This window comes from Amycolatopsis sp. cmx-4-83 (assembly GCF_046548815.1).
GTDB lineage: Bacteria > Actinomycetota > Actinomycetes > Mycobacteriales > Pseudonocardiaceae > Amycolatopsis > Amycolatopsis pretoriensis_A.
On the sequence record NZ_JAEBEF010000003.1, the window covers coordinates 220342 to 335684 of the forward strand.

83 protein-coding genes and 2 pseudogenes (2 of these 85 only partly in view) are annotated in these 115343 nt (G+C 73.2%); 51 read left to right on the forward strand and 34 right to left on the reverse strand.

All coding sequences use genetic code 11. The features are described 5' to 3' along the window. Positions 1–515, forward strand: partial view of a TetR/AcrR family transcriptional regulator gene (locus tag ACLJQM_RS10675; RefSeq protein ID WP_410630994.1) — the 3' portion only. Its footprint begins 112 nt before the window's first position; the window shows 515 of its 627 coding nt (coding positions 113–627); its start codon lies beyond the left edge, outside the window; the stop codon is at positions 513–515. Positions 516–660: 145 nt separating this feature from the next. On the opposite strand, the gene ACLJQM_RS10680 is transcribed toward ACLJQM_RS10675, so the two are convergent. Continuing rightward, complete coding sequence (locus tag ACLJQM_RS10680; RefSeq protein ID WP_410630995.1) at positions 661–1554, reverse strand: alpha/beta fold hydrolase; 894 nt, start codon at positions 1552–1554, stop codon at positions 661–663. Between the two features lie 57 nt (positions 1555–1611). Between ACLJQM_RS10680 and ACLJQM_RS10685 the strand changes: the two genes are divergently transcribed. After that, positions 1612–2220 carry a TetR/AcrR family transcriptional regulator gene (locus tag ACLJQM_RS10685; protein WP_410630996.1) on the forward strand — a complete coding sequence of 203 codons (609 nt, stop codon included), beginning with the start codon at positions 1612–1614 and terminating at the stop codon, positions 2218–2220. Between the two features lie 116 nt (positions 2221–2336). Here ACLJQM_RS10685 and ACLJQM_RS10690 read toward each other — a convergent pair. Beyond that, positions 2337–2480, reverse strand: a pseudogene (locus ACLJQM_RS10690) (SDR family oxidoreductase); the annotation flags it as partial. A 301-nt stretch (positions 2481–2781) separates the two neighbouring features. Between ACLJQM_RS10690 and ACLJQM_RS10695 the strand changes: the two are divergent. Next, positions 2782–3165 (forward strand): TetR family transcriptional regulator C-terminal domain-containing protein, encoded by a 384-nt coding sequence (locus tag ACLJQM_RS10695; RefSeq protein ID WP_410630997.1) that lies wholly within the window; start codon positions 2782–2784, stop codon positions 3163–3165. An 18-nt stretch (positions 3166–3183) separates the two neighbouring features. Here the strand turns inward: ACLJQM_RS10695 and ACLJQM_RS10700 are convergent, their stop codons facing one another. Next, positions 3184–4047, reverse strand: a complete 864-nt coding sequence (locus tag ACLJQM_RS10700) for a helix-turn-helix transcriptional regulator (RefSeq protein WP_410630998.1) — start codon at positions 4045–4047, stop codon at positions 3184–3186. Positions 4048–4215: 168 nt separating this feature from the next. On the opposite strand from ACLJQM_RS10700, the gene ACLJQM_RS10705 reads away from it, so the two are divergent. Next, on the forward strand, positions 4216–4977 hold the full coding sequence (locus ACLJQM_RS10705; protein ID WP_410630999.1) for an SDR family oxidoreductase: 762 nt from the start codon (positions 4216–4218) through the stop codon (positions 4975–4977). Between the two features lie 252 nt (positions 4978–5229). Here ACLJQM_RS10705 and ACLJQM_RS10710 read toward each other — a convergent pair. Next, positions 5230–5574, reverse strand: a pseudogene (locus ACLJQM_RS10710) (site-specific DNA-methyltransferase); the annotation flags it as partial. A gap of 3 nt (positions 5575–5577) precedes the next feature. On the opposite strand from ACLJQM_RS10710, the gene ACLJQM_RS10715 reads away from it, so the two are divergent. After that, positions 5578–5937 carry an amidase family protein gene (locus ACLJQM_RS10715; RefSeq protein WP_410631000.1) on the forward strand — a complete coding sequence of 120 codons (360 nt, stop codon included), beginning with the start codon at positions 5578–5580 and terminating at the stop codon, positions 5935–5937. A gap of 123 nt (positions 5938–6060) precedes the next feature. On the opposite strand, the gene ACLJQM_RS10720 is transcribed toward ACLJQM_RS10715, so the two are convergent. Continuing rightward, positions 6061–6999 (reverse strand): AraC family transcriptional regulator, encoded by a 939-nt coding sequence (locus tag ACLJQM_RS10720; protein WP_410631001.1) that lies wholly within the window; start codon positions 6997–6999, stop codon positions 6061–6063. Between the two features lie 106 nt (positions 7000–7105). Here ACLJQM_RS10720 and ACLJQM_RS10725 point away from each other — a divergent pair, with 106 nt between their 5' ends. Next, a complete protein-coding gene (locus tag ACLJQM_RS10725) occupies positions 7106–8026 on the forward strand; it encodes an NADP-dependent oxidoreductase (protein ID WP_410631002.1) in 921 nt (306 codons plus the stop codon). 288 nt (positions 8027–8314) lie between these two features. On the opposite strand, the gene ACLJQM_RS10730 is transcribed toward ACLJQM_RS10725, so the two are convergent. The 13 genes from ACLJQM_RS10730 to ACLJQM_RS10790 form a co-directional block, all read right to left on the reverse strand. After that, complete coding sequence (locus ACLJQM_RS10730) at positions 8315–8866, reverse strand: MOSC domain-containing protein (RefSeq protein ID WP_410631003.1); 552 nt, start codon at positions 8864–8866, stop codon at positions 8315–8317. A gap of 53 nt (positions 8867–8919) precedes the next feature. Beyond that, positions 8920–9387 (reverse strand): peptide-methionine (R)-S-oxide reductase MsrB, encoded by a 468-nt coding sequence (gene msrB, locus ACLJQM_RS10735; protein WP_410631004.1) that lies wholly within the window; start codon positions 9385–9387, stop codon positions 8920–8922. Positions 9388–10110: 723 nt separating this feature from the next. Next, positions 10111–10941, reverse strand: coding sequence for a recombinase family protein (locus ACLJQM_RS10740; protein WP_410631005.1), 831 nt, complete (start codon positions 10939–10941; stop codon positions 10111–10113). Positions 10942–11202: 261 nt separating this feature from the next. Then, positions 11203–12507, reverse strand: coding sequence for a hypothetical protein (locus tag ACLJQM_RS10745; protein ID WP_410631006.1), 1305 nt, complete (start codon positions 12505–12507; stop codon positions 11203–11205). After that, a complete protein-coding gene (locus ACLJQM_RS10750) occupies positions 12504–13391 on the reverse strand; it encodes an LLM class flavin-dependent oxidoreductase (protein ID WP_410631007.1) in 888 nt (295 codons plus the stop codon). The genes ACLJQM_RS10745 and ACLJQM_RS10750 overlap by 4 nt, the downstream gene beginning before the upstream one ends. Then, entirely contained in the window at positions 13373–14500 is a 1128-nt protein-coding gene (locus ACLJQM_RS10755) for a GNAT family N-acetyltransferase (RefSeq protein ID WP_410631009.1), read from the reverse strand. Before ACLJQM_RS10755 ends, ACLJQM_RS10750 begins: the two co-directional genes overlap by 19 nt. Next, positions 14497–15843: a DUF6002 family protein gene (locus tag ACLJQM_RS10760; protein ID WP_410631010.1), complete on the reverse strand. Its 1347-nt coding sequence runs from the start codon at positions 15841–15843 to the stop codon at positions 14497–14499. The genes ACLJQM_RS10755 and ACLJQM_RS10760 overlap by 4 nt, the downstream gene beginning before the upstream one ends. After that, positions 15840–17240 carry a condensation domain-containing protein gene (locus ACLJQM_RS10765; RefSeq protein ID WP_410631011.1) on the reverse strand — a complete coding sequence of 467 codons (1401 nt, stop codon included), beginning with the start codon at positions 17238–17240 and terminating at the stop codon, positions 15840–15842. Before ACLJQM_RS10765 ends, ACLJQM_RS10760 begins: the two co-directional genes overlap by 4 nt. After that, positions 17237–18424, reverse strand: a complete 1188-nt coding sequence (locus tag ACLJQM_RS10770; protein ID WP_410631012.1) for a cytochrome P450 — start codon at positions 18422–18424, stop codon at positions 17237–17239. Before ACLJQM_RS10770 ends, ACLJQM_RS10765 begins: the two co-directional genes overlap by 4 nt. A gap of 32 nt (positions 18425–18456) precedes the next feature. Next, positions 18457–19170 carry a thioesterase II family protein gene (locus ACLJQM_RS10775; RefSeq protein WP_410631013.1) on the reverse strand — a complete coding sequence of 238 codons (714 nt, stop codon included), beginning with the start codon at positions 19168–19170 and terminating at the stop codon, positions 18457–18459. Next, the gene (locus ACLJQM_RS10780; protein WP_410631014.1) at positions 19163–25351 is read right to left on the reverse strand and encodes an SDR family NAD(P)-dependent oxidoreductase; all 6189 of its coding nucleotides are present in this window, start codon (positions 25349–25351) and stop codon (positions 19163–19165) included. The genes ACLJQM_RS10775 and ACLJQM_RS10780 overlap by 8 nt, the downstream gene beginning before the upstream one ends. After that, positions 25344–30851 (reverse strand): amino acid adenylation domain-containing protein, encoded by a 5508-nt coding sequence (locus ACLJQM_RS10785; RefSeq protein WP_410631015.1) that lies wholly within the window; start codon positions 30849–30851, stop codon positions 25344–25346. Before ACLJQM_RS10785 ends, ACLJQM_RS10780 begins: the two co-directional genes overlap by 8 nt. A 37-nt stretch (positions 30852–30888) precedes the next feature. After that, on the reverse strand, positions 30889–32646 hold the full coding sequence (locus tag ACLJQM_RS10790) for a carbamoyltransferase (protein WP_410631016.1): 1758 nt from the start codon (positions 32644–32646) through the stop codon (positions 30889–30891). A 292-nt stretch (positions 32647–32938) separates the two neighbouring features. Between ACLJQM_RS10790 and ACLJQM_RS10795 the strand changes: the two genes are divergently transcribed. The 3 genes from ACLJQM_RS10795 to ACLJQM_RS10805 are packed head-to-tail and all read left to right on the forward strand — an operon-like array spanning position 32939 to position 35353. Beyond that, positions 32939–33562 carry a cyclodeaminase/cyclohydrolase family protein gene (locus ACLJQM_RS10795; protein WP_410631017.1) on the forward strand — a complete coding sequence of 208 codons (624 nt, stop codon included), beginning with the start codon at positions 32939–32941 and terminating at the stop codon, positions 33560–33562. Continuing rightward, a complete protein-coding gene (locus ACLJQM_RS10800) occupies positions 33559–34392 on the forward strand; it encodes a bifunctional 5,10-methylenetetrahydrofolate dehydrogenase/5,10-methenyltetrahydrofolate cyclohydrolase (protein ID WP_410631019.1) in 834 nt (277 codons plus the stop codon). The genes ACLJQM_RS10795 and ACLJQM_RS10800 overlap by 4 nt, the downstream gene beginning before the upstream one ends. A 10-nt stretch (positions 34393–34402) precedes the next feature. Further along, entirely contained in the window at positions 34403–35353 is a 951-nt protein-coding gene (locus tag ACLJQM_RS10805; protein ID WP_410631020.1) for an NAD-dependent epimerase/dehydratase family protein, read from the forward strand. 7 nt (positions 35354–35360) lie between these two features. On the opposite strand, the gene ACLJQM_RS10810 is transcribed toward ACLJQM_RS10805, so the two are convergent. Further along, positions 35361–36536, reverse strand: coding sequence for an MFS transporter (locus ACLJQM_RS10810; RefSeq protein WP_410631021.1), 1176 nt, complete (start codon positions 36534–36536; stop codon positions 35361–35363). A gap of 329 nt (positions 36537–36865) precedes the next feature. Between ACLJQM_RS10810 and ACLJQM_RS10815 the strand changes: the two genes are divergently transcribed. The 16 genes from ACLJQM_RS10815 (at position 36866) to ACLJQM_RS10890 (ending at position 53866) form a co-directional block, all read left to right on the forward strand. Continuing rightward, positions 36866–38863 (forward strand): prolyl oligopeptidase family serine peptidase, encoded by a 1998-nt coding sequence (locus ACLJQM_RS10815; protein WP_410631022.1) that lies wholly within the window; start codon positions 36866–36868, stop codon positions 38861–38863. Beyond that, entirely contained in the window at positions 38806–39684 is an 879-nt protein-coding gene (locus tag ACLJQM_RS10820) for a phytanoyl-CoA dioxygenase family protein (protein ID WP_410631024.1), read from the forward strand. Before ACLJQM_RS10815 ends, ACLJQM_RS10820 begins: the two co-directional genes overlap by 58 nt. Positions 39685–39764: 80 nt before the next feature. Then, entirely contained in the window at positions 39765–40796 is a 1032-nt protein-coding gene (locus ACLJQM_RS10825; protein WP_410631025.1) for an isopenicillin N synthase family dioxygenase, read from the forward strand. Further along, positions 40793–42079: an O-acetylhomoserine aminocarboxypropyltransferase/cysteine synthase family protein gene (locus ACLJQM_RS10830; RefSeq protein WP_410631026.1), complete on the forward strand. Its 1287-nt coding sequence runs from the start codon at positions 40793–40795 to the stop codon at positions 42077–42079. The genes ACLJQM_RS10825 and ACLJQM_RS10830 overlap by 4 nt, the downstream gene beginning before the upstream one ends. After that, entirely contained in the window at positions 42072–42872 is an 801-nt protein-coding gene (locus ACLJQM_RS10835; RefSeq protein WP_410631027.1) for an alpha/beta fold hydrolase, read from the forward strand. The genes ACLJQM_RS10830 and ACLJQM_RS10835 overlap by 8 nt, the downstream gene beginning before the upstream one ends. A 28-nt stretch (positions 42873–42900) precedes the next feature. After that, positions 42901–44448 (forward strand): ABC transporter substrate-binding protein, encoded by a 1548-nt coding sequence (locus ACLJQM_RS10840; RefSeq protein WP_410631028.1) that lies wholly within the window; start codon positions 42901–42903, stop codon positions 44446–44448. Between the two features lies 1 nt (position 44449). Next, positions 44450–45400 carry an ABC transporter permease gene (locus ACLJQM_RS10845; protein WP_410631029.1) on the forward strand — a complete coding sequence of 317 codons (951 nt, stop codon included), beginning with the start codon at positions 44450–44452 and terminating at the stop codon, positions 45398–45400. Continuing rightward, a complete protein-coding gene (locus ACLJQM_RS10850) occupies positions 45397–46254 on the forward strand; it encodes an ABC transporter permease (protein WP_410631030.1) in 858 nt (285 codons plus the stop codon). The genes ACLJQM_RS10845 and ACLJQM_RS10850 overlap by 4 nt, the downstream gene beginning before the upstream one ends. Further along, on the forward strand, positions 46251–47048 hold the full coding sequence (locus tag ACLJQM_RS10855; protein WP_410631031.1) for an ABC transporter ATP-binding protein: 798 nt from the start codon (positions 46251–46253) through the stop codon (positions 47046–47048). The genes ACLJQM_RS10850 and ACLJQM_RS10855 overlap by 4 nt, the downstream gene beginning before the upstream one ends. Before the next feature lie 2 nt (positions 47049–47050). Continuing rightward, complete coding sequence (locus ACLJQM_RS10860; protein WP_410631365.1) at positions 47051–47827, forward strand: ABC transporter ATP-binding protein; 777 nt, start codon at positions 47051–47053, stop codon at positions 47825–47827. Continuing rightward, on the forward strand, positions 47824–48774 hold the full coding sequence (locus ACLJQM_RS10865; RefSeq protein ID WP_410631032.1) for an LLM class flavin-dependent oxidoreductase: 951 nt from the start codon (positions 47824–47826) through the stop codon (positions 48772–48774). Before ACLJQM_RS10860 ends, ACLJQM_RS10865 begins: the two co-directional genes overlap by 4 nt. Beyond that, the gene (locus ACLJQM_RS10870; protein ID WP_410631033.1) at positions 48771–49700 is read left to right on the forward strand and encodes an LLM class flavin-dependent oxidoreductase; all 930 of its coding nucleotides are present in this window, start codon (positions 48771–48773) and stop codon (positions 49698–49700) included. The genes ACLJQM_RS10865 and ACLJQM_RS10870 overlap by 4 nt, the downstream gene beginning before the upstream one ends. Then, positions 49697–51007 (forward strand): LLM class flavin-dependent oxidoreductase, encoded by a 1311-nt coding sequence (locus ACLJQM_RS10875; protein WP_410631034.1) that lies wholly within the window; start codon positions 49697–49699, stop codon positions 51005–51007. Before ACLJQM_RS10870 ends, ACLJQM_RS10875 begins: the two co-directional genes overlap by 4 nt. Further along, entirely contained in the window at positions 51004–52323 is a 1320-nt protein-coding gene (locus ACLJQM_RS10880; RefSeq protein ID WP_410631035.1) for an LLM class flavin-dependent oxidoreductase, read from the forward strand. Before ACLJQM_RS10875 ends, ACLJQM_RS10880 begins: the two co-directional genes overlap by 4 nt. Further along, a complete protein-coding gene (locus tag ACLJQM_RS10885) occupies positions 52323–53327 on the forward strand; it encodes a P1 family peptidase (protein ID WP_410631036.1) in 1005 nt (334 codons plus the stop codon). Before ACLJQM_RS10880 ends, ACLJQM_RS10885 begins: the two co-directional genes overlap by 1 nt. Then, positions 53324–53866, forward strand: coding sequence for an AAA family ATPase (locus tag ACLJQM_RS10890; protein ID WP_410631037.1), 543 nt, complete (start codon positions 53324–53326; stop codon positions 53864–53866). The genes ACLJQM_RS10885 and ACLJQM_RS10890 overlap by 4 nt, the downstream gene beginning before the upstream one ends. Here ACLJQM_RS10890 and ACLJQM_RS10895 read toward each other — a convergent pair. Next, entirely contained in the window at positions 53827–54450 is a 624-nt protein-coding gene (locus ACLJQM_RS10895) for a nitroreductase family protein (RefSeq protein WP_410631038.1), read from the reverse strand. The two genes, ACLJQM_RS10890 and ACLJQM_RS10895, sit on opposite strands and share 40 nt — an antisense overlap. Before the next feature lie 28 nt (positions 54451–54478). Between ACLJQM_RS10895 and ACLJQM_RS10900 the strand changes: the two genes are divergently transcribed. Together ACLJQM_RS10900 and ACLJQM_RS10905 are read left to right on the forward strand one after the other, a co-directional pair. Then, complete coding sequence (locus tag ACLJQM_RS10900; protein ID WP_410631039.1) at positions 54479–55123, forward strand: TetR/AcrR family transcriptional regulator C-terminal domain-containing protein; 645 nt, start codon at positions 54479–54481, stop codon at positions 55121–55123. Positions 55124–55267: 144 nt separating this feature from the next. Then, positions 55268–57100 carry a multicopper oxidase family protein gene (locus tag ACLJQM_RS10905; protein WP_410631040.1) on the forward strand — a complete coding sequence of 611 codons (1833 nt, stop codon included), beginning with the start codon at positions 55268–55270 and terminating at the stop codon, positions 57098–57100. A gap of 45 nt (positions 57101–57145) precedes the next feature. Here ACLJQM_RS10905 and rfbA read toward each other — a convergent pair whose 3' ends face one another. The 5 genes from rfbA to ACLJQM_RS10930 all read right to left on the reverse strand — a co-directional run bounded on the left by rfbA (position 57146) and on the right by ACLJQM_RS10930 (position 60976). Continuing rightward, complete coding sequence (gene rfbA / locus ACLJQM_RS10910) at positions 57146–58048, reverse strand: glucose-1-phosphate thymidylyltransferase RfbA (RefSeq protein ID WP_410631366.1); 903 nt, start codon at positions 58046–58048, stop codon at positions 57146–57148. A gap of 5 nt (positions 58049–58053) precedes the next feature. Next, positions 58054–59067 carry a dTDP-glucose 4,6-dehydratase gene (rfbB, locus tag ACLJQM_RS10915; protein WP_410631041.1) on the reverse strand — a complete coding sequence of 338 codons (1014 nt, stop codon included), beginning with the start codon at positions 59065–59067 and terminating at the stop codon, positions 58054–58056. An 81-nt stretch (positions 59068–59148) separates the two neighbouring features. Beyond that, entirely contained in the window at positions 59149–59544 is a 396-nt protein-coding gene (locus ACLJQM_RS10920; RefSeq protein WP_410631042.1) for a winged helix-turn-helix transcriptional regulator, read from the reverse strand. 75 nt (positions 59545–59619) lie between these two features. Continuing rightward, a complete protein-coding gene (locus ACLJQM_RS10925) occupies positions 59620–59859 on the reverse strand; it encodes a hypothetical protein (RefSeq protein WP_410631043.1) in 240 nt (79 codons plus the stop codon). Between the two features lie 55 nt (positions 59860–59914). After that, positions 59915–60976, reverse strand: a complete 1062-nt coding sequence (locus ACLJQM_RS10930) for an LLM class flavin-dependent oxidoreductase (protein ID WP_410631044.1) — start codon at positions 60974–60976, stop codon at positions 59915–59917. Between the two features lie 143 nt (positions 60977–61119). Between ACLJQM_RS10930 and ACLJQM_RS10935 the strand changes: the two genes are divergently transcribed. The 15 genes from ACLJQM_RS10935 (at position 61120) to ACLJQM_RS11005 (ending at position 80069) form a co-directional block, all read left to right on the forward strand. Beyond that, positions 61120–63846 (forward strand): family 78 glycoside hydrolase catalytic domain, encoded by a 2727-nt coding sequence (locus ACLJQM_RS10935; protein ID WP_410631045.1) that lies wholly within the window; start codon positions 61120–61122, stop codon positions 63844–63846. A 96-nt stretch (positions 63847–63942) separates the two neighbouring features. Then, a complete protein-coding gene (locus tag ACLJQM_RS10940; protein ID WP_410631046.1) occupies positions 63943–64902 on the forward strand; it encodes an ABC transporter permease in 960 nt (319 codons plus the stop codon). Between the two features lie 5 nt (positions 64903–64907). Beyond that, positions 64908–65747, forward strand: coding sequence for an ABC transporter permease (locus tag ACLJQM_RS10945; RefSeq protein WP_410631047.1), 840 nt, complete (start codon positions 64908–64910; stop codon positions 65745–65747). Then, on the forward strand, positions 65744–67366 hold the full coding sequence (locus tag ACLJQM_RS10950; protein ID WP_410631048.1) for a dipeptide ABC transporter ATP-binding protein: 1623 nt from the start codon (positions 65744–65746) through the stop codon (positions 67364–67366). Before ACLJQM_RS10945 ends, ACLJQM_RS10950 begins: the two co-directional genes overlap by 4 nt. 28 nt (positions 67367–67394) lie before the next feature. After that, positions 67395–69017 carry an ABC transporter substrate-binding protein gene (locus ACLJQM_RS10955; protein WP_410631049.1) on the forward strand — a complete coding sequence of 541 codons (1623 nt, stop codon included), beginning with the start codon at positions 67395–67397 and terminating at the stop codon, positions 69015–69017. A 1-nt stretch (position 69018) separates the two neighbouring features. Beyond that, positions 69019–69771 carry an FAD binding domain-containing protein gene (locus tag ACLJQM_RS10960; protein ID WP_410631050.1) on the forward strand — a complete coding sequence of 251 codons (753 nt, stop codon included), beginning with the start codon at positions 69019–69021 and terminating at the stop codon, positions 69769–69771. Then, the gene (locus ACLJQM_RS10965) at positions 69768–70220 is read left to right on the forward strand and encodes a (2Fe-2S)-binding protein (protein ID WP_410631051.1); all 453 of its coding nucleotides are present in this window, start codon (positions 69768–69770) and stop codon (positions 70218–70220) included. The genes ACLJQM_RS10960 and ACLJQM_RS10965 overlap by 4 nt, the downstream gene beginning before the upstream one ends. Then, complete coding sequence (locus ACLJQM_RS10970; protein ID WP_410631052.1) at positions 70217–72295, forward strand: xanthine dehydrogenase family protein molybdopterin-binding subunit; 2079 nt, start codon at positions 70217–70219, stop codon at positions 72293–72295. The genes ACLJQM_RS10965 and ACLJQM_RS10970 overlap by 4 nt, the downstream gene beginning before the upstream one ends. Continuing rightward, on the forward strand, positions 72292–73341 hold the full coding sequence (locus ACLJQM_RS10975; RefSeq protein ID WP_410631053.1) for an LLM class flavin-dependent oxidoreductase: 1050 nt from the start codon (positions 72292–72294) through the stop codon (positions 73339–73341). The genes ACLJQM_RS10970 and ACLJQM_RS10975 overlap by 4 nt, the downstream gene beginning before the upstream one ends. Then, positions 73338–75407, forward strand: coding sequence for a hydantoinase/oxoprolinase family protein (locus ACLJQM_RS10980; RefSeq protein ID WP_410631054.1), 2070 nt, complete (start codon positions 73338–73340; stop codon positions 75405–75407). Before ACLJQM_RS10975 ends, ACLJQM_RS10980 begins: the two co-directional genes overlap by 4 nt. Continuing rightward, the gene (locus ACLJQM_RS10985; RefSeq protein ID WP_410631055.1) at positions 75404–77083 is read left to right on the forward strand and encodes a hydantoinase B/oxoprolinase family protein; all 1680 of its coding nucleotides are present in this window, start codon (positions 75404–75406) and stop codon (positions 77081–77083) included. Before ACLJQM_RS10980 ends, ACLJQM_RS10985 begins: the two co-directional genes overlap by 4 nt. 2 nt (positions 77084–77085) lie before the next feature. After that, positions 77086–78297: a macrolide family glycosyltransferase gene (locus ACLJQM_RS10990; protein ID WP_410631056.1), complete on the forward strand. Its 1212-nt coding sequence runs from the start codon at positions 77086–77088 to the stop codon at positions 78295–78297. Beyond that, positions 78294–79154 (forward strand): SDR family NAD(P)-dependent oxidoreductase, encoded by an 861-nt coding sequence (locus tag ACLJQM_RS10995; protein ID WP_410631057.1) that lies wholly within the window; start codon positions 78294–78296, stop codon positions 79152–79154. Before ACLJQM_RS10990 ends, ACLJQM_RS10995 begins: the two co-directional genes overlap by 4 nt. Positions 79155–79203: 49 nt before the next feature. Beyond that, positions 79204–79605 (forward strand): TIGR03618 family F420-dependent PPOX class oxidoreductase, encoded by a 402-nt coding sequence (locus ACLJQM_RS11000; RefSeq protein ID WP_410631058.1) that lies wholly within the window; start codon positions 79204–79206, stop codon positions 79603–79605. Continuing rightward, on the forward strand, positions 79602–80069 hold the full coding sequence (locus tag ACLJQM_RS11005; RefSeq protein ID WP_410631059.1) for a pyridoxamine 5'-phosphate oxidase family protein: 468 nt from the start codon (positions 79602–79604) through the stop codon (positions 80067–80069). Before ACLJQM_RS11000 ends, ACLJQM_RS11005 begins: the two co-directional genes overlap by 4 nt. Positions 80070–80075: 6 nt before the next feature. On the opposite strand, the gene ACLJQM_RS11010 is transcribed toward ACLJQM_RS11005, so the two are convergent. Beyond that, a complete protein-coding gene (locus ACLJQM_RS11010) occupies positions 80076–80675 on the reverse strand; it encodes an alpha/beta fold hydrolase (protein WP_410631060.1) in 600 nt (199 codons plus the stop codon). Next, positions 80672–81835, reverse strand: a complete 1164-nt coding sequence (locus ACLJQM_RS11015) for a YbfB/YjiJ family MFS transporter (protein ID WP_410631061.1) — start codon at positions 81833–81835, stop codon at positions 80672–80674. The genes ACLJQM_RS11010 and ACLJQM_RS11015 overlap by 4 nt, the downstream gene beginning before the upstream one ends. Before the next feature lie 81 nt (positions 81836–81916). Between ACLJQM_RS11015 and ACLJQM_RS11020 the strand changes: the two genes are divergently transcribed. Further along, positions 81917–82504, forward strand: a complete 588-nt coding sequence (locus ACLJQM_RS11020) for a TetR/AcrR family transcriptional regulator (RefSeq protein ID WP_410631062.1) — start codon at positions 81917–81919, stop codon at positions 82502–82504. Between the two features lie 256 nt (positions 82505–82760). Here ACLJQM_RS11020 and ACLJQM_RS11025 read toward each other — a convergent pair whose 3' ends face one another. Next, the gene (locus ACLJQM_RS11025) at positions 82761–83744 is read right to left on the reverse strand and encodes a Gfo/Idh/MocA family protein (protein ID WP_410631063.1); all 984 of its coding nucleotides are present in this window, start codon (positions 83742–83744) and stop codon (positions 82761–82763) included. Positions 83745–83914: 170 nt separating this feature from the next. On the opposite strand from ACLJQM_RS11025, the gene ACLJQM_RS11030 reads away from it, so the two are divergent. Next, positions 83915–86521: a BTAD domain-containing putative transcriptional regulator gene (locus tag ACLJQM_RS11030; protein WP_410631064.1), complete on the forward strand. Its 2607-nt coding sequence runs from the start codon at positions 83915–83917 to the stop codon at positions 86519–86521. 152 nt (positions 86522–86673) lie between these two features. Beyond that, positions 86674–89370, forward strand: a complete 2697-nt coding sequence (locus ACLJQM_RS11035) for an AAA family ATPase (RefSeq protein ID WP_410631065.1) — start codon at positions 86674–86676, stop codon at positions 89368–89370. On the opposite strand, the gene ACLJQM_RS11040 is transcribed toward ACLJQM_RS11035, so the two are convergent. The 4 genes from ACLJQM_RS11040 to ACLJQM_RS11055 all read right to left on the reverse strand — a co-directional run bounded on the left by ACLJQM_RS11040 (position 89354) and on the right by ACLJQM_RS11055 (position 92742). Then, positions 89354–90265, reverse strand: coding sequence for an ROK family protein (locus ACLJQM_RS11040; protein WP_410631067.1), 912 nt, complete (start codon positions 90263–90265; stop codon positions 89354–89356). The two genes, ACLJQM_RS11035 and ACLJQM_RS11040, sit on opposite strands and share 17 nt — an antisense overlap. After that, complete coding sequence (locus ACLJQM_RS11045; RefSeq protein ID WP_410631068.1) at positions 90262–91653, reverse strand: NDP-hexose 2,3-dehydratase family protein; 1392 nt, start codon at positions 91651–91653, stop codon at positions 90262–90264. The genes ACLJQM_RS11040 and ACLJQM_RS11045 overlap by 4 nt, the downstream gene beginning before the upstream one ends. A 179-nt stretch (positions 91654–91832) precedes the next feature. Continuing rightward, positions 91833–92003, reverse strand: a complete 171-nt coding sequence (locus ACLJQM_RS11050; RefSeq protein WP_410631069.1) for a hypothetical protein — start codon at positions 92001–92003, stop codon at positions 91833–91835. Between the two features lie 181 nt (positions 92004–92184). Then, complete coding sequence (locus ACLJQM_RS11055) at positions 92185–92742, reverse strand: NADPH-dependent FMN reductase (protein ID WP_410631070.1); 558 nt, start codon at positions 92740–92742, stop codon at positions 92185–92187. Between the two features lie 137 nt (positions 92743–92879). On the opposite strand from ACLJQM_RS11055, the gene ACLJQM_RS11060 reads away from it, so the two are divergent. Next, positions 92880–94238: an MFS transporter gene (locus ACLJQM_RS11060; RefSeq protein WP_410631071.1), complete on the forward strand. Its 1359-nt coding sequence runs from the start codon at positions 92880–92882 to the stop codon at positions 94236–94238. Here ACLJQM_RS11060 and ACLJQM_RS11065 read toward each other — a convergent pair. Both ACLJQM_RS11065 and ACLJQM_RS11070 read right to left on the reverse strand, forming a co-directional pair. Continuing rightward, positions 94218–95249: a 3-dehydroquinate synthase family protein gene (locus tag ACLJQM_RS11065; protein WP_410631072.1), complete on the reverse strand. Its 1032-nt coding sequence runs from the start codon at positions 95247–95249 to the stop codon at positions 94218–94220. The two genes, ACLJQM_RS11060 and ACLJQM_RS11065, sit on opposite strands and share 21 nt — an antisense overlap. Next, positions 95246–95692, reverse strand: coding sequence for a type II 3-dehydroquinate dehydratase (locus ACLJQM_RS11070; protein WP_410631073.1), 447 nt, complete (start codon positions 95690–95692; stop codon positions 95246–95248). The genes ACLJQM_RS11065 and ACLJQM_RS11070 overlap by 4 nt, the downstream gene beginning before the upstream one ends. A gap of 229 nt (positions 95693–95921) precedes the next feature. On the opposite strand from ACLJQM_RS11070, the gene ACLJQM_RS11075 reads away from it, so the two are divergent. From ACLJQM_RS11075 to ACLJQM_RS11095, 5 genes are all read left to right on the forward strand, one after another. Then, entirely contained in the window at positions 95922–97088 is a 1167-nt protein-coding gene (locus tag ACLJQM_RS11075) for a DegT/DnrJ/EryC1/StrS family aminotransferase (protein WP_410631074.1), read from the forward strand. Beyond that, complete coding sequence (locus ACLJQM_RS11080) at positions 97085–98161, forward strand: Gfo/Idh/MocA family protein (RefSeq protein WP_410631075.1); 1077 nt, start codon at positions 97085–97087, stop codon at positions 98159–98161. The genes ACLJQM_RS11075 and ACLJQM_RS11080 overlap by 4 nt, the downstream gene beginning before the upstream one ends. Continuing rightward, positions 98158–98853 carry an HAD-IA family hydrolase gene (locus ACLJQM_RS11085; protein ID WP_410631076.1) on the forward strand — a complete coding sequence of 232 codons (696 nt, stop codon included), beginning with the start codon at positions 98158–98160 and terminating at the stop codon, positions 98851–98853. The genes ACLJQM_RS11080 and ACLJQM_RS11085 overlap by 4 nt, the downstream gene beginning before the upstream one ends. A 236-nt stretch (positions 98854–99089) precedes the next feature. Next, a complete protein-coding gene (locus ACLJQM_RS11090) occupies positions 99090–112139 on the forward strand; it encodes an SDR family NAD(P)-dependent oxidoreductase (RefSeq protein ID WP_410631077.1) in 13050 nt (4349 codons plus the stop codon). Continuing rightward, positions 112136–115343, forward strand: the 5' portion of a protein-coding gene (locus ACLJQM_RS11095) for an SDR family NAD(P)-dependent oxidoreductase (RefSeq protein ID WP_410631078.1). 1892 nt of this gene lie beyond the right edge of the window; 3208 of the gene's 5100 nt are visible here — the first part of the coding sequence; it begins with the start codon at positions 112136–112138; its stop codon lies off the right edge, out of view. The genes ACLJQM_RS11090 and ACLJQM_RS11095 overlap by 4 nt, the downstream gene beginning before the upstream one ends.

Genomic DNA, 115343 nt, shown 5'->3' on the forward strand with positions numbered 1-115343 from the left:
GCATGGACCAGCTCTGCGCGCTCGCCGAGGTGTCGAAGCGCACGGCCTACCAGCACTTCACCGGCAAGGACGAACTCGTCGCCGAATACTTGCGCCGATTCGATCCCGACGTCATGTCAGGAGTGTTCGACCGCACCGACCTCACGCCCCGCGAACGACTTCTCGCTGCCTTCGAGGCGCCGGCGAACGCGACAGAGGACGACATCACACCTCTGTGCCCCTTCATCGGGGCGGCCGTCGAAATCCACGACCCTGACCACCCCGCACGCCAACGCGCTCACGACTACAAGAAAGCCGTTGCCGCGCGGCTGGCCGAGACCGCCCGCGAAGCCGGCGCCACCAACCCCGACCAGCTCGGCGAACAACTGGCGCTGCTGCTCGATGGCGCCTCGGCCCGCAACCGGGCCCTCAACGCCGAAACCTTCCCCACCGCCGCCGCCATCGCCGCCGTCCTCATCGACAACGCGCTCCCCGCGACAGCACCTCGCACGGCCGCCTCACGGTCAAGCACATAAGAGAACCCATCCGGCTTTGGGTCGAAGGGGCCGGCGACATCGATGGCTGCGATCAAATCGCTGGAGCCGGCCGATCTCATCCGCGACGTCGTCCCAGATGAGCGGGGTGGACACCGTGAAGGCGCTCGCGTCCGCGCTTTCCCGGTCAGGCTGGCTGGGCGTCCGGTGCCTGCTCCGCCGTTCTCGCGAGGATGTCCCTGGCTACCCGCTCGGGCTCTTCGACGTGGGGGCAATGGCCGAGGTCCGGGTACTCGACGACGTCGGCGTCCGGTTTGCGGTTCCGCAGCTCCTGGGCGATCCGCGGCCCGGAAACGGGGTCACGCATTCCCCACAGGAACGACAGGGGAATCGAGGTACCGGTGAAGACCGGCTCGAAGCGGTCCCGGTGGGCCGCGCGCTCGGGGATGTAGCGCAGCAGCCGCGCGGTGAGGTCGGGGTCGGGGTGACCGAGGCGCAACGCGCGGTAGTGCAGTCCCGCCAGTCCGGGGTCCAAGGGATGCTCGGGAGAGAACACCCGGGACCAGGACCGGGCGAACTGTCGCTCGGTCATGGAACGGGCTAGCAGGCCACCGACCACCGGCCACAGCGAGGCCCGCTGGATCAGGCGGGGCCGGTACTGGTCGGCGTACAGCCCTGCGTTCAGGAACACGCAGCGGTCGATCCGGAACGGCAGCTCGCGGGCCAGCAGCTCCGAAGCCACGATGGCGCCGTAGTCGTAAGCGACGAGGGTGACCGCCTCGAAGCCGAGCGACTCGATCAGCGCTTCGGTCAGGTCTGCTTGTTCGAAAACGCTGTAGTGGTGCTTGCGCGGTTTCTCGGACGCGCCGTAGCCGAGGAAGTCGAACGTCACGACGGTGTGCCGAGGCGCTGCGAACGGCTCCACCTCCGCCCACTCGAACGACGACGCCGGGAAGCCGTGCAGCAGCACGAGCGCGCTGCCGCTTCCGGACACCCGGTGGAACACCGTTCGGGGCACGCCCCGCACCGGCACTGTCGTCGTCTCGCCTCGCCGGTGCCATTCCGCGAGCTGGTCGACCATGGCTTCACCCGCTAACCTAGTAATCGTTAGGTTAACGATCAGACAGGAGCAGGCCGGGTGTCAAGGGAGCCGAAGCGGCGGATGTCGGCGGCGAAGCGGCGCGCCGTGATCGTCGAGAGCGCGACGGAAGTCTTCGCCGAGCGCGGGTACGACGGCGCGTCGATCGACGAGATCGCCCGGCGCTCGGGGATTTCCGCGCCGGTGCTCTACGACCACTTTCCGTCGAAGCTCGCCCTGTTCCAGGAGGTCCTCGCCACCGAGTACGCCCTGCTGCGCGCCGCCTGGCAGGTCACCTTCGCCAGTCCGGAACCGCTGCGGGAGCGGTTCGCCGCCTCGCTCGACGCCTGGTTCGCCCACGTCGAGCGGCGCCGCAAGTCGATCCCCGTCCTCTTCCAGATCGCCACCGCCGACGAACGCGCCCGCCAGGCACAGGCCGACGCCACCCGTGCGAGCCGGTCCGCGTTGACGCCGTTCGTCACCGGCGCGCTGGACGCGGACAAGTCCGGAATGGACGGTCTCGACACCGAGATGCTGATCGAGATCATCGCCGCCTCGCTGCGCGCCCTCGCGCTCTGGTGGCACGAGCACCCCGGAGTGCCCCGCGTCAGGCTGGTCAAGGCGGCGATGGACGCCCTGTGGCCGGCCATCGGACAACGAGTAACGTGAGCTTCCCCAGGGCGAAATCGATCGGTGCTGCGCCGACCTCGACCGGCCGCACCCCGGGCGATGACGCGGGCTACCTCGTCGGGTTCGTTCGCCCGGCCCAGCGGGCTCGCCGCCGCGAGCGTGTCGAGCATGTCGCCCATGCTCCGGGTGATCTCAGTCCGGCTCGGTCCGAGCGCGACGGCGTTGACGCGCACGCCCGCCGGGCCGTACTCGGCAGCCCAAGACCGGGTCAACGCCTCCAGGGCGGCTTTGCTCGCCATACGCGGCCATGCCCGCGGCACCGCGGGCGGCGACCATGGTGGAGACGTTCACGATCGCCCCTCGACCCCGGGCGGCCATGGACGCCAGTCAGCGCCGCGGTGAGGAAGAACGGCGCCCGGACGTTCACCGCGTTCATCGCGTCGAAGGCCGCACCGGTGGTTTCCGCGCTCGGCCCCCGCGGTCCGCGATGCCGCTGGGGTCAGCTCGTCGCAGATCTATCACTACTTCACGGACAAGGACGACCTCACGCGAGCGGTCATCGCGTTCCAGTCCGAGGCGATCCTGTCCCACCAGACGCCGTTGCTGGCCAAGCTCGACAGCATCGAAGCGCTGCGGTCGTGGCGCGACGTGGTGGTCGACGCCGCCCGCCTGCAGAACGGAGCCGGCGGCTGCCCGCTGGGCAGCCTGTCCAGCGAACTGTCCGACGACCACCCGTGGGCGCGCGACGCCTTGGCCGCCGGCTTCACCGCTTGGTCCGACGCGATCCGCGCCGGCCTGGCCGACATGGTCGACAGCGGCGCCCTGCGACCGGAGACCGACGCCACCACGCTGTCCCTCGCACTGCTGGCGGCGCTGCAGGGCGGTCTTGTCCTCGCGCAGGTCCAGCACACCACCGACGCACTCGAAGCCGCCTTGGACGCCGTGATCGCACACGTCCGAACCCACGCTGGGCAGCCGGCCTGAACGCGCCGGATCACCTCGTCAGGGTGTGGGGTCGTTCGCCGGCTCCTCCAGTGCCGAGCCGGCGGAATCGGCAGGTGAAAGGGCAGCGAGCAGCCGCAGTTTTTCGTCGCTGTCGCTGTCCTTGTCGGGGTAGTAGACGACGAGAATGACGTCGTCGATGGGGAGCTTGTCCCGGTGGAGGCGCAGTTCCCCGACGACGGGGTGGTTGACCGTGGCTGTGCCTCCGTCGAGGTTGCGGACGTCGTGGCGGGCCCACAGAGTGCGGAACCGCTGGCTGGACAGGGCGAGCTCGCCGACGAGCTCGACGAACCGCGGATCGTCGGTGTCGTCGCCGATGGTGGTGCGAAGCGCGGCGATGAAGTCGGCAGTGGCTTTCGTCCAGTCCTGCTGGAAGGCCTGTTCCTCCGGATCGAGAAGCAGTGAACGCAGCCGGTTGTGGCCAGGCCGCAGGCGGGGCGAGAGGGCGACGGCCATGGCGTTGGACGCCAGGACGTCGAACGCGCGCCCTTCGACGAAAGCCGGGATCTGCAGGTGGGCGAGCAGTTCGTACACTCGCGCCGGCACGTGCTCGGGCCGCTTGCGGCGCGGCGCCCGGGGGCGCGTCGCGCCGAGGCCGAGCAGATACGCCCGCTCGACGTCGTCGAGCTGCAGTACGCGCGCGAGGGATTCGAGGACCTGCGGGGAGGGATTCTTGTCACGTCCCCGTTCCAGACGCAGGTAGTAGTCGGGACTGATGCCCGCGAGCAGGGCGACTTCCTCGCGGCGCAGGCCGGGCACGCGGCGGCGGCCGCCGGGTGGGAGTCCGGCCTGGGCCGGCGAGACCAGCTCGCGGCGGGCACGGAGGTAGCTGCCGAGCCGGTTGCCCGACTCTTCGTCGTTCATATTCCGATCGTAAACGGTCCGGAAATCCCGGTTGGGGTCCTGAGAGGACCAGGCAAGAAGAGGGCTCTGCCTGTCTCCGCGGATGCCGCCGACACTGGAATGGCACCGCATCGGAAGAGACAGCGAAACACCGCCGTCCGCGGGCTTGGGAAGGAAGCGAAAGATCTCATGGATCTCTCCAACCGCACGGTTCTCGTCGTCGGCGGCACCTCGGGTATCGGACGGGAGCTGGCCCGGCGGTTCGCCGCGGCGGGCAGCACCGTGGCCGTGGCCGGTCGCCGCCCGGAGGCGCTCGAAGAACTCGCCGCCGAGGGTTTCGGCACATTCGGCATCGATGTCACGGAAGACGCCTCCGTCGCCGCCGCCCGGGACGCCGTGCTCACCCGGTACCCCGAACTGGACACGGTGGTGACGATGTCGGGCGTCATGCTGCTGGAAGACCTGCGCGATCCCGCGCACTTCGAGGCGGCGCGGATGACGATCGACACCAACCTCGTCGGCACCATCCGGGTCGTCGACGCCTTCACCCCGCACCTGGTCCGCCGGGGCGACGGCACCTTCGTCACCGTGACCTCCGGCATCGCGTTCCTGCCGTTCCCGCCCATGCCCAGCTACGCCGCCTCGAAGGCGGCGGTGCACGCCTACTCCGAGGCCCTGCGCGCGCAGCTGGACGGCACCGGGGTCGGCGTCATCGAACTCGTTCCCCCGGCCGTCGCCACCGCGGACCAGGAGAAGGTGAACCCGCACGCGCTCCCGCTCGACGAGTTCGCGACCGAGGTCATGCAGCTGCTCTCCACGGACCCCACACCGCACGAAATCCTCGTGAAGGGCGTCCGCACGCACCGCTGGGCCGAACGCGACGGCACCTACGCCGACCTTGTCGCCCAACGCTCCCAGTCATTGGCCATGCTTCCCGGTCGCGAGGGCTGAGATCGTTTCGCGGGATTGGCAGAGTCCCCACCCGCGGGCCACGTCAGATGCGGTGTATCGCACGGAAGCACCATGCCTGGCGACCGTGCCGCATCGGCACGCCGTCGACCTCGCTTGGTGAGGCTGACCCCACCCAAGCGAGATCATGACTGCCGGATGGCGATCTGGCAGCGCTGGCCGTGCGCGCCGGCAAAACACGGCGACCCGGCAGCTGACGCTCTAGTGCGGGCACGCCCGCACCCAGCTTCGACCTCACCTGGTCGCGGCACCAAGACCCTCACGCTGCCCAGTGGCCTGGTCCGATCGCCCGTACTCGTGATGCACCGCCGCCTGTCGTTCGCAGACATTCGCTCGACTTTGTCCACGCCTTTCGGCCGGGGCACTCAGAACGACGATGTCCTCGTGTGCGATCAGGTGCAGTGGCAAACCGGCCTCGCGCCGCTTGCGGATGAAGTCGCGCTGGAAGAAGCTGCCGCGCGCGACCAGGTCGGTCTCGGCCACGCGGGCGAGCAGGGCGACGCACCGCTCGACCGGGACCAGGCCGGCCGCGACGCCGCAGGCGATGACCTGAGAGGGCAGGTCGATCAGCCTGGCGTGACGATGCCGGACTACCTTGCCGCGCAACGTGCGGTCGACCGTCTGCGGTCGGGGTTCACCGCGTTCTTCGCCGACTACGACGCTCTGTTGTGCCCAGTGGTGCCGATCGCGGCGCCGCTGCCCGACCAGACCGAGTACGTGATCGGCGGCGTGGTGGTACCGGCGGCGCACGTGGTCCGAGCAACCGTTCCGTTCAACCTCGCTGGTTTACCTGCCCTGTCAGTGCCGTTCGGCATGAGCGCGGATGGATTGCCCGTCGGCGTGCAGGTAGCGTCCGCCTGGTTCGACGAAGCCACCGTCCTGCAGCTGGGTGCATCGCTCGAACCACACAGCGTGCTCCGCGGCCGCACGTCGCCCCTGTGAACCGCGGACACGGTGAAGTACTTCGGTCACGAAAACGATCTTGGTGACCGCGGGCCGGTGATCGCCAATGCAGGACCCGAGATCTACTCGATGGAATGATTTCCCTCCCCTGGAAGGGGAATCTCAACCATCCACAGTGGATGGTGTACCGGCGGCGGTGCGCCACCGGCCGGGTGGTACGCCGTGGTGGCGTTTGAACGCCGCGGCGAACGAGAACTCCGATGCGTACCCCAGCGAGCGGGCCACCGCGGCCAAGCCCGCGTCGCTGTCTCGCAGCTGCTCGCGGGCCAGGGCCATCCGCCAGTCGGCGACGTACGTCAGCGGGGCCACGCCCAGCAGCTGGGTGAACCTGCGGGCGAACGTCGCCCGGGACAGGGAGGCTTCAAGGGCCAGGTCGGCGACCGTCCACGTGCGTGCGGGTTCGGCGTGCACCGCGCGCAGGGCTGCGCCGACCGACGCGTCGTCCATCGCGCGGAACCACGCCGGCGCGGTCTCGCCGTCCGTGGCGAGCTGCTCCCGTAATACCTGCACCAGGGCGACGTCGAGCAGGCTGTCCAGCAGCGCCTGCTGTCCCGGCGCGTCGCGGAGGATCTCGGCCGCGAACACGTCGAGCGTCGCGCGCAGGCTCGACCCGGCTCGCGGGCGGACCACCGTCAGGTCCGGCAGCCCGGCGAGCAAGCCGGCGCAGAGTTCGCCCTCGAAGGTGTACGCGCCGCAGAAGAACGTCGTGGCGTCGCCCGATTCGGTGCCGAACTCCAGGCGGCGCGCGCCGCGGGCCGGGGCGGTCGCGCGCGGGTAGGCGAACGGCACGACGTCGGCGCCCGGCGTGTGCGCCATGAACTGTTCGACCGGCCCGCGGACCAGTACGACGTCGCCGGGTAGCACCTGGCGGGAGCGGCCGGGGTCGTCGGTCCACGCGAACGCCTCGCCGCCGAGGATGCCGTGGATCGCGAGCTTGGCGCCGGTCGGGAACCGGAGGCCCCACGCGCCGCGTGCCGTCGAGTGCGAGAACGCGGCGCCGCGTGCCCGCGAACGCTGCAGCAGATCTGTCAACACGTCCACGGCATGAGACGATCGCATATTTTTTCGCTTGAATCCAGCATGGATCATGCTCTCCGTCTCCGGTTTGCTGGACCGCAGGAACAAGGAGTCCGGAAGGAGGGGCGAGATGCCCCAGGCGGTGCGGTTCGACGAGTACGGCGACATCGACGTGCTGGAGGTGCGGGATGTGCCCCGGCCGGTGCCCGCGGCGGACGAGGTGCTGGTGCGCGTGCGGGCGGCCGGCGTCAACCCGGGGGAGAACGCGATCCGGTCCGGCGCGCTCCACGAGCGCTGGCCCGCGACGTTCCCGTCCGGTGAGGGCAGCGACCTCGCCGGGGTCGTGGAGGAGGTCGGCCCGGCGGTGCGCACCTGGTCCGCCGGCGACGAGGTGATCGGCTGGGTGGACACCCGTGCCAGCCACGCCGAGCTGGTCGCGGTGCCGGCGGCCCAGCTCGTGGCGCGCGATCCCGCCGTACCGTGGGAGGCCGGCGGCGCGCTCTTCGTCGCCGGGACCACCGCGCACGCGAACGTCCGCGCGGTCGGGGCCGGTCCGGGGGACACGGTCGTCGTCGCGGGCGCCGCGGGCGGGGTCGGGTCGCTGACCGTGCAGCTGCTGCGCCGCGCCGGTGCGACGGTGATCGGGCTCGCGGGCGAGGCCAACCACGCCTGGCTGCGCGAGCACGGCGTGGTGCCGGTGACCTACGGTGACGGTGTGCTCGACCGGATCCGCGAAGCCGCGCCCGACGGCGTCGACGCGTTCGTCGACAACTTCGGCGACGGCTACATCGACCTGGCCCTGGAACTCGGTGTGGCGAAGGACCGGATCAACACGATCATCGACTTCGCCGGCGTTGCGCGCACCGGCGTCAAGGGCGAGGGCATGACGGGGTCCGCGAACGTCGAGGTGCTGGCCGAGCTCGTCAAGCTTGTCGCGGCTGGCGACCTCGAGGTCCCGATCGCCGCCACCTACTCGCTCGCCCGGGTCCGCGACGCCTACCGCGACCTCATGCGCCGCCACGCGCGCGGCAAGATCGTGCTCGTGCCGTAGGTCAGTACGCGTTCTTGATGACGAAGTAGGATCCGCGCCGGTATCCGGTACCAGGGCGAGCCGGTCGAGCTCGACGCCGAGCTCAACAGCAGCGGCAACCCCAAGGTTGGGCATGCTGGTGACAGCGGCCCACGCTCCGGCTTGGTTGGCCTCGGCGAGCAGTGCGAACACGAGCGCCGCCGAGCCGGTGGGCTGCGAATTGGCCAACGACGACGAGTACGACGTCGCCAGCCTCGCCCCGATCTTCGCTCTCGCCGTCCTGGGTCCCGCGCCGCGGTGGGAGCTGCGTCAGGTCGCGGGGGAGCCCATCACGGTGAGGGTCGCGGGACCGAGCCGCAGGATTCCGTCGTCGAGAGGAGTGCAGCGCACGCCGCCGTGCCCGCGCAGCCCGCGGAACGCGCCGGGCGCCAGCACCACGTCCATCCACGCGCACGGGTGGGCCGGGCGGCAGGCCTGGAACCGGACTTCGCCAGCGCCGGAGTCGAGGCCGAAGACGGCGCCGGTCCCTCCACGCGGCGCGGCCAGGTCGTCGACCGGGAACCCACGCACGACGATGTTGCGTCGCGGCAGGTGCGGGCCCGGTACCGCGGCGAGGTCGAGGTCCCGCGCGAGAACGTCGAGCGACTCGGCGGCGAAGAGGGTGACGGCGGCCCGGCGGTGGGCGGGCTGGTTGAAGTAGCGGTCACCGACGAGCCCGAGCCCGGCGCGCACGGTGACCTCGTCGCGCTCGAGGGGTTCGGGTTCGGGCCGCGGGCCGTCCGCGGGACGGCCTTCGAAGGCGTGTGCGGCGGAGACCAGCAGCGCGACGATCTCCACCGGGGTCTCGCGCGGTTCCGCCATGGCTTTCCTCGAACGCGCCGGCGCGCGAACTCCGAGTTCGCGCGCCGGCGATTTCACTTGCTGTCGGTGTCGCCAGTGAACAGGGTGCAGTAGTCGCCGTAGCCCGCGTCTTCCAGGTCGTCGAGGTGGATGAACCGCAGCGACGCGGAGTTGATGCAGTAGCGCATTCCGCCCTTGTCGAGCGGGCCGTCGTTGAAGACGTGGCCGAGGTGGCTGTCCCCTTGCAGTGAGCGGACTTCTGCCCGGATCATGCCGTGGCTGAAGTCGTCCCGCTCGACGACGTTCGACTTGGCGATCGGCTTGGTGAAGCTCGGCCAGCCGGACCGGCTGTCGTACTTGTCGACCGAGGCGAACAGCGGCTCGCCGGAGACGACGTCGACGTAGATGCCCGGCTCGTGGTTGTCCCAGTACGCGTTCGCGAAGGGACGCTCCGTGCCGTCCTGCTGGGTCACGCGGTACTGCTCCGGATCCAGCCGAGACACGGCTTCCGGGTTCTTGTGGAACTTGGCCTGCTGAGGCACAGCTCTCCCTTCCCCGCCTTGCGGCGCGAAGCTGGGGCACCAGGTGAAACGCACCTGGACGTGCACACGTACAGACGTGCGACGCATTCGCGCTATTCCGTCGGCGGTCCGGTCGGCGGGCGTGTTCTTCTTTCGTAAGGACTGGGTGAACACGCTCGCCCGAGTGGACTGTGCGGTCCCCGAAACGGACGCCACCTGAGGGGAGAGCATGACCAGCACCGTGGAGATGAAGGACGAGAGGTTCTTCGGCGAGGTCCTAGGCAGAGAGAAGCCGCTTCTGGTGGACGTCCCCTGTAACCGGTGAGGTCAGGGTCCGGCTGATCGACCTGGCGTGTTGACAGCTGCCGGCAGAGCAAGCCCGGTGGTCGTTGCGACGGCCATTATTCCCGCTCTCGGCAATTTCTCCTCGAGCTCAAGGGGCCACCGGCCTCAGGCCCAATACCAGCGCAGGCGGCAAGTCTCGGCCGGGGTAGACGAAGACGAGTCCGCGGCTGGCTGAAGTAGCCGCTATGATCTCCTCAAACGTGGGAAATATCCCACGCGTGGCGGTTCAAGTCCCTCTTTGAGCACACAGACGTGGGAAATGTCCAGCGCCGAGGCGGGTCACTTAAGCTGCAGGTCAGTGGCGAACTTTAGTATAGGGTTATAGATCAACTCGGTCCTCGGACACAGTGTTACCCCGCGGATCGCGGAACGCGATCTTGAAGCTGGGGCGATCGTAGCCTAGCTCGAATCAATCTTCTCCAGTCGCCATCCGGCGCCGTCGTAGACGATGGACTGTCCCGAGCCTCGTAGCGCTGTCGCGACGCGGCTGCTTCGTGTCCGAACTGACTCCAGCGTGGCGTGGCCGTCACTGTCTTGAACGCCGAGCCGGACGTGCATCTCGTCCACGAGGTGATCTTCGCGAATGTAGAGCGTCTTCGGCCGCGGTTGGCCCGCGCGTTGCCTGCTGGTGTGGCCATGGCGGCAGCGGTACGTCGGTCGCCCGTGGTTCCAGTGCGAGTCCAGTCGCCGATCGCACATACCGCAGCGGATCAGGCCGGCTAGGGCGAACCGTCGGACTTGCCCGTCGGTGGTTTGTCGTGCGGCCCGGACCTGTTGAGCGGCGACGAAGTCCTGCTCCGTGATCAGCGCCGGATGGGCAGCCTTCGCCGACAGCGCGGGCGTTGAGGCTGGGCCTTCGGTGCCGGTGGCGCGGCGGTTCCAGGCCTGGCGACCGGTGTAGCGCGGGCTCGCCAGGATTACGGCAACCGTGCGCAACGTCCAGGCGCCGCGGGCGCGGTGGCGGTTGCGGTCCGGATCGGCACTCGACGGGCAGGGGACACCACGTTCGTTCAGGTCCCGGGCGATACTGGCGACGCTGTGTCCGGCCAGGCGCTGCCGGAACATCCAGGCTACGTGGGGTGCGGTTAGTGGGTCGGGTGCGAGGCGTTGGAGGCGTCGGCCCCAGCGGGCGTCGGTGGGGTTGGGGTGTGGGCCGGCGTCGACGAGTTGGTAGCCGTAGGGTGGTCGGCCGCCGAGGTAGCGGCCTTGCTGGGTGGCCTGGTTGTGCATCGCCGCCAGTACCCGGTGTCGGGCGCGGAGGACTTCGCGCTGTGACTGGGTGGCCAGCAGCGATACCAGTGCCCGGTGATCGCGGTTGCTTAAATCGACCGGATCGGCTGTCTCGGGGAGCCAGAGCTGAATACCGTGGCGGTTGCACCAGGTGTAAAGGGTGGCGAACTGGGTGCCAGTGAATCCGGACTCGAGGCTGTGGCCAAGAGCCGGGAGATCCGGTCGCGTGTGTGACGAATCTCGTCGAGGCCTTGCGACAGCTCACTGCACGGCGAGGAGAACGTTTTCGGTGGCGCCGTGGCCGCTCGCGCCGATGATGCCGTCCTCGCCTGTTCCGCGGTAGCGGGCCCAGCAGCCGGCCGGCTGGCCGCCGAACAAGATGGGGCTCAGCACCGGCGCGATCGACCTCACATGGGTGCCGTCGCCGGTCTCGTCGGTCATTTCGACGGGGACGCGGCCAGGGGTGACGTAGTCCTGCACGATGGTGTCCCCGTCCGCGAGAGCCCGGGCGACTTCGTCCCGCCAAGCGCTCTCGGAGGTGAACGGCCCGAGGGTCACTTGGAGGCCCATCATGCCGACCGCCTTCTTGAGGACCAGCTCGTCCTGGTGGGACAGCGCGAAATCGGCGAAGTCCCGGTGCGCGACGCCGCCGCGCAGCACGGGGCCGGGTTTCACGACTCTCGTCCACGGGAGGTAGCGGTCGACGAGCGCCCGGTCCGGCTCGGACATCCACGCTGTTCCCTCCGACAGCCACGCCAGCACCTTCTTGTTGGCCAGCAGATAGCTGCTCTGCGGGGGGAACAGCACGCAACCACGGGCGACCGCGTCGTGCACCGGTCCGACGTCGATGCCCAGGTCTCGCCAGTCGTCGACGGCGAAGTACCGGTGCAGGAGGCTGCCCGCCGGAACGACGGGCAGGTCCTCCGGCTCGACGAAGGACGCGTCGAAGCTGTGAGCGACGAAGTGTTCCACCTCCTCCTCGTAGTACCGGGCAGTCCGGGCGCCCGGCCGGTCCCGGATGCTTCCCAAGAAACGCACCGCGGCGGGGAGACCGAGTTCGGTGCAGACCTCCTTGTACATCGCCGCGCGCGCGGAGAACGGGTCGTGGCCGAAGAACGTTCCCTCTCCGTACACCCGCGTCCAGGCTCCGGTGAACAACCGCACCTCGGCAGGACCACCGAACGTGCCGCTGACGTTGAACTCGAGGAACCGTGGCCCGTCCGGACCGAGGACGACGTCGGGTCGTGCCATCACATCGGCGTAGCGCGACTCGAAGTCCTCGTCGCGGGGTTCGAACGGGCCGTCCGCCATGCCGAGCGCCGCGAGCCTCCCGGCGCGCGTAGGCGCCGACTCGGCAACGCACCGCCGCACGAGGCGCACCAAGCCGCTCGCGGCCGCGAAGAGCTCGTCGTAGGCCGTTCTCGACGTCAGCAGCGGTTGCACGGCCAGGGTTTCCGATTCGAGCCGGGTCCCGCAATCACGCAGTTCGTGGCGCAGCAGGGTCTTGATCGCGGGCCCGCTCAGCCGGCGGGGAGGCACGGGTTGGTCGCCGAACCAGGTCGTCACACTGCTCCTCGGGATAGCTGGGCGGCGATCTCCTCCAGAACGGCGAGATCGCCGGCGTACGGCGGCCGGGTGCGGGGGAACGGCACGACGAAGTCGGAGATGCCGGCTTCCCGGTAGCGCCCCGCCGCGTCCGCGAACGCCTCGGGCGAGGCGAGCGGCGGATCCGTCCGGTTGACGTCGACCAGCAGGGTGCGGAGGGTCGCCGGATCGCGCCCCAGCTCCGCGCAGGTCGCGTGCAAGCGCGCGACCTGCCGGGCGACGAGCCCCGGCGTGGCGGCGGGGGCGATCCGGCCCGGCTGTGGCGAAGTTCCGTTGGTGACCCACAGGTCGGCGTGGCGGGCGGCGGCACGCATGCCCGCCGGTCCGGTCGCGGCCACTGCGAGTGGTAGGGCGCGGTCCGGGCCGAGTGCCGGATCGGTCCGCGCCGCACGCGCCCGGTAGTGCTCGCCGTCGAAGTCGACGCGTGGTTCGCGCAGCAGCCGGTCGGTGAGCTCGGCGAATTCGGCGAAGCGGGCGGCACGCGTGGCCGGTGACGGCTCGGGATCGCCCAGCACGGTGGCGTCGGCGCCGCCCGCTCCGGCCCCGATGCCGAGGACGAACCGCCCGCCCGACACGTCGCGCAGGGTCAGTGCCTCCTTGACCAGCGGCACGGGGTGGCGGAAATTCGGCGTCGCCACCAGGGTGCCGAGGGTGATCCGCCGGGTGACGGCCGCCGCCGCGGCGAGCGTGGGGATCGCGGCGAACCACCGGTCGTCGAGGAGGTCGCGCCAGGCGAGGTGATCGTAGGTCCAGGCGTGGGCGAACCCCCATTCATCGGCCATGCGCCAGGCCTGGGCCGCGGCCGGCCAGGTGGCGTCGGGGAGGATCACGACACCGACGCGCACCGCGGGGCCTCCCTCCGCGTCGGCAGGCCGGCCAGGAAACGGTCGAGGTGCACCGGGCGGGCCGCGGTGAGACCGGTGCCGTGCCAGCGCAGGTCGGTTCGCGCGGGGCGTTCGTCGTCGTGGAAGTACACCGCCTCGAGGCCGGCCGGCGACCGGGCGATGAGCGGGTTGGCGACGAGCAGGTCGCGCAGCTCCGGGCTGTCACGCCGCGCGGCGAGGTGGAGCACCCGTCCGGCGAAGTGGTTGCCGGGCACGAGCACCCGCGGGTGGAGCTTGCGCTTGAAGCGGAAGATCCCCTTGCTGAGGAAGGGTTCGCAGCCGGACAGGTCGACCCGCGCGAGGTCCTGGGCCGCGGCCCATTCCGCGACGAGCAGGTACAGCGCGGTGTACAGACCCGAGCGGTAGTGTGCCGGAGCGGCGTCGAGGACACCGGCGAGCCTGAGCGTCAGCACCCCGCGTGCCCGGTCGAGGTGGCACAGCACCCCGCCGACCCGCGAGCCGCCTTCGGTCACGAAGAACAGCAAGCCCCGGCGCAGGATCGCGTGCTTCGCGACGTCCGCCGAGACGCTCCGCGCGTGGTCGCCGTGCCGGGCGCTCATCGTCGGTTCGTGCATCCGGTCGAGGAAGAAGGCGAGGTCGGCGGCGTCACGGGTGATCTCCAGCCGCCACCCCCGCCGGTCGCGCTCCCGGCGGAAGTGCTGCCGTTCCTTGCGTGAAACCGAATCCGGCCGCCATCCGGCGGGACCGCCGAGCTCCAGGACGAGGTGCACGCGGAAGGGCGCGACGACCGCGTGCGCGGGTGGCAGCCGCGCCATGGCCCGGTGGCTGCCGCCGATGACGACGAGGTCGGCCGCCGGGGGCTTGCGCCGCGACCACCGGGTCAGCGGACCCAGCGGCAGGCCGGCGGCCTCGGCGCGCTCACGCAGGAAGGGCACGACGTGGGTCAGGCCCGCTCGGTAACCCCCATAGGCCAGGCACAACGGGCCGGCGTCGAAGGCGTGCCAGCCGGTTCGCGCGGCCCGGACGGTGTCCACCGTGAACCGGGTACGAGCGAACGGACCGAACGAACTGGTGTCCCAGGCGTAGCGCGCCCGCGCGGCGATGTTCACCGGAGCGCCTTCCTCAGCGCGGCGTCCACATCGGACACGGAGGTCACCTCGTCCGCCGCGGCGGACGGCAGCGGCGGAAGTGTTTCGTCGGTGTAGTGCCCCGAGCCGTGGACGACGACGTCGGCATCGGCGGGCAGGAGACCGCGCTCGGCGGCCACCAGTACTCCGGTCAGCACCTTGACCAGTGACCATTCGCGGATCTCAGCGGGGTTGTCGGGCAGCTCGTGGCCGGTGCCCGCGAGCAGGTGACCGATGTCCTCGTAGCGGTCGAGGCATTCCCGGCGCGAGACGACGACGCCGGTGCCACCGTGGGCCGCGACCAGTGCGGCCATCTCGGGCGCGGTCGGGGGCGCGGTGGTGTAGAAGGTCGGGTCGAGCCGCTCGGCCGGATCGTCGGTGACGGCCGGGAAATGGGCGTCGCCGCCGGCTTGAGACCAGCCGCCGCCCGGAGCGGGTTCGTAGCGCGGCGGCGCCGGGCGGCCGAGCAGGCTGAGCACCATGTCCGGAGTCGCGAGCTGCTGGACGAGCAGGAAGCCCGGGTGCCGGGCGGGAACACCCAGCTCGGTGGTGCCCCCGCCGAGCAGTTGCAGCCCCAGGTGGTAGCCGAGGAGCCCGTAGGCGCTGGACACGGCGTGCGCGTGGACGCGGGCGGGGCTGTCGGCCCGGACCGGCCAGAGCTCGGCTTCGGCGAAGGCCCGGAGCGCGTCCGCGACCCCGTAGTTCGCGGCCGCGAGGGTGAACCACGGGAGGAACCGCCCGTGGGTTTCGTTCAGGTGCTGCCACGCCTGCCTGGCCAGCTGCTTCACCGCGTCCGGGCGCTCGACGTCGGCCAGCAGGACGGGGTTGCGCTCCCGCAGCTCGGAGGTGGCCGACAGCGGGCCGTCCCGGAGCTTGTCCCGCGATCCGGCCGGGGCCACGGTCACGATGCGCAGTTCGTCCGGGGTGACGAGCCCCGCCGCGTACGCGCGGCCCACCGCGTCCCGCAGGGCCGTGCCCTTGTTCCCGGAGGTGGGGGTGATGAGCAGAACCGGCTGGCCGTGCTCGGAGATGTGCCGCACGGCCCGGCCGACGATGCTCAGCGAAGCGAACGTCTTGGTCGTCCGGGTGCGCGGATTGCGCATCAGGTCGAGGAGGAAGAGCCGGTGTCCGTGCCGCGAGCCGAGCTGGTGCAGCGCGATTCCCGAGGCGCTGTGGAAGCTCGACAGCCGCGGACCGGGTGCCGGCCAGCGGAACGCCACCGGTTCGGCGGACGAGCCGTCGAGCAGGCCTGGGATCTGCCGCAGCAATCCGCCGTAGCGCGTCATCGCGTCGTCGAGCACGTGCGTGGTTCCGGTCTCGGTCATGCTTTCCCGTTCTCGCGGCGGCGGACCGCTTGCCACGTTTCTTCGACCGGTGCGGACGCGTCGGCGAGCCGAGCGACCACGTGCTGCTGGTCGGCGGCGATCCGCCTCGCGGTGTCCCGCGCGAACACCGCGCGGTTGTACTCGAGGTAGCCGTTGCTGCCCGCGGCGTCGTTGAGGTACAGCGACGGCAGGTAGTACCGGGTGTACGCCGCTTGGTGCGCCGGCTCGACGACTTCCCGTGGAGCTGAGCCACCCGGCGCGGAGAACAAGGTGACCGCGGTGCGCCCGAACGACGCGGTGGTGCCGGAGCTGGTGGCCTCGAACACCCGGCCGCGCACCCAGGCGTCGTACAGGTGGATACCCGGCCAGGGGCGCTGCTCGGCGAAATCCGGGTTCACGGCCTCGGCCAGCGCGCGGTAGGGCACGGTGAAGCGCTGGGCGTCCAGCAGCGATTGCCGCACCTGCGCCACCAGGTCGGCGACCGGTTGCCGGGGCCGCACGAGCACGGGGACGAAGATGTTGTCCAGGAAGTAGCCCAGCGAATCCTCGTCCGGTTTGAGGTCCAGCCGGGCGACGCTGGAGCCGATGACCACCTTCGGCTCACCCGACGTACGGCCCAGCACCAGGGCGTAGGCCGCGACGTTGAGCGTGAACGGCGTGGCGCGGTGGCGACGGCCGATTTCGCGAAGTTCCGCCGTCGTCGAACGGCTCTTGAAGTCCTCCTCCGCGTAGGAGATCAGCGCGGGCGGGGTCGCCGAGTAGTCGGTGGGGAAGGAAAGCCGGCCCGGCAGGGGTGAAAGGACCCGCCGCCAGTGCTCCAGCCGCTGCTCGAGGTCGGGCAGCGGAGCAGCCGACTCTTCCACGAAGTGCCGGTACTGCCGCTTCAGCGGTGGCAGCTCCCGCCCGGAGTAGAGGTCTTCCAGCTGCCGCAGGAACGCGAGCAGGGAAACGCCGTCGATGATCAGGTGGCTGAACGCGAACGCCAGCACGTGCCGCGTCGCCGACAACCGGACCAGGAGGCAGGTCCAGAGCGGCCCGTCGACCAGGTCGAACTCGGTGGCCCGGGCTCCTGCCACGAGGGCTCGGGCGAGAGCTTCCCGGCGCTCCGGCGCGGTGGTCGTCGAGAGGTCCACGAACGACAGCGGCGCCTCGATCGCCGGACCGACCTTCTGCCGGGGCGCTTCCCCCAGGTCGGTCAGCGTGGTGCGCAACGGTTCGTGCCGGGCGATCATCAGGTCCAAGGCGGACCGGAAGCGGTCCGGCTCCCACCGGCCGGACAGCTCGAGCGCGATGGACGGGTTGCCCCGGGAGGCGAGGGGTTGCCCCAGCGACCGGAAGCGCGCGCCCTCCCAGAGGAATTCCTGTTGCGGGGACAGGGGGAATTCCACGCCGGTCACTTCAGCACCACCGGCAGTTCGTGGACACCGTAGATGTTCACCTTGTGGCGGAACGGGATGTCGTCGAGGTCCACCGCGAGCTCGAGGCGTGGGAACCGCCGGGCCACGGCGGTCAGCACCACCTGCAGCTCCAAGCGGGCCAGGGAAGCACCGAGGCAGAGGTGGGGGCCCCAGCCGAAGGCGAGGTTCTGCCGCTCGGCGCGGTGGATGTCGAACCGGTCGGGATCGGCGTATTCCCGCTCGTCGCGGTTCGCCGACGAGAGCAGGATCATCACTCCGTCCCCCGCCTTGATCAGGCAGCCGCCCACCTCGATGTCTTCGGTGGCCACCCGGGCGAGCGACGGGGTGATGCTCAGGTGGCGGAGCAGTTCGGTGACCGCCGGCGCGGCGAGCCGCTCGTCGGCCCGGAGCTCCTCGAGCTGCCGGGGGTTGCGGAGCAGCGTCAGCAGGCCGAGCCCGATCATGTTGACCGTCGTGACGTGCCCGGCCACGAGCAGCAGCCGGGCGAGGTCGGCGGCGACTTCCGGCGTGCACCGGCCGGTTCGCACCTGCTCGGCGACGAGCCGGCTGAGCAGGTCGTCGCCGGGGTTCGCGGTCTTCTCCCGCACCACGCCGTCCATGTAGTCGCCGAGATCGGCCACCGCCTGGTCGATTTCTTCCGGCGTGGACGTGGCGCGCAGGGCCGCCGCCGTGCGTTCCTGGAGGAAGACGTGGTCGGCGTAGGAGACGCCGAGCAGGTGGCAGATGACCAGCGACGGCAGCGGCATCGCCAGCGTGGGGACCAGGTCCACCTCGGCCGGCCCGGAATCCAGCGCGTCGAGCAGCCGGCCGGTCAGCCGGTGCACGACCGGCCGCAGCTCGGCGACGCGGCGTCCGACGAACTCGGGCGCGAGCATGGCGCGGTAGTGGGTGTGCTCGGGCGGGTCCATGCGGATCAGCGCGCTGTGCGCGCGGCGCACGGGGAACCCGGGCAGCCGGGAATCGGAGCTGAACCTGGTGTCGTCGAGCACCTGGCGGGCTTCCCGGTAGCGCGTGACGAGCCAGGCGTCGTGGCCGGGGCGGAACGACAGGCGGGCGGGCACGACCGGGGCACGCTCGCGCAGGCCGGCGTATTCGGGCGGTGGGTGGAACGGGTCGGTGCGTTCCATCGGGTAGGTCACTACCGGGCACTCGGTGTCGTTCACGGTGTCTCCGTCGCTGCACTGGGGTGGGGTGGTCACGGCCGCGTTCCGGTTCTCAGCCGGGAGCCCAGCTCCCCGACGACCTCGTGGGGCTGGTCGAGCAGGAAGAAGTGGTCGCCGGGCACGGAAAGCACGCGGCAGGTGCCGGTGGTGAACGACCGCCACGCGGCGACGTCGCCGAAGCCGACCGAGCCGTCGTCCTGGCCGGAAGCCACGATCAGGTCCGCGGCGATCGGTGCCGCTTCGGCACCCCGGTAGGTCTCGAACGCCCGGATGTCCGCGCGCAGCGCGGGCAGCAACCAGTCACGCGCATCGGGGTCGGCGGCCAGGCCGACCGCCGCGCCGCCGTAGCGGCCGGCGATCGCCGCCAGGAACGCTTCGTCGTCCCGGTCGGACACGGGCGGGTGGCGGGGGAGCCTGCTGGGCGCGGCGCACGCGGCGAGCACCACGACCGCGGGCGCTCGCCCGGCCGCTTCGGCGACCCGGGCGAGTTCGAAGGCGACCAGGGCGCCGAGGCTGGTTCCGCACAGCGCGAACGGCTTGTCCCACACCCCGCGCAACGCTTCGGTGAGGTCGGCGACGAGGTCGGGCACCGAGTGCTTCAAGGGCTCGTCCGGGCGGAGCGGGTGCCCGGGGTAGTCGAGCGGCAGCACGTCGACGCCGTCGCCGAGCGGCGGCCACTGCCGGTAGGCGAAGCCGCTGCCGCCCGAGTACGGCAGGCAAACCACCCGGGCGCGGACGTCAGTCACGGTTCGCCTGCTCGTCGATCTGCGCGGCCAAAGCTCGAAGGGGCAGCTCGCCCAGGACGTTCGCCGGTGCGACGCGCACCCCGAACTCCTTGCGGACGCGGGCCACCACCTGGGTCGCGTACAGCGAGTCGCCGCCCAGGTCGAGGAACCGGTCTTCGCGGCCGACCTGGTCGATGCTCAGCACCCCGGCCCAGACCGCCCCGAGGAGCCGCTCGGTCTCGCTCTCCGGCGGGACGTACCGGTAGGCGAGGTCGGGCCGGGCGTGCACCGCGGAGCCGGTGTCGTGCAGCACGTGCTCGGCCACCACCAGGTCGTCGCCGGTGGCGCCGAAGTTCCGCGCGCTGGCGAGGACGTGGGTGCCCCCGAGCGCCAGCGCCCCGTGGAAGGCACGGACCCCGGCGCGGTTGGTGATCCCCTCGGTGGCGGTCGCGCCGGCCGGTGCCGGCTGCTCTTCCGCGCCCGGGCGGGTCACCACGACCTTGCCGATGTGCTGGGCGCGTGAAAGGAACGAGAACGCTTCGCCGACCTGGTCGGTGCTGAAGGCGTGCACGGGCAGCGGGGCGATCACGCCCCGGCTCACCAGGGCGGCGGCTTGCCGGAACGCCTCGGTGAACCGCGCCGACGCGGAGTCGGGGTAGTAGGAGCTGAAGGTGCGCCCGGTCGCGAACAGGTTCAGGTCGAGCGGGGCGCCGGCGAGGATGTCGCGGCGGCCCAGTTCGACGAACCGGCCGCGTTCGCGCAGCGTGCGCAGACCCGCCGGGATGAAGTCGCCCGCCAGCGCGTTGAGGACGACGTCGACACCGCCGTCCTCGAGGGTTTCCCGTTCGAACGCCAGCGACCGGGAATCCATCACCTTCACCACGCCTTCGGCCGCGGCGAATTCCCGCTTGGCGCGGTTGCCCGCGGTGCCGAAGACCTCGGCCCCCAGGTGCCGGGCGATCCGGTGCGCGGCGAGGCCGACGCCGCCGGTGACCGCGTGCACCAGCACCCGCTCACCCGCTCGCAGGCCGGCCACGTTGACGAGGGCGTCGTAAGCGGTGGCGAACGCGATGGGCACGGTAGCGGCCTGGGTGAAGCTCAGGCCGGCGGGAACGGGCGCGGTCAGTTCGGCTCGGACGGTGACGTGGTCGGACAGGCATCCGGAGCCGATGGCCATCACCGCGTCGCCCACGCGCGGTTCGGTGACGCCTTCGCCGACTTCTCGGACGATCCCCGCCGCTTCCAGGCCGAACCGGTGGCCTTCGTCGGCGTCCAGCATGCCGTTGGCGATCAGCACTTCCTTGAAGTTCAAGCCCGCGGCGAGCACTTCGACGGAGACCTCGCCGGGCGCCGGCGCGGCGCGCTCGACCGCGCGGAAGCGCAACGCGCCCAGATCACCGGGATCGGTGGAGACGAGGGCCCGGTTGGCCGCCGGCCGGGTCGCGAGGTCGGCGGTGACGTCGTCCTTTTCGACCTGGCGCACGGCGTAACCGTCCAGCTCGATCACCGGAGTGCCCTGCTCGTCCCGCACGACGACGTCGAAGGTGCGGAACCCCGGCTGCGCGCCGGGACGCTCGGTGATGCGGGAGCGGACCCGCGACGGCATCGGGCGGTGCACGGTGACGCGTTCGTAGGAGATCGGCAGGTGCGGGGCGTCGGTGACGAATCCCAGCAGGCTGCCCGCCGCGGTGTCGAGCAGTGCCGGGTGGACACCGAATCCCTCGTCCGTGAAGCGATCGGGCAGCGCGCACTCCACGAGCAGCTCGCCGGCGCCCGTGCGCGCGGTGCGCACCACGTTGTCCCAGCGGGGGCCGAACGCGGTGAGCGCGTGGGCGGGTGAGGTGTCGGGTCCCGCGCCGGCCGGGAGCTCCACCGGCTCGCGCCGGTCGTCCGGGTCCGCGCGGCGGAGAAGACCGGTGGCGTGGTCGGTCCACGGACCCCGGTCCCGCCGGCTGCGCAGCACGGCCTTGAACTCGGCCGGCCCGCCTTCCAGCCGCACGGCGACCTCGGTGGCCGCGCCCGGTGGCACGGCGAGCGGCCGCAGCAGGTCCAGTTCGCCGATCTCCACGGCGTCCTGGCCGAAGGCCCGGCCGGCCGCGGCGTGCAGGAGTTCGATGATCCCGGTGCCCGGCAGCACCGGCACGTCCGCCACCCGGTGCTCGGCCACCACCCAGTCGGTGTCCTGCAGCTCTCCCCGGAACTCCTTGGCTTCGCCGTCGGCGTGCTCGCCGGTCAGCACCGGATGGTCGACGGTGCCCACCCGATCGGCCAGTGAGCGCGCCGCCTCGTCGACGGCCATGCCCGACTCGGTCCAGGCGTCGTAGCCGAGGCTGACGGTACGGCGGCCGCGGTCGGTGCGCGTCCGGGCGAAGGCGTCCAGGAACGCGTTGGCGGCGCAGTAGTCGACGTGCCCGACACCGCCGACGACGGAGGACACCGACGAGCACAGCACCAGCCACTCGGTCGCTTCGTCGGCCACCACCTCGTCGAGGACCAGCGCGCCACGGACCTTGGGCGCGAACACCCGGTCGGCGTCCTCGGGACCGATGGCGTCGATCAGCCTGCCGCCCGGCACGCCCGCGGCGTGGACGACACCGGTGAAGGGCCCGTACGCCTCGCGGACTTCGCGCATCCGGTCGCGGTCGGCCACGTCGGCGCGGACGACGTGCACCTGCGCGCCGGCCTCCCGCAGCGCGGCGATCGCCGCCAGCCGCCCGCGCAGGCGCGGTGGCGTGGCGGGATCGGCGAGCGCGATCGCCGGGTCGGGCAGTTCGGTGCGGTGGGTCAGCACCAGCGTGATCCCGGGCCGGCGGGCTGCTTCTCCGGCCAGCGCCAAGCCGATACCGCCGAGGCCGCCGGTGATCAGGTAGCGGCCGGGGGATCGCCAGGTGATGGTCGTGCCGGGCTCGCGCACCGGTGCGTAGCCGAGGGTCCGTCGCTCACCGCCGTGGTAGGCCACGACGTCGGCACCGTCCGCGGCGGTCAGTTCGGTGAGCACGATCCCGGCGACGGAGCCGGCCGAGGCGCCGGCGTCGACATCGACCTCCACCGCCCGCACGGACGGGTACTCCTGGGGTAGCACCTTCGCGGGGCCTGCCAGTAGTGCCAGCTCGGGCGCGGTGCCGTCGTGCCGGGCCCGGGTGACGACGACCAGATCCAGGGGCGCGGAGCGCCGGGCCGCGAGCGCGGAAACCAGCCACACCGCCGGCCAGAACGCCCCTTCGACAACGCCGGCCACGGCGGCGGCGACGTCGTCGCCCGGCATTTCCGGCGGGACGACCACCACCGAGTCGAGGGTTTCGGCGGCGCTCAGCCCGTCGAGGAACCGCTGTGCCTCGGCGCGTCCGGCGAATGGCGCATCCGCTACGACGACGTCGTGCCCCGCGGCCGCGAGAGCGGCGGGGAGGGCGTGGCCCGGCGGGACCAGGGCGAGGATGCGGCGGCGGGCCGGCGCCGCCTCGGGCGCCGGGGTGGGCGTCCACACGGGCTGCTGGAGGAGCTCTCGACGCCGCAGTGGCAGCGGTGAAGACGGGTAGGGCAGCGGCTTCGCCGGACGCGGTTCCTCCAGCCAGTACGTCGAGCGCTCGAACGGGTAGCCGGGTACGCGGGTGCGGCGGACCGAGCTGCCGGCGAAGTGGCGGGGCCAGTCGACCCGGCCGCCCTGAGCCCACACCGCGGCCGCGATCGCGGCCGGTGAGGCCAGCTCGGGATCCTTCGCCACCCACGGGGTGACCGACCGCGGATCGGAGTCCGCGCCGATCTGGCGGAACATCCCGGTCAGCGCGCGGCCGGGACCCACCTCGACGACGAGTACCTGCCCGAGCCGGTCGAGGACCGCTTGCGCGCCCTGCCGGAACAGCACCGGGCTGCGCAGGTGCTCCGCCCAGTAACCGGGCTCCGCCAGGGTGCCCGGTTCGGCGAGCCCGCCGCGCAGCGTGGTCGCCAGCTCCGCGCCGGCCCGGTGGTACCGGACCGACTCGGCGATCTCGCGGAACGGCTCGACGATGGGATCCATCAGCGACGAATGGGCGGCCAGCGAGGTGCCCAGCACGGTGTGGAGCAGGTCGGTGCGCGCGAGTTCGTCGTCGAAGCGGGCGATGGCGTCCACCGGGCCGGAGACCACGCTCTGCTCGGTCGTGTTGACCGCGGCGATGTCGAGGTCGGCGGGCAGGATCCGGCGCAGATCTGCTTCGGCGAGGCCGACGGCCATCATGGCGCCGGGTTCGGTCGCGGAGTGCATGAGCCTGCCGCGCGCGGCGACCAGTTTCAGCGCGTCCTCGGGCGTCAGGATCCCGGCCAGCGCGGCGGCCGCGTACTCGCCGATGCTGTGCCCGATCATCAGGTCGGGCGTGATACCCGCCGTGGTCAGCGACCGGGCGAGTGCGTACTCCGTGATGAAGATCGTCGGCTGCGCCCACAGCGCCTGGCGGAGGAGCACCGCGGCTTCGGCCCGCCGGGCTTCGCCGGCCAGCAGGACCGTGCGCACATCGAGCCCGTCGGTCGCCAGCAGCCGCTCGGAGAGCTCGTCCACCACCCCGCGGTAGACCGGGTCGCTGTCGTAGAGCCCGCGCCCGGCGCCGACGAACTGGGCGCCTTGCCCCGGGAACGCGAACACCACGGGCAGCTCCGCCTCCGGCGCGGCGACCGGGGTGGCCCCCGCGAGCAGGCGGGCGGCTTCGGCCGGGTCCGCGGCCGCGACGGCCAGGCGGTGACGCAGCCGGCGGCGTCCGGTCGCCAGGACGTGCGCGGCCTCGCTGAGCGGTTCCCCGAGCCCGGAGAGGTGGGTGCCGACCGAGGCACGCAGGGCTTCGAGCGCGGTGGCCGAGCGCGCCGAGAGCACCACCGGCACCGGGCGGCCGTCATCCGGGCGCGCCGGTGGTCGCGATGGTGGCTGTTCGAGCACGGCGTGGGCGTTGGTGCCGCCGACCCCGAAAGCGCTCACCCCGGCGCGGCGCAGACCCGGCCAGCCGGTTCCGGTCACCGGCACGTAAAAGGGTGAACCGGTGAACGCGATGGCCGGGTTGGGCGTCCGGTGGTTGACCGTCGGCGGGATCTGCCCCCGTTCGAGTGCGAGCGCCGCCTTGATCAGGCCGGCGATGCCCGCCGCCGGGCCGAGGTGGCCGATCTGGGCCTTCACCGCGCCCAGCGCGCAGAACGGCTGCTCGACCGGCGGGAGGTCGAACGCCGAGATCAGGGCGGCCACTTCGATCGGGTCGCCGAGCGCTGTCCCGGTGCCGTGCGTTTCGACGAAGCCGATGGTGCGCGGGTCCACCCCGGCGACGCGGTGGGCGCGGGCGATCACTTCCGCCTGGCCTGGGACGCTCGGCGCGGTGAAGCTCATCTTGTCGGCACCGTCGTTGTTGATCGCGGTTCCCTTGATGACCGCGATCACCCGGTCCTGGTCGGCGAGCGCGTCCTCCAGCCGCTTGAGCGCGACGATCCCGCCGCCGTTGCCGAAGACCGAGCCGTTGGCGTCCGCGTCGAACGGGCGCAGGTGACCGTCCGGCGAACAGATCGACCCCTCTTCGTAGAGGTAGCCGTTGACCTGCGGGGTGTGGAGGTTCACCCCGCCGGCCAGCGCGACGTCGGACTCCCCGAGCACCAGGCTCTGCACGGCGACGTGCACCGCGACCAGCGCGGTGGAACAGGCCGTCTGGAGGTTGAGGCTCGGTCCGGTCAGCCCGAGCTTGTACGACACCCGCGTGGCGAGGAAGTCGCCGTAGTTGCCGATGTCGGCCTGGAGGCCGTGGATCGAGCCGTCGAGGAAGTCACCCTCGTCGAAATGGGGTTCCACGTAACGCAGGTAGGCGTGCCTGCCGCCGCCGGCGAACACCCCGACGTCACCGAGGCCGGCACCGGCTTCGTACCCGGCGTCCTCGAGTGCTTGCCAGCACAGCTCGAGCAGCAGGCGGTGCTGCGGGTCCATGAGCCGGGCTTCGCTCGGGGTGATGCCGAAGAAGTCGGCGTCGAAGTCGCCGGCGTCGTCGATCATGCTGGTCACCCGGATGAAGTCGGGATTGGCCAGCAGTTCTTCGGACACGCCGGCCGCGCGCAGATCTTCGTCGGTCAGGACGGTGAGCTGCTCTTCGCCTTCGGTGATGCGCTGCCAGAAGGCGTCCGGGTCGGCAGCTCCCGGCAGCCGCAGCGACATCCCGATGATGGCGATGTCGGTTGGGGCGACCTCGGGGTGGTGCTCAGTCATCGGTCTTCTCCCGTTTCCGGGCCGTCCGCGTGCGGTCGGCGACGAGCGCGATCCGGTCGAGCCGGTCGCTGGTGCCATGGCCGTGGCGTGAGGTGCTCGCGGAGCGCGTGGTGAGGAACCGCGCGATCCCGCGGGCGGTGGGGTACCTGAACAGGTCGTGCAAGGGGAAAGCCGCGCCGAATTCGTCGCGCAGCTTCAGGTAGAGGGGGAGGGCGAGCAGCGACGTGCCGCCCGCTTCGAAGAAGGAGAGCGTCGGAGAGCTCACGTGGTGCCCCAGCACGTCCGCCCACACCGTCAGCACCCGCCGCTCGGCAGGCGTCGCCCCGTGTGCCTCGGCCGGGCGCGGGCGAAGGGTCCGCGGCGGACGGAGAGCTCGCACGTCGAGCTTGCCGCTCGCGGTGAGCGGCAGGCGGTCGAGCAGCTCGACGTACCGGGGCACGGCGTAGCCCGGGAGCAGCCCGGCGAGGTGGTCGCGCACCGCCGACGTCGTGAGCGCGGCAGTTCTCGGGACGACGTAGGCCGCGAGCTCGGTTCCGGCGTCCCGGTCGTCGACCGCGCGGACCGCGCAACCGTCCACATCGGAGTGCCGGAGCAGCACGGCGGCCACCTCGTCGGGTTCGACCCGGAAGCCGCGCACCTTCACCTGCCGGTCGGCACGGCCGGCGAACTCGAGCCCTCGCCCGGTGACCCGGACGACGTCACCGGTCCGGTAGTGCCGCACCCCGGCCAGCTCGTGGAACCGGCCGGAGGACGCGCCCAGGTAGCCGAGTGCCACTCCGGGACCGCTGACGTGCAGCTCGCCCCGCGCTCCGGCCATGACCGGGCGGCCCAGCTCGTCGAGCACCCGCAGGCCCGCGCCGGCCACGGGCAGCCCGATGGGCGGGCGCTCCGGCCATGCCGACGGATCGGGCCCGAGGTGGTGGGCGGTGACGACATGCGTTTCGGTCGGGCCGTACTGGTTGACCAGCGAGGCGCCGGTGGCGGCCGCGAGCCGGCGTACCTGGTCGGTGACGACCAGCGCTTCGCCGGCGGTGATCACCTGGCGCACCTTCAAGCCCGGCGAACCGAACGCCTCCCACGCGGTCGCGAGCTGCCGCAGCGCCACCGGTGGGAGGAACACGATTTCGACGGCGGCGCCGGCGAGGAACTCGAGCAGGGCTTGCGGGTTGCGGCGGACCGGCTCCGGCACGACGGCGAGGGCACCACCGCCGGCCGCCGCGGTGAGCATTTCCTGCAGTGACACGTCGAACATCAGCGGGGCGAACTGGCTGACCACCGCGGACCCGCCCCAGCCGGGCCGAGTCAGCTGCCACGCGATCAAGTTGCCCAGCGTCCGATGCGCCACCGCCACCGCTTTGGGAACCCCGGTCGAGCCGGACGTGAAGAGCACGTAGGCCTCGTCACCGGCGTCGGGTACCTCCCACGGGACCGGGTTGTCGTCGCTGGAACCCAGCACCACCGAAGGCCCCGCCCACCCCGTCGGGGCGGCTCCGGGGGACGTCACCGCCGCCGAGCACGACGCGGTGGCGAGCAAGGTCCGCACCCGTTCGGGCGGCAACGCGGTGTCGATCGGCACGTAGACGGCGCCGAGCGACCACACGGCCAGCAGCGTGATCAGCGGGCCGGCACCGCGCGAGGCGAACGAGGCGACCCTCGACCCCCGCGTGACTCCGATGTCTCGCAGCTCGGCTCGGGTACCCGCGACCGCCGCGGCGATCTCGCGGCGGGTCCAGCGACGGTCCTGCTCGACCACGAGGACGGCGTCGGGGTCGGCTTCGAACCGGGGGACCACCAGGCTCAGCGCCGAGCCGCAGCCGGTGGGTGGGGGTCCTTCGGGCGCTTCGGCGGTCAGCCCCGCGGCGCGGGCCCACGTGCCGAGCGAACGCGCCACGGGCCCGTCTTCGCCGGCGGCGGCCTGGTGCACCAGCCGGAGGTAGACCTCGGCCAGCGTCCGGGCCCGGCCGGCATCGACTTCCTCCGGGCGGTACGCCAGCGTCACCGACACGGTGCCGTCGAACGGGTTCTCGTGGACGGCCAGCAAGAGCCCGAAGTCCGTCTGCTCGTGGTAGCGCAGGCCGGTGATCCGGATCCCGGCCGCGGCCAGGCGGTCGTAGACGTGGAAGCGCGTGAAGTTGAACGCGGTCGGGCAGAGCCGGCTGAACCCGCCGTCGGCCTGGATCCGTTCGAAGGGGTAGCGGCGGTGCGCGGCGAGCGCCGTCTCCTGGTCGAAAACGTCCCGGGCCAGTTCGGGCCAGGTCTGCCCGGCGACCCGCAGCCGCAGCGGCACGGTGTTGAGGAACAAGCCCAGTGCCTCGTCGCCGCCCGGTTCCTCCGGCCGGCCGTTGGTCACGAGCCCGGTGAGCACGTCGGGTGCGCCGGAGGCGAACGCCAGCAGCGCGAGGTGGGCGGCCAGGTAGATCGACTTGACCGGAACCCCCGCGGCCCGGGCGGTTTCCCGCAGCCGCCGCGCCACATCCGCCGGCACGGTCGACGAGACCTCCCCCGGCGGGGAGCCCTCGACGCCGGGCATGCCGATGCTGGTGGGTATGGCGTCCTCCAGCCGGTCGCGCCAGAACGCACGATGGCTTTCGTCGCGTTCCGCGCTCTGTTCCGCTTCGGCGTAGCGGCGCAGGACGTCTGCGGGCGGAGCCTGCCGCCCGGCGATCCGGGAGTGGGCCAGTAGCAGTTCGGTGACCAGCGTGGCCGCGCTCCAGCCGTCGAGGATCGCGTGGTGCACGGACAGCGACAACACGCACTCGGTGTCGCCGGTCCGGTGCACGAACACGCGCAGCAGCCCGGGAACGGTCCAGTCGAAGGGAACCAGCCGCTCGCGGCCGGCCCACTCCTCGACCGCCGTCGCGCGCTCGCCCGCGGGCAGCCCGCGCAGGTCGACGAAGGTGGCCGCGATCTCGGCGTGTTCGTGGACGACCTGCCGCGGATCACTGCGATCGAGCGCGAAGGCACTGCGCAGCACGGGATGCGCGGCGGTGACGGCTCGGAGCGCGGTCGCGAGCGGTCCGGGTTCGAGCGCCGTGTCGAGCGTGTAGCTGAGGACGTCGTGGTAGGTCTGCTCGCCGTCGCCGACGCTGTGGAGGAACATCCCTCGCTGCAGGCGGGTGGCGGGGAAGGAGTCGACCGCGCCCGGGGGCAGCCCGGCGCGCCCGGCACCGGGCCGGGGTGCGGGTGCGGCGGGGCTCGGTTCGGCCGCGGCGAGCGCCGAGGGCGTCCGGGCCCGGTAGACCGTGGCGAGGTCCACCTCGACGTTCCGGTCCCGGAGCCGGGTGACCAAGCGGACCGCGGTGATCGAGTCGCCGCCGTGTTCGAAGAAGTTCGCCCGGGTCCCGAGCCGCCGTACGCCGAGCACGTCCGCCATGACCTCGGCGACCAGGGCGGCCGTTCCGCCGGTGTCCTCGCCGGGTTCCTGCTCGGCTGTGGCGAACGGGTCCGGCAACGCGGACGTGTCGAGCTTCCCATTGGCCGTCTGGGGGAGGTGTGGCACCACGACCACCCCCGCCGGGACGAGGTGACCCGGCAACCGGCTCGCCGCGAAGGCGCGGAGGTCGGCAGCCTGCAGCACGGCTCCCGCGGCCGGCACCACGGCGGCGGCGAGCACCGGTGGCCGCTCGGGCCGGCGCACGGCCCACACCCGCGCCGCCGTCACGTCCGGGTGGGCGAGCAGCGTGTTCTCCACCTCGGCGGGCTCGATCCGGTAGCCGCGGATCTTGAGCTGGCGGTCCAGCCGCCCGAGGTACTCCAGGGAACCGTCCGGCAGCCACCGGGCGCGGTCGCCGGAGCGGTAGACCCGCGCGCCCGCCACCGCCGAGTGTTCGTCGGGCGCGAAGCGCGCGTGGTCTTCGGCGGCCGCGACGGCGTACCCGGCGGCCACCCCGGGGCCGCCGACCCGGATTTCCCCCGGCACACCGAAGGGGACGAGCCTGCCGCGACCGTCCACGACGTACACCGGGGTGTCCGGCAGGCCGCGGCCGATCCGGCTGCGCCCGTCGTGCAGCTCACCCGCGCGAATCCGGTGGTAGGTGCTGTGCACGGTGGTTTCGGTGATGCCGTACATGTTCGCCAGCACCGGGTGCTCGTCGCCGAAGCGCTCGAACCACGGGCGGAGGGTGCCGACGTTCAGCGCCTCTGCGCACAGCGCGACGAAGCGCAGCGACGGTGGCGGCGCACCCCGTTCGAGCACCGCGTCCCGGAAGCCTTCGAACGCGGTGGGCGAGATGGTCAGCAGCGAAACGCGTTCCCGGTCCAGGAGCGCGAGCACTTCACCGGGGTCGCGGGCGGTGTCCGGCGGGGCGATCACGACCCGGCCGCCGTGCAGGAGCGCGCCGTAGATTTCCCAGACCGAAGCGTCGAAAGCCGGGCTGTGCAGGTTCGCCCAGACATCGTCTCGGCCGAAGCCGACCAGGGCGCGCGTGGTTCCGAACAGCCGGACGACGCCGGCGTGGGTGACCTCGACGCCCTTGGGCCGGCCGGTCGAGCCGGAGGTGAACAGCACGTAGGCGGCGTCGGCTGCCGTTCCCCCGTGCTCCGGAGCGTCTTCCACGGCCGGGATCACCGGCGGCAGCACCTCGACGGGCGTCGTGCCCGGCGCCTCCTCGGAGGTGGCGATCGTCAAGCTCAAGCCCGCCAGCTCGGCCACTTCCGCCTGCCGTACGAGCGGCGCGGCCGGATCGATCGGTACGTAGGCCGCCCCCGCTTTGAGCACCGCGAGGAAGGCGGTGACCAGCTCCGGCGAGCGTTCCACCAGGACACCGACCCGGTCGCCGACGCCGATTCCGCGGGCGCGCAGCCGGTGGGCCAGCCAGTTCGCCCGGGTGCGCAGCTCGTGGTAGGTCAGCGTGCGCCCGGCGTGCGTCACCGCGGCGCGCCCGGCGTCCTGGCGGTCGGCCAGTTCCTCGATGCGTCCGTCCACTGTGGATGTTTCGGCCGCCGCCAGCGCCAGCAGGTCCGCTCGTTCCTCCGGGCCGAGTGGGTCCAGCTCGTCCAGCAGCGTCTCCGGTCGCGCGGTGCCGGCGGCCGCGACGGCTCGGACTTGACCGGCGATCCGGCGCACCGACGTCGCGTCGAACCGATCGGTGGCGTAGACGTACTGCAAGGTGCTCGTCGCGGGCTCGGTGAGCACCGCGAGATCCGCCGCGGCGAGAACGCGGCCCAGGCCCGCTTTGTGGTCCGCCACGACCACGGGGCAGCCGCCGCGCTCGCCGGCCGCCGTCCCGGCCTGGGCCATCAGTTGCGCGAAGGAGGTTTTCGCGGTCGTCGAGAACCGGACCTGCCGGCTGTCCTCGCCGGCCACCGCGACCGCGAGTTCGACCGACTCGGCGTCGTTGTGCCGGGCGAGCACCACGGCCAGCGCTGCCGCGAGCACCTCAGCGCTCCAGCCGCCCGCAACCACCTCGGTGGCCTGCCGGAAGGACGGGGCGGCCGGCCGGGGGAGTGCCAGTGGCAGCGATCGGGCTGCTTCACCGTGTTCGTAGGCCTCGCCGGACATGCTCCACTCCAAGTCGTTGCCGGGTTCGTGCGGTGCCTCAGCGTGCCGAGACGACCATGCCGTCGATGACGAGCGCGTCGAGGCCCGCTGCGAGGAACGTCTCGATCGCCTGGTCCGGGGTTCTCACGATCGGTTGCCCCGCGACGTTGAACGAGGTGTTGAGCACGACCGGAAGGCCGGTGAGATCGCCGAAGGCGTGGAGCAGCCCCCAGAACAACGGCGCGTCCGCGCGGGCCACGGTCTGCACCCGAGCCGAACCGTCGACGTGCGTCGTGGCCGGCATTCGCGCGGCGTGCTCCGGACGCACGTGGGCGACGAACAGCATGTGGGCGAACCGGTGTGCGTCCTCGGGGGCGATCTCGAACAGCTCGGCGGCAGCCTCCTCCGGAACCGCCGGGGCGAAGGGCCGGAACGACTCCCGTTTCTTGACCAGGGAGTTGATGCGGTCGCGCATGTCGGATCGGCGGGGATCGGCCAGGATGCTCCGCCCGCCCAGCGCGCGCGGACCGAACTCCATCGGGCCCTGGAACCAGCCGATCACCTTGCCGTCGGCGATCAACTCGGCTGTCGAGGCAAGGAGTTCGGCTTCCGAGCCGGTGTACCGCACGGAGACGTCGGGGGCGCGTTCGACGGCGTCCCGGCACTGTTCCGGGTCATACGAAGATCCCAGTGCGGTGGTGCGACCGGCGACCGGCCGGTCGCCCAGCTCGGTCGCGCCGACCAGTGCCGCGCCCAGCGCCGCGCCGTCGTCACCGGCGGCGGGCTGGACGTAGATGTCGTCGAAGATCCGGCTGCGCAGCAGAACCCCGTTCGCGACGCAGTTGAGCGCGACCCCGCCGGCGAGGCAGAGCCGCCGCAGCCCGGTCCGGCCGCGGTGGTGATCGAGCTGGTGCAGCAGTGCCTGGTTCAGCACCGCCTGCAACCCGGCGGCGACGTCGCGGTGACGCTGTTCGATCGGGGTGTGGGGGAGCCGGCGAGGACCCAGCACGCGTTCGAGCGCGGCGATCGCACCGCGGTGCGTTTCCCGGTCCAGCTCCGTGGTGTTCTCGAGCAGCAGCGGCACCCGGTACCGGCCATCGGGATCCAGGGAGACCCACTCGCGCAGGATTGTCCCCGCGTACCGCGACGCGTCACCGTGCGGCGCGAGCCCCATCACCTTGTACTCGCCGTCACCGAAGGCGAATCCGAGGTAGAGCGTGAACACGCCGTAGAGCACGCCGAGCGAACTGTTCGCCGGTACCTGGGAAACGACCTCGAACCCACGGCGCGACGCCGCGAAAACCGTCGCCGAGTACCGCTCGCCCAAGCCGTCCGACACCAGGACCAGCGCGTCGTCGTACCCACTGGGGTAGTAGGCGCTCGCGGCGTGCGCCACGTGGTGCGGTACGGGCAGGAACTTGCCGGTGAGGTCGACGTCCAGTGCCTGTTCGGCGATCCGCTGGTTGACCTGTGGGCTGAGTGCTTCGTCGTAGAGATCGCGGTGGTAGCCGGATCGGCCGGTGTAGAACTCCCGCTCGGCCTCGAACGAGAACGCGTGGGCGACGAGGTCGAGGTCGGCCGGTTTCCGCCCCGCGACGGCGAGTGCGGCTCCGGCCGGCCCGGCCGGAAAGCCGGCGGAGTGCTTCACCCCGTCGAACCGCTCCTGTGCCGCGGCGCCGACCACCTCGCCACCCAGGACGAGGGCGGCCGCGGCGTCCGCTCCTTGGGTTATCGCGTACTCGCGCGGATCCAGATCCGGGAGCCGATCGAGCTTGAACTGCCGGGACTTTTCCAGACCACTGAATCCCAGAATCAACGATCCGGTTCCCTGGCGAATTCCGGGCATGACCACAGCGGCAGCTCCCCCCTTGGCCGTGAATGCGCGATAAAAGGTTTCGTGTCACGGCGATCGCATAGGCCAGGGTAGGCGAAATCCGGTCAAGATCAGCGGCCATTCGAGTGATCCCACAATTTGGTGACGAAGCCGGGGAATCTTCTCAATTTCCGGGACGCGTTCTTCCCAGATGGTGAACAGTGCCGCCGCGGGCGGCCGCTGCCGATCTGTGTACGATCCAATGGCATCGAGCAGGCGACGAAGGGGCATTCGCGTGGAAAACCGCACCGTCGGTGATTGGCTTGGCGAGCTGGCGTCCGGAGCGTCGACGCCGGGCGGGGGTGCGGCGGCGGCGCTGAACGCCGCGGTCGGCACGGCTCTCGTGTCGATGGTGTGCAACCTGACGATCGGGAAGCCGAAGTTCGCGGCCCACGAAGACGCGCTCAAGGTGACGCTGGCCCGCGCCGAGGAGCTGCGGCGGCAGGCGGTCGGGCTCGCGGACGAAGACGAGCGCGCCTTCGGGAACGTGGTCGCGGCCTACAAGCTGCCCAAGGCGACCGACGAAGAGAAGCGCGCCCGCTCGGCCGCCATCCAGGACGCCCTGGTCGGCGCGGCGGACGTACCGCTGCGCACGGCCGCGCTCGCCGCCGAGGTGATCGACCTCGCCGGCTCGATCGTGGATACGTCCAACCCCAATGTCCTCTCCGATGTCGCGGTGGCCGCGGCGTCGGCCAAGTCGGCTCTTTCCTCGGCCGTCGTGAACGTCGAAGTCAACCTCGCGTCGATGACGGCGGGCGAACGGCGCGACACCTTCGCCGCCCGGATCGCGGAACACGCGGCCGCCGCCGAGCGCGCGGACGCCGTCATCCGCCTCGTCCGGGAGAGGATCGCCGCGTGAGCCCGATCGACGGCCGCGCGATCGCGAAGGCCATCACCGCCGAAGTCTCCGAAGGCGTCGCCGCACTGCGCGCCCGGGACGTCGTCCCGACCTTGGCCGTGCTGGTGCCGACCCGGGACGAAGCCACCGCGTGGTACGTGCGCTCGATCCAGCGCGCGGCCGGGAAGGTGGGTGTCGACTGCCGGGTCGTGCAGCTCGACGATCCGGCCGAGCGCGACATCACCCGGGCGCTCGACGAGCTTTCGGCCGACGCCTCGGTGCACGGCGTCATCTGCCAGACGCCGCTGCCCGAGGGGGTGCGGCTCGACGAGGTCGCCGGGCACATCGCGCCGGCCAAGGACGTCGACGGCGCCAACCCGCTCAGCCTCGGCCGGCTGGCCGCGGGATTGCCGAGCTACGCCCCCGCGACCGCCGCGGCCGTCTTGGAGATCCTGCACCGGGAAGCCGTGCCGCTGGCGGGCGCCCGCGCCGTCGTGGTCGGCCGGTCCACGGTGGTGGGCAAGCCGGCGGCGCTGCTGCTGGTCAACGAGCACGCGACCGTGACCGTCTGCCACTCGCGCACCAAGGACCTGGCCGCGGCGACTGCCGAGGCCGATGTGCTGGTGGTCGCGGTCGGGCGGGCCGGGTTCATCGGCGCCGAGCACGTCCGGCCCGGCGCCGTCGTCATCGATGTGGGTACCAACCCCACCGCGGACGGCGGCCTGGCCGGCGACGTCCAGTACGACGCGGTGGCCGCTGTCGCGGGGTCGATCACCCCGGTTCCGGGTGGGGTGGGGCCGGTGACCACGGCGCTGCTGCTCCGGCACACGGTGGCCGCCGCCGAGGGCTGACGGCCCGGCGATGCGGGTGCTGGTGCTCGGCGGCGGCGTGTTCGCCGGCCGGGCCGTCGCCGAACGGGGCCTGGCCGAGGGCTGGCGGGTGACGGCCTTCAACCGCGATCCGCGGGCCCTTCCCGGCGTCGAGCACCTCCGCGGCGACCGGACCGCGGACGTGTCGGCCTTGGCGGGGCGGCAGTGGGACCTCGTGGTCGACACCTGGCTCGGGCCGCCGGAAGCCGTCGAGCGCACGGCTCGGCTGCTCAGCGGCTCCGTGGACCGCTACGCCTACGTCTCCAGCCTGACCGTGTACGCCGACCCGTTGCCGAAGCCGCTGGACGAGTCGGCGCCGCTGCTGCCCGGCGCGTCGGCGGACTACCCGCACCGCAAGGCCGCGGCGGAACGTGCGGTCGCGGCGCACTTCGGCGACCGGGCCCTGGTGGTCCGGACCGGCTTGCTGCTCGGGCCCCACGAGCGGGTGGGCAGGCTGCCGTGGTGGCTGCTGAGGCTGCGCGACGGCGCACCCGTGCCGGCGCCGGCGCCGGTGGGTCGGCAGGTGCAGTTCGCGGACGTCCGGGACCTGGCCGTTTGGGTGCTGTCCTCGGCGCGGGCCGGGACCGGCGGGGCGTACAACTTCGCCTGCCCACCCGGGCACGCGACGATGGGTTCGCTGCTCGGAGCGTGCCGCACCGCGGTGGGTGCCGGTGAGCTCCGCTGGATCGACGAGCGGGTGCTGCTGGCCACCGGGGTGCGGCCGTGGGTGGAACTGCCGCTGTGGATCCCCGTGCGGCCGGACGCCGGCGACGTGTACTGCGTCGACACGAGCCGGGTGGCGGCGACCGGAGCGCTCTTCCGCCCGCTCGAGGAAACGGTCGAGGACACCTGGCGGTGGCTCGTCTCGGCCGAACCCGTGCTGGACGACCGTCCGTGGCTCACGCGTTCGGCGCAGGCACGGGTTCTCGCCGCGCACTCCTAGCGGGTGCTCAGCCCGGTACGCGGGCGCCTTCGGGAGCGGGCTTGGTCTCGGGTGCCCGCCACCACAGCAGCACGCCGAGCAGTGCGCAGACCGCCGACGACGCGAACGCCGCGGTGAACGACACCCCGCCGGCGAGCGCGCCGGCCACCAGCGGACCGACGATCATGCCCGCGTCGGCCGCCATCTGGAAGCCGGCCATGACCGTGCTGCCGCCGCCGCGGTGCTCGCCGAGCACGTCGGCCACCGACGCGTTCAACGGCGGGGTGAGCAGCCCGCTGCCGGCCCCGCCGAGAACCGCGAGGACGAGGAACGGCGCGACGTGCTCGGTCAGGCCCATCGCCAGCGACGAGCCGCCCACCAGCGCCAATCCCGCGATCAACGGCGGCTTGCGCCCGGCGCGGTCGGCCCACGCGCCGGCGATCAGCAGCACCCCGGCCGTGCCGACCGCGGACGCCGTCAACGCCGCGGCCGCCCAGCTTTCGCCGACTGACAGACCTTTCGCGACGAACAGCGGCACCAGGGACACCCGTACGCCCAGGGACGCCCAGCCGTTCGCGAAGTTCGACGCCAGTGCGGCTCGGTAAGCCGGGCGGCGAACCGCGTCGGTGAAGCGGGCGGCCGTCTCGTCCCGCTTCGGTGCCGGGGCCGCTGCCGCCCGTCCCCGCACCAGGACGAGCATGACCAGTACGGCCAGTAGCAAAGCCGCGGCGTACACCAGGAACGGCGTGCGGAGGTCGATGACGACGAGCAAGGCCCCCAGAGCCGGCCCCGCGATACCGCCGACCACGAAGAACGTGCTGTACAGACCCGACACGCGGCCGCGCAGGTGGGTGGGCGAGCTGCGGGCCAGCAGCGTCCCGCCCGCAACGGCGAACAGCGCCGCGCCTGCTCCGGCCACCGCCCGCAGGGCCAGGAGCTGCCAGTACTGGTTTGCGGCCGCGCACGCACCCGTCGTCACGGCGACGATCAGCAGGCCGGTCACGTAGGCGTTGCGCTCGCCGAGCCGGGCCGTGACGCGACCCGCGAGCGGTCCGGCCAGCAGGCGGCACAGCGCGAACACGCTGACCACGGCCGACGCGGCGAACAGCGACACCCCGAATTCGCGGGCGAACAACGGTATCGCGGGTGCGACAAAGCCGTACCCGATGGAAACGGTGAAGCCCGCGATCACCAGTGCCCACACTTCGGCAGGCAGCTTCTCCGAACTTTGTTCCCCCGAATTCGGCACGCCGCACTGTAACGGCTGCTCTTCGTGGACCGCCGGTGATTCCACAGGCTGGGAGAGGTCAGTACCGCGATCCCGGTGGGGGATTCGGCCCGGGTGACAACGTGGCGGGGTTCGGGCATGATCGGCCCGGAAAAGGGCGAGGGGGGCCGGTGACCGACGGAACGCACTTTCCGGAGCAATTCGCCCGTACTCACCGGTTCACGTTGGGCGTTCCGGATGGCTTCTCGCCGGCGCCGGACGGCTCCAGGGTCGCATTCCTGCGATCGGGTGGTGGCAGCGATCCGGTGCACGGGCTCTGGGTGCTGGATCTCGCCACGGGAAGAGAAAGACTCGTCGCCGATCCGCGGGTGCTCGACGACCGGTTGCCGAGCGCGGAGCAAGGGGACGCGTGCGGTACGGGTGTCGCGGCGTTCTCGACCGATCGGGCGGTCACCGTCGCGGCCTTCGCGTTGGGCGGTCGCCTGTTCGTCGCGGATCTGCGCACCGCCGAGGTCCGTTCGCTGCCGGTACCGGAGGGCGTCGCCGATCCGCGGTTGGACCCGGCCGGCGAGCACGTCGCCTACGTTGCGGACGGCGCATTGCGGGTGATCGGCACGAGCGGTCGTGGCGACCGGCTTCTCGCGGCGTCGGACGTCGCCGGCACGACTTGGGGATCGGCGGAGTTCGCGGTCGCCGAAGAGATGGGCCGCGACCGCGGCTTCTGGTGGTCACCGGACGGCTCGGAGCTGCTGGTCGCCAGCGTGGACACGCGCGCGGTCCCGAAGTGGTACCTGGCGGAACCCGCGGACCCGGCCCGGCCTCCGGCGCCGATTCCGTACCCCGCAGCGGGAACCGCGAACGCGACGGTGCGGCTTTGGCGGGTGGGTTTGACGGGGGCGCGCACCGAGGTGCCGTGGGACCGGGGGCGCTTTCCCTACCTGACCGCGGTGCGCTGGTCACCGCACGGGCCGCCGTTGGCGCAGGTCCAAACCCGGGATCAGCGCACCGTCCGCGTGCTCGCGTTGGGCGCCGAGGTGGCGACGGTGCACGAGGAACGTGACGCCCACTGGGTGACGCTCGTGCCGGGGACGCCGGCTTGGACGAGGGGCGGGGAACTGGTCCGGGTCGCTGTCCGCCAGGGCGCGTACCGGCTGGTGATCGGCACGGACGTCGTCACGCCGCCGGGGCTGCAGGTGCGCGCGGTGGTGGACGTCGACGACGACGTGGTGTTCACCGGCAGCGAAGCCGATCCGACCCAGGTGCACGTGTACCGGGCGAGCGCGACGACGGGGGTCGAGCGGATCAGCGACGCGGCCGGCGTGCACGACGTCGCCCGCGGGGGTGACGTGCTCGTGGTGACATCTCGCACGCTGTCCGGCACCACGCCCTCGGTGCGGGTCTTGGCCGGGAAGGCCGCGGTGGGGAGCGTCCGCGTGCGGTCCGAGCTTCCGGTCGCCGTGCCCCGGGTCCGCCTCCTGGTCGCCGGCGCGAGGGAACTCCGCTGTGCCCTACTGCTGCCCCGTGAGCACGTGGCGGGCTCGCGGGCGCTGCCCGTGCTGCTGGATCCCTACGGCGGCCCGGCCGCGCAACGCGTCCGGTCCGCTTTGGACGGTTACCTCTTCTCGCAGTGGTTCGCCGACCAGGGCTTCGCCGTGCTGATCGCCGACGGCCGGGGGACTCCCGGCCGCGGACCGGAGTGGGACAGGTCGATCCGGTTCGACGAAGCGCGGATCAACGTCGAGGACCAGGTCGAAGCCCTGGAAGCGGTGGCGGCGCGGCATCCCGATCTCGACCTGACGCGGGTCGCGATCCGAGGCTGGTCGCACGGTGGCTACCTCGCGCTGCTGGCCGTTTTGCGGCGTCCCGATGTCTTCCACGCCGCCGTCGCGGGGGCACCGGTGACCGACCGGAGGCTCTACAACACGCACTACACCGAGCGGTACCTCGGTCATCCGGCCGAGAACCCGGAGGTGTACGAGCGCAACTCGGTCCTCCCGGCAGCGGCCGAGCTGCGCCGCCCGCTGCTGGTGATCCACGGCCTGGCCGACGACAACGTCGTGTTCGCGCATTCCGCGAAGCTGTCGGACGCGCTGGTCGCCGCGGCGAGACCGCACACCTTGCTGCCGTTGTCCGCGGCGGCCCACCGGCCACCGCACGGCACCGCGGCGCAGCTGATGCGCTTGCAGGCCGCGTTCCTGAAGGAATCGCTGGGAATGCCCGGCACACCCGAGGAGGAGAGGACCACATGGACGTCGCCGACCACGAAGCCGTCGCCTTCTACCAGGGGCACGGCTGGTACGTGACCGACCGGCTGATCCCCGACGACCTGGTTGACGCCGCCGCCGAAACGCTGCGCACGCTGGAGTCCGTTCCCCGCGACCGCGTCCTCCCGGAGTCGTTGCGCGACTTCCTGGCCTGGGAACCCGGACAACCGCGGCCGGTCCGGCTCAACCAGTACATCGCACTCCAGTACCGGTCCGTCGCCGCGCTGGCCCAGTTCCCCCCGATCGCGCGGCTCGCGTCGGCGCTGTCCGGTAGTCCGGTGGTCCGGATCTTCAACACGGCGCTGATCTCGAAGAAACCCGGTGTGGAATCGAAGTTCTCCCGGGTGGGCTGGCACGCCGACCAGGCGTACTGGGAGACCTGCAGCTCCGCGCGGATGATCACGGCTTGGGTTCCGTTCCAGGACACCACCGCGGCGATGGGCACGCTCACCGTGGTCGATGGCAGCCACCGGTGGCCGGACACGCCGGAAGTGCGGGAACTGCGCGCGGCGAAGACGTTCGTGACCCGGGACCACGACGAGCTGAGGCGGAAGCTGGAAGCGGTGGGCCTGGCGATCAGCTTGCGGGAGGTGCGGCTGCGCAAGGGGCAGGTGAGCTTCCACCACCCCCTGACCTTCCACGGCAGCGGTGTCAACCGCACGAACACCGACCGGAACGCCATCAGCGTGCACTTCCAGGACGGCGACAACCACTACCGGCCGGCCACCGGCCCGGACGGCACCCCGGCGAGCTACGTGCACGACGACTTCGTCCGGCGCACGCCCGATGGTGCGCCGGACTACGCCGACCCCGACTTCTGCCCCGTGGTCTGGCCGGCTCCGTCAGCGCGGGCGTCTTGAACCGGTAACGGGCCGGTCCGGCGGAGTCCGCCATGTGAGAACGCCGTTCCCGGCCGCCGGGGCGGCTTAGGCTGCCGGACGTGACGACGCTCGACGATTCCGGGGCGGCCACCGCCCTGCCGCTGATCGACATCTCGCGGTTTCGCGACCCCGCCGCCGACCGGGGTGCCTTCCTCGCCGAGCTGCGGCGGGCCGCGCACGAGGTGGGGTTCTTCTACGTGGTCGGGCACGGGGTACCCAGTGAGCTGACCAGTGGGATCTTCGCGGCGGCCAAGGAGTTCTTCGCGCTGCCGGTCGAGGAACGGCTGGCGATCGAGAACATCCACTCCCCGCAGTTCCGCGGCTACACCCGCACCGGCTACGAATACACCGGTGGCTCGCCCGACTGGCGGGAGCAGATCGACATCGGCCCGGAACGCGAGCCCGTCGCGTCCGGCGGACCGGCGTGGCAACGGCTGATCGGCCCCAACCAATGGCCGGAAGCGCTTCCCGGACTGCGGGAAACGACCTTGGCCTGGCAGGCCGAGGCGCTGCGCGTCAGCCGTGAAGTCCTGCGCGCGCTCGCCGCCGCGCTGGGACAGGACGAGGGTTACTTCGACACGTGGTTCGACGAGGAAGCGTCCACGCACGTCAAGATCGTCCGCTACCCGGGCCGGCCCGCCGACGACCAGGACCAGGGCGTCGGCGCGCACAAGGACTACGGCTACCTCGCGTTGCTGCAGCAGGACGACGTCGGCGGCCTGCAGGTCCGCGCGGCCGACGGCAGCTGGATCGACGCCACGCCGATCCCCGGCAGCTTCGTGTTCAACATCGGCGAAATGCTGGAGATCGCGACCCAGGGCTACCTCAAGGCGACGCACCACCGCGTGGTGAGCCCGCCGGCCGGCGTCGAGCGGTTCTCGGTGCCGTTCTTCCTCGGCCCGCGGCTCGACGCCGTCGTGGAACCGCTCGAGCTGCCTGCCGAGCTGGCCGCGGAGGCCGCCGGCGTCAGTCAGGACGCCGACAACCCGCTGCACGCGGCGTTCGGTGAGAACGCGCTGGTCGGTTGGCTGCGTTCGCACCCGAAGGTGGCTGAGCGCTGGTGGAGCGACGTCCTCGCGGAGCGCGGATGACCGCGTTCGAGACCCGGCAGATCCACGCCGGCGCGCGCCCGGATCCCGCGACCGGCGCGCGGGCGACCCCGATCTACCAGACGTCGTCGTTCACCTTCGCCGACGCGCACCACGCCGCCGAGGCGTTCGCGTTGCGCGACCTGGAAACCCACGCCTACACGCGCTTGTCGAACCCGACGACGTCCGTCGTCGAGGAGCGGCTCGCCGACCTCGAGGGCGGGGTCGCCGCGGTCGCGGTGGCCAGCGGGCAGGCCGCGTCGACCCTGGCGCTGCTGAACATCGCCCGCGCCGGCGACCACGTCGTCGCGGCCGCGAGCCTGTACGGCGGCACGTACAACCTGCTCGCCTACACCTTCGCCGACCTGGGCATCGACGTCTCCTTCGTGCGTGACCCCGACGACCTGGCCGAGTGGCGCGCGGCGATCCGGCCGGAGACGAAAGCGCTTTACGGCGAAACGGTCGGCAACCCGCGCGGGAACGTCCTCGACATCAGCGCCGTCGCCGAGGTCGCCCACACGGCCGGGGTGCCGCTGGTCGTCGACAACACGGTGCCGACGCCGTACCTCGCGCGTCCGCTGGAGCACGGCGCCGACATCGTCGTGCACTCGACCACGAAGTTCCTTTCCGGGCACGGCACCGGGATCGGCGGCGTCGTCGTCGACGGCGGCAAGTTCGACTACACCGCCGAGCCGGACCGCTGGCCGCAGCTGACCCGGCCGGATCCCAGCTACCACGGCCTCGTGTTCGGCCGGGAGTTCGGCGAACTGGGCTATGCCCTGCGACTGCGCACGAAGCTCGTCCGGGATCTCGGCCCGGCGGTGTCGCCGTTCACCAGTTTTCTGCTGCTGCAGGGCATCGAGACGCTGTCGCTGCGCATGGAACGACACGTCGCGAACGCACTCGCCGTCGCCGGCTGGCTCGCCGAGCGACCCGAAGTGGGCGAGGTGCACTACGCCGGGCTGCCCGGGAACCGGTGGCACGACGCGGCGAAGCGGTACCTGTCACTCGGCGCCGGGGCCGTCGTCGCCTTCGAGCTGAAGGACGGCCTGGCGGCAGGCCGCCGCTTCGTCGACCGCCTGCGGTTGTTCAGCCACCTGGCCAACATCGGCGACGTGCGCAGCCTGGTCATCCACCCGGCGTCCACCACGCACGCCCAGCTGGACGAAGAGCAGCAACGCACCAGCGGGGTGACGCCGGGCCTGATCCGGCTTTCGGTCGGCTTGGAAGGGATCGGCGACCTGCTCGCCGACCTGGCGCACGCACTGGGAGACGACGATGCCTGAATTCACCGGACGGCGCGGGAAGGTCCACTATGGACACTGGGACCCGGCGGAACCGAAGGGCCTGGTGGTGTTCTTCCACGGCCTTGGCGAGCACATCGGCAGCTACGAGCCGCTCGCGGAAGCGCTTACCGCCGCCGGGTTCGCGCTGTGGGCCGCCGACCACGCCGGGCACGGCCGCAGCGACGGCGAACGGGTCCTGATCGAGTCGGTCGACGACCTGCTCGCCGACGCCGCCACCCTCGCCGGACTCGCCGGGGAAGCGCATCCCGGGCTGCCGCTGGTGATCGCCGGGCATTCGCTCGGCGCGACGGTCGCCACGCTGCTCGTCGGCGAAGACCACCTGCCGGAGCGCCCGGCCGCGGTGGTGCTCGCCGGTTCCTCACTCGTGCCCGCGGCCGAAAGCGGGCTGGTGGCCCTGCTGGCGAGCGGCATCGACCCGTGGGACCTGCGCAAGGACCCCGGCGAGCTGACCCGCCACGAGGGGTACGCCCAGCAGATCCGCGACGACCCGCTGACCTGGCAGGGCGGCCTCCGCCTGGAGACCCTGCGCGCACTCGGCGAAGCCGCGCCCCGCGTGGCGGCCGTCCTCCCGAAGCTCGACCTGCCCGTGCTCCTGCTGCACGGCGCCGAAGACGACCTGGCCCCGGCATCCGGTGCGCTCAAGGCGGCCGAGCTGCTGCCGGACGCGAAAGCCGTCGTCTTCCCCGAAGACCGCCACAACATCCTGAACGAGCTCGACCGCGACGACGTCCACCGCGTCTTCGCCGAGTTCGCCGCCGAGCACGTCCGCTGAATCGCAGACCCCGTCCCCGAGGAGAACCATGCGACGCCTACTTTCGATCCCTGCTGCGCTGGTCGTGGTGGTCCTGACCGCGACCGCGTGCGGCACGGGTGGCGCCGCGGATCCCGCGGCCGGGACGTCCGCGCAGGCGGCCACGCCCCCGGACGACCAGCTCGACACCGACGCGACGGTGAACGTCCGGCTGGTGCTGGAACCGTCCAGCCTCAACATCTTCTCGACGTCCGGTGCCGCGCTCGACCAGATCCTGCTGGACAACGTCTACCAGAACCTGGTCTCGGTGAACCCGGAGGAGAAGGACAAGATCGTCCCGCAGCTGGCGACGTCGTGGGAGCAGGCGCCGGACGGGCTGAGCTACACCTTCCACCTCGCTTCCGGCGTCAGGTTCCACGACGGCTCCCCGCTGACGTCCGCCGACGTCGTGTGGTCGCTGCAGCAGCAGACCGCGCCGGGCTCGAAAGCCGTCTACGGCGCGGAGTTCGCGTCGATCGCCGACGTCACCGCGCCCGACCCGGCGACCGTCCGCATCGGACTGAAGAGCCGCGACACCTTCCTGCTGTGGAACCTGACCCAGCGCGGCGGGATCGTCTTCAAGAAGGGAACCGATTTCGCCACGCTGGACGGCGCCGAGAACGGCTCCGGCCCGTTCAAGCTCGCCCAGTGGAACCGCGGCGCGTCGATCACGTTCCAGCGCGACGACGCCTACTGGGGTGTCAAGCCGAAGGTGGCCAAGGTCGTCTTCCACTACATCACCGAAACCAACGCGGCCAACAACGCCGAGCAGACCGGCCAGACCGACGTCGAAACGGCCGCCGACCCGACGCTGCTGCAGCCGTTCACCACCGGTGACGCGTTCTCGGTGCTCAAGGGCACCACCACGGACAAGTACACCCTCGCCTTCAACGGCACGAAGGCACCGTTCACCAACCCGGACGTCCGGCACGCCCTGCGCCAGGCGATCAACAAGCAGGACATCGTCAAGGCCGTCGGGGCGGGCACGGTGATCGGCAGCCCGGTCCCGCCGCAGGACCCGTGGTACGAGGACCTGACCTCGATCGACGCCTACAACCCGGACAGCGCCAGGCAACTGCTCGCCAAGGCCGGCTTCGCGAACGGGCTGCAGCTCACCCTGGACGTGCCCTCGATCTACCCGACGTCGATCACCGACGTCCTGGTCTCGAACCTCAAGCAGGTCGGCGTGACGCTCACGGTGAAGCAGGTCGAGTTCCCGGCGTGGCTGTCGCGCGTCTTCAAGAACCACGACTTCCAGCTCAGCCTGGTCGACCACGCCGAAGCCCGCGACATCGCGAACTACACCAAGCCCGCGTACTACTTCGGCTACGACGACAAGCAGGTCCAGCAGTGGTACGCCCAGGCGCGGACCGCGTCGACCGATGCCGAGCGCGACGCACTGCTCAAGCAGGTCGGCAAGCAGATCTCCACGGATGCCGCGAGCGACTGGCTCTTCCTGAGCGAGGCGCACACGGTGGTCCGCAAGGGCGTCTACGGCGTGCCGAAGGCCGAGACCAGCAACCGCTTCCCGCTGGCCAACCTCGCGGTCGGCAAGTGACATGGCGCTGTTCCTGCTCCGCCGGACCGGGCTGCTGCTGATCGCCGTCGCGATCGCCAGCGTGCTCGTGTTCGTCCTGCTCCGGCTGCTGCCCGGCGACGTCGCCGCCACCATCGGCGGGTTCCGGGCCACCCCGGAGCAGCTCGCGGCGATCCGCGCGGAGCTGGGCCTCGACCGGTCTCTGCCGGCGCAGTACGGCTCGTGGCTGACCGGCGTGCTGCACGGCGACTTCGGCCGCTCCCAGCTCAACGGCACGTCGGTGACCGGCGAGCTGGGCCGCAAGCTCCAGGTCACCGCGCCGCTGGTGGCCGGGGCGGTCGTGGTCGCCGTCGGGGTGGCGGTGCCGTTCGGGACGTGGGCCGCCCTCCGCCGCCGTGGCCCGGTCGGCACCGGGATCAGCGCGGTCTCCCAGATCGGCATCGCGGTGCCGACGCTGTGGCTCGGCCTGGTGCTCGTCCTGGTGTTCTCGGTGGAGCTGGGCTGGCTGCCCGCCCAAGGCTTCCCGGCGGACGGCTGGACAGACCCCGGCACGGCACTGAAAAGCCTGGTGCTGCCGTGGATCGCGCTGGGCCTCACCGAGGGCGCGGTGCTGTTGCGGTTCGTGCGGTCGGCCGTGCTGGGCGTGCTCGATGCCGACTACGTGCGAGCCGCGCGCGCGAAGGGGCTGACGAAGGCGCAGGCGTTGCGGAGGCACGGCTTCCGCAACGCCGCACTGCCGGTCGTGTCGATCCTCGGGCTGCAGCTGGCGACGTTGATCGTCGGCGCGGTGGTCGTCGAGCGGGTCTTCACGCTGCCGGGCGTCGGCAGCATGCTGGTCGGCGACGTCGGCAACCGCGACCTGGTGAAGGTGCAGGGCGAAGTGTTCCTGGTGGTCGCCGCGGTGCTGGTGCTCGGGTTCGCCGTCGACGTCGTGCACCGGCTGATCGACCCCCGCCTGCGGGAGCCGCGATGAGCCGGCGACGCGCGTCGAGAGCCGCCGTGACCTACCTGGTACGCCGTCCGGGCGGGGTCTTCGGCCTGGCCGTGGTGGGGCTGCTGGTCGTGGCCGGGCTGGTTTCCCTGGTGTGGACGCCGTTCGACCCGCAGGCCACCGATCCCGGCCGGGCGTGGCTGCTGCCGTTCCGGCACGGGCACCTGCTCGGCACCGACCGCATCGGCCACGACCAGTTCAGCCAGCTGCTGGCCGGCGCCCGCGAGACGCTGGTCGCCGCAGTGGCGTCGGCGGCCGTCGCGACCGCGGTCGGGCTGCTGCTGGCGCTGCTGGCCGTGCTCACCCCGCGCTGGGTGGGCGCGGGGGTGGTCCAGCTGATCGACCTGCTCGTCGCGTTCCCGGTGCTGCTGCTGGCGATGGTGCTGGCCGCGGTCTACGGCAGTTCCCTGGCCACCGTCGTCGCCGCGATCGGCATCGGGTTCGGCGTCGCGGTGGCGCGGGTTGCACGCGCCGAGCTGACGGCCGCGCTCGGCAGCGACTACGTCCTGGCCGCCCGCGCCGGCGGCGCGCGCACCGGGCGGATCGTCCGGCGGCACCTGCTGCCGGCGCTGGCCCCGACGCTGATCGTCCAGCTGTCGCTGGTGATGGCGCTGGCGGTGCTGGCCGAGGCGGCGCTGACCTACCTCGGTTACGGCAGCTCGCCGTCGTCGCCGTCGTGGGGCGGCATGCTGCACGAGCAGCAGGCCTACCTCGCGGCCCGGCCGCTGCTGGTGATCTGGCCCGGGCTCGCGGTGGCGCTCACGGTGCTGGGCTTCAACCTCCTCGGCGACGCCCTGCGCGACGCCACCGACCCGCGGCTGGTGACGACCCGATGAGCCTGCTGGAGGTCGAGGACCTGACCATCCACTTCGGACAGCGAACGCTGCTCGAAGACGTCTCCTTCACCGTGGCCGCGGGGGAGCGGGTCGGCCTGATCGGCGCGTCCGGCTCGGGCAAGTCGCTCACCGCGCTGGCCGTGCTCGGCCTGCTGCCCGAGGGGATGCGCACCCGCGGCAGCGTCCGGTTCGACGGCACCGAGCTGCTCGGCCGCTCCGACCGCGCCCTGTCCGCGGTGCGCGGCGAACGGATCGCCATGGTGTTCCAGGACCCGCGCACCGCGCTCAACCCGCTGATGCGCGTGGGCAAGCAGATCGCCGAACCCCTGCGCGCCCACCGCGGCCTCACCCGCAAGGCCGCGACGGCGGAGGCGATCGAGCTGGCGGCGAAGGTCGGCTTGCCCGATCCCGAACACGCCGTACGCGCTTTCCCGCACCAGCTTTCCGGCGGGCAGCGCCAGCGCGTCGGCATCGCGATCGCGCTCGCGTGCCGTCCTTCGCTGCTGCTGGCCGACGAACCGACCACCGCGCTCGACGTCACCGTCCAGGCGGAGATCCTGCGGCTGCTGCAGGAACTCGTCGTCGAAGCCGGCACCGCGCTGCTGTTCGTCACCCACGACCTCGCCGTGCTCGCCCAGGTCGTCCAGCGGGTGCTCGTGCTCGGCGAGGGGCGGCTGCTCGAAACCGGCCCGCTCGCGGAGGTCCTGCGCGCACCCCGCCACGCCGGTACGCGGGCGCTGCTGGAGGTCGCGCGAGCCGGGGCGTTCCGCCGCCACCGGGAGGTGACCTCGTGACGCTGCTGGAGGCGACCGGCCTGCGCCGGTCCTACCGCCTGGCCCGCCGGAGGCTGTTCGAGCCGCCACCCGTGCGGCACGCCGTCCGCGACGTCGACCTGGCACTCGAAGAAGGAGCCCGGCTCGGCATCGTCGGCGAGTCCGGCTCCGGCAAGTCGACACTGCTGCGGCTGCTGCTCGCCCTGGAACGGCCCGACGCGGGCGCGGTGCACTACCGAGGGCGGCCGGTCACCGGCCGGGACCTGACGTGGTTCCGGCGGGACGTCCAGGTCGTGCTGCAGGACCCGTACAGCTCGCTGAACCCGCGCACCGTCGTCCGCGACATCGTCGCCGAACCCCTCGAATGCCTGCGCATCCCCGGCGACCACGACCAGCGCGTCGAAGAGCTGCTCGCGGCGGTCGGCCTCGAACCCGACGCGTTGTGGCGCTACCCGCACGAGTTCTCCGGCGGGCAGCGCCAGCGGATCGCACTGGCCCGAGCGCTCGCGCCGCGGCCGAAGGTGCTCGTCGGCGACGAGCCGTTCTCCGCGCTCGACGCCGCAGTCCGCGCGCAGATCGTCGACCTCGTCGCCGGGCTCGCCGCGGACTTCGGGCTGTCGCTGGTGCTCGTCTCCCACGACATCGGCGTGGTGCAGCAGTTGTGCGACCGGCTGATCGTGCTGAAGGACGGCGAAGTCGTCGAGCGCGGGGCCACCGCCGACGTTCTCGGAGCCCCGCGGCGCCCCTACACGCGGGCGCTGCTCGACGCCGTGCCCCAGCTGCCGGAGGAGGTCGGATGAGCCGGTTCAAGCTCGGGTTCCTCACCCACGTCCACGGGCCGGGCAAGGACCTGCGCACGGTTCTGCGCGACCTGCTCACCGTGTTCGAAGCCGCCCAGGACCTCGGGTTCGACGGCGGCTGGGTCGCCCAGCACCACTTCCGCGCCGACTTCGGACGGCTGCCCTCGCCGTTGGTGTTCTTCGGCGCCGTGGCGGCCCGCGCGCCCAAGCTGCGGCTCGGCACCGCCGTCACCGTGCTGCCGCTCGAAGATCCGATCCGGCTCGCCGAGGACGCCGCCGTGCTCGATGCCTTCACCGGCGGCGCGCTCGAGCTGGGCCTGGGCACCGGCGGCGCCAACCAGGACGCGTTCGCCCGCTTCGGCCGCGATCCGGGCCGGCGCCACCAGCTCCACGACGACAACCTCGGCACGCTCCGGCTCGCCCTCGGCGGCAGCGTCCTCCAGCCGCCCGCGCGGGCACTGGGTGACCGGCTCTGGCAGGCGACCTCCGACGTCAGCCGCGCGACGGCGATCGGCCGCGACGGCGACGGCCTGCTGCTCGGCACCGCCGTCCACGACCCGCAGAAGGTCCAGCGGCCGCTCGCCGAGGCGTACGCCGCCGCGTCGCCGCGACCGCGCTTCGGGATCGTCCGCGCGGTGTTCCCGGCGAAGGACCGCCAGGCCGCACGCGACGACCTCGCCCCGGCACTGGACCTGCACCGCCGGAACTTCGCCGAGCTGGCCGGCTTGAGCACCGAAGCGCACCTGGCGCGGACCAACGTCCACCACGGCACCGCCGCCGAGGTTACCGAGAGCTTGCGCGCCGATCCGGCGTTGCTCGGCTTCCTCAACCCGGACAGCTGGTTCCTGCCCGTCGTCCAGCACGAACTGTCCGATGTGGACGCCGACGTCGAACGCCTGCGTGTCATCGCGACCGAGATCGCCCCGGCGCTGGGGTGGCGGCCATGACCTTCCACCTCGGTTTCCTCACCCACGTCCACGGCGAAGGCGTGCCCGCCGGGCGGCTCTACCGCGACCTCGTCGAACTGTTCGTCGCCGCCGAAGAGCTCGGCTACCAGTCGGGCTGGGTCGCGCAGCACCACTTCCAGCCCGAGCACGGCCGGTTGCCCTCGCCGTTCGTCCTGCTGGCCGCGGCGGCCGAGCGGACGCGGCGGATCCACCTCGGCACCGCCGTGACCGTGCTGCCGCTGGAGGACCCGCTGCGGCTGGCCGAGGACGCGATCGTCGTCGACGCGCTCTCCGGGGGCCGGCTCGAGCTCGGGCTCGGCAGCGGGACGCCGTCCGCCGACGACTTCGCCGTCTTCGGCCGCGACGTCGACGACCGGCACGCCGGCTACGACCGCAACCTGCACGTGCTGACCGACGCCCTGACCGGGCACGAGCTGAGCGAACGGCTCTGGGAGTCCGGCCTGCGGCCGCGGGCGCTCACCGATGGCGCCGCGGCCGGGCGGGGGCTCCTGCTCGGCGTCGGCCCGGCCGACGCGGTCCAGGACGGCGTCGCGAAGACCTACCTGGCCGGTGGCCCCCGGCAGCCGCGGATCGCCGCGGTCCGCGGGGTCTTCCCGGGCGCCAGCCGGGCGGCCGCCGCCGCGCAGCTCGAACCGGACGTCGCCCGTTACCGCCTGCCGCACGTCCGGGCCGGCTGGGCGCCGCACGAGGACATCGCACTGACCGAGCTGCTGCGCCTGATGAACGTGCAGTACGGAACGCGTGAGGACATCGTCGAATCCCTGCGCGCGGACCCGGTGTTCGCCGGCCCCGGCACCCACCTGATCGCCGCCGTGCAGGCGGAGAGCTCGACCCTCGGCCAGGCGCTGACCCGGCTGGAGATCATCGCCCGCAAGATCGCCCCCGAGCTGGGGTGGCGGCCGTGACCCGCCACCTCGCGCTCAGCGCGCTCGTCCACGGCTCGGGCGGGCACATCGCGGGCTGGCGCCACCCCGAGGCCTACGCGGCGGGCCAGCTCGACTTCGCCTTCCACGCCGAGCTGGCCCGGCTGCTGGAGCGCGGCCGGTTCGACGCGTTCTTCGTGGCCGACGTCGTCGCGATCTGGGGCCACCAGCTGGATTCGCTGAGCCGCACCGGCCGGGCCGAGCACTTCGAACCGTTGACCCTGCTCTCGGCACTGTCCACTGTGACCAGCCACATCGGACTGGTCGGCACCGCCACCACGACCTACCACGAGCCGTACCACATCGCGCGCAAGTTCGCCTCGCTCGACCACCTCTCCCACGGGCGGGCCGGGTGGAACATCGTCACCTCGGTCGTGCCCCTGGAAGCCGCCAACTTCGGCCGCGCCGAGCACCTCGACCACACCCTGCGCTACCGGCGCGCGGACGAATTCGTCGACGTCGTCCGGCAGCTGTGGGACAGCTTCTCCGACAAAGCTGTCGTCCGCGACGTCGCCGGAGCGCGCTACTACGACCCGGACCAGCTGCGGCCGCCCGAACACCACGGTGAGCACTTCCGCGTCCGCGGCCCGTTGAACATCTCCCGGCCACCACAGGGACACCCGGTGCTGTTCCAGGCGGGTTCGTCCGAGACCGGCCAGGACTTCGCCGCCCGCCACGGCGAAGTCCTCTTCACCGCCCAGCCCGATCTCGCCGCCGCGCAGGCGTTCTCCACCGGCATCAAGGCCCGGGTCACCGCCGCGGGCCGGGACCCCGGGCAGGTCCGCGTGTGGCCGCTGCTGTCGCCGCTGGTCGCCGGCACCGAAGCCGCCGCACGCCGCAAGGTGGCCGAGCTGGACGACCTGCTCCACGACGACGTCGCCCGGCGGCTGGTGCAGGACAACATCGGCGACGTCGACCTGACCGGGTACCCGGTCGACGGGCCGCTGCCGGAGATCCCGGAGAGCAACCGCAGCAAGTCCCGCCGCGACCTGCTGCTCGGGATGGCGCGCCGCGACGACCTGACGATCCGGCAGCTGGCGCGGCGGTTCTCGGGCGGCTCGATCGTCGCGGGTACGCCGGAGCAGCTCGCCGACCGGATGCAGGAGTGGTTCACCTCCGGCGCGGCCGACGGGTTCACCGTGTCGTTCCCGTACTTCCCCGGTCCGGCGATCGACTTCGTCCAGCAGGTGGTCCCGATCCTGCGGCGGCGCGGCCTGGTGCCCGACGGCTACCACGGCACGACGCTGCGGGAAAACCTCGGCCTCGCCCGTCCGGAGGTGTCCCGATGACCCGGCAGCTGCACTTCACGGCGTTCCTGAAGCCGCCGGGGGAGTACCTCGCGGCGTGGCGGCACCCGGACACCCGTGCCGACGCCGGGGTCGACTTCGACACGGTGCTCTCCTTCGCCCGCACCGCGGAGGCGGCGAAGTTCGACGCGGTGTTCTTCGCCGACCTCGTGGGTGTGCCGCTGGAGAGCCAGGACGTGCTGTCGCGGGTGTCGGTGGTCAACGACTCGTTCGAGCCGACGACGCTGCTGGCCGCGCTCGCCGCGGCGACCAGCCGGATCGGGCTCATCGCGACCGCGTCCACGACCTACAACGAGCCTTACCACCTGGCGCGGACGTTCGCTTCGATCGATCACATCTCCGGGGGCCGGGCCGGGTGGAACGTCGTCACTTCGCTCAACGACGGCGAAGCGCTCAACTTCGGCCGCGACGCCCACGTCGAGCACGCCGACCGGTACGCGCGGGCCGAGGAGTTCTTCGACGTCGTCACCGGGCTGTGGGACAGCTTCGACGACGACGCCTTCCGGCACGACAAGCCGTCCGGGAGCTACTTCGACCCGGCCAAGCTGCACCCGCTCGACCACACCGGAGCGCACCTGTCGGTGGCGGGTCCGCTGAACATCGCCCGGCCGCCGCAGGGCCGGCCGGTGATCTTCCAGGCCGGGGCGTCCGAGGCGGGCAAGCAGTTCGCCGCCCGGGTCGCCGAAGTCGTCTTCTCCGGCCAGCGAGATCTGGCCAGGGCCACCGAGTTCTACGCCGAGATCAAGCATCGCGCCGCCTCCTTCGGCCGCGGTCCCGGCGAGCTGAAGGTGTTCCCGGCGCTGTCGGTCATCACCGGCGAGACCCGCGCGGCCGCGGAGGCGAAGCGCGACAGCCTGCGTGGCCTGCTGCCGCCCCAGGTGGCGCTGGCGCACCTCGCGTACCTGCTCGGCGGGTTCGACCTCACCCGGTACCCGCTCGACGGGCCGCTGCCGGAGCTGCCCGCGTCCAACCAGTCGCGGAGCACCCAGCTCGACGTCTACCTGCGCGCCCGGCAGCGCGGGCTCACCATCCGGCAGCTCGCCGCCGAGATCAGCGACGACAGCACCACGATCGTGGGCCCGCCGGAGGAGATCGCCGACCACATCGAACGCTGGTTCACCGCACCCGCCGCGGACGGGTTCACCCTCGTCTTCCCGTACCTGCCGGGTACGCTCGACGACTTCGTCCAGCTGGTGCTGCCCATCCTGCGCCGGCGCGGCTTGTTCCGGGCGAGATACGACGGTACGACCCTGCGTGACCACCTCGGCCTCCGCCGACCGAACTCGAGGTACTCCTGATGGAAACCACGGGCGAACACAACGCCCTGACCGACGTCGCCGGAGTGCGCGTCGGCCACGCCACCCGCATCGGCGGCGGGGCGCTGACCGGCACCACGGTCGTGCTGGTGCCGCCGGGCGCGGTCGTCTCGGTCGACGTCCGGGGCGGCGGCCCGGCCACCCGCGACACCGCCGCCCTCGACCCCCGCCACCCGGCTCCGCGCGTCGGTGCGATCATCCTCACCGGAGGCAGCGCGTTCGGCCTCGCGGCGGCCGGCAGCGTCCTCGACTGGCTGGCCGAGCACCGTCCCGACGCGACGTCCGTCGTCCCCGCGGCGGCGCTGTTCGATCTCGGCCGCGGCGGTGACTTCCACGCCCGCCCGCACGCGGAACTCGGCGCCGAAGCCGTCCGTGCCGCGACGGACGGTCCGGTGGCGCAGGGCAACGTCGGTGCCGGAACGGGCGCGGTGAGCGCGGAGATGAAGGGCGGCGTCGGGACGGCGAGCGCGGTGCTGCCGGACGGCACGGTCGTCGCCGCGCTGGCCGTGCTGAACTCGCACCACCCGGCCGTGGACCCGGCTTCGGGGTTGCCCTATGGGTTTCCGCTGGGGCTGACCGACGGGGAGTTCCCGCTCACGGCGCCGGACGAAGCGGCTCGCGCGGCGGCACGCGAACAGCTCGCGGCGTCCACCCGCGGGCGTGACACCCGGACCCCGCTCAACACGGTGATCGGCGTGGTCGCGACGACCGCGTCCCTCGACCCGGGTGCGGCCTGCCGCTTGGCGGGCGCGGCCCAGGACGGACTGGCGGTGGCGGTCCGCCCGGCCCACGGCATCGCCGACGGTGACACGGTGTTCGCGGTGGCCACCGGAACTTCACCGGCGACCGCGACGCCGGAACTGTTCGCGGCCGCCTCGAACGCCTTCGCCCGGGCGATCGTGCACGCCGTGCTGGCGGCCGAATCCGTGACGACGGACTGGGGGCACATCGCGTCCTACCGCGAGCTGTACCCCGGGGCCCGGTGACCTCCGCCGGCTTGATCGTGCTCGGCGGCCTGCCCGGGACCGGCAAGACCACCGTGGCCCGGCCGCTGGCCCGGGCGCTGGGCGCGGCGTACCTGCGGATCGACACGATCGAGCAGGCACTGGCCGACTCCGGGGAGCTGACCGCGCCGCCGCGGGCCGCGGGGTACGTCACCGGCTACGCACTGGCCCGCGACCAGCTCGCCAACGGAGTCGCCGTCGTCGCCGAGTGCGTCAACCCGCTGAAGCTCACCCGGGACGCGTGGCGGGCGGCAGGTGCGGGCTTCCCGGTGCTCGAGGTCGAGCTGCGGTGCTCCGACGTGGTGGAGCACCGCGCCCGCGTCGAGGGCCGGGAGACCGACATCCCCGGCCTTCGGCTCCCGACGTGGCGAGACGTCGTGGCGCGGGAGTACGAGACCTGGGACCGCGCGCACCTGACCATCGACACGGCGGCGGCCGGCGTGACCGCGAGCGTGGAACTGATCCTCGCCGCGTGGCGTCCTCACGCCTCCGGCGCGGTGCGCTCCCAGCCGTCGAAGTAGACGGTCGTCGCCAAGCCGGGGCGGGCGGCGGGCCGGAAGTCGCGTTGCGTGGTGTAGGCGACGGCGAGCAGGCTGATCTGCTGCACGTCGTCCGGGATGCCCAGCGCGGCGGCGACGTCGGCTTCGTGGTCCTGGAGGTGGTAGCCGCAGATCGAGCTGCCGAGGCCGCGGGCGCGAAGGGCGAGCTGGAAGCTCCAGATGGCCGGGTAGGCGGAGCCGAAGTAGGCGGACTGGGAGAACGCGTCGGCCGGCGGGCGGCCGATCATGCAGGGAATGGCCAGCACCGGCACGCGTTCGAGGTTGCGGACGAGGTGCTGGGCCGAGTCGAGTGCGCGCTGCTCGACGAGGTGGCCGTACTTCGCCCAGGCCGCCTCGGCGGTCGCGCGGTTGTACCGGGCGATCTCGGCTTTCGTGCCGGCGTCGCGGACGAGGAGCCACCGGAACTGCCCGGCCAGGCTGCCCGCCGCCGGTGCTTGCTGGGCGATGCGGAGGCAGTCGTCCAGGACGTCCTGCGGGACGTCGCGGGTCAGGTCGAGCTTGCGGCGGACCGATCGGGTGGTGGTGAGCACGGTTTCGGCATCCATACTTACACTGTATGCGTACACTGTAAGTGTGTCACTGAACCGGGAGAAGATCCTCGACGCGGCGTTGCGGCTGGCCGACGAGCAGGGGCTGCCCGCGCTGTCGATGCGCAAGGTCGCGGCCGCGGTGGGGGTCGAGGCGATGTCGCTCTACAACCACGTCGAGAACAAGGGCGACCTGCTGGACGGGCTCACCGCGCGGCTCTTCGAGGAAGTCGCCCTGCCCGATCCGGCGGTGCGCTGGGACGACCGGCTCCGGTCGCTGGCCGAAGGTCTGCACGCGAGCTTCTCCCGGCACCCCGTCGTGGTCCGGGCACTGGCGGCCCAGGACGCGAACCCCCGTTCGGCCGGCGCCCTGCGCGTGATCGACGCGGTGCTGAAGGCCTTCCTGGACGCCGGCCTGCCCGACGAAGCCGCGGCTCGCGGCTACCGGTCCCTGCTCGGGATGCTGTTCGGCTCGGTGCTCGTCGGTACGACCGCGACCGGTACCGGTGCGGTCCGGGCCGAGCCGGTGGTGGCCTGGTTCCGCCGGATGGTGACGGCCGAGGAACTGCCGAGCCTGCACCGCGTCCTGCCCGCGCTGGAGGCCGGGGACTGCGTCCAGGACTTCGAGTACCAGCTGGAGGTGTTCACCGCCGGCCTGCGCCGCGCGTCGGCTGGCGGTCCGCACCCGTGAGGGTCCACCCCAGACACCGGCCGGCGATCCACTGTGGCCGGTGGGGTGAACCCCGCAAGACCCCTGTCTGCGCGGCTTTTGATTGAGCGGAGCGGCTGTGCGCCCGAGGATCGGCCCTCTCACCACCACTGGAGGGATCCGCTCATGCCGAACCGCCGTCAGTTCCTCACCAGATCCGCGCTCGGAGTGGGGCTCGCCGCCGTGCCCGTCGCCCTGCTCACCAGCGGGGCCGGGCGGTCCGGTGCCGCCGCCGATCTGGCCAAGTTCGCCGACCCGCTGCCGATCCCACCCGTGCTCAAACCCGGTGCCACGCTGTCGATCCGGCAGCTCGCCGGCACCATCCGGGCGCACTCGCAGCTGCCGCCGACTCCCGTGTGGACCTACGAAGGTTCCTACCCCGGCCCGGTCATCGACGTCCGGCGCGGGCAGCCGGTGACCGTCACGTGGTCGAACAAGATCGAAAGCGCTTACCCCGTGACCGCGGTCGAAGTCCCCTTCACCGGGATCGGGTCCATCCTGGACCCCGGGCGCGGGGACGCCGTGCCGCTGCCGGAGGTCGCCGCGCTCACCCCGTCGCTGGTCACCCACCTGCACGGCGGCGCCATCGGCGCGGCCAGCGACGGCTGGCCGATGGACCTGCGCGCGGCCGGGCAGGCGCAGGTCGCCAAGTACCCGAACGACCAGCGGGCGTCGACGCTCTGGTACCACGACCACGCGATGGACGTCACCGCCTACACCGTCCACGCCGGACTCGCGGGGCTCTACCTCGTGCGCGACCCCGAAGAGGACGTGCTCAAGCTGCCTTGCGGGGTCAAGGAGATCCCGCTGGTGCTCGCCGACCGCAACCTCGACACCGACGCCTCCGGCGCGTACAACGGCCGGTTCCTGCACAAGATCGGCTACTACGACACCGCGCTCGGCCGCGTCCGGCTGCCCTTCGCCGGTCCCTTCAGCACGGTCAACGGCGTCATCTGGCCGTACCTGGACGTCACCGCGCAGTGGTACCGCTTCCGCGTGCTCAACGCCTCGAACGCCCGCACCTACCGGCTGGAGCTGGGCAAGGAGAACCCCGACGGCAGCACGACCCCGCTCAACGGCGCGTTCGTGCAGATCGGCACCGAGCAGGGCTTGCTGGGTGCCCCCGTCCGGCAGGACCGGCTCACCCTCGCCCCGGCCGAACGCGCCGACGTGCTGGTGAACTTCACCGCCTACCGGGGGGCCAAGGTCCGGTTGTCCACTGTGGATGACGGGACGCTGCCGCTCGGCCGCGAGGTCCTGCAGTTCCGCGTCGCGTCGCCGACCGTCTCGGACTCGTTCGTCCCGCCGGCCGCGCCGTCACCGACCTTCGCCCGCGTCACGGCGGCGTCGCTGCCGGCCACGCGCGTCGAACGCTGGGTCGCCAGCGCCACCGACGACGGCACCACGGGCGGCCACCCCGAGATGTGGGAACTGGGCCGCGTGGCCGCCGGGTACCAGCCCCAGCACGGCGACCGGCTGGTCAAGATCGTGAAGAACGGCGTGACCACCACGTTCCGCCGGGTGGCGCTGAACTTCACGGACCCGGTCACGTTCACCGTCCGCCCGGACGACTGGGAGGTCTGGAACTTCGTCCACCTCTCCGGTCCCAACCACCCGACGCACATCCACCTGGTGTCGTTCCAGGCCCTGTCCCGCGACACTTACGACGTCACCGTCGCGACCGATCCGGCCAACGACGTCCTCACCTACACCGCGACCTACGGCGCGCCCAAGGGCCTCGGGCCGGACGAGCAGGGCTGGAAGGACACCATCCGCATCGACGAGCACGACCTCGTGTCCGTCGCGGCCCAGTTCCGCGCGGGGACGGGGAGCTTCGTGTACCACTGCCACATCCTCGAGCACGAGGACCACGGCATGATGCGGCCGTTCGTCGTGGGCACCGCCTCCGCGCCGGTGTCGCCGGCACCGACGTCGACCTCGAGCGGCCACCACCACTGAGACGGCGAAGGCCGCTTCCCGGACCGGGAAGCGGCCTTCGCCGGTTCACAGCGGGACGGTGGCGGCGATCCGGCCGCCCGCGTGGTCCATCGCGACCTGCACGACGTACCGCCCGTACGCGGTCTTGGCGAGCTTCTCGCCCTCGGCCAGGCAAGCCTCGGCGTCGATGAACCCCATGCGCAGCGCGATCTCCTCGATACACGCGATCCGCACACCTTGGCGTTCCTCCAGGGTCTGGATGTACTGCGCCGCCTGCAGGAGCGAGCTGTGCGTCCCGGTGTCCAGCCAGGCGAAGCCGCGGCTGAGCTCCACCAGCCGGGCCCGGCCGCGGCCGAGGTAGGTCCGGTTGACGTCGGTGATCTCCAGCTCGCCGCGGGCGGAGGGCCGCAGGTGCCGGGCGATCTCCACGACTTCGTTGTCGTAGAAGTACAGGCCGGTGATCGCCTGGTTCGACTTCGGTACCCGGGGTTTCTCCTCGATCGAGACCAGGTTGCCCGCCGGGTCGGTCTCGGCGATCCCGTACCGCTCCGGGTCGCTGACCGGGTAGCCGAAGAGCACGCAACCCTCGACGTCGCGGGAATGCGCGCGCAGGACCTGCGAGAACGCGTGCCCGTGGAAGATGTTGTCGCCGAGGATCAGCGCCACCTCGTCGCCGCCGATGTGCCGGGCCCCGACCCGGAACGCGTCGGCCAGCCCGCGCGGGCGGTCCTGCGCGGCGAAGGACAGGTTCAGGCCGAGCCGGCTCCCGTCGCCGAGCACCCGCTGGAACAGCGGGAGGTCGCGCGGGGTCGAGATGAGCAGGATGTCCCGGATGCCGGCGAGCATCAGCGCCGACAGCGGGTAGTAGATCATCGGCTTGTCGTACACCGGCAGCAGCTGCTTGGACATCGCGGTGGTGAGCGGGTGCAGCCGGGTGCCTTCGCCCCCGGCGAGGATGATGCCCTTCACGGCGATCAGCGCCCCGCCCACGCGGTCTGCTCGGCCACGGGGGAGCGGCCGATCAGCGGTTCCCACCATCCGGGGTGGTCCCGGTACCAGTCGATGGTCCGGCGCAGGCCTTCCTCGAAGGCCACGGACGGCCGCCAGCCCAGCTCTTCGCGCAGCAGTGTCGAATCCAGCAGGTACCGGCGGTCGTGCGACGGCCGGTCGGGCACGGTGGTCTTGAGCGACGACGGCAGTCCCAGGTGGTCCAGCACGAGGTCGGCGATCGTCTCGACGTCCGCCTCGACCCCGCTGCCGACGTTGTACGTGGCCCCGATCCGGCCGCGGTCGAGCACCGCTTCGATCGCCGCGCAGTGGTCGGTGACGTGCAGCCATTCACGCCGGTTGCGGCTCGACTCGTACAGCGGCAGCGGCAGGCCCCGCAACGCGTTGGTCGTGAACAGCGGGATGACCTTCTCCGGGAACTGGTGCGAGCCGTAGTTGTTGGCGCAGTTGGTGATCGTCACCGGCAGGTCGTAGGTCAGGCCGTACGCGCGCACCGCGTGGTCGGCGCCCGCCTTCGACGCGTTGTACGGCGTGCGCGGCCGGTACGGCGAGCTTTCGGTGAAGGAGTCCGGCGAGTCGAGCGCCAGGTCGCCGTAGACCTCGCACGTCGAGATGTGGTGGAACCGCCCGACCCCGGTGGTGCGGGCCGCTTCGAGCAGGGCGACGGTCCCGGCGACGTTGGTGTCGAAGAACTCCACGGGCCGCAGCACCGCGTAGGAGTTGTGGGATTCCGCGGCGAAGTTGACCACCGTGTCGACGCGGAACTCGCGCAGCAGGCCGGCGATCGCGTCCTGGTCGCGGATGTCGGCATGCCGGAACACGACGCCGGGCTCGACGTCGGCGAGGTTCGCCCGGTTCCCGGCGTAGGTCAACGCGTCCACCGCCACGACCCGGTCACCCGGGTGCCGGGTGTGCCAGTGGCGCACGAAGTGGGAGCCGATGAAACCGGCCGCTCCGGTCACGAGAACTGTCGTGGGCACCGAGCCTCCTCAACCGCGGACATGGCCGTCGAGGAAAACTGTAGGAGGCCGGGCAGGCTGAAGGACCCCTCTACGCCCCTATCATTGGTACTGGCGCGCGGTTTCGTCGGTGTCGTACGCCTGTCGCGCGGCTTCGAGGCGCTCGTGGTTGTGCTCGGCCCAGTCCGACAGCGCGCGGGTCGAGGCGTACAGGTCCTTCGCCAGGTCCGTCGCCGCGTACTCGACCTGCGGCGGCACCGTCGGGTACACGGTGCGCACCAGCAGTCCGTCGCGTTCGAGCGTGCGCAGGGTGAGGGTCAGCATCCGCCTGCTGATCCCGGGCACGGCGCGGTGCAGGTCCGCGAACCGGACCGGGCCGCCGCTGGTGACCGCGATGATCGCGATGCCCCACTTGCTGCCGACGCGGTCGAGCGCGGTCCGGAACGCCGAGCACGTTCCGGGGTCGACGTCGTCGGGCAGACCGGCTGCTGCTGCCATCGAGTTCCCTTTCCCCAGGGGAGCCGGCAGCTTCACACGGGCTCCCCCGCGGGGACAAGGCGTCCCACGCACTGGTCAGGCCGGCGCCGGAACCCTGATGCTGGTGGCGACTTCGGGGTTCGCGCCGACCGGAGTGGCCACCACGCCGACCGGAGTGGCCAACACAACGACCGGAGCGGCCAACACGTCCGGGTCTCCGGTGTGTTGGCCGTTCCGGTCGCCGAACTGGCCGTTCCGGGCGTTGCGTTGGCCGTTGCGGGCGATCCGCCGCCGCACCGGTACCCATCGCACCCGCCCCGAATTCGCCAACAGCATCCTCAGACGTCAGGAATGAGTCATTCACTACGTCGCAGCCCGCCACGACGCCGGGTCAGGCCGGCGGGTCGGGCAACGCGGTGCGCAGGACCGGCGCCACCTCGGAGGCGAACAGGTCGAGGGAGTTCCAGTGGCTCTCCTCCGCGAGCCCGTCCGGGTCGACGCTGAACACCGCGACCGAGTGCTCGAAGATCTCGTGCTGCCGGTGCACCTTGTCGATCACCTGCTCGGGACTGCCGACCAGGGCGGGGGAGTGCTCGACGAACTCCTCGACGGTGGGGTGCGACGGTCGCCCGCCGAACCCGCGCTGGAGCGCGGCGTACCGCTCGTACACCGGCCGATAGGTCTCGATCGCGGCCTGGGACGTCTTCGCCACCAGGAACCCGGGCGTGCCGGCGCCGGTGAAGAGCCGGTCGGCGGGCCGGCCGTGCCGGGCCCACTCCGCGCGGTAGTGCTCGGCCAGCGGCCGGGCGCTCTCGCTGGTCGCGGCGGCGTTGGAGAACACCACCGGGTCGCCGTACTCGGCGGCCAGCGCGACCGAGTCGAGGGACGACGAGCTGCCGTGCCAGATCCGCGGCCGGCGGCCGGCGTGCGGCCGCGGGAGCGTGGTGACGCCGTCCAGCCGCGGGCGCCGGACGGCGGCCCACGACACGTCGGTCGTGGTCCAGAGCTCGTGCAGGAGCCGGAAGTTGTCGGCCAGCGCGTGCCGCTGCTCCTCCGGCCGCAGGCCGAACAGCTCCCCGCCGGGCCCGGCGCCCTTGCCGACGATCAGCTCCAGCCGGCCGCGGCTGAGGTGGTCGACGGTCGCGTAGTCCTCGGCGACCCGGACCGGGTCGAGCACCGACAGGACGGTCACGCCGGTGAACAGCCGGATGCGCGTGGTCAGCGCCGCGATGTGCGCCAGCACCACCGGCGGGGCGCTGGAGAGGAACGGCCAGTGGTGGCGTTCGCCGACGCCGAACCCGTCGAAGCCCAGCTCTTCCAGCCGCACGGCGGTGGCCACGGTGAACTCGAAGCTCTTGCGCGTCGCGACGTGTTCGTCGTCGTCGGCCGCGTCGAGGTAGCGGATGGGTGCCAACCCGTAGAACTTCACCGCCGAGCCCACCCCTTCGTCCACAGTGGATTGGTTGCGCGCTGATCGCCTGGTGCCACGAAGGGGAATGTAGGCGGCACCCGTCCCGCCGGGAAGAAGGCACATTGCTGTTACCACCCGGGCGCGTGTGAGCCTCGGCGCCACCACCGAGCCGGAAAGGGGACCGGGTGAACGCGCCCAGCGATCTGCGAGCCGAGCACCGAGCCGTGCCGATCGGCGTCACCGCACCCGCGCCGCGGGTCAGCTGGCGCCTCCCGGACGGTGCCCGCGCGCAGCGGGCCTACCGGATCCGCGGCGACGCCGGCGGCCGCGCGTGGGACACCGGGTGGGTCGAGTCGGACCGGAGCCTGTTCCGCCCGTACGGCGGTCCCGCGCCGGAATCGCGCGAGCTGGTGCGCTTGACCGTGCGGGTGCGCACGGATCTCGGTGAGAGCGACTGGTCGGCGCCGTTGTCGTGGGAGACCGGGCTGCTGGCGCCGTCGGACTGGACCGCCTCGTGGATCGGTCCGGCCGAGGCCGAGGTCCCGCCGCCGGGTTTCCGGCCCGCCTACCACCTGCGCACGACGTTCACCGTCACCGGCCCGGTGGCCCGCGCCCGCGTCTACGCCACCGCCCACGGGGTCTACGAGCTGTTCCTCGGCGGCGAGCGCGTGGGCGACGCGGAGCTGGCGCCGGGCCTCACCGCGTACCGCAGCCGGCTGCACGTCCAAGCCCACGACGTCACCGCGCACCTGCGGCCGGGCGAGGTCGTGTTCGGCGCGACGCTGAGCGACGGCTGGTACCGCGGCCGCACCTCCTACCACCGGCTGCCCGACGGCTTCGGCGACCGCACGGCTTTGCTGGCCCAGCTCCACATCGACTACGCGGACGGGACCACGGCCGTGCTCGGCACCGGACCCGACTGGCGCTCGGCGGCCGGAGCGATCAAAGGCGCCGACTTCTTCGACGGCGTCGAGGTGGACCTGCGGGACGAACCGACCGGCTGGACCCGGCGCGAGGACGCGCCGGGGGAGTGGGCGCCGGTCGTCGTCCGCCCGGCGGTGACCGCCCGGCTGGAGGCGTCCCCGGCACCTCCGGTCCGCCGCGTGCAGGAGCTGCGGCCGGTGTCGGTCACCCGCACCGGGGCGCGACGGCACATCGTCGACTTCGGGCAGAACCTCGGCGGCTGGGTGCGCTTGGCGAACCTCGGCCCCCGCGGCACCGCGCTGCGGCTGACCCACGCCGAGGCGCTGCGGCCGGACGGCGACGTCGACACCACCGGCGGGACGGCGACGCTGCGCTGGTACGTCCCACCGCGGGGCATCCAGGGCGACCGGGTAGTTTCCGCGGGCGGGCCGGACGACGTCTTCGAGCCCCGGCACACCCGGCACGGCTTCCGGTACCTGCGGATCGACGGTCACCCCGGCGAGCTGGGGCGGGCGGACGTGACCGCGGTCGCGGTCAGCTCGGACCTGCCGCGGGCCGGGTGGTTCCGGTGCAGCGACGAGCGGGTGAACCGGCTGCACGAGATCGCGTTCTGGACCTACCGCAACCAGGAGTGCGACGTCCCCACCGCGGAGATCACCCGCGAAACCTCCGGCTGGACCGACTGGGGGTTCAACATGCGCGGCGCGCGGCTGCTGCACGACGTCTCCGGGCTGAGCGTCAAGTGGCTCGCCGACCTGGCCGCCGACCAGTGGCCGGACGGCACCGTCCGCAACTACGCCCCCGACCCGCTCGGGCCGGGCAGCCGCGACGCCCGGTTCGCGATCCCGCACGGGCAAGCCGGCTGGGGCGACTCGGCGGTGTCGGTGCCGTGGGAGATCTGGCGGGCCTACGGCGACGAGGACCTGCTCGCCCGGCAGTACCCGTCGATGACCGCGTGGGTCGAGCGGGTGGCGCGGGTCGCGCGGGAGGACCGGCACCCGGCCCGCCGGGCGGCGCGCCCCGAACCGGCACCGCACGAAGAGTTCTTGTGGGACACCGGGTACCACTTCGGCGAGCACCTCGAACCCGGGCCGCCCAAGCCGCTGGTGACGCTCGGCTGCCGGAACCTGGCGGAGATCACCGACCTCGACGAGTTCACCGCCGCGGTGGTCGAGGAGATGACCGCGCGCGACCACGCCGTGTTCGCCACGGCCTACTTCCACCGCTCGGCGCGGCTGCTCGCGCGGATCGCCGCGGTCCTCGGCCGCGACGACGACGCCGCGCGGTACCGGCGGCTCGCGGCCGACGTGCGCGCGGCGTGGCAGGCGGAGTTCATCCGCCCGGACGGCACCCTGACCGAGCCGACGCAGGCCACGCACCTGCGCGCGCTCGCGTTCGACCTGGTGCCCGAAGCGCTGCGCGGGTTCACCGCGGCCCGGCTGGCGGCCCTGATCCGCGACGCCGGGACCCGGCCGGGCACCGGCCTGCCCTCGACGCACCTGCTGCTGCCGACCCTCGCCGCGACCGGCCACCTCGGCCTCGCCTACGAGCTGCTGTTCCAGCGCGGCACGCCGTCGTGGCTGTCCGTGCCCGAGCGCGGCGGCACGACGTTCTGGGAGACCTGGGACGGGATCGGCGCCGACGGGTCGACCCGGCTCGCGCTGAACCTGCCGACCCGCGCCAGCGTCGTGGAGTTCCTGTACGGCACCGTCGCGGGAATCCGGCTGGACCGCCAGGTCCCCGCCTACCGCCGGTTCACCGTCGCGCCCCGGCCGGGTGGCGGCATCACCTGGGCCGAAGCGCGCTACGAGAGCCCGTACGGCGCCATCGAAGCGGCCTGGCGGATCGACGGCGGGAAGTTCCTCCTCGACGTCACCGTGCCGCCCGGGACGACCGCCGACGTCGTCCTGCCCGACGGCACCCGGGCCGAAGCCGGGCCGGGGACGCACCGCTTCACCGGGACCCCGCCGGACACAGGGGAGGGATAGGGGTTCCGACAGGGGTTCGCGCCGTGGTTCCGCCCGGCGCGCGGATGAACTAATCGGCAGCGGGCCGGCCCGGCTCGTGAAGGAGGTTACGGATCCATGGCGCGGTATCTGCTCGGACGCGTGCTGCAAGGCGTGTTCGTGCTGTGGGCGGCCTACACGCTCTCGTTCGCCGTGCTGTTCGCGCTGCCCGGCGACCCGGCCGCGATCATGGCAGGCCCGACCAACAGCGTCACGCCGGAGCAGCTCGACCGGCTGCGCCACGAACTCGGGCTCGACCGGCCGATCCTGGTGCAGTACCTGGACAAGCTCCTCGGCGCGCTGCACGGCGACTTCGGCCGTTCGCTGCAGTCCGGTGAGCCGGTGTCCGCCCTCATCGGCGGCGCGGTGCCGCCGACCGCGGCCGTGGCGGGCGCGGGGCTGGTGCTCGGCGTCGTGTTCGGCACCGGGTTCGCCGTGCTGGCCTCGGTGACCCGCCGGACGTGGCTGCGCAACGGATTGCTGAGCCTGCCTCCGCTGGGGGTGGCGATCCCGTCGTTCGTCGTGGGTTTGCTGCTGCTGCAGTGGTTCGCGTTCACCTGGAACCTGTTCCCCGCGATCGGCAGCGACGGCTGGGCCTCGCTCGTCCTGCCCGCGCTCACTCTCTCGTTGCAGCCCGCGGCGCTGATCGCGCAGGTGCTCGCCAAGAGCATGGCCGAAGAACTCGGCCGCGGGTACGTGGACGTGGCGCTGGCCAAGGGCGCCGGGCCGCTGCGGGTGAACGTCCGGCACGTGCTGCGCAACGCCGCGCTGCCGGCGCTGACCATCGCCGGGCTGCTTACCGGCGGCCTGCTCACCGGCGCGATCGTGGTCGAGGTCGTGTTCTCCCGCAACGGGCTCGGCCAGGTCACGCAGAACGCGGTGTCCTTCGAGGACCTGCCCGTGGTCCAAGGCGTCGTGCTGCTGGGCGCGCTCGTGTTCGTGGTGGTCAACCTCGTCGTCGACGTGCTGTACCAGGTGCTCGACCCGCGGCTCGGCGCCGAGCGGCGGCGGCCGGTCCTGCTCGCGGGGCGGGGGTGAGCGGCGTGGTGACCCTGGAAAGCCTGCGGCCCCGGCAGTTCGTGCTCCGGCGGCCCGGCCTGGTGCTGTCGGCGTTCTGGCTGCTGCTGGTGCTCGTCGCGGCCGTGGCACCGGCGGTGTTCGCACCGGGCGACCCCTTGGCCGTCGACACCGCCGCCCGCCTGCGCCCGCCGTCGGCCGAGCACCTGTTCGGCACCGATCGCCTCGGGCGCGACCTGTTCGCCGAGACCGTCCACGGCACCGGCCGGACGCTCCCCGCCGCGGTGCTGGCGACCCTCATCGGGCTCGGCGCCGGCGTGGCACTGGGCCTGCTGTCGGGATTCCTGCGCGGTGTCGTGGATCTGGTGGTCATGCGGCTGGTCGACGTGCTGCTCGCCATCCCCGGCCTGCTGCTGGCGCTGATGCTGGTTTCGGTGCTGGGCAAGGGGAGCACGCTCGACGTCGGCATCGCCATCGGCGTCACCGCGATCGCCGGCACGGCCCGGGTGATGCGCGCGGAGGTGCTGCGCGTCGCCGGCAGCGACTTCGTCGAGGCCGCCCGCATCGGCGGGGCGCGGCGGACGCGGGTGGTGCTGCGGCACGTGCTGCCGAACGCGCTGGGCCCGGTGTGGGTGCTGACATTGCTGCTGTTCGGCGTGGCGATCCTGGGCGTCACCACGCTCAGCTTCCTGGGGTTCGGCACGCAGCCGCCGACACCCGAGTGGGGCGCGCTCGTCTCGTCGGGCCGTGACTTCCTCGGCAGCGCCTGGTGGTTGTCGCTGCTGCCGGGCGCGGTGGTGGCGCTGACCATCCTGGCCGCCAACCGCGTCTCGCTCGCTTTCGACGGCGGGAGGGGACTGCAGTGAGCCTCCTCGAAGTCGCGGACCTCGCGATCGACTACCGCGGGCGCCGCACGCCGGTGCGCGCGGTGGATGCGGTGAGCTTCACCGTCGGCGAAGGGGAGACGGTCGCCGTCGTCGGCGAGTCCGGTTCCGGCAAGTCGACCACGGCGCACGCGGTGCTCGGCCTGCTACCGGCGTCGGCGCGCGTGACGTCCGGGCGGATCACCTTCGCCGGGACCGAGCTGACCGCATTGTCCGCCCGAAGGTGGCGCTCGGTGCGCGGCCGTCAGATCGCCTTGGTGCCGCAGGACCCCGGAACCTCGCTGAACCCGGTGCAGCGCATCGGCACCCAGGTCGCCGAAGCGCTGCTGCTGTCCGGTGCGGCCGGGCGGCGCACCGCGCGGGCACGGGCCGTCGAGCTGCTGGCCGAAGCGGGCCTGCCCGATCCGGAGGTCCAGGCCCGGCGGTACCCGGGGCAGCTGTCCGGAGGGATGCGGCAGCGGGCGCTCATCGCGATCGCGATCGCCGGGCGCCCGCGGCTCATCGTGGCCGACGAGCCGACCAGCGCCCTCGACGTCACGGTCCAGCGGCGGATCCTCGACCGCATCGGGAGCCTGGTCCGCGACACCGGCACCGGGCTGGTGCTGATCACCCACGACCTCGGCGTCGCCGCGGAACGCGCGGACCGGCTGCTGGTGATGCGGGCGGGCGCGGTGGTGGAGCGGGGAACGCCTGCCGACGTCCTGACCGATCCTCATGACCCGTACACGAAGTCGTTGATCGCGGCGGCCCCGGGCCTCACGGACGCACCGCGACGTCAGCTCGAGCTGACCACGACGCCCGGCGGCGCGCCCGGCGACCCCTTCGCCGCCGCTTCGGCCACCGCGCCCGAGCGGGACGGTGACCTCCTGCGCGTCGAAGGCTTGGTCAAGGAGTTCCCGTTGCCGCGCCGGGGTTCCGTCCGCGCGGTCGACGACGTGAGCTTCGCCGTTCCCGCCGGCCGGACCTTCGGCTTGGTCGGCGAATCCGGCTCCGGCAAGTCCACGATCGCCCGGCTCGTCCTGCGGCTGACCGAACCGACCGCGGGCCGGGTGGTCTTCGGCGGGACGGACCTGAGGGACTTCCGGCGCCGGGTGCAGCTCGTGCACCAGAACCCGTTCGCCTCCCTCGACCCCCGGCGCACGGTCGAGCAGGTCGTGGCCGACCCGCTGGCCTCCTTCGGGCTCGGCACCCGGAAGCAGCGCCGGCAGCGGGCCGCCGAGCTGACCGACCTGGTCGCGCTGCCGTCCGCGGTGCTGCGGCGCCGGCCGGGCGAGCTGTCCGGCGGGCAGCGCCAGCGCGTCGCGATCGCCCGGGCGCTCGTGCTCAACCCCGAGCTGGTCGTGTGCGACGAGCCGGTTTCCGCGCTCGACGTGTCCATCCAGGCGCAGATCCTCGACCTGCTCGCCGCGGTGCAGGCCGAACTGGGCGTCGCCTACCTGTTCATCTCCCACGACCTGGCGGTCGTCCGGCACTTCGCCGACGAAGTGGGAGTCCTGCACCGCGGCCGGCTCGTCGAGACCGGTCCCGCCGCGCAGCTCTTCGCCGCACCGGCGCACGCCTACACCCAAGAGCTGCTCGCCGCCATCCCCGGCCGTCGCTGACGGCCCGAACCCGAGGAGAACCACCGAAGTGTCCACCAAAACGCTGGCGACGGCGCTCGTCGCCGGAGCACTCCTGCTCACCGCCTGCGGGAGCGGCACCTCCGCCGGAGGGTCCGGCCCGGCCGGCACGCCGAAGCCCGGCGGGACGCTCACCCTCGCCCTCGGCGGCGACCCGGTGAGCCTCAACCCGCGCGCGGTCACCCCGCTCGTGCGCGAAGTCGCGCGGCCGGTCGTCGACTCGCTGCTGGCGCTGGACCCCGGCACGAAGAAAGCCGTGCCGTGGCTCGCCGAGTCCTACGACGTCAACGCCGACGCCACCGAGTTCACGCTGCACCTGCGCCACGGCGTCACGTTCTCCGACGGCACCCCGCTGACCGCGCGGGTGGTCAAGGCGAACTTCGACGACATCGTCGCCAACAAGGCCAAGACGACCGGGTCGAGCGCGAACTCCCTGCTGGACCAGGGCGGCTACCGCGAGACGGCGGCGCCCGACGACTTCACGGTCGTACAGCGGTTCGCCAAGCCGTACCCCACCTGGCCGCTGTGGCTGACCGGCGCCGGGTACGGGATCCTCGGCGACGCCACGCTGAAGCTGCCCTTCGACGACCGGTTCGACAAGATCATCGGCACCGGCCCGTTCGTCGTCGGCTCCTACACCCGCAACAGCGAGGTCGTGCTGACCAAGCGCGCCGGGTACGCGTGGGGCCCCAAGACCGCCGCGCACACCGGGGACGCGTACCTGGACAAGGTGGTCTTCAAGGTCATCACCGAACCCAGCGTGCGCACCGGCGCGGTGAAGACCGGTCAGGTCCAGGTGGCCGGTTCGCTCAACCCGGCCGACATCGCACCCCTGCGCGACGCCGGGTTCTCGATCGTGGCGCAGAAGATCCCGCGCAACACCGAAGGCCTGGTGGTGACCGGTGCCGACCGCGCGCCGCTGAACGACGCGGCCGTCCGGCAGGCGCTGGTCAAGGCGGTGGACACCACGCAGATCCGGGACGCACTGCTCACTCCCGAGTGGACGGTCCCGACCAGCGTCGTGACCGGCGCGGTCGTCGGGTACGCCGACCAGTCGGCCGTGTTGAAGCCCGACGCCGCCGAGGCGGCGAAGCTGCTCGACCAGGCCGGCTGGGCACCCGGCGCCGACGGCGTCCGCGCCAAGGGCGGCACGCGGCTCACGCTGAAGCTCGGCTGGGTGTCCCGCGGCAACGCCTGGGACCAGCCGCTCGTCGAGCTGCTCACCGCCCAGTTCAAGAAGCTCGGCGTAGACCTGCAGCCCGAGCTGGTGACCGCGGCGCAGGCCGTGCAGTACCTGCAGGCTCGCAACCGCTGGGACCTGTTCCTGTCCGGCGTCGCCGGCGGCCTCGACGCGGGTGTCGGGCTGCTCGGCACGTTCACCAGCGCGGCCCCGAACTTCTACAACGTCCAGGACGCCGACCTCCAGCCGCTGCTGCAGCGGCAGGCCACGACCGCCGACCCGGCGGCCCGCGCGAAGGTACTCGGCGACATTCAGGCGCGGATCCTCACCCAGGGCCTGGCGGTGCCGCTGGTCGAGGACACGGCCGTGGTGGCGGTGGGCAAGAAGGTCCAGGGCTTCGCGCTGGACGCGGACGCGCGGCTGCCGTCGCTGCTCGACGTCTGGCTGGCCTGACGTGAAACCCGCCCCGTTCGACTACCACGCGCCCGCGTCACTGGCGGAGGCCGTCGCGCTGCTCGGCGCCCGCCCGGGCACGCGGGTACTGGCCGGCGGGCAGAGCCTGCTGCGGTCGATGAGCAGCCGGACGCTGTGCCCGCCCGCGCTGGTGGACCTGCGGGCGCTGCCCGGCCTCGACCGGATCGAGCGGGCACCGGGCCGGATCGTCGTCGGGGCGCGGGTGACCCAGCGGGCGGCCGAGGACGCGGACTGCCCGCTGCTGCGGCGCGTCCTGCCGTTCGTCGGCCACCCGCAGACGCGCGGCCGCGGCACCGTGGTCGGCAGCGTGGTGCACGCCGACCCCGGTGCCGAACTGCCGGCCGCGCTGCTCGCCGTCGACGGGGTGGTGCACGCGTACGGGCCGGGCGGGACGCGGCGCATCGCGGCCGCGGACTTCTTCCGCGGCCCGTTCACCACGGCATTGGCGCCGGACGAGATCGCGACGGCGGTCGAGCTGCCCGTCCCGGCCGGCGCCGGGTGCGCCGAAGTCGCCGGCTGCGGAGCCGTCGCCGCGACCGACCGGGCCGGAGTCCGGCTCGCGCTCTTCGGCGTCGGCGACCGGCCGCGGCGCGCGTACCACGCCGAGCGCGCCTGGCGGTCCGGCGGGGATTTCCCCGCGGCGGTGCGCGAAGACCTCGCGGGCGTGCCGGACGGATACCCCCGCGAGGTCGCTCCGGCGCTGCTGCGCCGCGCGCTGGCGGACGTCCGATGAGCGAGCACCGCGTTCGCGTCGAGGTCAACGGCGACCGGCACGAGCTGACGGTCGAAGCCCGGCTCAAGCTCACCGACCTGCTGCGGGACCGGCTCGGGCTCACCGCCACGCACCTCGGCTGCGAGCGCGGGGTGTGCGGCGCGTGCACGGTGCTGCTCGACGACGTCCCGGTGCGGTCGTGCCTGGTGCTCGCCGTGCAGGCGGACGGTTCGTCGGTGGTGACCCTGGAAGGACTGCCGGACGGCGACCCGGTGCGGACGGCGCTGCACGAGGAACACGCGCTGCAGTGCGGGTTCTGCACCCCCGGGATCGTGCTTTCGTTGTGGCACCTGGTGAACCGGGAGGGCGCCACCGCGGCGGACGCCCGGGCGGCGCTCGAAGGCCACACCTGCCGCTGCACGGGGTACGTCCACCTGCAGCGGGCCGTCGACCGGGTGGTGCCGGCGTGATCGGCGTACCGGTCCCGCGGCGGGAGGACGCCCGGCTGCTGGCCGGGCGCGGGCGGTTCGTGGCCGACATCCGGCCCGAGGGAACGGTGCACGCGGCCTTCGTCCGCAGCACCCACGCGCACGCGCGGATCCGGTCGGTCGCCGTCGACGTGCCGGCGATCGCCGTGGTCACCGCGGCCGACTTCCCCGGCGGGCCACCACTTCTGCCCGGCGTCGCGGGTTCACCACCGCCCGCGCGGGCCGCGCAACCGGTGCTGGCCGACGGCCGCGTCCGGTACGTCGGCGAGCCGATCGCCATCGTGGTCGCCGCCGACCGGTACGCCGCCGAAGACGTCGCCGCGCTCGTCTCCGTCGAGTACGAACCCCTCGGCGCCGAGGTACCCCTGCACGAGGGCGGGGACGTCGAGCAGGTCATCCGGGCCCGCACCGGCGCCGCGCCGCCAGCCAGCTTCGAAGCCTCCTTCACGATCGCCCGCCAAGCCGCCGCGCCGGTCGAACCGCGCGGGGTGGTCGCCGAATGGGACGACGCGCGCGGGCTGACGCTGTGGACGTCGACCCAGATCCCGCACCTCGTGCGGGACGTCGTCGCGCGGTTCCTGGGGCTCGCCACCGATCGGGTCCGCGTGGTGCTGCCGGACGTCGGCGGGGCGTTCGGCGCGAAGATGCAGCCGTACCCGGAAGAACTCCTCGTGGCCTGGCTGGCGCGGCGGCTCAGGCGGCCGGTGACCTGGCTCGAGGACCGCGACGAACACGAAACCGCCACCACCCACGGCCGCGACCAGCGCCACGACGTCGAGGTCACGCACGACGAGGACGGGCGCGTGCTCGCGATCCGCGACCGGATCACGACCGACATCGGCGCGTACGCGTTCACCAACGCCGTCGCGGACGCGGTCGGCGCGGCGGGAGCGGTGCCCGGGCCGTACCGGATCCCGGCGTACGAGGTGGAATCGCGCGCGGTCTTCAGCGCCAAGACGCCGTCTTCGCCGTTCCGTGGCGTGGGAGCCGCGCCGGCCACGTTCGTCGCGGAACGGATCATGGACCTCGTCGCCGCACGCACCGGACTGGATCCCGTGACCGTCCGCCTCCGCAACTTGCTCACCCCGGACGAGCTGCCGTTCGACCGGAGCCTGGTGCTGCACACGGCGTTCGGCGCGATCCCGTGGCCGGTCCTCGACAGCGGCGACTACCCGGCCGCGCTGCGAAAAGCGCTGGAACTGGCCCGGTACGACGACTTCCGGCGGGAACAACGCCGGGAACGCGAACGGGACCGGCACCTCGGCATCGGTTTCGGCTGCTACGTCGAGGGCACCGGTGGGGGAGCGCCGGAAACCGCGACCGCGCGGGTGGTCGAGCGCGGCCGGGTCGAAGTGACCACCGGGACCGCGCCGAGCGGGCAGGGCCACGAGACGGTGCTCGCCCAGATCGCCGCCGACGAACTGGGAATCCCCGTGGATGACGTCGTGGTGGTGCTCGGCGACACCGCGCGGATCCCGCGTGGCGGCGGCACGATGGCCAGCCGGTCGGCCGTCCTCGGTGGCGGCGCGGTCCGGCTGGCCGCCCGGAAACTCCGGCGCGGCACGGAATCGAGCGCCGAGGCCACGTTCGACCCCGCCGGCTCGCCGGCCGCCTACGGCGTGCACGTCTCGACCGTCGAAGTCGACACGGCGACCGGGCTCGTCACCCCGCTGCGGCACCTGGTCGTGCACGACTGCGGGACGGTCCTCAACCCGGCGCTGCTGGCCGGGCAGATCCACGGCGGTCTCGGCTTCGCGATCGGCGACGCGCTCATCGAGGAAGTCGCCTACCGGCCCGGCGGACGTCCGCTCGAGTACCGCGTCCCCGGTCCCGGCAGCATGCCGCCGGAGGTCGAGATCCACCACACCGACGTCTCGTTCCCCGCCCCGGGGCAGCCCGACGGCGTCAAAGGAGCGGGCGAGGGCGCGGTGATCGGCGGGACCGCCGCCGTCGCCAACGCGGTCGCCGACGCCGTCGGCGTGCCCGTCACCACCATCCCGTTGACCCCCGAACGCGTGCTGCGGCTCGTCCGGGACTCCCTGCTGGAGGTCGAGTGAAGTTCATCGGTCTGGCCCCGATCCAGCGCACGAACGATCCGCGCACCGGGCAGCCGCTCGGCGAGACCGAGCTGATCGAGCGCGCGATCCGCACCGCGGTGTGGTTCGAGGAGCTGGGGTTCGACGGCTTCGGCTTCGGCGAACGCCACCACGAACCGTTCCTGGCCACCGCGCCCGCGGTGCTGCTGGGCCACCTCGCGGCGGTGACGTCGCGGGTGCGGCTGTTCACCGGCGTGACGTTGCTGTCGGTGCACGACCCGGTCCGCGTCGCGGAGGACTACGCCACGGTCGACCACCTCTCCGGCGGCCGGCTCGACCTGGTCGTCGGCAAGGGTGCGGGCCCGGGCCAGGCCGAGCTGTTCGGCCTCACCCGGGACGACGCGCGCACCGCGCTGGCCGAGAACTACCGGCTGCTGCGGCGGTTGTGGACCGAACGCGACGTCGTGTGGCGTGGCTCGCGACGACCCGCGCTGAACGGCGTCACGACGTTGCCGCGGCCGCTGCAGGCGCGGCCGCGGATCTGGCACGGCAGCGCGTCTTCGGCCGATTCCGTCGAACTGGCCGCGGAGTACGGCGACCCGCTGATGTTCTCGGCCGCGTCCGCCCCGCCGGAGTCCTTCGCCTGGCTCGTCGAGGAATACCGGAGCCGGTGGGCTCGGCACGGCCACGCCCCGGACCGCGCTTACACCGGCGCGGGCACTCCGGCGCTTTACGTGGCACGTACTTCGCAGCAGGCACTGGCCGACTTCGGGCCCAGCTACGCCGCGAGGCAGGCGCTGCGCCGGGGCATCGGCCAGACCCCGGCGTTCCCGACCGTCGAGGACTTCGTCGAGCGCAGCCCGGCCTTGATCGGCAGCCCGGAACAGGTCGTCGACAAGGTCCACCGCCTGCACGAGGTGTTCGGGCACCGCGCGCAGTGCTTCAGCGTCGAGCCGGAAGGCCTCACCGACGCCCAGCACCGGGCGGGTATCGAGCTGCTCGCCGCCGAAGTCGTCCCGCGGCTGCGCCGTGAGCTGCCGGACCCGCCGTGGCCGGAGGCGCTGTGAGCTACCGGATCGCCGTCGACGTCGGCGGCACCTTCACCGACGTCGCGCTGCTCGGGTCGGACGGCGTGGAGCTGGCGCACAAGACCGGCTCCACGCCGGACGACCCGGCCGCGGGTGTCGCCGCCGGTCTGACCGCCATCGCGGCGAAAGCGGGGCTGCCGCTCGGGGAGCTGTTGCGGCAGACCGAAGTCATCGTGCACGGCACCACCGTCACGACGAACGCACTCGTCACCGGCAACGGCGCGCGGACCGGGCTGCTGACCACGCGGGGGTTCCGGGACGTCCTGCTCGCGCGGCAAGGCGCCCGGGCCGACCAGTTCGCCTCGCGCACGGCACCCCCGCCGCCGCTGGTGCCCCGGTACCTGATCGAAACCGCGCGCGAGCGGGTCGACCGCGACGGCGTCGTCACCACCCCGCTCGACGAGGACGACGTGCGCTCGGCCGCGCGGCGGTTCCGCGAAGCCGGCGTCGAGGCGGTCGCCGTGAGCTTCGTGTTCTCGTACCTCCACGACGAGCACGAGCGGCGGGCGGCGGAGATCCTCGCCGCGGAGCTGCCCGGGGTGTTCCTGTCGGTGTCCTCGCGGGTGGCGCCGGAGGTGCGGCTGTTCGAGCGGACGTCGACCACCGCGCTCAACGCGTACGTCGGCCCGGTGCTGCGGGCGCACCTGGACCGGCTCGCCGATCGCCTGGCCGGGCTGGGCTACTCCGGGCGCGTGGTGATCGTGCAGTCCCACGGCGGCGTCGTCAGCCTCGAACGTGCGGCCGAGGGGGCCGTGCGGACGCTGCTGTCCGGCCCGGCGGGCGCGCCAGCCGCGGTGGCCGGGATCGCCGCCGCGCTCGGGGTGCCCGAAGCGATCACGATCGACATGGGCGGCACCAGCTTCGAGGTCAGCCTGTCCTCCCACGGCGTCACCGCGCTGACCACGAAGGCCGAACCGGCCGGGCACCCGGTGTCGGTGCCGATGCTCGACATCAGCACGATCGGCGCCGGCGGCGGGTCGATCGCGACGGTGAGTCCCGGCGGGCTCTTGCGGGTCGGCCCGGCCAGCGCGGGTGCCGACCCCGGCCCGGCGAGCTATGGCCGTGGCGGCCGCGAGGCGACGGTCACCGACGCCGACTTGCTCCTCGGCTACCTGGCCGGCGGGTTCGGCGACGGCCTGAAGCTCTCCGAGGCCGCCGCAGCCGAAGCCGTCGGAGCTGTCGCCACGCGGCTGGGGCTGAGCCCGGTCGAGACCGCCGCCGGGATCCACCGCGCGGTCAACGCCGAGATGGCCGACAGCCTGCGCCTGGCTGTCGCCCGGCACGGGCTCGACCCGCGCCGGTTCGCGCTCGTCGTCGCCGGTGGCGCGGGTCCGGTGCACGCCGTCGAGCTAGCCAAGGACCTGGGGATCCCGCTAGTCGTGGTGCCGCCGGGCGCGTCGGTGCTTTGTGCCCGGGGGATGCTGCGTGCCGACCTGGTCCGCTACTCGGTGCGCACGGTGCTGGGGCGTCCACAAGACCCGGAGGCGCTCGACGCCGTCTTCGCGGGCCTGGAAAGCGAAGCCAAGGCGGAGCTGCTGGCGGATGGCGGGGCGCCGGAGCGGATCCGGCTGACGCGGCTGGCCGACGTCCGCTACGTCGGTCAGGTGCACGAGATCCCGGTGCCGTTCCCGCCAGGATGGGTGGTCGACGCGGCCGCCGTCGCCGGGCTCACCGAGCGTTTCCACGAGGTCCACGACCAGCGCTACGGCTATGCCCAGCCGGACGCGCCGGTCGAGCTGGTCAACCTCCGCCTCGAAGCCCGGGCCCTCGCGACGGCCGTTCCCGCGGCTCCCGGTCGCCGGGACGGGTCACCGTCCGCGACCCGGCAGGCCTGGTTCGACGGCGGCTTCGCCGAGGTCCCGGTGCTGTCCGCCGGGTCGGTGCCGGTGCACGCCGGACCCGCGCTGCTGGCGGGCGAGGGCACGACCGTGGTGGTCCCACCCGGCTTCGCCTTCGAGGTCACCGGGGACGGGACCGTCCTGATCTTCGCCGCGGGCACCTCGCGCACCGAAGTGCTGACCGGACTGCGGGAAGGAGACCGATGACGATCCTCGCCACAGTGGTGGACAACCGGCTGCACGCCATCGCCGAGCGGATGGCCGACGCGATGCTGCGCTCCTGCCGGTCCACGACGTTCCAGAGCCGCGACTTCGTCACCGGGATCTTCACCGCGGCGGGGGAGTGGGTGGCGGCCAAGGACTTCATCCCCGTGCTCGCCGGTTCGCTGCCCAGCGCGTACGAGGGCATCACGGCCAAGTTCGGCGACGACGTCCACGACGGTGACGTCTTCGTCCTGAACGATCCCTACCACGGCAACAACCACCCGCCGGACGTGACGATCTTCAAGCCCGTCTTCCACGAGGGCGTGCTGCGGTTCTGGGCCGCGACCAAGGCGCACCACGCCGACGTCGGCGGCAGCGGCGGCGCGGGGTACAACCCGGGCGCCCGCGACTGCTACGAGGACGCGTTGCGCATCCCGCCGGTCCGGCTCGTCCACCGCGGCCGCCGCCAGGACGACGTCTGGGACCTGATCCTGCTGAACCTGCGCCTGCGCGACGCGGTCGAAGGCGATCTGCAGTGCCAGATCGGCGCCGCGACCCTCGGCGAGCGCGAACTCGTCGCGCTGCTCGACGCGTTCGGCGTGGCTCCCGTGCTCGACGCCGTGCGGGTCCAGCTGGCCGCGTCCGAACGGCACCTGCGCGCGGAAATCGCCCGCTGGCCCGACGGCGTCCACGAAGCCGAGCGCCTGCTCGACGACGGCGGTGAGCACCACCGCGAGCCGATCGCCATCCGGCTGCGCCTCACCGTCGAGGGCGACCACGCCACCTTCGACTTCACCGGCTCCGACCCGCAGGTCGCCGGGTACGCCAACTCGACCCGCGCCAACACCGTCGCGTCGGTGTTCGTCGCGGTGTTCGGCGTGACCGACCCGGCGCAGCGGCGCACCAGCGGCGCGCTGGCCGCGTTCGACGTCGTCACCGCGCCGGGGACGATCGCGCACGCCGTCGAGCCGGCCGCCACCACGCTCTGCACGATCACCGCCTGCGAAGCCATCGTCGAAACCGTCTGGCTCGCGCTGGCCAAAGCCGATCCCGCGCGGTCGAACGCCGGCTGGTCGCGCGGGTACGCCTTCGCGGCGGTCGGGGTGAACGAGCGGACCGGCCGGGCGTTCGGCGCGACCGGCGCGCTCAAGGGCGGCTCCGGCGCGACCGCCGGGTTCGACGGCTGGGACGCGATCGGCTCCCCGGTCGCGATGGGCGGCGGCCGCGAGGTCGACGTCGAGCTGCACGAACTGACCGCACCCGCCACGATCCTGCACCAGGGCTTCGAAACCGACTCCGCGGGCGCGGGCCGATGGCGTGGCGGGCTCGGCGGCGTGTCGTGGTGGCGCATCGACCAGGACGACGTCCAGGTGGTGTGCCTGGGCTCGGGCGCGCTGCCCGAGACGGTCCCGTTCGGCGTCGACGGCGGCGGCGCGGCCCCGCGCAACGTCGGCCGCGTGCATCACCGCGACGGGCGGATCACCGTGCCGCCCACCAACAGCACGCTGCGGCTGCACCGCGGCGACGTCCTGGAGATCCACACCTCGGGCGGCGGCGGGTACGGCGATCCGCGGGAGCGGTCGCGCGAAGCCGTGCTCGCCGACGTCCGCGACGAACTCGTCTCCCCGGCCGCCGCGGCCGCGGTCTACGGCCTGGTTCTCCCTCCGACCGAAAGGTGACCATGACCCTGCACATCGCGGTACTCGACATCCCCTCCAACGGGCACGTCCTGCCGAAGGTCGCGCTCGTCGACGAGCTGGTGCGCCGCGGCCACCGCGTCACCTACGTCGTGGCCGAGCGGCTGGCCGACCGGGTCAGCCGCTTCGGCGCCGAAGTGGTGACCTACCCCTCGCTCGACCCGCTCGCCAGCCTCCGCGAGGACGACCCGGTCGCGGCGACCCGCGCGTTCTTCCGCGAGAACCTGGCCATCCTGCGCGCCGCCCGGGAACACTTCGGCGACGAGCGCCCCGACGTCGTCGCCTACGACGAGGCCGCGTTCCAGGCCGGGCGGATCCTGACCCGGCTCTGGCGGCTGCCCGCGGTGCTGCTGTCCCCGAGCGTGGTGAACAACGAGCACTACTCCTACTTCGACCACATGGAACGGCTGGCGCCCGGGCACCGGGTGGCCGACCCGGTCGAAGAGATCACCGCGGCCCTCGAGGAATTCGGGCTCGACGACGAGTTCGAAGACTTCCTCTGGCGGCAGCGGCGGATCCGGGAGTTCACCATCGTGTTCGTCCCGCCGCGGTTCCAGCCCGCGCACGAGACGTTCGACTCCGGCCAGGTCGTGTTCGTCGGTCCCAGCGTGGAAAAGCGGGACTTCCTCGGCACGTGGGAGCCGCCGGGCGACGGGCTTCCCGTCGTGCTGGTGTCGCTGGGCGGCGTGCGCAACGGCGACGCGACCTTCTTCGAGACCGTGATGGGCGCGTTCGCCGGACGGCCGTGGCACGGCGTGGTGTCGGTCGGTGACACCCTCGACGACGCGCTGCTGGAGCGCCTGTCCGGGCTGGCGCCGAACGTCGAGGTGCGCCGCTGGGTGTCCAATGTGGGCGTGCTGGAGCACGCGGCCGCGTTCGTCACGCACGGCGGCAGCGGTTCGCTGCTGGAGGCGTGGCACACCGCGACGCCGGTGGTCATCGTCCCGCCCGCGCCGGACTTCCTGCCCTACGCCGAATGGATCACGCAGCTGGGCGCGGGCCGCGTGGTCCCACCGTCCGAATTGGACGCCGACCGGCTGGTCGCCGAACTGGAAGGGCTGTTCGCCGACGACGTCGTCCGGGACCGGCTGCTGGAGCTGCAGGCGCACACCCGGGCCGCCGGGGGCGCCCCGCGCGCCGCTGACGCGCTGGAGGCGTACGCGGCGTCGGCCGTCCGTGGGGAGGTGCGGTCGTGACCGCCGGAGCCGTGGTCGTCACCGGCAGCGGATCCGGGATCGGCGCGATCACCGCGGTGACCCTCGCCCAGCGGGGCTACCCCGTCGTGGCGTCCGTGCGCTCGCCCGACCGCGCGGCGGAACTGACCGAGCTGAGCCGCCGCGCCGGGGTCACCGTGGACGTCGACCGGCTGGACGTCACCGACGACGCCGCCATCCCCGGCTTCATCGACGGCGTCGTCGCGCGCCACGGCGGGCTGCACGCGATCGTCAGCAACGCCGGTGTCACCGGGATCGGGACGTTCGAGGACGAAGACATCGCGAGCTACCGCCGCGTTTTCGACGTCAACGTCTTCGGCCCGGTGCTGCTGCTCAAGACAGCCTTGCCGCACCTGCGTGCCGCGGGTGGCCGGTTCGTCGCCGTCGGCAGCATCGCCGGCGTCGTGGGCCTGCCGTTCCAGGAGTCCTACTCCGGCTCGAAGTTCGCGCTGGAAGGCATCCTCGAGAGCTACGCGCACGTCGCCCGGCACGTCGGCGTTTCGGTGTCGATCGTGGCGCCGGGCCCGGTGAGCACGGACGGTGCGCAGGAACAGGACTGGCCGCGGATCTTCGCCGGGGCCGGTCCGTACGAGAAGCTGTTGCGGCAGTACGTCGGCAACGCCGCGGCGGCGGGCTTCCCGGGCCTGCCCGCGATCCAGACCGCGGCCGAGGTCGCGGCCGCTGTCGCGGACGTCCTCGCCGCCGACGACCCACCACTGCGGTACCCGACTTCGCCGAGTGCGCGGGCGTTCTTGGCGGCGAAGCTAGCGGACGTCTCCGGCGACGCGGCCGCCGCCCTGATCGCGGGCTGGCTCACCGCGGAAAGCGCGGCGGAATAGGGGTTTTGAGGGGAGCGGACGCGGGCCGCCCGCCGGTAGCGTCCGTGGCATGCCGGAGAAACTCGACGACAAGACCAGGGCCTTCGTGGACGGGAAGAACTTCCCGGTCGTGGCCACCGTGAACGCCGATGGCAGCCCGCACTCCTCGATCGTGCTGATCAAGCGCGACGTGGACGACTCGCTGCTGTTCGTGACCCACGCGGGGCGCCGGACCGAGCGCAACATCACCCGCGACCCGCGGGTGAACCTGTCCGTGTTCGACCTCGCGAACCCGATCACCTCCATCGAAATCCGCGGTACCGCGAAGGTTCTCGAAGGCGGTGGCAAGGAGCTCGCCGACGAGCTGACCTTGAAGTACCTGGACGAGGTCCACGACGTGGACGACGTCTCCCGGGTCGTCGTCCGCGTGGTGCCGCACCAGGTGATCGCCTTCCCGCCGGAGCCGAAGTGAGCTACGGGCCCGGCCGGGGACCGGGCCCCAGCCCGCTCGCCGACGCGGCGCTCTCGGACCTGCTGGCCGTCCACCGCATGGGTGTGCTCGCGCTGACCACGGCGGCCGGCACCCCGCACCTGTCCACTGTGGCCCAGCACTGGGACCCGGCGGAACGCGTGGTGCGGATCAGCACGACGGCGGACCGGCTGAAGGTCCGGCTGGCGCGCCGGAGGCCGATCGGCGCGCTGCACGTGTCCACACCGGACTTCCTGGCGTTCGCGGTCGCCGAGGGAACGGCGGAGCTGTCGCCGGTGAGCGAAGTCCCCGGCGACGCGGCCGGCCGTGAACTCCTCTCGCTCGACGGGCCGTACGAGCGCGCCGAGGACGAGGAGGCGTTCCTCAAGCAGATGGTGGCCGACCGGCGGCTCGTGCTCCGGCTGCGCGTCACGCGGCTCTACGGCACCGCGCTCGCCGTCTCGTAGGGGTGGCTACTTCGTCGCGACGTCGAGCAGGATCTTCAGCAGTTCGCCGGGCGCGTCCCGCATGAGGTTGTGCCCGCCGTCGAGACTGTGCGTGGTCCACGTGGGATCGGCGCGCAGGCGCTCGTAGACGGGGGTGAAGGGCGATTCTCCGTCCCAGCCGGCGGCGTAGACGTAGTCCCGCCGCCGGACCCGGGCCGGGTCGCCGGTCAGGCGGAGCGGCTGCAGCACCGAGGCCAGGGGGTGCGGGGTGGCCCGCGGGTCGAAGAACGGCAGCGGGCGGACGGCGTACCCGCTGTCGACGACGTCGAGGTAGACGAGGCTGTCCACTCGTCCGGGCAGGCGGTCGGCGGCGCCGGTGATGACCATCCCGCCGTAGCTGTGGCCGACCAGCACGGCGTCGTGGACGTCCTCGGCCGCCAGCAGCGCCGTCACGTCCTCGATGTGGGTGTCGAGGTTGACCCCGCCGGACAGGAGGTGGCTGCGTTCGCCGATCCCGGTCGGTGTCACCGGGTGGACGACGTGCCCGAGCCCGCGCAGCTGTGCGGTCAGGTCGGCGAAGCACCAGCCGCCGTGGCACATGCCGGGAACGAGGACGAAAGCGGTCATGGTCGGGCTCCGGTTTCTTCGGTGTGGTGGCCGGTCGGTGCGAGGTGTGGCCGGGCGCCGGCCAGTACCGCCGCCACGGCGCACAGACCGGCGGTCCAGGCCAGGGGAGTGGCCGGCGAGGTGTGGTCGGCGAGGAGGCCGGCGAGCCAGGGTCCTGCCGTCTGCCCGGTGGCGAACAGCGCGGTGAACGCGGCGAGGGTGGCGGTCAGGTCGGCGGGCGCGACGACGGTCCGGAGGTGCGCGGTGACGGCGGCGGGGACCGCCATGAAGCTTGCCCCGTAGGTGGTGGCGGAGGCGATCACCACCGCGGGCGAGGGCGACAGCAGCGCCAGTGCCGCGCCGGCGGCCAGCACGCCGAGCACGAGAGCCAGCGCGCGCGTGCCGGGCCAGCGCGTGATCGGGCGGCTCCACATCGCCGGCGCCGCCACGACGGCCGCGCCCAGCAGCGTCCAGGTGAGCGTCACCTGGACGACCGGCGCGTGCCGGTTGGCCAGGTACACGGACAGGAAGGTGATGTAGGTGATGTAGCCTGCCGCGAAGAGGAAGTACGCCGCGGCGACCGGCCACAGTGGACGGACTCGGGCGCGGCCCGCTTCGCCGGCCGGTTCCTCCTCGCCGGTTTCCGCCGCCGTCCAGCAAGCCAGTGCCGCCGCCCCGGCGGCGACGCCCAGCCCGATCCACGCCACCTGCCAGTGGCCGGCCAGCCCGGGAATGGCGAGGCCGCTGAGGACGATGCCCAGGCCGGTTCCGGCGAAGTACACCGTGATGGGCGTGCTCGAGCCGGTTCGCGCGGCGGCCCGGGCCGCGATCACCCCACCCGCGATGAACACCACCGCTCCGCTCGCCCCGGCCACGGCACGGACCGCCAGCAGCACCACGAAGACGTCACCGGCCGCCGTGCCGGCCAGTGCGACCGCGGTGACGGCCAGGCCCCAGCGGAACGCCGCGGCCGCACCCCACCGGCGAACCACGGCCGCCGTCGCCACGGCGCCGGCCAGGTAGCCGAGCCCGTTCGCGGTGCTGACCGCTCCCGCCTCGGCCAAGGTCCACCGCAGGTCGTCTCCCATGGCCGGAACGAGCAGGCCGTAGGAAAAGCGCGCGAGACCCAGCGCGGACGCCGTTCCCAGCGCCAGCCGCGCGGCCCGTCGGATCGCTGTCACGCCCCCACCCCCGAGATCGAACCGATCGGTACGATCCGGGACGCTAGCACACTGATCGAACCGATCGGTACGATCGTGGGTATGCCGGTAGCCAAAGGCTCGACCATCGACCCGGAGCGCACCCGCGCCGCGATCCTGCGCGAGGCCACGCAGGTGCTGTACGAACGCGGGCTCGACGGCATCGGGGTGGCCGCGCTCTGCGCCCGCCTCGGGGTGTCGAAGGAAACGCTCTACCGGCACTTCGGCACCAAGGACGGACTCGTCCACGCGGTACTCGAAGCCCGCAGCGACCGGTTCGTCCAGTGGCTGACCGACGTCGTCCGGCAGGCCGGGCCGGACGATCCCGCCGGCCAGCTCGCCGCCCTGTTCGACGCCCTCCAGGGGTGGTACGAGGAGCCCGGGTTCCGCGGCTGCGGAATGCTCAACGCCGCCGCCCAGCACCACACCGCCCCGGTCCGGGCCATCACTGCGCGCCACCTCGGCCGCTACGCCGACCTGCTCACCGAGATCGCCGTCCGGGCCGGCGCCGCCGACCCCGACCGGCTGGCACGGCAGCTGCTCATCCTCGTCGAGGGCGCCACCGCCGTGGCCGACCACCACGACCGGCACGCGGGGGACGACGCACGCCAGGCCGCCCTCACCCTGCTGGCCGCGGCCCGCCGGCCTTGAGCAACGATCCGCGGCGATGCCGGTGCGTCACACCTTGTCCGGGAGCCGCACGGTCCGCCGGCCGGGCAAGGGCTCCGGCAATGTCGCGCGTCGGCGAGCGGGTGACCGGCCGCGTGGTCTGCCCGGCGTCGCGGGGATGTCATGAAAGGGTCGTTCATGTCGTCTGGTGAGGTGAACGACCCTTTCATGACATCGCGGAGGGGCGGATCGGCCCGACTGCCCGACTTTGCCGGGCCCCTGGCCAGCCGGGCTTGCTTCACGCCGGGTCCGGGAGCCGCACCGCCAGCTCCCGGATCCGGTCCACCAGGCGGGCCTGCGCGATGACCGGCGCGCCCTCCAGACCCGACGGCACCCCGTCCCGCACGCGGGCGACGAACCGGGACACGACCGCGGCGAAGTGGTCGTCGGCCGGCAAAGTCAGCTCCTCGACGCGGTTCCGGCGCTCGATCCGGATGACCGGCGCGTGGCCGGCGGGCGGGGTGTAGGCCCACAGCACCGAGAGCCGGCCCTCGTCGCCGCCGAGTTCGTAGCGGGACCGGTACGCGTGCCGCATCCCGAACGTCAGGTGCGCGGATTCGCCGCGGGGCCCGGTCAGCAACGCGGCGCCGCCGACGTCCACGCCGAGACCGGCGTCGATGTTCAGCGTGGCCCCGGCGACGTCGGTGGCTTCGCCGAAGAAGTGCAGCGCGGTGCGGACCGGGTACACGCCGATGTCGAGGAGCGCGCCGCCACCGACGTCCGGCTGGTAGCGCATGTCTCCGGCGGCGGGAGCGGGGATCGCGAACTCGGCCGTGAGCGTCCGCGGGGTACCGACGACGCCGTCCGCGACGAGATCGCGGACCGCCGCGTGCTGCGAGTGGCACAGGAACATGAAGTTCTCGAGCAGCGCCAGCCCGCGCTCATCGGCCGACGCCACCAGGTGCTCGACCTCTTTCGCCGTGGTGGCAAGGGGTTTCTCGGCGAGCACGTGCAGGTCCGCGCGCAAGGCGCGGTCGATCCATTCGGCGTGCAACGCCGCGGGTAATGGGACGTGCACCGCGTCGAGATCGTCGCGCGCGAGCAACCGGTCGTACCCGGTGACGGGCTCGCCGCCGAACCGCGCCGCGAACCGCGCGGCCTTGGCCGGGTCCCGGCTCGCGACGGCGGCGACCACCACGTTCGGATTCCCGGTCAGTGCGGGCAACATCTTGCGCCAGGCGATGCTCGCGCAGCCGAGGACACCGATGCGTAGCGGGCTCATACCCGCCGACCCTACGGCCGCGGCGGCGTGCGGACCGAAGCCGGCGAAGACGTTAGGGGCTGATCGGGGTGCTGTTCCAGTCGCTGGGAGCCCGCCCCGGAATCCGTGGGGCCCGGGGTATAACTCCCGGGGAGCGGTAGGGGGGTTTACCGTCGGAAATTGGGGGAACTGTGCGCTTCAACGTCTTGGGACCGCTGGAGATCGTGCACGAAGAATCGGCCGTCGAATTGACCGGGCTCACGCGGCGGGCGACGTTGGCGATGCTCGTCCTGCACGCGAACGAACCGGTCGGGATGGCGCGCCTGCAGGAAGCGCTGTGGCCGAAGAGTTCGCCGCCGACCGCCCGGAAGATGATCCAGAACGCGGTTTCCGGGCTGCGCACACTGCTGCCGCCCGGTGGGCCGGCCAAGCTGGCGCGGTCGTCCTCGGGGTACCAGCTGTCGGTCGAACCCGGGCAGGTCGATTCCCTGCGCTGGGACGAACTGGTGCGGGCGGGCCGGGTGGCCGCGTCGGCCGGCGATTTCGACCGCGCGGCAATGGAATTCGGCGAAGCACTCGGCCTGTGGCGCGGCCCGGTGCTCTCCGATCTGGTCGAGGAGGGGCTCGACTGGCCCGAGCTGGAGGCCCTGCGCGGCGCGGAACGCGCGGTGACGCGGGAGTGGGCCCAGGCGGCGCTCGCCGCCGGGTGGCACGAGGAGGTGGTGGGCGAGCTCGCCGCGGCGGTGCTGGCCGAGCCCCTCGACGAAGAGCTGCGCCGCCGGCTGATGCTCGCGTTGTACCGCAGTGGACGGCAGGCGGAGGCGCTGGAGGTGTACCGGGCCGGGCGTGACGCGCTCGCCGCCGAGCTCGGTCTGGACCCCGGCCTGGAACTGCGCCGGATGGAGCGGGCGATCCTCGCGCACGACCAGTGGCTGTGGACGCCGGAGGCAGCCGGGGTGGCGGCCGCGCCGGAGCCGGTGGCCGCCCTCCGCCCCCAACCGGCGGCCGCGGAGGTTGTCCCGGCCGTGCCCGCCGCACCGGAGGTGCCCGCTGCCTTGGTGCGGAAGTGGGTGAGCGTGCTCGCCGTCCGCCCGGAGCCGGCTGCGGGCGCCGACGCCGACATCGAGGACGTCGCGGCGGCCCGGGAAGAGCTGGCCGCCGTGCTGCGCACCGTCGCCGAACGGTTCGGCGGCCTGATCCGGGAACCGGCCGGTACCCGGCTGCTCGCGGTGTTCGGCGTCCCGAAGGCGGGTGACGACGACGCGGAGCGCGCGGTCCGGGCCGCGCTCGCACTGCGGGACGTCGTCGCCGCCCGGGCGGGCACGACGCTGCTCGACGGGGTGCGGCTGGCCGTCGCCACGGGCGAGGCCCTGGTGCCGGGTGCGGTGGATCCGGTGCCGCAGGCGGATGTGCCGGAACCCGGTGAGGTGGCCGAGGTCGCCGTCATGCTGCTGGGCTCCGCCCGCCTCGGCGCGGTCCGGGTGTGCGAGGCGACCGCCCGCGCCGTCCGCGGGTTCCTGGTCGAACCCGGGCGGGCGGACGTCTCGGCGTTGCGGGACACCCCCGAGGGCGTGCCGCGTCCCCGGCTGGTGGAGCGCGACCGGGAACTCGCCCGGCTGCGCCGTGCGCTCGACGAAGTGGCGCACCGGCGCGAACCGCGGGTGATCACCGTGTTCGGCGAGCCGGGCATGGGCAAGACGCGGCTCCTCGAGGAGTTCGCCCAGTCGGCGGCCGGGGGCCCGGTGCGCGTGCTGTCCTGCCGGGTCGGCCGCTTCGAGTGGCACCGCCCGCTCGGCGCGCTGGTGGACGCGGTCCGGCCGGAAAACGCGCGGGGTCACCCCGCCGCGCGTCAGCGGGTGTGTGACCGCACACCGGTCCCGGCGCGTGCCGGCGCCCGGACGCGGGAAGTCGCCGCGGACTGGTACCAGCAGGTGCGGGCGCTGGCGGAGCGGTCGACGACGGTGCTCGTCGTGGACGACCTGCACCGGGCCGGCCGCGAGCTGCTCGACGTCCTCGACCGCGTCGGCGAACGGCTCGCCGGGCTGCCCGTGCTGGTGGTCGCCGCCGCCCGGGCGGAACTCGCCGAACGGTGGACCGGCGAGGCGTGCCGCCTGGACCTCGACCCGTTGTCCGCCACCGGGGTGGCGCGGCTGCTGACGTCGCTGGCGACCGAGGCCGGACTGCTGGGCGGGCCCGACCCGATGCCGGGACTGGCGGAGGTCATCGAGGACGGCCTCCTCGGCGCGATGACCGGCGGCAACCCGCTGCTGACCGTGGAGCTCGTCGGGCACCTCAGCGGCCGCAGCGGCGCCCCGGTCGTCATCCCGAGCGCGGGCCCGTTCGGCCCGCCGTGCGGGGTGGTCCGGTTGAGCACCCGCACCCACGCCGTGGTGTCGGCTTGGCTGGACACCCTGCCCGGATCGGTGCTCGGGGCGCTGCGGGACGCGGCGGTGTTCGGGGACGTCGTCTCCCCGCGCGCGCTGGCCGCGCTGGACCCCGCGGGCCGGCCGGACGCCGCCGACGCCCTGGAGCACCTCGTCCGCCGCGGCCTGATGCTCCGGACCGGGCGGCCGGAGGACCCGGAGTACCGGTTCCGGCACGGGATCGTCCGTGACGTCGCCTACGCGCAGCTGCGCCGGGCCGAGCGGGCCGCCCGCCACCGGGCGGGCGCGCGGTGGCTGCGGCTGAGCCGCCGGCACGTCCGCGACTCGGTGTCCCACCATCTGAACCGGGCGGAAGTGCTGGAAGAGCAGCTCGCCGACAGCGACTGCCTGGACGTCATCGACCTCGCCGTCTGACGGGCGGGTCGAATGGAGGCGCAGTTCCCGGCGGATGGACGACGCCTCACAAGATCGGACGGCGGGTCGGCCGACGAAGGCACGGCGACGGCGGCCACCCGGCGGCGCCGCACGGCTCGCGCACCCCAAGCGACCCGATGGCGGAGAACGTGATGTTGATCGAACGGGATGATCTCGTCCACCGGCTCGACGTGCTGCTCGAGACCGGCGCGGACGGCGGCGCGGTGGTCTTGTTGGAAGGCCCGATCGGCTGCGGCAAGACCGCGCTGCTGCGGGAATTGACCGCCCGCGCGGCGGCCCGCGGCCTGACCTGCCTCCCCGCCACCGGGGCTCGGGCGGAGCGGGTCAGGCCGCTGGGCCTGGCGCGCCAGCTGCTGCGGGGCACGCCGGCGGTCGTGGAAGCGGCCGGCGACGGTCCCGAGCTCACCTTGGAGCTGATCCGCCGGTTCGACGCGATCCTGGACGCCTTGCCCCGCACTGCCGGGCAGCCGCTGGTCATCGGGGTCGACGACCTCCAGCTCGCCGATCCGGCGTCGCTGGAGTTCCTGCTCTACCTCGCCCGGCGGCTGCCTGCCGAACCGATCCTGCTCGTGCTCGCGGCGGAAACGGAGACGACCGCGCTGCCGGAGGAGTTCCGGGCCGAGCTGAGCCGCCAGGCGCACTTCACCGCCGTCCGGGTGCCGATGCTCTCTGGCCACGGCGTCGCCGAGCTGCTCGGCGTCCGGCTGGGAGCGGCCCGGGCGGGGGAGTGCGCGGAAACCGCCCTCGAGGTGACCGCGGGCAGCCCGCTGCTCGTGACCGCGCTCGCCGAGGACTACGCCGCCGGCGGCGACGCGCCGTCTGCGGACCGGTACGGCCGCGCGGCGGTGAGCTGCATCCACCGCGGGGAACCGAGCCTGGCCGGCACGGCGGCCGCGCTCGCGGTCCTCGGCGGTGCCACGGATCCCGCCGATCTCGCCGCGGTGGCGGAGCTCGAGCGGGAGTCCGTCGAGGTCGCCCTGCGCGCCTTGACTTCCGGTGGGCTGCTCAGCGGCGGGGTGTTCCGCCACGAGGTGGCGCGCTCGGCGGTGCTGGCGGGGTTGTCCGCCGCGCGGCGGGCGACCTTGCACCAGCGCGCGGCGAAACGCCGGCACGAGCTCGGCGCCCCGGCGAGCGTGGTCGTCGACCACCTCCTGGCCACCGAGCGCGCGCCCGAGCCGGCCGGGACGTGGGCCGTCGACGTGCTCGTCGAAGCCGCCGAACGAGCTTTGCTGGCCGACGAAGCCGAGCGGGCCGCCCACTGCCTCCAGGTGGCCCGCCGCCACTGCGGGGACGCGGAGGAAGGCGGGAAGGTGTCGGCGCGGCTGGTGCGGGTGCTCTGGCGGATCGGCCCGTCGGCCTGCTCGGCCACCCACCTCACCGACGCGGCCGCGCACGCACGGGGCCAGGACCTGTTCGAAATCGCCCGGCAGCTGCTGTGGCACGGCCGGGCAGAGGAGGCGGCCGCCGTCCTCGACCGGGTGCGCGAGGGTGCCGCCGACGCGCCCCTCGCGGTGGCGAACCTGGAAACCTGGCTCGCCCACTGGTACCCGCCGGTCGCGCGGCGCCGGCCGCCGGCGGTCCCGGCGCAACGGGGTGGCTCGCCGCTGTACCCGGACACCGACCGCTGGCTGCACGCCGCCGCGCGGCTGGTCGAAGCGCTGATGAACGGGCTGCCGCACCGGGCGGTCGAGCAGGCCGAGCAGGTCCTGCGGGACGTGCACCTGGGGCGCGCGGCGAACTGGGCCGAGGAAGCCGCCGTCCTCGCCCTCGAAGTGCTCGTGCGGGCGGGGAAGGGCGAGGACGCGATGACGTGGGGCGAGCGGCTGCTCACGGGCCGCCCGTCCGTCGCCGGCGTGACCGGCCGGGCGCGGATCACGGCGGTGCTCGGGCTGGCCGCCGTCGAGCGCGGCGATCTGGTCGAGGCCGTCCGGCGCTCGCGCGAGGCGTTCGACCTCCTGCCGCCGCAGGCGTGGGGGGTCGGGGTCGGCGTGCCGCTCGGCGTGCTCGTCGAGGCGCTGACCGGGCTGGGTGATCTCGACGAGGCGGCCGCGTGGCTCGTCGTGACGGTGCCGGACGCCGCTTCGGGCAGCCTGGCGATGGTCCGCTACCGCTACGGCCGCGGCCTGCACCAGCTCGCGACCGGCCACGCCTACTCCGCCCTCGCGGACTTCTCGGCGTGCGGGGACCTCTTGCGCAGCTGGGGACTCGGCACCGGCGAGGTGGTGGCGTGGCGGCTCGGCGCGGCGCGGGCGTGGCTGCAGATCGGGAACACCGACCAGGCGCGGCGGATGGTGCACCACCAGCTCGCGCAAGCGGCCACCCGGCAGCCGAGGGCCCGGGGGCTGACGCTGCGGGTCCTGGCGGCGGCCAGTCCGGCGAGCCGCCGGCTGGAGCAGCTGACCGAGGCGCTCGAACTGCTCGAGTCCGCCGGCGACCTCACCGAACAGGCCTACGTGCTCGCCGACCTCAGCCGCGCGTACGGCCGGATCGAGGAGACGCGGACCGCGCGCCTGATGCTTCGCCGCGCGCTGCACGTCGCCCGGGTGGCGCAGGTGCGGCCGCTGGTCCGGGAGCTGATGGAAGTCCCCGACGGCAGCGACGGCGTGGAGCCGGAGTCGATCGACTCGGCCGCGACGCTGTCCGACTCGGAGCGCCGGGTGGCCGGCCTGGCGGTGATGGGGTACTCCAACCGGGAAATCGGCGCCAAGCTCTACATCACCCGCAGCACGGTCGAACAGCACCTGACCCGCGTGTACCGCAAGCTCGGCGTCAAGCGGCGCCGGGACCTGCCCACCGACCTGTGGACCGATGTCACGGATCCCCGGTGACCACTGTGGACCGGGCGAGCAGCACGGCACCGTGCAAAGAGGACAGTCCGCCGAACCGGGCGGCGCGGACCAGTGGTGGCGGGTGCGCCGGGCGCGTCAGCTCCCGCACCCGCGCGGCGACCGCTTCGACGTAGCCGGGCAGCCGGGGCGGTACCCCGCCGCCGAGCACGGCGGTCTTCGTGCCGAGCAGCTCGCCCGCCGCCACCACGGCGAGCGCGAGCGCGGTGCAGGCCTCTTCGATCGCGGTGCACGCCCACGGCACCCCGCCGGTCCAGCCGGCGCTCAGCTCGTCGAACGTGACCGGCTCCCCGCGCAAGCGGCTCGCCCGGCGCAGCGTCGCCGGTCCGGACGCGGCCGCCTGGACGCAGCCGCGCCGTCCGCAGTCGCAGCGGGGGCCGGCGGCGTCGACGACGACGTGCCCGAGCTCGCTCGAACCGCGCCCGGGCCCGGGCAGCGAGCGGCCGCCGGACACAACGCCCCCGCCGACGCCGGTGCCGACCCCGAGGTAGACGAGGTCGGCCGCGTTCGCGGCGTCGGCCTCGGCGAGCGCGGCGAGATCGCCGTCGTCGGCCCAGCGCACCGGCGCGCCCCCGCCCAGGGCGCGCAGCGGCCCGGCGAGGTCGAACTCCTGCCAGCCGGGACGCCCCGGCCAGGCGCGCACGACTCCGGCGTGGTCGACGGTGGCGGGCAGGGCCACGCCCACAGCGGCGATCGGACGGCGCCGGCGCTCCCGGGCCGCCGCCACGGTCGCGGCGAGCAGCCCGAGGTCGTCGGTGGCCGAGCCGCCCGCCGGCCACGGGGTGCTCACCTGCACCGGGGCGGCGCCGGGCGCTTCGAGCCGGACGGCGAGCTTGGTGCCGCCGATGTCCACGCCGAGCACGGCGGGGGCGCTCATCCGAGGTCTCCGAGGCTGTGCAGGCAGCTGACCAGGCTGCGCGCCTGGACGTTGAGGTAATGGCTGTGCCGGAGCAGGCCGACCAGCTGGGGCACGGTGAGCCAGCGGTGGTCGGGCCCCGGTGCCGGGATCGCCGCCGGCGGCACCTCGACGATGAGGTAGCGGTTGAGCGAGTCGAGGAACCGGCCGCCCTCCTCCGAAAGCAGGCTCTCGAACAGGATCCGCTCCGGCGGGGCGCCGAGCACCTCGTCGAGGAACGCCGGCCGGGCGGCGGAGCTGAGCACCTGGTAGTTCTCCGGGCGGCACTGCACCGTGGGCGCCAGCTCCACGAGGTCGAGGTAGCCCGGTTCGACCCGGGCGTGCACGAGCACGTGGGGCACGCCGTCGAAGCGGGTGAGCAGGAAGGCGACCACGCCGAGCCCGGCGGGCTCGATCATCGGCTGGGTCCAGCCGCCGACTTCGCGGTGCTTGCTGCGCGCGTCGACCGCGACGACGCGGAAGAAGGCGCCGGTCTCGTGCCGGATCTCCGCGTCGTCGCGGACCCAGCCCGGGATGCCGGACAGCGGAACCGGGCGGGCGGTGATTTCGGTGCGGCTGCGGGCATCGGTGATCCAGCTCAGCACCTCACCCGGCGGGTGCAGGCTGGACGTGCCCGGTTCGTCGGTGGCGAACGGCAGGCACGAGAGCACCGTGCGGGTGTCCATGTTGACGACGTCGTCGGCGGCGAGCAGCCGGTGGATCTGGCCGAGGGTGAGCCAGCGGAAGGCCGCGTGCGGCTCGGCTTCGTGCCCGGCGGCCAGCTGGACGACGATGTTGCGGTTGCGCTTGCGGTAGAACCAGGAACCCTGCTCGGACTGCAGGACGTCCGCGAGCACGCGGTGTTCCCCCGGTTCGCGGAAGTAGTCCACGTAGGGCACCGCCCGGCCCTGGTGCACCCGCGTGTAGTTGCTGCGGGTGGCTTGCACGGTCGGCGAAAGCTGGATGCCGCTGCTGTTGCCCGGCTCGTTCTTGGCCTGCATCAGGAAGTGCAGCACGCCGTCGAACTCCTGGACCAGGATGCCGAGGATGCCGATCTCGGGCTGGTTGATGATCGGCTGGGTCCACCGGGGCACCGCGCTGCCCGGGAACTCCACGGCGAGACCGTGCACCTGGAAGAACCGGCCGGAGTCGTGCCGCAGGTCCCCGGTCGCCTCGTCGACGTGCCAGCTGCGGAGAGCGGAGAACGGGATCCGTTGCAGCGAAAGGGCATCCGCCTCCCGGCGCTCGGCGAGCCAGGCGTCGACCTCGGTGGTGCTCAGCACCCCTTCGGTCGCGGCGGCCGACCGGGCGATCCGCTCGGCCGTCGCCGCGTCCGCCCGGCGCAGCTCGGCGTAGCTGGAAAGTGTCACGAACTGCTCCTTGTCCCCGGGGAGTTGGCCGCGTCCGACGTTAAGGACCACACCGGGACACCGGAACGAACCGGCGCCGAATGCGGGGTGCGGTGCGGGAGCCCGGTGCGCGGATAGGGGTGCGCCCGAGGGTTCCGGCAAAGTCGGTCGCCGGTGCCGTGAATGACTGATTCATCTGCTCAGGCGATGCTGTTGCCGACTTCGGGATTCGCGCCGACCGGAGTGGCCACCATGCCGACCGGAGCGGCCAACACAACGACCGGAGCGGCCAACACGTCCAGGTTTCCGGTGTGTTGGCCACTCCGGTCGCCGAACTGGCCGTTGCGGGCGATCCGCCGCCACACCGGCACCCGCCGCACCCGCCCCGAATTCGCTGACAAGCATCCTCAGGGCGTCAGGAATGAGTCATTCAAGACGTCCCGACACGCTCCCCGCACCTGATCGACACCGGTAGCACGGCCGCTCAAGCGACTTTGCCGGGCCCTGGGTGCACCCGGGCGGCGGGGGATGGGCGCCGCCCGGGTGCACCGGTCAGGCCCGCACCGTCGCGAGCGCCTGCGACCAGGATTCGACCTGGTCCAGTACGCGGGTCAGTTCGTCCTCACGGGACGGTTGCGGCGTGAATTCCGGGTAGGTCGGGAAGTCCGAGCCGATCGGCAGGGCCAGCTGCGCCGAAACCGGCGCGAGGCCGACCTCGATCGCCACCAGCTTCAGCTGTTCGACCGCGCGGACCCCGCCGGCTCCGCCGTAGCTGACGAAACCGATGGCCTTGTCGCGCCACTCCGCGTAGACGAAGTCGAACGCGTTCTTCACCGCCGCCGACGGCGCGTGGTTGTATTCCGGCGTCACCACGACGAAACCGTCGAAGGACGCGATCTTCTCCGCCCACCGCTTGGTGTGCTCGCCCGCGTACTGCCCGACCGCGGCGGGGATCTCTTCGTCGTAGAGCGGCAGGTTCCACTCCGCGAGGTCGACGACCTCGTACTCGACCTCCGGCCGCTTCGAAGCGACCCGGTGCACCCAGTCCACCACGTTCCCGGCGATCCGGCCCGGTCGTGTGCTGCCGACGATCACGGCGATCTTCGTCATGTCCCCATCCTTCGTGTTCGGAGTCGCTCCGGATCATGGAACGGATTCCGCGCCGGCGGAAGGAGGCACTTGTCTTTCCCGTGGTTACACGAATGTGCCTCCTGCCGGGATCCGTTGGCGCGCGCCATAATCGCGAAGTGGGAACCGTAGACGTCGCGGTGCGGTCACCGCGGGCCTCGCTCGCGTTGCTCGCGACCGGCCAGCTGATGCTGATCATCGACGGCACCGGCGTGGCCGTGGCGCTGCCGCGGGTGCGCGACGAGCTCGGCCTGGCCGGAGCTCAGTTGTCGTGGGTGGTCAACGGTTATCTCGTCGCGTTCGGCGGCCTCCTGCTGCTGTGCGGCCGGGTGGGTGACCTCGTGGGACGGCGGCGCGTCTTCCTCGCCGGGATCGCGGTGTTCACCGCCGCCTCGGCGGTCTGCGGCGTGGCGGGCACCGGCGCCGTGCTCGTCGCGGCCCGGTTCGCCCAGGGCGCCGGCGGGGCGCTGGCGGGTTCGGTGATCACCGGCATGGCCGTCGTGCTGTTCCCCGATGGCCGGGCGCGGGTCCGCGCGATCACGGTGCTCGCGTTCGTGGCGGCCGCGGGCGGTTCGGTCGGCGCGCTCGGCGGCGGCGCGCTCACCCAGGCGTTCGGCTGGCGCTCGGTTTTCCTGGTGAACCTGCCGATCGGCGTGCTGCTGCTGGTGTTCGGCCGCCGGGTACTGGCGCCGGAGCGGGGCACCGGCTGGGGCGCGGGTGCCGACCTGTTCGGCGGTGCGCTCGTCACGGCCGGGCTGATGCTCCTGGTGCTCGGCATCGGCGAGCTGGGGCCGGACGGTCCCGGGACCTGGCTCCCGCCCGTGCTCGTCGGCGCGGGCGTGGTGCTGCTGGTGGCGTTCGTCGTCCGCCAAGCACGTGCCGGAAACCCGTTGCTGCCGCTGGGGATGTTCACCTCCCGTGCGCTGTCGGGCGGGAACGCCGTGCAGGCCTTGTTCGTCGGGGCGATGTTCGGCTTCCAGTACCTGGTGACGTTGTACCTGCAGGAGGTGCTGGGACTGACGTCGCTGGAGACGGGGCTCGCGTACCTGCTGGCCTCGGCGGTGATCGGCGCGGTCACCCTCGGCGCGGCCCAGCGGCTCATCGTGCGCTGGGGCGCGCGTGGGGTACTGCTGGCGGGTCTCGCCGCGGGTTTGCTTTCGTTCGGCTGGCTCGTCCGGGTCCCGGCCGGCGGCGGGTTCGCGCTCGACGTGCTGCCCGCGATGGTGGTGCTCGGGGTGTCGGCGGGGCTCGTCCTCCCGGCCGCGACGGCGCTCGCGATGACGGGCGCGGCCGAGGCGGATTCCGGTCTCCGGTCGGCGCTTTCCGGTACGGCGCAGCAGGTCGGGGGAGCGCTGGGCCTTGCCGTGCTGGCGGCGTTCGCCGGGGCCGGCTACCGCTGGGGTTTCGCCGCTGGCGCCGTGCTGCTGGTACTGGCCGGGCTCCTGGTGCTCGCGGTGCTACGCCGTGAGCACGGCTGAGGGCATGGCGTCCAGCACCGCGGCGACGGTGGCCGGGTCGACGTCGCGCACGAGTTCCGGACCGGCCGGGCCGTCGAGGACGAACGCCAGTCCACCGCCGGTCGCCTTCTTGTCCGAGCGCATCAGGGAAATCAGCTCGTCGGTGTCCACCCCGGCCGGCAGGGTGTCCGGCAATCCGTAGTGCCGGACCACTTCGGTGTGTTCCAGCGCCCGTTCCCCGGTGATGCGGCCGAGCGCGCGGGCCAGCCGTCCGGCGAACACCGTCCCCACGGCGACCGCCTCGCCGTGCCGCCGCCGGAAGCCGGTCGCGAGTTCGATGGCGTGGCCCAGGGTGTGCCCGTAGTTCAGCAGGTGGCGACGGCCGGCGTCCCGCTCGTCTTCGGCGACGATCGCGGCCTTGAGCGCGACGCTCGCGGCGATCTGGTCCGGCACGGCGCGCCCGCGCAGGTCACCGGTGCCGATGAAGTGCGCGCGGGCGATCTCGCCGTAGCCGTTGGTCCACTCGGGCTCGGGCAGGGTGGCGAGGAAGTCGGTGTCGCACAGGACTTCGGCGGGCTGCCAGTACGCGCCGACGAGGTTCTTGCCCGCCGGGAGGTTCACCGCGGTCTTGCCGCCCACGCTCGCGTCGACCTGGGCGAGCAGCGACGTCGGCAGGTGCACGACGGGCAGGCCGCGGTGGTACAGCGCCGCGGCCAGGCCCACCACGTCGGTCGTGGTGCCGCCACCGCACGAGACCACCGCGTCGGCGCGGGTCAGCCCGAACGCCGCGAACTCCCGGCACAGGCCCTCGACGGTGGCCAGCGTCTTCGCTTGCTCGCCGTCGTTCGCACGGGTGCGCAACGCCGGCACGCCGGGGTCGGGGACCGCGTCCGGCGGCCGTGCCGACACGATCGCGACCCGGCGCGCGCCGAGGCGTTCGACCACCTCGGGCAGCCGCTGCCGCACCCCGGGTCCGATGTGGACGGAGTACGCGCGCTCGCCCAACGGGACGTCGACCCGGTGCGCGGTCATCGCACCTCCTCGGCCGGCACGAGGTCGGAGAGCGCTTGCGCGGCCAGCCGGTACCCCGCGGCGCCCAGGCCCGCGATCACGCCCGCGGCCAGCGGCGCGAGGACGGACTCGTGCCGGAAGGTCTCGCGTGCCCAGATGTTGGACAGGTGCACCTCGATCCACGGCCGGGGGTAGTTCGCCAATGCGTCACGCAGGCTCCAGCCGTGGATCATGAGCGCGCCGGGGTTGACGATCGCGCCGACGGTGTCGTAGTTGTCCTGCACCGCGCGCACCAGTTCGCCTTCACCGTCGAGCTGGACCTCGCGCACTTTCCAGCCCCGCCCGGCGATTTCGGCGCCGACGGCGGCGGCGATGTCGGCCAGCGTGGCCGTGCCGTAGATCTCCGGCTGGCGCCGGCCGAGGATGCCCAGGTTCGGCCCGTTCAGTAGCAGTACGGCGGTCACGACGCTCCTCCGCGGACTGGGATCGCTGACGCCGCAATGCTATTCGGGCCGCCGGGCCCGCCGGGGCGGATCGGGATCGTCAGCCCGTGGGAAAGGGGTGCGGTAGGGGAAGCTAGGGGCAGTGACGCCCTGCTCCCGCGCCGTTAGCGTCGGAAGGGCCCGGCCGGTGTCGGCGGGCGTTCTCGCGATGTCGCGACTTCCCCTCGGTGCAGCAGAAAGGTGACGTGCCATGACGGCTAGCCCGCGGCCGGCCCCGGAGTTCCCGGCCTGGCCCCAGTATTCCGACGAGGAGCGCACCGGCCTGATCCGGGCGCTCGAGCAGGGGCAGTGGTGGCGGATCGGCGGCAGTGAGGTCGACTCGTTCGAGCACGAGTTCGCGAGCTACCACGGCGCCGACCACGCCCTCGCCGTCACCAACGGCACCCACGCGCTGGAGCTGGCCCTCGAGGTGCTCGGGGTGGGCCCCGGCACCGAGGTCGTGGTCCCGGCGTTCACGTTCATCTCGTCCTCACAGGCGGCCCAGCGGCTCGGCGCCGTCGCGGTGCCGGTGGACGTCGACCCCGGCACGTACAACATCGACCCCGCCGCGGCGGCCGCGGCCATCACGCCCCGAACGAAGGCGATCATGCCGGTGCACATGGCGGGGCTGGTCGCCGACCTCGACGCGCTGGCCAAGCTGTCCGCGGACAGCGGCGTCCCGCTGCTGCAGGACGCCGCGCACGCGCACGGCGCGCGGTGGCAGGGCAAGCGGATCGGCGAGCTCGGCTCGGTCGCCGCGTTCAGCTTCCAGAACGGCAAGCTGATGACCGCGGGAGAAGGCGGTGCCGTCCTGTTCCCGGACGAGGGCTTGTACGAGCAGGGGTTCCTGCGGCACAGCTGCGGCCGTCCGCGCACCGACCGCGGCTACTTCCACCGCACGTCCGGGTCGAACTTCCGGCTCAACGAGTTCTCCGCCGGCGTGCTGCGCGCGCAGCTCAAGCGGCTCGACAGCCAGATCGACACGCGCGAGCGCCGCTGGCCGGTGCTGCGCGAGCTGCTCGCCGCGATCCCGGGAGTCGTGCCGCAGGGCGGTGACGACCGGGCCGACCGCAACCCGCACTACATGGCCATGTTCCGCGTGCCCGGCATCGGGGAAGAGCGGCGCAACTCCCTCGTCGACGAGCTGGTCGCGCGAGGGCTGCCGGCGTTCGCGGCGTTCCGCGCGGTCTACCGCACGGACGCGTTCTGGGAAACCGGGGCGCCGGCGGAAACCGTGGACGAGCTGGCCGAGCGCTGCCCGCACGCCGAAGCGATCACCACCGACACGGTCTGGCTGCACCACCGGACACTGCTCGCTTCGGAGCAGGACATCCGGGACACGGCCGCGATCGTCGCCGACGCCGTGGCGGGGCTGTGACCGTCCGGGTGGCGCTCATCGGCCTGGGCTGGGCGGCCCGGTCGATCTGGCTGCCCCGCCTGCGAGCGCTGCCGGGCTACCGGGTCACCGACCTCGTCGACGCGAACCCCGTGGTGCTGGCCTCGGTGGCGCAGGAGCTGCCCGGCGCGTGCCGGCACCGGGATCCGGACGAGCTGAAGCCCGCCCAGGTGGACCTGGCGATCGTCGCGGTGCCCAACCACGCCCACAGCGCAGTAGCCGCCGACCTGCTCGCCCGGGGCATCCCGGTGTTCGTCGAAAAGCCCGTGTGCCTGTCGTCGGCCGAGGCGGACCGGCTGGCCGGCGCGGAGGCGGCGGGCGGCGCGGTGCTGCTCGCCGGCAGCGCCAGCCGTTACCGCGCCGACGTCCGCGCGCTGCACGAAGTGGCTGGCACCCTCGGCGAGATCCGGCACGTCGGAGCCACCTGGGTGCGCTCCCGCGGCGTGCCCGACAGCGGCGGCTGGTTCACCAACCGGCGGCTCGCCGGCGGTGGCGCGCTGGTCGACCTCGGCTGGCACCTGCTGGACGCGATCACGCCGCTGCTCGGCCCGGCCGGGTTCGACCAGGTGGCCGGCAGCGTCTCCGCGGACTTCGTGCGCGACCCCGAGTGGAGCGCGGCCTGGAAGTTCTCGCGGCCCGCGACCGGCGACGCGGACGTCGAGGACACCGTGCGCGCGTTCCTGGTCACCGAAGCGGGTCTGCCGGTGTCGCTGCGGGCGAGCTGGGCCTCGCACGAGGCGTTGGACAGCACGGTCTTGACCGTCGAGGGCAGCGCCGCCACGGCGACGTTGCGCTGCACGTTCGGGTTCAGCCCGAACCGGGCGGCCGGGTCGAAGCTGACCCGGACCGAGGCCGGGGAAACCGTCGAAGTGCCACTGCCGGACGAGCCGATCGGTGCCGAGTACGACCGCCAGCTGGCGGGCCTGCCCGCACGGCTGGCCGACCCGGCCGCCCGCGGTGCGGCGATCGCCGAGACCCGCCGGTCCATCGGCGTGATCGAGCGGATCTACGCCTCCGCGTACACCGCGCGGACCGCGTTGGCGGGCCGGCGATGACAGCGACGCGGGACGAGGCCGTCCGCGGGCTCCGCGACGGCGTGCGGGTGCGGGCGGTCGTCTTCGACCTCGACGGCGTCCTGGTGGACAGCTTCCAGGTCATGCGCGAGGCCTTTCACATCGCCTACGCGGAGGTCGTCGGCGACGGACCGGCGCCGTTCGAGGAGTACAACCGTCACCTCGGCCGGTACTTCCCCGACATCATGCGGATCATGGGCCTCCCGCTGGAGCTCGAGGAACCGTTCGTCCGCGAGAGCTACCGGCTGGCGCACCGGGCCCCGCTGTTCCCCGGGGTGCCCGCCCTGCTCACCGAGCTGGGCGAGCTGGGGGTGCGCCTCGCCGTGGCGACGGGGAAGAGCGGGCCCCGTGCGCGGTCCCTTTTGGACGGTCTCGGCGTGCTGCGGCGCTTCGACCACGTGCTGGGTTCGGACGAGGTCGCACACCCCAAGCCGGCGCCGGACATCGTGCTGCGCGCGCTGGAGCTGCTCGGGGTCGGCGCGGCCGACGCGCTGATGGTCGGGGACGCGGTGACGGACCTCGCCAGCGCGCGTGGCGCGGAGGTGGGCGCGGTGGCGGCGTTGTGGGGCGAGACGGACGAGGCGTCCCTGCGCGCGGCCGGCCCGGACGCGGTCGTGCGCAGCCCGGGCGAGCTGCTGGCCCTGGTGCGCAACGGCTTACCGGCGCCCCGGTGACTGAGCCACCCGCCGTGTGACGGCCCGGCCCAAGCGCCCCAATGTGGCCTTCGGTGCGTCAGACGCACCGAAGGGGCCCTTGGGTGCGTGAGACGCAACCAAGGCCACATTGGGGCGCTCGGGGCCGGCGGATCGGGGTGGCTCACCGGGTTTCAGGGGTCGACAGGGGATCGGCGAGCCCCGCCCTCAGCTGAGACTTGATCTCGGAAATCCGGTGGAGCCAGGGAAGAGGGGACATGCTGCGAACCGAGCTGATCCGGCCGCTGCCCGACACGCTGCGGGCGCACGCGGCCGAATTCGGCGCCAAGACCGCCTTCCGGGACGCGCACCGCGAGGTGAGCTACGCCGATCTGGAGGCGCGGACCCGGCGGCTGGCCGGGCACCTGGCCGGGTTCCGGCTGCAGCCGGGGGACCGGGCCGCGATCCTGCTCGGCAACTCGGTCGAGGTCGTCGAAAGCTACTTCGCGATCACGCGCGCGAGCGCGATCGGCGTGCCGCTCAACCCGCGGGTGACCGCTCGCGAGCTGGCTTACCTCCTGCGCGACAGCGGCGCCCGGGTGGTGATCACCGATCCGGCGCGGGCGGAGCTGGTGCTGCGCACGGCCGAACCGGGGATCCGGGTCGTCGTCACGGGCGACGGACCGGTACCCCCGGGAACGGTGCCGTTCGCGACGCTTGCGGTGACCGAGCCCGCCCTCCCGGCGCGCGACGACCTCGGGCTCGACGACCTGACGTGGATGCTCTACACCTCCGGCACGACCGGGAAGCCGAAGGGCGTGCTTTCCACGCAGCGCAACGCGTTGTGGTCGGTGGCCGCCTGCTACGCGCCGATCCCCGGCCTCTCCGCCGAAGACCGCGTGCTGTGGCCGCTTCCGCTGTTCCACAGCCTTTCGCACATCGCGTGCGTCCTCGGGGTCACGTCGGTCGGCGCGACCGCGCGGATCCTGGACGGGTTCGCCGCGGACGACGTCCTCGCGGCGCTGCGGGAGGACTCCTCGACGTTCCTGGCGGGCGTCCCGACCATGTACCACTACCTGGTCCAGGCCGCCCGCGACGACGGGTTCAGCGCGCCCGCCGTGCGGATGTGCCTCGTCGGCGGCGCGATCACCACGGCCGAGCTGCGCCGTTCGTTCGAAGAAGCCTTCGGGGCGCCCCTGCTGGACGCCTACGGCAGCACCGAAACCTGCGGCTCGATCGCGATCAACTGGCCGACCGGCGCCCGCGTGGAGGGTTCTTGCGGGCTTCCGGTACCCGGCCTGGGCGTGCGGCTGGTCGACACCACGACCGGCGAAGACGCCGCCGCCGGTCAAGAGGGCGAGGTGTGGGTCCGCGGTCCCAGCGTGATGGCCGGCTACCACAACCAGCCCGAGGCGACCGCGGCCGCGTTCACCGACGGCTGGTACCGGACCGGCGACCTGGCCCGCCGGGACGAAGCCGGCTACCTGACGATCACCGGGCGGATCAAGGAACTGATCATCCGCGGCGGGGAGAACATCCACCCCGGCGAGGTCGAGGCCGTGCTGCGCGCGCAGCCCGGGGTCGCCGACGTGGCGGTGGCGGGCAAGCCGCACGACGTGCTCGGCGAGGTGCCGGTCGCGTTCGTGGTGCCCGGCCCGGAGGGCTTCGACGCGGCGGCGCTGCTCGCGGCGTGCCGGGCGGAGCTGTCCTACTTCAAGGTGCCCGAGGAGATCTACGAGATCCGTTCGGTGCCGCGCACGGCGTCGGGCAAGGTCACCCGGCACGTCCTGCTGGAGCGGCCGGCGCGCTTGCGGGCGACCGGTGGCGGCCACGAGGACGTCCTGTTCCGGCTCGATTGGGTACCGGTTCCCGCGGTGCCCGCCCCACCGGCGCTGGCGGCCGGCGCGGTCGTGGCCGACGGCGCCGAGCAGGCGGCCGCCGCGCTCGCCGCGTCGCCGTCCGGCCCGGTCGTCGGCGTGACCCGCCGGGCCGCCGCGGTCGGCACGGACGTGCCCGGACCGGCGGCTGTGGCGGCCCTGCAAGCATTGTTGACCATCCACAACGGACAGCCCGGCCGGCTCGTGCTGGCCGACCTCGACGACGGCGGGCTGCCGCCCGAGCTGCCCGCGGACGAACCCCGGCTGGCCGTGCGCGACGGGGTCGTGCTCGTGCCGCGGCTCGCGCCGGTCGCCGCCGGGGACGAGCCGGTCACCCCGGCCGGACCGGTCCTGGTGACCGGAGCCGACGGGCCCGTCGCGGCCGCCGTCGCACGCCACCTGCTTTCGGCCTACGACCTGCGTGAGTTCGTGCTGCTGAGCCCACGCGGGCAGGACGACGAAGCCGCCACGCTCGCCGGGTCCCTGCGCCGCGGCGGGGCCCGGGTCGTGCTCGTGGCGGGCGAGGCGGCGGACCGGGCCGCGGTGACCGCCGCGGTCCGCGCCGCCGGCCGTCCGCCCGGCACGGTGGTGCACGCCGCGGGCCTGCCGGGGACGGCGTCCCCGCCGGCGGCCCGCTCGGGTGCGGACGGCGCCCGCCACCTGCACGAACTGACCGCGGACTTGAGCGCCTTCGTGGTGCTCACCCGCTCCGGCCTCGTCGACGGCGACGCGCAGCACGCGGGGCTCGACGCCGAGGTCGAAGCCCTCGCGCTGCGGCGCCGGGCGGCCGGTCTGCCCGCGCTTTCCCTTTCGCTGGGGCCGTCGGCGCTGACCGTGCCGTCCGGCACCGGCGGGGTCGGCACCCTCGGCACCCGCGACGTCCTGGCCGCGTTCGACGCCGCGCTCGCCGCGAACCTCCCGCACCTGGTCGCGGTGAAGCCGGACGTCACGACCGCGCGGGGCTCGGTGCCCGCGCCACTGCGCGGCCTGATCGACGCACCCGCTCCGGCACGGGCACCCCGGCGCCTCGGCGGGGTACCCGGACGCGAACAGCACCGCAGGCTCCTCGACACCGTTCGCGCGGCGGCCGCCGACGTGCTCGGCCTGCCGGACGCCGACGCGCTCGCCCCCGATCGCCCGTTCCAAGAACTGGGCCTGACGTCGGTGACCGCGGTCAAGCTCCGCACGGCGCTGGCCGCGGAGCACGGCATCGCCCTGTCGGCGACGGCCGCCTTCGACCACCCGACGCCGGCAGCACTCGCCCGGCACCTGCACGGGCTGCTTACTGGTGAGCGCGCCGGCCCCACGACCGCGCTGTCGCGGACCGGCGCGCCGGGCGAGCCGATCGCGATCGTGGCGGCGGCCTGCCGCCTGCCGGGCGAGGTCCGCTCGCCGGAAGACCTCTGGCGCCTGGTCGCCGACGGCCGGGACGCCGTATCGGCCTTCCCCGAGGACCGCGGCTGGAACGTCGCCGACCTCTACGACCCGGATCCGGACCGGCCGGGCAAGTCCTACGTCCGCGAGGGCGGCTTCCTCCACGACGCCGGGGACTTCGACCCGGCGCTGTTCGGGATCTCACCGCGCGAGGCGCTGGCGATGGACCCGCAGCAGCGGCTGCTGCTCGAGGTGGCGTGGGAGGTGTTCGAGCGGGCGGGCCTCGACCCGGCCTCGCTGCGCGGGCAGGACATCGGCACCTTCGCCGGCCTGATGCACCACGACTACGCAGTCCGCCCCGGCGAAGCACCCGAAGAGATCCAGGGCTACCTCGGCATCGGCACCGCCGGCAGCGTGGCGTCCGGCCGGATCGCCTACACCTTCGGGTTGGAAGGCCCGGCGATCACCGTCGACACGGCGTGCTCGTCGTCGCTCGTGGCGGTGCACCTGGCGGTGCGCGCCTTGCGCGAAGGGGAGTGCTCCCTCGCGGTCGCCGGTGGTGCCGCGGTGATGGCCACCCCAGGCGTGTTCCTCGAGTTCTCCCGCCAGCGCGGGCTGGCGCCGGACGGCCGGTGCAAGGCGTTCGCCGACGCGGCCGACGGCACCGGCTGGTCCGAAGGTGCCGGAGTTCTCTTGCTGGAACGGCTTTCGGACGCGCGGCGCAACGGCCACCCGGTGCTCGCGGTGGTCCGCGGGACCGCGGTCAACCAGGACGGCGCGTCCAACGGCCTGACCGCGCCGAACGGGCCGTCGCAGGAACGCGTCATCCGCCAGGCGCTGGCCGACGCGCGGCTGTCCACATCGGACATCGACGTGGTCGAAGCGCACGGCACCGGGACGACCCTGGGCGATCCGATCGAAGCCCAAGCGCTGCTGGCCACCTACGGGCAGGACCGCGCCGAGCCGCTGTACCTCGGCTCTCTGAAGTCGAACATCGGGCACACGCAGGCGGCGGCGGGCGTCGCGGGGATCATCAAGGTCGTCGAGTCGTTGCGGCACGGTGTGTTGCCGAAGACGCTGCACGTCGACAAGCCGTCGTCCCATGTGGACTGGGACAGCGGTGCGGTCGAACTGCTCACCGAGGCCCGCGACTGGCGCGCGGGCGACCGGCCGCGCCGGGCCGGGGTGTCCTCGTTCGGCGTGAGCGGCACCAACGCGCACGTGATCGTCGAAGAAGCGCCCGCGGCCGAAGCCGAGCCCGGCGCCCGCGTCGAACCTCCGGCGGCGGCCTGGCTCCTGTCCGGCCACACGCCCGAAGCCCGCCGCGACCAGGCCGTGCGGCTCGCGCGGCACTTGGCGGACCAAGACTTCACCCTCGCCGGCGTCGGCCGGTCCCTCGCCGAGACCCGGGCGACCCTGGAGCACCGCGCCGCCGTGGTCGCCCGGTCCGGGGCGGACGCACTGGCGGGAGTCGCGGCGCTCGCCCGGAGCGAACCGGCCCCCGAGGTGCTGACCGGTGTCGCCGACGTGCGCGGCAAGACGGTGTTCGTGTTCCCGGGCCAGGGATCGCAGTGGGCCGGGATGGGCGCGGAACTCCTCGACACCGTGCCGGTGTTCGCCGAGGCCGTCGACGAGGTCGCGGCCGCGCTCGCGCCGTTCGTGGACTGGGACGTCCGCGCCGTTCTGCGGCAGGCGGAGGGTGCGCCGTCGCTGGAGCGGGTCGACGTCGTGCAGCCCGCGTCGTTCGCGGTCGCGGTCGGGCTGGCCCGGCTGTGGCAGGCGTTCGGCGTCGTCCCGGACGCGGTCGTGGGCCACTCGCAGGGCGAGATCGCCGCCGCCCACGTCGCCGGCGCGCTGTCGCTGGCGGACGCGGCCGAGGTGGTGGCGGTGCGCAGCCAGGTGATCGCCGCCCGGCTGGCCGGCCGGGGCGGGATGCTGTCCGTGGCCCTGCCGTCGGTCGACCTCGCTCGCTGGGACGGCCGGCTCGAACTCGCCGCCGTCAACGGCCCGTCGTCACTGGTCGTGGCAGGAGACCCGGACGCGCTGGACGAGCTGGCCGCCGGCTTGGAAGCCGATGGCGTGCGGGTGCGCCGGATCCCGGTCGACTACGCCTCCCACACCGCCGGCGTCGAGCAGATCGAGGACGAGCTGGGCCGCCGGCTCGCCGGGATCGCCCCGGGACCGGCGGCCGTGCCGTTCTGGTCCACTGTGGAGAGCCGCTGGCTCGGCGGCGAAGACCTCGACGCGGGCTACTGGTACCGCAACCTGCGCCGGACCGTCCGGTTCGCCGAAGCGACAGAAGCACTGGCGGCTGACGGCTTCCGCGCGTTCGTCGAGACCAGCGCGCACCCCGTGCTGACCTTCGCGGTCCAGGACGCCCTCGACCACCACGGCGTCGACCGCGCCGTGGTCACCGGCACCCTGCGTCGCGACGAGGGCGGCCTGCACCGGTTCCTCCTCTCCGCGGCGGCGCTGTCCGTGCGGGGCGTCGCCGTCGACTGGCCGGTGGCCTTCGCCGGAACCGGCGCCGCTCGCGTCACCCTGCCGACCTACCCGTTCCAGCGCTCTCGCTACTGGCTCGAACCGGCTACCGCGGGCGGCGACGTCACCGCCGTCGGGCTCGACGACGCGGGGCACCCGCTGCTCGGCGCCGAAGTCCCGGTCGCGGACGGCGGATCGGCCCTGTTCACCGGGCAGCTCTCGGTGCGGCGGCACCCGTGGCTGGCCGACCACGTCGTCGACGGCGCGATCCTGCTGCCGGGCACCGCGTTGCTCGACGCGCTCGGTGCGATCGGCGAGCGGCTCGGCGTGCCGGTCGTCGAAGAACTGACGGTCGCATCCCCGATCGTCGTGCCCGAAGACGGCGCCATCGACCTCCAGATCGGTGTCGCCGAGCCGGACGGCTCGCGGCGGGCGGTGCGCGTGCACGTCCGCGCCGGCGGTTCGTGGACCGAGCACGCGACCGGCTCGTTGAGCAGCGCGGACCCGTCGGCGCCCGGTGTGCTGCCGTGGCCGCCGTCCGCCGAGCCGGTGGACATCACGGGGCTCTACGACCGGCTGACGGTCGCTTACGGCCCGGCCTTCCACGCCGTCCGCGAGGTCCGGCGGGACGCCGAGCGGGTGTACGCCGAGATCGAGCTGCCCGAAGGGGTTTCCGCCGACGGCTACCGGATCCACCCGGCACTGCTGGACGCGGCGCTGCACCCGCTGCCCGGCTCCGGTCTGCTGCCCGGCCCGGACCGGCCGCGCCTGGCCTTCTCGTGGTCGGGGGTGCGGTGGCACGCCACCGGTGCCCGGTCCCTGCGGGTCGTGCTGGCCCGGGCCGGGGAGGACGCGATCTCGATCCGCGCGACCGATGCCTCCGGTGTACCGGTGCTCGACGTCGACCGGCTCGTCGTGCGCCCGGTCACGCCGCCCCGCGCCGATTCGCTGTTCGAGGTCGGCTGGGTCCCGGCGCCCGCGCGCACCGAGCCCGGCCCGTGGCGCCTCGTGTCCACAGTGGACGAAGTGGCCGACGACGTGCCGCCGACCGTGGTGCTGGTTCCCGGCGCGGGCGAGGAGGACCTTCCGGTGCCGGAGCGGGTCCGGGCGGTCGGGCTGGCCACGCTGACCGCGTTGCGCGAGTGGCCGGCGGGCACCCGGCTGGCGATCGCCGTTGAATCCGGTGACCTGGCCGGCGAGTCGGTCGCCGGGCTGGTCCGGTCCGCGCAGTCGGAGAACCCGGGCCGGTTCCTGCTCCTGGAACTGGACCGCGTGACCGAAACGACCATCGGCACGGCGCTGAGCGTGGACGGCGACGAGCCGTGGATCGCGGTGCGCGACGGCGTCCCGCTCGTCGCCCGGCTCACCCGTACGCCCCACCCTCCGGGCACGTCCGCACTCGACGGGGGTGCGGTGCTCGTCACCGGGGCCACCGGCGGCCTCGGCCGGCTCGTCACGCGGCACCTCGTCGAGACCCACGGCGTGCGTGAACTGGTCCTCATCGGACGCTCCGGCGTCCCCGCGGCCCAGCGCGAAGAACTGACGTCGGCCGGCGCGACGGTGCACGCCGTCACCGGCGACGCCGCCGACCGGGTGGTGCTGGCCAGTGCTCTCGAAACCGTCGGGGACCGGCTGGCCGGCGTGGTCCACATCGCGGGGATCGTCGACGACGGCGTCCTCGGCTCGCTGACCCCCGAGCAGTGGAACCGGGTGCTGCGCACCAAAGTGGACACCGCGTGGCACCTGCACGAACTGACCGCCGGGCTCGACCTGCGCGCGTTCGTGCTGTTCTCTTCGGCGGCGTCGACGTTCGGCGGCGCCGGGCAGGCGAATTACGCCGCGGCCAACGCGTTCCTCGACGGCTTCGCCCGGTACCGGCACGACTTGGGCCTGCCCGCCACGTCCCTCGCCTGGGGCCTCTGGGAAACCGCGGCGGGCATGGGCGGCCGGCTCGGCGAAGTGGACCTCGCTCGGATGGCGCGCTTCGGGACGTTGCCGCTTTCCGACGAAGAAGGCCTCGCGCTGTTCGACGCCGCCTTGGCGTCCGCCCGGCCCGCCCTGGTGCCGATCCGCCTGGACCTCGCCGCGGCCCGCGCCGCCGCGGACGTGCCCGCGTTGCTGCGCGGCCGCACTCCGCGCCGTGCTCCGGCCACCACCGGTCTCCGCCGGCGGCTGTCCGGGCTCCCGGAGGCCGACCGTGAAGCCGCCGTGCTGGCCGAGGTCCGCGCCCGGGCGGCGGCCGTGCTCGGCCACGCCACCGCGGACGCGGTCGACCCGTTGCGCGCGTTCAAGGACGCCGGCTTCGACTCGCTGACCGCGGTCGAGCTGCGCAATCGGCTCACCGAGGCGACCGGCGTGCGGCTCCCGGCGACGCTCGTGTTCGACCACCCGACCCCGGCGGCGCTGGCCGCCCACCTGCACCGTGAACTGCTCGGCGCCAAGCCCGCACCGGCGGCCGTGGTGCCGTCGAGCGCCACCCCCGCGGAGGACGCCGTGGCGATCGTCGCGATGGGCTGCCGGTTCCCCGGCGGGATCGGCTCGCCCGAGGATCTCTGGCGGTTCGTCGACGCCGGCGGCGACGCGATCGGGCCGTTCCCGGCCGACCGCGGCTGGGACCTCGACACGGGCTTCGACCCGGACCCCGACCGGCCCGGCACGACCTACGTCCGCGGCGGCGGCTTCCTCGACGGCGTAGCGGACTTCGACGCCGAGTTCTTCGGCATCAACCCCCGCGAGGCGCTGGCCATGGACCCGCAGCAGCGGCTGCTGCTGGAGGTCTCCTGGGAGACCTTCGAACGCGCCGGGCTCGACCCGGCCGCTCTGCGCGGCACCCCGACCGGCGTGTTCGTCGGCACGCACGGGCAGGACTACGGCACCGGCGACCAGCGCGACGCGGGCGCCGACGAGGGCTACCTCGTCACCGGCAACGCGGGCAGCGTGCTCTCCGGCCGGGTCGCGTACGCGCTCGGCTTGGAGGGCCCGGCGGTCACCGTGGACACCGCGTGCTCGTCGTCGTTGGTCGCCCTGCACCTGGCCGCGCGAGCGCTGCGGGCCGGTGAAGTCTCGCTGGCACTGGCCGGCGGCGTCTCGGTGATGTCCACTTTGGAGGGACTGATCGGGTTCAGCCGGCAACGCGGACTGGCGGCCGACGGCCGCTGCAAGGCCTTCGCCGAAGGCGCGGACGGCTTCGGCATGGCCGAAGGCGTCGGCGTGCTGCTGCTGGAACGGCTGTCCGACGCGCGTCGCCGCGGGCACCCGGTGCTCGCCGTGGTGCGCGGCTCGGCGGTCAACCAGGACGGCGCGTCGAACGGCCTGACCGCGCCGAACGGGCCGTCCCAGGAACGGGTCATCCGCCAGGCCCTCGCCTCGGCGGGACTGTCCACATCGGACGTCGATGTCGTCGAGGCGCACGGCACCGGCACCGCACTGGGCGACCCGATCGAGGCGCAGGCCCTGCTGGCCACCTACGGCCAGGACCGCGAGGTACCGCTGCTGATCGGCTCGGTGAAGTCCAACATCGGGCACACCCAGGCCGCGGCCGGGGCGGCCGGGCTGATCAAGGTGGTCGAGGCGTTCCGGCACGGTCGGCTGCCCGCCACCCTGCACGTGGCCGAGCCGTCGTCGCACGTGGACTGGGGGAGCGGGGCGGTCGAGCTGCTGACCGAGCCGCGCGAGTGGCCCCGCGGCGGGCGGCCGCGGCGGGCCGGGGTGTCGTCGTTCGGCGTCAGCGGGACCAACGCGCACGTGATCCTGGAGGATGTGCCCGCCGAGCCCGTGGCGCCGCGAGACCGGGTCCCGGCTGTGGTCCCGTGGCTGGTGTCCGGCCGGACCGAAGAAGCCTTGGTGGCTCAGGGGCGCCGGTTGACGTCCTTTGTGGACAGTAGGCCCGAGCTGCCGGCGGCCGACGTCGCGTTGTCCCTGGCGACGACTCGCACGCCGATGGCGCACCGGGCGGTCGTGCTCGCCGCGTCGGCCGAGGAGGCGCTGCCCGGCTTGCTTTCCCCGGCCGAAGCGGTGTCCGGCGTGGCCGACGTCCGCGGCAAGACGGCGTTCGTCTTCCCCGGGCAGGGTTCGCAGTGGGCCGGGATGGGCGCGGAGCTGCTCGACAGCGCGCCGGTGTTCGCCTCGGCCGTGACGGAGGTGGCGGAAGCGCTGGCGCCGTTCGTGGACTGGGACCTGCTCGCCGTGCTGCGGCAGGAGAACGACGCGCCGTCGCTGGACCGGGTCGACGTGGTGCAGCCGGCGTCGTTCGCGGTGGCCGTGGGGCTGGCGCGGCTGTGGCAGGAGTTCGGTGTCGTCCCCGACGCGGTCGTCGGGCACTCCCAGGGCGAGATCGCGGCCGCGTACGTCGCCGGTGCGCTGTCGCTGGCGGACGCGGCGAAGGTCGTGGCGTTGCGGAGCCGGGTGATCGCCGCCCGGCTGGCCGGCCGCGGCGGGATGGCGTCGGTGTCGCTGTCGCCGGAGGCCGTGGCCACGCGGCTGGGGCCTTGGGAAGGCCGGCTCGAGCTGGCGGCCGTCAACGGTCCGGCGTCGATCGTGGTGGCCGGTGATCCGGACGCCCTCGCCGAGCTGGTGGCGGCGCTCGAGGCCGAAGGGGTCCGGGCCCGGCACATCCCGGTGGACTACGCGTCGCACACCCGGCACGTGGCGGCCGTCGAGGACGAGCTGGCCGCGGTGCTGTCCGACGTCCGGCCGCGGCCACCGGCGATCCCGTTCCACTCCACTGTGGACGACCGCTGGATCGAAGGGGCCGAGCTGGACGCGAAGTACTGGTACCGCAACCTCCGTGAGACCGTGCGCTTCGCTGCGGCGACCGAAACGCTGGTGGCCGAGGGGTTCCGCGGGTTCGTCGAGGTCAGTGCGCACCCCGTGCTGACGTTCGCCGTCGCGCAGACGCTCGACGGCCACGACGTGCCTGCCGTCGTCACGGGCACATTGCGCCGCGAGGAAGGTGGCCTGTCCCGGTTCCTGGCCGCCACCGCCGAGCTGGTGGTGCGTGGCCTGCCGGTCGACTGGTCGCCGCTGTTCGCGAACGCCGTGCGCACCGAACTGCCGACGTACGCGTTCCAGCACCGGCGCTTCTGGCTCGAGCCGGCCCGCAAGCCCGCGGACGTCACCGCGGCGGGCCTCGACCCGGCCGGGCACCCGCTGCTCGGCGCGGTCGTGAGCCTGCCCGAGGGCGGGGTGGTCGCGACGAGCAGGTTGTCGGTCGCCACGCACCCGTGGCTGGCCGACCACGAGGTCGCGGGCACTGTCCTGCTACCCGGTACGGCGCTGCTGGAGCTGGCGGTGCGCGTGGGCGACGAGGCAGGCCTCCCGGCCCTGACCGAACTCGTCGTCGAGACGCCGTTGGTGCTCAGTGGCGCGCTGCAGGTCCGGGTGAGCGTGACGGCCGGCGGCGACTTGGCGGTGCACTCGCGGCGTGAAGGTGCGGAGCCGTGGACCCGGCACGCGATCGGCCACTTGGCCGCCGAGGCACCCGAACCAGAGTCTCTTTCCTGGCCGGCGGATGCCGAACCCGTCGAACTCGAAGGCTTCTACGACCAGCTGGCGGATTCGGGGTACACGTACGGCCCGGCGTTCCGCGGCCTGCGCGCGGCGTGGCGGCGCGGGTCCGAGGTGTTCGCGGAGGTAGCGCTGCCCGACGGCCGGCAGGCGGCCGGCTTCGGCCTGCACCCGGCGCTGTTCGACGCGGCCCTGCAGGCGGCCAACCTCGGTGCGGCACCGCAGGGGGAGCTGCTGCTGCCGTTCGCCTGGCACGGGTTCACGCTGCACGCGACGGGCGCGACGGCGCTGCGGGTGCACGCATCGCCGACACCGGAGGGAGTCCGCATCACGGCAACGGACCCGGCGGGCGCACCCGTGGCGACGCTCGAAGGGCTGGTGCTGCGTCCGGCCCCCGCGACGGGGTTGCTGCCCCGCGCGGGCGGGCTCTACCGGATCAGCCCGGCCCCGGTGGAGCTGCCCACCGCGGCGGAGGTGGCATCGGAGGTCCGGGTGCTCGACCTGACCGGAGTTCCGATCGCCGGCACCTTGCCGGCCCGGGCCCGCGACCTGACCGCCGCCACCCTGGCAGCCATCCAGACGCACCTGGCCACCGACAACCCCGGCCCGCTCGTCATCCTCGCCCCCGCCGACGACCGCGATCCCGCGATCGCCGCGGCTCAAGGACTTGTGCGGTCCGCCCAGTCCGAAAACCCCGGCCGGTTCGTGCTCGTCGACACCGACAGCACGGCGACCCCGCTGCCGGAACTCGTCGCCACCGGCGAACCGCACCTCGTGTTCCGAAACGGCGAAGCCTCCGCACTCCGCCTGCTGCCCCTCCAGCCGGACCGCGAGGCCCGGCCGTGGAACCCCGAAGGCACCGTGCTGATCACCGGCGGCACCGGCACCGTCGGCGGCCTGGTCGCCCGGCACCTCGTCACCGCGCACGGCGTCCGCCGGTTGCTGCTGGTCAGCCGCCACGGCGAAAGCGGCGAAAGGGACCTGGACGCCGACGTGACCGTGGTGGCGGCCGACGTCTCCGACCGCGCCGCGCTCGCCGAAGTGCTCGAGAGCATCCCGGCCGAACACCCCCTCACCGCCGTGATCCACGCGGCCGGCACCCTCGACGACGGCGTCGTCGAGGCCCTGACCCCGGAGCGGATCGAGACCGTCTTCCGCGCCAAGGTCGACGGGGCCTGGCACCTGCACGAGCTGACCGAGCACACCGACCTCGCCGCGTTCGTGCTGTTCTCCTCGGGCGCGGGGACGTTCGGCAGCTCCGGCCAGGGCAACTACGCCGCCGCCAACGCGTTCCTCGACGCGCTCGCCCGGCGTCGCGCGGCAGCGGGCCTGCCTGCCTTGTCGCTCGCCTGGGGACTCTGGACCCCGGACAGCGCGCTCACCGGTCGCCTCGGCGACACCGAACGGGCCCGCCTGGCCCGTGGCGGGGACGCCGGGCTGTCGGCGGAAGACGGCGTCGCCCTGTTCGACGACGGGCTCCGCACCGGTGACGCCGTCGCGCTGGCGGCGAACCTCGACCTCGCCGCCCTGCGTGGCCGGGGTGATCCGCCGGCGCTGCTGCGCGCCCTCGTCCGAGCGCCGCGACGCACCGCCGGAACGCAGAACGCCGGCTCGGTCCGGCAGCGGCTCGCCGCGCTGGGCCCGGCGGAGCAGGAAAAGGTGCTGCTGGACCTCGTGCGCGGCCACGCCGCCACCGTCCTGGGGCACTCCGGTGTCGCCGCGGTCAAGGCCGGGCAGGCGTTCAAGGACGTCGGGTTCGACTCGCTGACCGCGGTCGAGCTGCGCAACCGCCTGACCGAGGCCACGACCGTGCGGCTGCCCGCCACCGCGGTCTTCGACCACCCGACTCCGGCCGCGCTGGCCCGCTTCCTGCGCGGGAGACTCGGCGTCAGCACGGCGCCACCGGGCCTCCCGGAGCTCGACCGGCTGGAACGCGCACTGGCGGCAGCGGACGAAGCGGCGCGCGCGAGGGCGGTGGCCCGGCTCGCGGAGCTCTCCCGGAAGTGGGCTGCCGCGGACGGCGGCGAAGACCTCGACGCCGTGACCGACGACCAGCTCTTCGCGCTGGCCGACCAGGAACTGGGACGGTGACCATGGCCGACGACGGCAAGCTCCGCGACTACCTCAAGGCCACCCTCGGCGAGCTGCGCCAGACCAGAGCGCGCCTCCGGGATCTGGAAGCCGAGCGCACCGAGCCGATCGCGATCGTCTCGGCCGCTTGTCGGCTGCCTGGGGACGTGAACTCCCCGGAAGACCTCTGGCGCCTGGTCGCCGAGGGTGGTGACGCCATCACGCCGTTCCCGCGCGACCGCGGCTGGCGCCTGGGGGAGCTGTTCGACGACGACGCCGACCACCCCGGCACGACCTACGCCACCGAGGGCGGCTTCCTGGCCGACGCGGGCGGGTTCGACGCCGCCCTGTTCGGGATCTCGCCGCGCGAGGCGCTGGCCGTCGACCCGCAGCAACGGCAGCTGCTGGAGCTGTCGTGGGAGGCGTTCGAACGGGCACGGATCGACCCGGCTTCCGTGCGCGGGCAGCGGATCGGTGTCTTCGCCGGCCTGATGCACCACGACTACGCGGCCAAGCTGGCCCGGCTGCCCGACGGCCTCGAAGGGTACTTCGGCATCGGGAACTCCGGCAGCGTCGCCTCGGGGCGGATCGCCTACACCCTCGGCCTCGAAGGCCCGGCGATCACGGTGGACACCGCGTGCTCGTCGTCGCTGGTGGCCATCCACCTCGCGGTGCGGTCCCTGCGCGACGGCGAATGCGCACTCGCCCTGGCCGGCGGCGTGGCCGTGATGGGAACCCCGGACGTGTTCGTCGACTTCGCCCGGCAGCGCGGCCTCGCGCGGGACAACCGCTGCAAGGCGTTCGGTGACGCCGCCGACGGCACCGCGCTCGCCGAAGGAGCCGGTCTGGTGCTGCTGGAGCGGTTGTCGGACGCACAGCGGCTCGGCCACCCCGTGCTGGCGGTCGTCCGCGGCACCGCCGTGAACCAGGACGGCGCCTCCAACGGGCTGACCGCTCCGCACGGGCCGTCCCAGGAACGCGTGATCCGCCAAGCCCTCGACGACGCCGGACTGTCCACAGCGGACGTCGATCTCGTCGAGGCGCACGGCACCGGCACCGCGCTCGGCGACCCGATCGAAGCACAGGCCGTGCTCGCCACCTACGGCCGGGACCGGCCCGCCGGACGGCCCCTGTACCTCGGCTCGGTGAAGTCCAACCTCGGCCACACCCAGGCCGCTGCCGGGCTCGCCGGCGTGCTCAAGGTCGTCGCCGCGCTCCGGCACCGGCTGCTCCCGGTGACGCTGCACGCCGACCCACCGACGTCCAAAGTGGACTGGACGGCCGGTGACGTCGAACTGCTCACCGAAGCCCGCGACTGGACCGACCCCGGCGGTCCGCGCCGCGCGGGCGTCTCGTCGTTCGGGGTGAGCGGCACCAACGCGCACGTCATCGTCGAAGAGGCACCGGAAGCGCCGGTCCGGCCACCGGCGGAGGCTCCGCACGTCGTGCCGTGGCCGTTGTCCGCACGCACCGCCGGCGCCCTGCGCGCCCAGGCCGCGCGGATCGCTTCCGTCGACGCCGAGGTCGCCGAGATCGGCTACGCGCTGGCCACCACGCGGGCCACGCTGGAGCACCGCGCGGTGGTCGTCGCCGCTTCCCTGGCCGATGCCCGCGCGGGTGCCGCGGCGGTGGCAGCGGGGGAACCGGCCCCGGAAGTGCTCACCAGGCAGGCGGCCGTGGACGGCCGGCTCGCGTTCGTGTTCCCCGGCCAGGGCGCCCAGTGGGCGGGCATGGCCGCCCCGCTGCTCGACTCCTCGCCGGTCTTCGCCGACGCGTTCAGCCGGGTCGCGAAGGCGCTGGCGGAGTTCGTCGACTGGGACCCGATCGACGCGGCCCGCGGGCTGATCGCCGCCGACCGGGTCGACGTCGTCCAGCCGCTGTCGTTCGCCGTGGCGGTGTCGCTGGCCGCACTGTGGCGCTCGGCCGGCGTCGTACCGGACGCCGTGATCGGGCATTCGCAAGGCGAGATCGCCGCGGCGCACGTCGCCGGCGCGCTGTCCCTGACCGACGCGGCCCGGGTAGTCGCGTTGCGCAGCCAGGCGATCGCCGCCACCCTCGCCGGGCACGGCGGGATGCTGTCGGTCGCGCTGTCCGAGCGTGACGTTGCGCGGCACCTGCGCGACGGGATCGAACTCGCCGCGGTCAACGGACCGGCGTCGGTCGTCGTCGCGGGCGAGCCGGCGGCCCTCGACGACCTCGCGGCCGCGCTCGACGCCGACGGCGTGCGGGTGCGGCGGATCCCGGTCGACTACGCCTCGCACACCTCGCACGTGGAGTGGATCGAGAACAGCCTCTCCCGGTTGCTTTCCGCCGTGCGTCCGGCCGCGCCGGCAGTGCCGTTCTATTCCACAGTGGACGGCGCCTGGGTCGAAGGTGCCGAGCTGGACGCGAAGTACTGGTACCGCAATCTCCGCCGGACCGTCCGGTTCGCCGAGGCGACCGAAGCGCTGGCGGCCGCCGGCTACCGGGCCTTCGTCGAGGTGAGCCCGCACCCCGTGCTGACCGCTCCGGTCGAGGAGACGCTCGACCTCCTCGACGAACCGTCGGTCGTCGGCGGCACCCTCCGCCGCGACGACGGCGGCCTCGACCGCTTCCTGCTCTCGGCGGCCCACCTGCACGTCGCGGGGGTGGACGTCGACTGGTCGGCCGCCTTCGGCGAACAGCCACCCGTTCCGGCGGACCTGCCGCCCTACCCGTTCCAGCACGAGCGCTACTGGCTGGCACCGGGTGGCGGGGAAGCCGGCACCGGGCACCCGCTGCTGGACTCGGTGCTCGCCCTGCCCGGATCCGGGGGCGCCGTGGGCAGCGGCACGGTCTCGCTCGACACCCACCCCTGGCTCGCCGACCACGCCGTTTCCGGGCGGGTGCTGCTGCCGGGCACCGCGTTGGTCGAGATCGCGCTGCGGACCGGCGAAGAGACCGGCGACGACGCGCTGGACGAGCTGATCATCGAGGAGCCGGTCGTGCTGCCCGAACGCGGCGGCCTGGAGCTGCGGGTGGTGTCGGGCGAACTCGGCGAGACCGGCCGCCGTCCGGTGACCGTCCACTCCCGTCCGGCGGAAGGTACTTGGACACGGCACGCTCAAGGGTTTCTCACCACGGCCTCGCCGTCCACGCGGCCGGAGGAGCCCTGGCCGCCGGTGCCCGGCGAACCCGTCGACCTGACCCGGTTCTACGCCGACTTCGCCGAGCGCGGGTACGGCTACGGCCCGGCGTTCCAGGGCT

Bases quoted from the DNA above. Each gene is read 5' to 3' on its own strand.
- ACLJQM_RS10940 (WP_410631046.1), top strand. From the start codon at position 63,943: ATGGCGCGGTATCTGCTCGGACGCGTGCTGCAAGGCGTGTTCGTGCTG.
- ACLJQM_RS10920 (WP_410631042.1), bottom strand. From the start codon at position 59,544: ATGGCAGCAGCAGCCGGTCTGCCCGACGACGTCGACCCCGGAACGTGC.
- ACLJQM_RS11055 (WP_410631070.1), bottom strand. From the start codon at position 92,742: ATGACGAAGATCGCCGTGATCGTCGGCAGCACACGACCGGGCCGGATC.
- ACLJQM_RS10700 (WP_410630998.1), bottom strand. From the start codon at position 4,047: ATGAACGACGAAGAGTCGGGCAACCGGCTCGGCAGCTACCTCCGTGCC.
- ACLJQM_RS10780 (WP_410631014.1), bottom strand. From the start codon at position 25,351: ATGACTGAGCACCACCCCGAGGTCGCCCCAACCGACATCGCCATCATC.
- ACLJQM_RS11040 (WP_410631067.1), bottom strand. From the start codon at position 90,265: ATGAGCGCCCCCGCCGTGCTCGGCGTGGACATCGGCGGCACCAAGCTC.
- ACLJQM_RS10835 (WP_410631027.1), top strand. From the start codon at position 42,072: ATGCCTGAATTCACCGGACGGCGCGGGAAGGTCCACTATGGACACTGG.
- ACLJQM_RS10760 (WP_410631010.1), bottom strand. From the start codon at position 15,843: ATGACCGAGACCGGAACCACGCACGTGCTCGACGACGCGATGACGCGC.
- ACLJQM_RS10715 (WP_410631000.1), top strand. From the start codon at position 5,578: ATGCCGGACTACCTTGCCGCGCAACGTGCGGTCGACCGTCTGCGGTCG.
- ACLJQM_RS10850 (WP_410631030.1), top strand. From the start codon at position 45,397: ATGAGCCGGCGACGCGCGTCGAGAGCCGCCGTGACCTACCTGGTACGC.
- ACLJQM_RS10805 (WP_410631020.1), top strand. From the start codon at position 34,403: ATGCGGGTGCTGGTGCTCGGCGGCGGCGTGTTCGCCGGCCGGGCCGTC.
- ACLJQM_RS10985 (WP_410631055.1), top strand. From the start codon at position 75,404: ATGACGATCCTCGCCACAGTGGTGGACAACCGGCTGCACGCCATCGCC.
- ACLJQM_RS10880 (WP_410631035.1), top strand. From the start codon at position 51,004: ATGACCCGGCAGCTGCACTTCACGGCGTTCCTGAAGCCGCCGGGGGAG.
- ACLJQM_RS10840 (WP_410631028.1), top strand. From the start codon at position 42,901: ATGCGACGCCTACTTTCGATCCCTGCTGCGCTGGTCGTGGTGGTCCTG.
- ACLJQM_RS10895 (WP_410631038.1), bottom strand. From the start codon at position 54,450: ATGGATGCCGAAACCGTGCTCACCACCACCCGATCGGTCCGCCGCAAG.
- ACLJQM_RS10785 (WP_410631015.1), bottom strand. From the start codon at position 30,851: ATGTCCGGCGAGGCCTACGAACACGGTGAAGCAGCCCGATCGCTGCCA.
- ACLJQM_RS11000 (WP_410631058.1), top strand. From the start codon at position 79,204: ATGCCGGAGAAACTCGACGACAAGACCAGGGCCTTCGTGGACGGGAAG.
- ACLJQM_RS10820 (WP_410631024.1), top strand. From the start codon at position 38,806: ATGGACGTCGCCGACCACGAAGCCGTCGCCTTCTACCAGGGGCACGGC.
- ACLJQM_RS10865 (WP_410631032.1), top strand. From the start codon at position 47,824: ATGAGCCGGTTCAAGCTCGGGTTCCTCACCCACGTCCACGGGCCGGGC.
- ACLJQM_RS10855 (WP_410631031.1), top strand. From the start codon at position 46,251: ATGAGCCTGCTGGAGGTCGAGGACCTGACCATCCACTTCGGACAGCGA.
- ACLJQM_RS10845 (WP_410631029.1), top strand. From the start codon at position 44,450: ATGGCGCTGTTCCTGCTCCGCCGGACCGGGCTGCTGCTGATCGCCGTC.
- ACLJQM_RS10725 (WP_410631002.1), top strand. From the start codon at position 7,106: ATGCCCCAGGCGGTGCGGTTCGACGAGTACGGCGACATCGACGTGCTG.
- ACLJQM_RS10740 (WP_410631005.1), bottom strand. From the start codon at position 10,941: ATGCACAACCAGGCCACCCAGCAAGGCCGCTACCTCGGCGGCCGACCA.
- ACLJQM_RS10990 (WP_410631056.1), top strand. From the start codon at position 77,086: ATGACCCTGCACATCGCGGTACTCGACATCCCCTCCAACGGGCACGTC.
- ACLJQM_RS10730 (WP_410631003.1), bottom strand. From the start codon at position 8,866: ATGGCGGAACCGCGCGAGACCCCGGTGGAGATCGTCGCGCTGCTGGTC.
- ACLJQM_RS11090 (WP_410631077.1), top strand. From the start codon at position 99,090: ATGCTGCGAACCGAGCTGATCCGGCCGCTGCCCGACACGCTGCGGGCG.
- ACLJQM_RS11020 (WP_410631062.1), top strand. From the start codon at position 81,917: ATGCCGGTAGCCAAAGGCTCGACCATCGACCCGGAGCGCACCCGCGCC.
- ACLJQM_RS11010 (WP_410631060.1), bottom strand. From the start codon at position 80,675: ATGACCGCTTTCGTCCTCGTTCCCGGCATGTGCCACGGCGGCTGGTGC.
- ACLJQM_RS11065 (WP_410631072.1), bottom strand. From the start codon at position 95,249: ATGACCGCGCACCGGGTCGACGTCCCGTTGGGCGAGCGCGCGTACTCC.
- ACLJQM_RS10925 (WP_410631043.1), bottom strand. From the start codon at position 59,859: ATGCTGTTGGCGAATTCGGGGCGGGTGCGATGGGTACCGGTGCGGCGG.
- ACLJQM_RS10870 (WP_410631033.1), top strand. From the start codon at position 48,771: ATGACCTTCCACCTCGGTTTCCTCACCCACGTCCACGGCGAAGGCGTG.
- ACLJQM_RS10830 (WP_410631026.1), top strand. From the start codon at position 40,793: ATGACCGCGTTCGAGACCCGGCAGATCCACGCCGGCGCGCGCCCGGAT.
- ACLJQM_RS10965 (WP_410631051.1), top strand. From the start codon at position 69,768: ATGAGCGAGCACCGCGTTCGCGTCGAGGTCAACGGCGACCGGCACGAG.
- ACLJQM_RS10680 (WP_410630995.1), bottom strand. From the start codon at position 1,554: ATGGTCGACCAGCTCGCGGAATGGCACCGGCGAGGCGAGACGACGACA.
- ACLJQM_RS11035 (WP_410631065.1), top strand. From the start codon at position 86,674: ATGTTGATCGAACGGGATGATCTCGTCCACCGGCTCGACGTGCTGCTC.
- ACLJQM_RS10705 (WP_410630999.1), top strand. From the start codon at position 4,216: ATGGATCTCTCCAACCGCACGGTTCTCGTCGTCGGCGGCACCTCGGGT.
- ACLJQM_RS10905 (WP_410631040.1), top strand. From the start codon at position 55,268: ATGCCGAACCGCCGTCAGTTCCTCACCAGATCCGCGCTCGGAGTGGGG.
- ACLJQM_RS10885 (WP_410631036.1), top strand. From the start codon at position 52,323: ATGGAAACCACGGGCGAACACAACGCCCTGACCGACGTCGCCGGAGTG.
- ACLJQM_RS11085 (WP_410631076.1), top strand. From the start codon at position 98,158: ATGACAGCGACGCGGGACGAGGCCGTCCGCGGGCTCCGCGACGGCGTG.
- ACLJQM_RS11075 (WP_410631074.1), top strand. From the start codon at position 95,922: ATGACGGCTAGCCCGCGGCCGGCCCCGGAGTTCCCGGCCTGGCCCCAG.
- ACLJQM_RS11025 (WP_410631063.1), bottom strand. From the start codon at position 83,744: ATGAGCCCGCTACGCATCGGTGTCCTCGGCTGCGCGAGCATCGCCTGG.